Genomic DNA, 115,343 nt, shown 5'->3' with positions numbered 1-115,343 from the left:
TGTTGAAATTTTAGATGGTAAAATAATAGTAGATAATGCTGAACCAGTAGTATCATATAAAGCCTCAACTATTCAAGGAAGTTCAATACTTGTTGGTGAAAAGAAAAAAGAATTTACGAAATATTTAGAAGAATATATTAAGAAAAATGGAGATATATCAATAACAACTAAAACATGTATGTTTAAAGCAATGAAATAAGAATATTTAGATTTCAAATTAGAGAATATATTAGAAAAGAATTAATGGATAAAATATTAATTTTATTCAATTATACGATTGACAGAAAGAATAGCACAATATATAATAAATACGATAATTGGAATGGTGTTTTATATATGGAACGGTGAGGTGAGCTTTTTGAACACAGCGATTCTAAGAGGAATAGAAATTTTAAGGTTTGTTGGGCAAAGTGATGAACCCGTAACAATTGCTGAAATAAGTAAATATCTTAATATACCTAAAACCAGTGTATTTAATATAGTTAATGCATTGGTAAGTGAAAAGTTTCTATCAATAGAAAACATGAAATTGAAGAGTTATGAATTAGGGGTAGGAGTCTTTGAACTTGGAAGCTTATATTTAAATAAGATGGAATTAACTAAGATATCTAGTGCTTTTTTGGAAAAGTTGTCTAATGATATTGGAGAAACAGTGTTTTTAGCAGTAGTAAATGATAATGAACTTGTATATTTAGATAAGCATGAATCAAAAGGCACTCTAAGAACAACTGGTAATTTGGGATCTAGAACATCAATGTATTCAACAAGTTTAGGTAAGGCTATTTTAGCAACTTATAATAGTGCGCAGTTAAATAATTATTTTGAAGAGATTATATTTATTCCTAAAACTAAGAGTACAATAACGAATAAAGAATCCTTAATGGAAAACTTAGATTTAATTAGAGAAAGAGGATACTCTATTTCTGATGAGGAAAATGAGGAAGGATTATTTTGTATAGCTGTGCCTATATATAATAGGATGGGTCAAGCAATAGCAGCAGTATCTATTTCTACGTTAAAGATGAAAATTAATGATGAGCGTATTGGAGTGTGTGCAGAACTTATAACTAAAGTTGCACTGGATATTTCAAAAAAATTAGGATATAAAAAAGAAAGTTTATTTTAATTTTTGAGATGATTTTATCAATCATCTCAAAAAAATAATCAATATATAGAATGGTGTTTCAAATATGAAACACAAGGAGGCTTTATGTTTAAAGGAATTTATACACCAATAGTGACTATTTTCAATGAAGAAGGGAAGATTGATAAGAAAAGTTTAGAGATTTTGATTGAGAAATTAATAAAAGACGAAGTAAATGGGATTGTCATATTAGGATCGATTGGAGAATTTTTTAATTTTTCTTCTTTAGAAGAAAAAAAAGATTATATTAAGTTTGTATCTAAAGTTATAAATGGGAGAACAAAATTAATAGTTGGAACTGGGGATAACAATATAGAAGAAGTTATCGAATTAAATAAATGTGCTAGTGATGCAAAAGCAGATGCTGCTTTGATTATAACTCCATATTTTTTTGGTTTAGATGAAAATTATATATACGAATATTATTCAATAATAGCGAAGAATACGGAATTACCTATTATAATTTATAATTTTCCTGCTAGGACATCTATAAACGTATCATATGAATTAGTGTTAAGATTAGCAAATGAATTTAATAATATTGTTGGCATTAAAGATACTACAGATTCTATTAGCAATATTAGAAGGTTCGTCCAAAAAGTAAAGAAAGTTCGTAAAGACTTCTGTGTAATTTCTGGATTTGATGAATACTTAATACCTAACTTATTATCTGGAGGAGATGGTATTATAGGTGGATTAACTAATGTAAATGCAAAATTATTTGTAGATACGTATAAAGCTGTTCTAAATAGAGACTTTGAAAAATTATTTATACTCCAAGATAAAATAAATAGATTGACTGAATTGTATGATTTGACAAATCCATTTATAGTAGGACTAAAAGAAGCAGTTAATATATCTTTAAAGTTAGATATAAATACATCTATAAGAAATTATAATATTAAAATAAATGATGATATAAAAAATAAAATACAAGAAATCATAGAAAAATAAATAGATGATTATGTCTAGATTGCACTAAATATTTAAAGTAATAAATTATTGAAAGGAGATTACTAATGTTAGAGAATTCTATAACACCAAAAAGCATTTCAGAGCGTAAGCTTTGGTCACAATTTGATTCTCTTCAAATGGGAATGGATTGGGATGAAGAAGATATAAAAAAGCCACAAATACTTATTGATGATGTATTTGGAGATAGTCATCCAGGAAGTTCTCATCTTATGGGATTAACGCAGCAAGTAAGTATTGGTGTGTATGAAAAAGGAGGACGTCCAGGACAATTTCACGTTACAGATATTTGTGATGGATGTGCTCAAGGACATGATGGAATGAATTTTGTATTAGCTTCAAGGGAAGTTATTGCGGATATGGTAGAAATTCATGGATCATTTGTTTCATGGGATGGAATGGTTTTAATTTCTTCGTGCGATAAATCAATTCCTGCTCATCTTAAAGCGGCTGCGCGTATGGATATACCAACTATATTTGTTCCTGGTGGAAGCATGAGACCAGCTCCATATATGTCTACATCTATTAAGGCTGGAGATATTTCTTTAAGAGAAAAGAAAAAAGGTGCTATAACTGATCAAGAAGTCCGAGATTTTAAATTGACTGGCTGTCCATCTGTAGGAGCTTGCCAGTTTCTTGGTACTGCAAGCACCATGCAATGTATGGCTGAAGCACTAGGTTTAGCGTTGCCAGGAAGTGCACTTGCGCCTGCTACAATGAGAGATATAACAGCAATGTCCAGAAAAGCTGGAAGGCAAATTATGAATTTGGTTAAGGCAAATATTACAACAAAGGATATACTTACTCAAGAAGCGTTTTACAATGCAATTGTTGTACATGCGGCTATAGGTGGATCAACTAATGTAATGTTGCACCTTCCTGCTATAGCTTATGAACTTGGCATAGAATTAAAACCTGAACTATTCGATGAGATTAATCATAAGATTCCACACATAGGAAACATATATCCTAGTGGAGAGTACCCAACTGAAGCCTTTTGGTTTGCTGGAGGTATTCCTATGGTACAGTGGTTATTAAAGGATTATTTAAATCTGGATGTACTAACAGTAACAGGTAAGACCCTAAGAGAAAATCTTGAGGATATAAAAAATGATGGTTTCTTTGACAGAATAGAAGGATATCTTCATAATTATGGATTAAATCGAGATCAGTTAATAAAACCAGTTGAGACAACAAAGGAAATGGGATCTATTGCAGTTCTGAAAGGAAATTTAGCTCCAGAAGGTGCAGTTATCAAATATGCAGCAGTATCAGAAAATATGATGTATCATGTGGGAGCTGCAAGAGTATTTGATTGTGAAGAAGATTGTCATAATGCTGTAATTGAAGATAAGATTAATCCAGGAGAAGTCTTGATTATACGCTATGAGGGGCCAAGGGGATCTGGGATGCCAGAGATGCTTATGACAACAGAGGCTATAGTATGTGATAGCAGATTAAATGGATCAACAGTTTTATTAACAGATGGGCGCTTTTCAGGAGCTACAAGAGGACCATGTGTTGGACATATATCGCCTGAAGCAGCAACCGGAGGGCCAATCGCGTTAGTAAAAGAAGGAGATTTAATTGAGCTTGATATAAAGGAGAGAAAGCTAAATATTGTTGGAATCAATGGAAAATCATATAAATTGGAGGAGATAGAAAAAATATTAGAAGAACGAAAAGCAAATTGGAGTCTCCCTAAAACAGGACCAAGAAAAGGGATATTTGGACGTTATACAAGGGGAGCTGTATCAGCAATGAAAGGCGCTTATTTAGAGTAATTATATAATAATAAGCATTTTGTAAACGATTATTAATAAAAAATTAATTTAACATAAAATATCTGAATTTTATAGGGGAAAGTTAAAAATCAAGGTCTATTTACAGAGATGAATACTTATGACAAATGGAATTATATCAGAAGTTCATTAATTTTTATGATTTAGATGAAAATTATAAATAAATATTTAATTAGTTAAAGGAGAGAAGTTAATAATGAAAATTAAAAATCCAATATTAAGAGGATTTAATCCAGACCCAAGTATTTGTAGGGTAGGCGAGGATTATTATATTGCAGTATCCACTTTTGAATGGTTTCCTGGAGTACAAATTTATCATTCTAAAGATTTAATTAATTGGAATCTAGTTGCTCACCCTCTAAATAGAATTTCACAACTTGACATGAAAGGAAATGCTGATTCTGGTGGTATATGGGCTCCATGTTTAAGCTATAGTGACAATAAATTTTGGCTAATATATACAGATGTAAAAGTTACAAAAGGAATTTGGAAAGATTGCTACAACTATTTAGTTACTTGTGAAACTATTGATGGAGAGTGGAGTGAACCAGTTAAGTTAAATGGTTCAGGTTTTGACCCTTCTTTATTCCATGATAAAAATGGGAAAAAATATTTATTGAATATGCTGTTTGATAATAGGGTATATAACCATAGATTTGCAGGTATTGTAATGCAAGAATATTCTCCAGAAGAAGAAAAATTAATTGGGGAATCTAAATTAATTTTTAAGGGTACAGATCTTAAATTAACAGAAGGGCCTCACTTGTATCAGATTGGAGATTATTACTATCTTTTAACAGCTGAAGGTGGAACAAAATATGAGCATGCTGCTACAATAGCACGTTCTAAAAATATTGAAGGACCTTATGAAATACACCCAGATAATCCTATTCTTACTGCGTGGGATAAGCCTATAAATGAATTACAAAAATGTGGTCATGCATCTATTGTACACACTCATACTGATGAATGGTATTTAGTTCATTTAACAGGAAGGCCACTTCCATCAGATGAAGTTCCTGGCACTGAAGTGAGAGGATATGATAAAGAAACTGGGAAACCACTTCCACATACAGCGCCAAGAGGATATTGTCCACTTGGAAGAGAAACAGCTATTCAAAAACTTGAGTGGATTGATGGATGGCCATATGTAGTAGGTGGTAAAGAAGGTTCAATAGAAATTGATGCTCCTAATATGAAAGAAGTAAAATGGGAACCTAGTTTTAAGGAATTAGATCATTTCGACAATGATAAATTGAACATTAATTTTCAATCACTACGTATTCCGTTGACTGAGGATATAATGTCCTTAACAGAAAATCCAGGAAATATGAGATTATACGGAAAAGAATCATTAATATCTAAATTTACACAGGCCTTAGTCGCTAGAAGGTGGCAATCTTTTAATTTTGATGCGGCAACAGGTGTGTCCTTCAATCCAGATACTTTTCAGCAATCAGCAGGTCTTGTATGCTACTATAACACAGAAAATTGGACAACAATTGATGTAACTTGGAATGAAGAAAAAGGAAGAGTAATTGATATTATTTCTTGTGATAACTTTGAATTTTCACAACCACTAGCTCAAAATATGATACCAGTACCAGAAAATGTTGAATACGTACACCTAAAAGTAGAAGTTAGGGTTGAAGAATATAAGTTCTTTTATTCGTTTGATGGAGTGGAATGGAAGGAAATACCTACAAGTTTTGAATCTAAAAAATTATCAGATGATTATGTAGGTGGAGGAGCGTGCTTTACAGGGGCATTTGTAGGTATGCACTGTCAGGATGTTAGCGGAAATAATAAATCTGCTGATTTTGATTATTTTATGTATAAAGAAAACCTAATATAGTTTTATTAAAATATGAATTGCTTATTAAACAGATATAGGTAAACGATTTATTTTATGTTTTTATCAAAACAAGCTGTAAATATATGATTTTTAAAAGATTGGACTAGTTAAAGGTTGCGGAATCCCGCAACCGACTATATAAATACTAAATTATAAGGAGGATAGATATTTAGAAAATACAAAATTTTATAGAAGTGTATGAAGAAAAATATTATAAATTAAAAATGGAGGATGAATTTTAAATGAATATCAGTCAAGTAAGATCTAAGATTTCTGAAAAAATTACTATGAAAGAAAAGGTGGGGTATGCCACAGGAGATTTAGCTTGTAACTTTATTTATCAAACAGTAAGTAGCTATCTACTATTCTTCTATACAGACGTTTTTGGAATTTCGGCTGCAGCAGCTGGATTCATGTTTCTAATAGTAAGACTGTTTGATGCTGTAATGGATCCACTAATTGGGACAGTGGTGGATAAAACAAATACAAAATACGGAAGATTTCGTCCATATATCTTATATGGTGCTTTTCCCTTTGCAGGAGTAGCTATACTTTGTTTTACAACTCCAGCATTTTCAGATCCTATGAAATTAGTATATGCGTATGTTACTTATATACTATTATCAGTAACTTATTCAGTAGTTAACATTCCTTATGCAGCACTTACTTCAGCGATTACTCAAGATAACAAGGAAGTTGTAAGCCTAACTTCAATCAGAATGTTATTTTCAAATACCGGAGGATTAATTGTTTCTTTTGGTGTACCGCTTTTAGCTGGAATATTTACAAATATGACTGGAAAAACAAGCACAGGATGGCAAATTACCATGTCAATAATGGGAATTTTAGGTGCACTTCTACTAATCTTTTGCTTTTTGAATACTAAAGAGCGCGTTCAAATAGATCATTCTGAAGATGCAAAAATCAATGTTAAAGATATTTTTATTCAGTTAAAGTCAAATCGTCCACTAGTTATCATATGTATGTTCTTTATTCTTAATTTTGGCGTTAACTCAATAGTTAATTCTGTTGGAATTTATTATGTTACTTATAATGTTGCAAGACCAGATTTAGTAAAATGGTATGGTTTAATGGGAACTCTACCTGCACTAATACTTATGCCGTTAATGCCATTAATGTATAAATGGATGGGTAAGAAAAAATTATTATTTACTGCTTTATCTTTGAAAGCAATTGGATTAATAGCTTTATTTGTTATTCCTGCAACAATGGTTCCACTTGTATTTGCAGGACGATTAATCGCAGCATTGGGTACCATCACTGCAGGTGCCTTCACATGGGCGCTAATTCCTGAAACTATCGATTATGGTCAATATAAGACAGGTAAACGTGCAAGTGGTGTTATTTATGCGCTAGTTGGATTCTTCTTCAAGTTTGGTATGGCGATTGGAGGAATTGTTCCTGGATTAATACTAGCGAAATTCGGTTATGTTGCAAATCACGCTCAAACTGAGACAGCATTACATGGCATTTTAATCACAATGACTGCAATTCCAGTAATATTTGTAATTATTGAACTTGTTGCAATATTCTTCTATAACTTAGATGAAAAAGAACATAAAAGAGTATTGAGTGAATTAAATACAAGAGCATAATTTATGGAAATTTATTTTATATATAAGACTAGGTGTTGAGGGAAAATATTTATGTAAAAGTAATAGTTATGTTTTAAAGATTCATAGATGTGTTTGGATAAGCACATGAAATGTTGTCAGCTAATAGAAATGTCCAATTATTAGTAAAAGGAAAACCTCTCTATAGATATCAAATTTATAGTGAGGTTTTTTTGTGTTATAAAAAATTATAGAATTACTTATATTTCATATTTTTTCATATATGTCTTGAATTTGGTACATAAATTGATATAATAGTAAATGAAATTCATTATCAATTAAATGGCGAAAAGAAAAATTAATGCAATTAAAACTCATACCATCATTAATTTCGGTGATTAATTAGCAAGAAAGATAAATTAATCATGATTATAAAAAGGAAAAATGTATTTTATTATTCGGGGGGAAACAGTTATGTACCAAAGATTACATGAACTTATATCAGGAGATCCAATAAATAAGAAAATAAAAAAATCATTCTTAATAATCAATATGTTTACAATAATAAGCATGATTATAATAGTAAGTATTTTATATATGTTTTCTTATAAAACCAATTTGTCATATAGGAAATCATATGCACTTTCAGATAATATATCAAATATGAGAATTAGTTTACAAAAAATAGAGAAAAATCTTTATAAAGCAATAGCTGAGGAAGATATGGAGAAAGAACAAAAATATTTAGAATTAGTAAATGAAGAAGTAAAAGAATTCGATAGTAATTCTAAAATTTTAAAAGAAACACTACCTGATTATGAGCTAATTGATGAGATTAATTCATCTGTAGAATTAGCCGCAAAAAGTAGAAGTGATATAGTGGAATTGATAAATAAGAAAGAGAAGATATCAGCCTTATCAGTAATGGAAAATACATATTCTTATCAAATAGATGGAATAGCAGATAAAGTTATAGAAGTATATAAACAGTCTCAAAAACAAACATCTAATTTTTTACATAAGGTAGATATAATTAACAATATAATATTAGGATTTATAATAATCATAATGATCAGTACACTAATAATAACGTCAACAATAAGCGGCGTGTTGACAGATATATTTATTAAAGGAATTAATAATATAAAAGAAATATCTGAAGAATTATTATATGGAAATCTCAAAGTTGAAAGTAGCTATGAATCTACAGATGAAATGGGTGAGATGGCAAGTAATTTGATTAGCGCTATTGAGATGATAGACTCATATGTAGATGATATTACAACAATTTTAGAAAAAATATCAGTTGGAAATTTGGATATAGAGTTAGAGAAAAATGTGCAATATAAATGCGATTTTATTCCTATACAAGAGTCGCTTGAGAGTATTATAAACACATTGAATAGTGATTTCTATGGTATATCAAGGACAGTAGAGTTAACATCAAATAGATCAGAACAAATATCACTAATTACAAAAGAACTATCAGATGGAGCAACAAATCAAGCAAGTATAATAGAAAAACTTTTAGACAATTTTAATAAAATATTAACTAAAGTTACTATAAACGCCCAAAATGCAGAGGAAGCTAATAAAGTATCGGAAAGTACCAAGGATATTGTATCTGAAGGAAATCACAAAATGGAAGAGTTAATGAAATCTATAGAGGAGATTGCTCAATCTTCCAATCAGATTTCAAAGATTACAAGCTCTATAGAAAATATAGCATCACAAACAAACCTTTTGGCGCTTAATGCTGCTATTGAGGCTGCGAGAGCTGGAGAAACTGGAAAAGGATTTGCGGTGGTAGCTAATGAAGTTAAGAGCTTAGCCGAACAATGCTCAAATGCAGTTAAAAAAGGTGAAAGTTTAGCAAAAGAGGCTTCGAATTCATTACAAAATATAGTGGTTAATGTAGATAATAGTGCTAAATTGGTCAATGAAATATCACTAGCATCGCAAGATCAAACGAATGAGATAATGAAAATGACAACGAGAGTTAACGAAATCTCTGAAGTTATACAGATTAACACAGCTAAGGCACAAGAAACTGCGGCATCAACTGAAGAATTATCACTTCAAGCCCAAAATATAGCTGAAAAGATGTCTAAATATGATTTGAAATCAAAGTGAAAGAATAGAGATCATGAAAAATATATAAGCAATAAAAAATTAGAGAAAATAAAAGCAAATACTATGTAAGTAAAAGATAATTTAATATTATAGAAATATATAGTAAGAGAAAAAAAATAAAGGACAAAAACTGATTTTGACCTTCTTTGACCTTTTGGCTATAATTTACTTGTAAAAACAAATAACAAATATCTTAAGGAGGTCTTAGTATGTTTGGATTGATACCTTTTAGAACTAACGGATTAGACAAGAAGGGAGGCTCAATTGAAGATTTTTTCAATGGATTTTTCAATGATGATTTCTTTTCACCAATGAGTTTTGGTTTTGGAAATAACCAAAAATTTAATGCTGATATAAGAGAAACTCAAAATGAATATTTAGTTAGTGCAGAATTACCAGGTGTTAAGAAAGAAGATATAAACCTTGAATACAGAGACAATACTTTAATTATTTCTGCTCTTAGAAATGAAGAAATAAATGAAGAAAAAGATAATTATATTAGAAGAGAAAGAGCTTATGGAAAAATATCAAGGACTTTTCATGTTGAGAACGTTGATAAATCAAGAATTTCTGCAAAATTCCAAAATGGAGAATTGCAAATTATATTACCTAAATTAAACGAAACTATAAGAGACTATAGTAGAATTTTAATTCAATAGTTTATAGATTAAACAAGTATATTATATGTAATTTGATGTATAAAATATTAGACAAAAATGAAATGAATAGAGAAGTTATTTAAGAGATAGTTGGATCGTACAATTATTGCGGGTTCACGACTATCTCTTTAATTATTTCTATTGTATATAGCATTTAATCTATAGCATATTTAAAATTATATATGGTATAAATTAATCAGTATCTAATCTGGAGCAAAGAAACAATAATATATAGTGTACACGATAAAATATGCAATTTTAAATTAGTAATTAACTAGTTTAGATTTATGGTATAATTATTTAGAATTTAATACAATAGTTTTCGGGAAGGTAAATACATATATGAAAGAAGCAATACTTACAGTAAAAAAAGAATTTGTTAAGAAATATAAAAATGGATATCCTTTAATTCTTGAAGAAGCTTTTGATAATATAAAAGATTTAAAAGAGGAAGGACAAATCATAACCCTTATAGATGAAAAAAAGACTTTCTTAGGAAAGGGGTATTATGGGAAACAAAATAAAGGCTGTGGATGGATTTTAAGTAACAGTAAAAATAGCAATTTGGATTATAAATTTTTCTATGATAAGATTAGGAATGCATTTTCCAAAAGAATGAAATTTTATCATTCAAAAGACACGTCTGCATTTAGAGTATTTAATGGTGAAGGCGATGGAATAGGTGGGCTTACGATTGACTATTTCGATGAATATTATCTCATCACTTGGTATAGCAGAGGTATATATACATTTAAAGACAATATAATTAAAGCTATAAAAAGCTTAGTTTCTTTTGATGGTATATATGAAAAAAAGAGATTTGAAGAAAATGGTATGGTTGTAGATGAAGATAGCTATGTTTGTGGAAGAAAAGCACCTGAACCTCTTATAGTTAAAGAAAATAAAGTTAATTTCTCAATTTATTTAAATGATGGGGCTATGGTTGGAGTATTTTTAGACCAAAAGGAAGTAAGAAAGTCTATCAAAGATAAATACTCCAATAATAAAAAAGTTTTAAATACTTTTTCATATACAGGAGCATTTTCAATGGCAGCTGCAAAAGGTGGTGCTATTACTACAAGTGTTGATTTAGCAAGCCGAAGTCTAGAAAAAACAACTGAGAACTTTACTATAAATAATATTGATTTCACAAAACATGAAATAATTGTTGAAGACATTTTCCTATATTTTAAACGTGCAAAAAAGGAAGAATTAAAATTTGATGTGGTTATTCTTGATCCGCCAAGCTTTGCAACATCAAAAGATAATAGATTCAGTGCAGCAAAAGACTATAAAGGATTGGTTAAATCAGCTATAGATATAACAGAGGATGAAGGAGTAATTGTAGCTTCAACAAACTGTGCTACTTTTAATATGGGCAAATTTAAGAAATTTATAGATGAAGCTTTTAAAGAATCACATAGAAATTATGAAATTCTAGAAGAACATACTCTTTCAGAAGATTTTGCAGTTACAGATAAATTTCCTGAGGGAAATTATTTAAAAGTTGTGATTGTAAAAATGTACTAAAGAAAGTAACAAAAAAATTAGCAAATAAAATGAGGAAAAAGATAATTATACAAAATGAAATGACTTGAGAAGTTAGTTAAGAGATAGTTAGAGAAGCGTAAAATTATTGTGCGTTCTCGACTGTCTCTTTAATTATTTATATTGAATATAGAATTTAATGTATAGCATATTTGAAATTATATAATAGTATAAATTAATCAGTATTTAAATTATAGAAAGGAATTCTATATGAATCTAATAAATAGTCTTTATGTTAAATATTTGTCAAAATTTGATGATATACCATATAGGATTAAGTTTCAAAATAATAAAGAATTTATTATAGGGAAGGGCACGCCTCAATTCGAAATAAATATTAAGGGAGAAATAAGTAAAACAGACTTAATTAGAAGTACGTTCCTTGCTATTGGTGAAGCTTACATGAAAGGGAATATAGAGATAAAAGGAGATTTATTTGAAGTTGTAAATATATTTATTAGTCAGATTGATAAAATCTCATCAGGTAGTAAGCCAGTAAAAAATACGATTTTTCAATCCAATTCTTCAAAAAAACAAAAAGGTGAGATTCAAGAGCACTATGATATAGGGAATAATTTCTATAGTTTATGGCTCGATGATACTATGACATATTCATGTGGATATTTTAAATCAAATAATGATAGTTTGCATGACGCACAAATTAATAAAATTAATCATATACTAGCAAAGTTAGACATAAAAGAAGGCATGAGCGTCTTGGATGTAGGATGTGGGTGGGGATTTTTACTTATTGAAGCAGCAGAAAAATATAGTATTCATGGTATTGGAATTACATTAAGCAAAGAGCAATATAAAAAATTTAATGAAAGAATAAAAGAAAGAAAGCTTGAAAAATTACTAGAAGTTAGACTTATGGATTACCGAAATTTAGCTGAAAGTGGATTATCATTTGATAGAATTGTAAGTGTTGGCATGGTTGAGCATATAGGAAGAGAGAATTATGAACTATTTATAAAAAATATTGATTCTGTCTTAAAACCAAAAGGGTTATGTTTATTGGATTATATCAATTCATTAAAAGAATATTCTGTAGATCCATGGATTAAAAAGTATATTCTTAAAGAAGCGGTTATTCCAAGTTTTAGAGAAATTATAGACATTTGTAGTAATTATAATTTCCATACTATCGATGTTGAAAATCTTAGAAGGCATTATGTTAAGACTTTACTATATTGGAGAGAGAATTTTAATAACAATCTAAGTGAAGTTTCTAAAATGTTTGATGAAGAATTTATAAGAATGTGGGAACTTTATCTTTGTTCATGTGCGGCAATATTTAATAATGGAGTGATAGATATTCATCAATTACTAATTTCTAAAGGAATAAATGATGATATTCCTATGACAAGAGAATATATGTACAATAAATAAAATTTATATATTATTTATTATACATATAAGTAATTCTTATGTAGTAATACAAGATACTTAATGTAATTTATTGTGAAGAGTAAGACTGACTAGATATTATTTTAAATTACGAACGAGAAAATACAACCAATGGAACAGAGTTTTATTTAATGCTAAAATAAATATGTGACTAATAGTATATATGTTGAGATAATAAATTTATATTTAAAATTATAGTAGCTCAAGAACAAGAGTTCAATTAAGATAGAAATGCAGAAACTTAATAATAACATATATAGTTATAATAATTAAAGTTAAAAAGGAATGATTAAAGTGTTACTAATGATAGATAATTATGATTCGTTTGTATATAATCTGGTCAGATATTTTGAAGAGATTGGAGAAATTGTGGATGTAGTTAGAAATGATAAAATTAATATTGAGAGCATCAGAAACAATAAATATGATGGTATAGTTATTTCACCAGGACCTAAAAATCCCAAGCAAGCAGGCTTGTGCCTAGATATTATTGATAAATTTAAAAATGAAACTCTTATATTGGGCATATGTCTTGGACATCAGTGTATAGGACATTATTTTGGCGGAGAAATAATTAAAGGCGACAGGCCTATGCATGGTAAAATAAGTGAAGTAACACATAATAATAGCGGAATATTCCATAATGTTAAAAATCCATTAAAGGTAACAAGATATCATTCTCTAATTATTGATAAGAAGAAACTCCCAAAAGAATTATTGGTTACGGCAGAAACGTCAGATGGGGTAATCATGGGAATTAGACATAATGAATTACCTATATATGGAGTTCAATTCCATCCAGAAGCAGAACTTACGGAAGAAGGGCATAAAATCTTAGAAAATTTTATTTTAGAGTGCAAGAGGTTTAGAAATGGTAGATTTTAAGATTAAAGAGTTAAATACATATTATAATCCTTTTTATACATATGATCTTTTTAAAGATAGTGAAGATTCTATATTTTTAGATAGTTCGAAAGAAGACAAATTGTTATCCAAGTATTCTTTTATTGGATTGAATCCATATAAAAAATTTATCTCTAAGGGGAGAAAAGTAACTATTGATAATGAAGAATATAATGATGTAGATCCATTTGAAAAATTGGATAAAATTATTGAGAGTTATAAAATTAGTATTAATAGCAAACTTCCTTTTGTTAGTGGTGCTATTGGTTACTTTTCTTATGATATAGGAAGAGTGTTAGAGGATCTTCCAGATGAATCAAAGGAAGATTTTAGTATACCAGATAGCATTTTTATTTTCTTTGACAATCTAATAATATTTGATTTACAAAATAAAAAAACTTATATAACTTCAGTTGGACAACTTGAAGAAGCTAAAAATAGTATACTTAATATAGAAAAGTGTCTAGAGAATTATATTGAGGGGCTTCCAGTAAATTTAGAAAAAACAAATAATGAATTCTTTTCAAATTTCGATAAGGAAGAGTATAAAAAAGCTATAGCATCTCTTAAAGAATATATAAGAAGTGGAGATGTATATATAGCTAATATGACTAGAAGGATATGGTGTAATAATAATGAAAAGCCATATGAAATATATAGAAAATTGAGAAATACAAATAAAGCACCATTTTCAGCATATATGAATTTTAAGGATTTTCAAATAATAAGTTCTTCACCTGAAAGATTTTTATCAATTTTAGATGGTAAGGTTCAAACAAGGCCGATTAAAGGAACTAGACCTAGAGGAAAAGATTATGAGGAAGATGAGAGAAATAGAAATGAGTTAATGGCTTCGGAAAAAGATAAATCCGAGCTTTTAATGATTGTTGATTTAGAAAGAAATGATCTGAGTAAAGTTTGTAAACCTAAATCAGTAAAAGTTACAGAACTTTTTAAGTTAGAGGAGTATGAGACTGTATTTCATCTTGTGGCAACAATAGAAGGAAGATTAAGAGAAAATGTGTCTTCAGTAAAGTGCATAAGGGAGTGTTTTCCGGGTGGATCAATTACAGGAGCGCCTAAAATACGCGCAATGGAAATAATAGAGGAGCTTGAGAAGCTAAAAAGAAATATATATACAGGGTCTATAGGATACTTCGATTTAAGAGGAAATAGTGATTTTAATATAGTTATTAGAACTATTATAAGAAAAGGTAATAAAGCGTATTTAGGAGTTGGTGGAGGAATAACATGGGAATCTATTGAAGAAGAGGAGTGGTTAGAGACAATAGACAAAGCTAAAGCGTTGATGGAGGTATTATAGTGAGAAGGATAGTTCATAATTATGATAAAGTAATGCTTGACGATGGATTATTTTTTGGAAGAGGAATATTTGAAACAATTCTTTGTAAGGAAAAACCAATATATTTAGAAGAGCATTTACAGAGATTAAAAAAAGATATGATGGAATTAAATTTACAGCCATTAGTGGAAGAAAAATTTTTAAGAGATCATTTAAATAAGTTGGAGATAAAAAACAAAGTATTAAAAATAACTGTTACACCTTTAAACATTATAATAACCGAAAGAGAAATTGCATATAAAAATGACGATTATAAAAAAGGAATGTTGTTAACAATTTCAAAGGTAAGACGTAACAGTACTTCAAGATTGGCCTCTATCAAATCTACATGCTATATAGAAAACATAATTGAAAAAGAGAATGCTAAGAAATTAGGCTACGATGATGTGATATTTTTAAATGAAAAAGGTAATGTTACAGAAACGAGCTGTGCAAATATATTTATGATAAAAAATAATGAAATTTTTACTCCAAATAGTGAAGATGGATTATTAAAAGGTATAATAAGAGATAAGATTATGAAAAAATTTAAGGTGACTGAAAAAAGCATTACTATAGATGATTTAACACATTCAGAAGAGGTAATTATAACAAATAGTATAATGGGGGCAATGTCTATAAAACAGATTAATGAAATTAAATATAATAGTGAAAAGTTTAGACATATATTTAATGAAAATTTGAGAAATTAGAATAATACTTATAATTAAAACAAAGAACAAATTTCTGGTTTATGAAGATTTTGATATATATATTGAAATTCACAATCGCGACTAAAATCCTTACAATATTTTTAGAATTATTATGAAAAATTATTTTTGCAATATATACATTTATAAAAAACTTGAAAGAATACTTAGATATTTCTTTCAAGTTTTTATATTTGGCAAATTAATATAAGTGATTCTTAATTAATAATAAATCTGACAAGTTAAAATATATAATAGGGGTTTTTTAGCAACAACACATATTATTGTGTATAATTTGGAAATAAAATTGTGAAATTTTTATTATTCAGTAAGTATTTGCTTAGATAAGTATGCTTAATTATGATAAGATATATTTAGGCATAATTAAAAAAACAATAAGTTCATCTGTCGAGTCCATTTTTTGCCTAATGAAAAATAATCATGGCATTTTGAATTTGTTATTTTATTTCATATGCCTTATCAGAACTATGAAAATATATAAGGAAGATATAGTATGAATTAGTATAGTTGTTATGGAGAGTTTTATGAGAAAAGATAAGTACATATTGAATATAATTGATGAGATAAGAGGAGTTTTAAGTAAAAATAATTATAGAGAGAATAGATACAATAAGGATATAGCATGGTTTGAAGAACGAAAAAGTATTTATGATGATAATATAATACGAATTGCTATTATGGGGATAACTAGTAGTGGAAAATCTACTTTAGTAAATGCACTTCTTGGTGAAAAGATTTTACCAATGGCTATAAGGCCTAGTTCAAGTATTATAATTACGGCATCAAAAGGACTAAAGAGACAAGCCGTTATTTATTTTAAGGATAGTGGACCTAAAATATTAGAGACGGAAGATCTAAATGAAGATGCTATAGCAGAATATGCGGATGAGAGCAGGAATCCTGGAAATACGCTTAATGTTACTCAGATTGATATAAAAACACCTTATTTTATGTTAGATGAGAAAATACATATAATCGATAGTCCAGGATTAGATGCATGGAACTTAGAAAATCATGAAAAATTGACATTGGAGATATTACTTCCAACTATAGATATATGTATATTTGTGACTACGGTTAAGGCTAATAGTGATGCAACGAATGCTGAAAAAATTAAGATAGTAAGTGAGAAAGACAAGCAGATAATCCTAGTACAAAACATGATAGATTCAATTGAAGAAAAGATTGGCAGGAATGGAATAGTTGAAGAAGATAAAGTTACTATATTAAAAAAGTATAAAAAGAGAGCAGAGAGGCTCTTAATGGAAATTACAGATGATAAAGAAATATCGGAAGTTATTCAAATATCAGCACTTAATGGACTTTTGGGAATTGTAGATAAAGATAAGGAAAGATATGATAATTCTAATTTTGAAATCTTTATTAATGCTATAGAAAATTGTGCGGAAAATACTATTCCAAAGCTTAATGGACGGAGAGCTGAAAGTCTAATAGAAAAAATTAATAGCATAATTTCAACTGATCAAGAAATTATAAAGGGAAATAATTTAGGTGAAATAGAAGATTTAATAAAAGTAAGTAATAAAGAGCTTGATAATCTTGCAAATAAATTTGAGACTGCTCAGAATGAAATAGCTGAAAAGATTAAAGAAATTGAAAACATTACTTCAGATATAATAAAGGAAATATCATCTGTATCATCTGAAAATATTGAAGATTATTTAGACATAGTAGATAGAATTAACAATAAAAATTTATATATTGAAAGTGATATTTTAAGCACTGTTAAGAGGTGTGAAAAAGATAAAAGAAGAATATATGATAGTCTTAATTTAGATATAAGATCCTCTTATGTTTTGCCGAGTATCGAAAGTAAAAATATTGAGATTAAGCATAAATATGAAGAAAGAACTGTGTTATTTAAGAAAGAAGGGGTTCTAAATAAGGGGAAAAGATTATTGTCTAATATATTTGACAAGGACTGGGGATATAAAGAAGTAGGATATGACGAGAGAATAATTGATAAAGATGAGACTATTAAGAGGGCCCAAAAAATATGTAGTGAAAATAAGAATAAATATATAAGTATATTAAAGGAATGGAGTAATCAATATACAAAAGCAATAGATACTTTCTATGAGGAAGTATCAAGAAGAACAGAAGAATTTGAAGAAAAAAAAGAGCAAAATATAGAGCTTTATGATATAGGAGAAGTAACTAAGGATCTAATAGGTATTAAAGACAAGCTTTCTAATTTAAGAGTTGATGTGAAAAATGAGGTAGCATAACAAGTGATAATTATGAAAAAAATATTTCATACAGTATTTCAAGGTTACATTATAACTTTTATATGCTGAGTAATAAAATTTTAGAAAAGAACTACCTATTAGTTGGAAAATATATAAATAAAAAGTGTGAAGAAAAGTCTAACAGTATGGGCCTAAAGCTTTTTTGGACATGGGATATAGATTCTTGCAGAGATTTCATTTCTAGAATGTATGGAATTGATCTAGATCTTGAAGAATGTGAATTAATAAAGAGAGAAGGTTTATATAGTTTTGAAGATATAGCTATTATCTATGAATCTGGAAAAGGTACGCTTAAATTTTATGAAAAACTTAAACAGATAAAAGATATGACTTATAGTATGTTTATTATTTTTAATGGAATACAAATTGGAAATTCTAAGAAGCAGATTTTAGAAAGCAGAAATTTAAACTATTTCTTTAAGGAAAATAGTAATTTATCAGTGAATTTAGTAATAGATTCATGCAGAGAATTTATAAATGCAAATAATATAGAGGAGCTTCTGATAGAAGTTAAAAACCTAAAAGATAAAGTTATTAGTAGGTTTAGTAGTATAAGGCCTGAATATATATTAATTAATTCCAAAAATCCAATATATAATATGGCATTAATAGAATCACAGGAAATTCATGAATTTTTGATAAGTGATTATAAAGTTATAAAAGAAAAACTGATTGAAAATCCTTTGTCAAGAGGAGTAGAAGAACAAGAAACTATTGAAAAGATTTTAAGCTATTTTTTGAATACCTCTAAAGAGGAAGGAGTATGAATGAATATATGGAAGAAAGATCAATTTTAATTCAAAGCGATGAAGTTACAAAAAATATAATGGGCGAAATACAGGATGATATGTTAAGTTTACTTACAAGAGCATCTAGAAATATGACAGAAGAGCTAACTGAAAAATTAAAGCCAGTTGAGAGAAAAATAAATGACTTGCGAGAAAATTTTCAAGAGTTTCATGAAGAAGAATTCGAAGAAAAACTTGAAGATTTAAATAAAAGCATATTAAAGATAAGAGAAATGACAGAAACGAAATTGGAAGCAGTAATACAAAAGAGTGTGGAAGAGCAAAGTAAGGTATTATTTGAATCTATAGAAGAAAGATTGGCAATATTAGGATTAAAAGTAGTAAAAGATGCGGCAAGTAATAAAGAAGCGATTTTAGATAAATTAGATAATATTAACTTAGATAAGATAGAAGAAAAAGTAGACTTGGTTGAAAAATCTATTGAAAATAAAGTTGAATCTTTAGACAAATCTATAGAATATAATCTAATTAATAATAAAAATTCAATTTTAGGAAAAATTAAGGATATTGACAGTAAAATTGAAGATAAAGATAGTATAATAGAATTAATAAGTAAATTAGAAGATGAGCTTAATAATAAGATTGATTATATACAAGAAGAGGTAGAGTGGGGAAATAAATCATTCTTTTCTAAGCTTTTTGGAAGAAGGAGATAATAGGAAATGACATATATAAATTTAATAGAAGATGAAAGGTTTTCTAACTTATTAGAAAAATATCTTAATAATGATAAGCAAGGTATAGATTATAACAGATACTTTGAACATTTTATTGAGAATTTGAATAAGAAAGAAATAATGGTTCCTGTTTTAGGGATTCAAGGTGCAGGAAAGAGTAGTTTTTTAAATGCCATACTAATGGAGGAAAATGTATTACCCACAGATGTTGATGAAACAACTTGCGTACCAGTTGAGGTTAGATATGGAGAAAATACTGATGAAGCTGTAGTATATTATCTAAACGGAAGAAAAGAGCATATACGCATAAAAGAATTGGAAAAATATGTACATAATGATTATAATGAAGCCAATAATCTTAAAGTATCGAAAATAGTATTATATAACAAGAGCGATGTTTTAAAAGATGATATAGTACTTGTAGATTTGCCTGGTGTTGGAAGTTTGACCCCACAAAATCAGAAGACTACTTTAGAATATGTAGACAAGCTAACAGCAGGAATATTTTTAATTAGGACAAATCCACCAATTACAAGATCGGAGAAAAGCTTTATAAATGCTTTGTGGCCTAAATTAGCTAATACTATTTTTGTTCAAAATAAATGGAATGATGAAAGTGTTGAAGATGCAAATGAGGCAAGAGAACATAACTCTGGCGTATTAAGTAGTATAAGTTATTCTCATAATGAAGAAAGAGATATAAAAGTTGATATAGTAAATGTTTATGAGGCTGTAAAAGGGAAATTCACTGGAGATGAAGCAGCTTATAATAATTCAGGAATAGTTAATGTAATAGAAGAAATTAAAAATATTTCAAAGGAATATAATAAAGATTTAATGAAGGTCTTAAGCCAAAGAGTTAATGAAGTTTTAGAAAACATTAATGATAGGATAAATACTTATAAAACTTTAGCATTAAATAAGGACAATCAAAATACTTTAGAAAAGGAAGAAAGAATCAAAGAGATAAAAACAATGTTATCGGAGAATAAAAGAAAATTAAGAGATTTTCGAACTTATGCAGAAGATGAAATGAATAATATTATAGATAATTCATCTAAAGTAATAAAAGAGAACATTGAAAATTTACGAGTAGAATTAAGAAGAATTATAAATAAAGGAATAGTTGATGGCAATAGACTTAGCTTAATATATAAAGAGACGTCCGATAAAGCGATAAATGATATAATGGATGAGATTTTGAACAGTATTGGTGAATTTATAAAAAATATAAATAGCAGATTTGAAAATATAAGAATAAAAGGTTTTAATGGAACCTATGAGAATATATCATTCTTTAATAAAAAGAGTTCAATAAAATATGAAAAGTCAATTCCAGCATTACTTGGGGTATCAACCGGAGTAATTGGGACAGTTGGAGCAGTAGGAATGCTTGGTGGTCCTGTAGGAATTTTGGTTGGGATGGGAATAAGTTTAGCCTTTTCTTTGATTGGAGATCATATGAGGAAAAAAATAGTTGAAAGTAGAGCTAATTATACTTTAAAAGATTTGGAGCCAATGATAGAAGATTTAGAAATATATTTAAAAGAAGAAATAACTGGAGATTTAATGGCAAAACAAAAGGAAATAGACGAATCTATAAAGGCAATGAAATCTAATTTAGAAAATGTCTTTAAACAAGATGTGGAAGACTTGGAAAAACAGTATGAAACTACTTATAACGAAGAAAGTATTTTAGAATTTGAAAAAGATTTAAAAATATTAAGGGAATTAATCGAGGAATATAAGGAGAAATAAATATTATGAATATTTTTAAAAACTGCGTTGATAGACAAAACAGGATTGATAAGGTAGTTAATATTCTTGATAATGATGAAATTACATCGAAGAATTTATTAATAAAGGATAGAATAATTAATCCAGCTCACTATATTGTCATGCTAGGGGAAACTAGCTCAGGAAAAAGTGCGTTAATAAACAGTATTTTTCAAAGGAAAATACTAGTGGAGAGTGTTAAACCAACAACTGGAATTGTCACAGAAGTTATAATAGACGAGAGTTCTGAAGAAACCTTATTTGCTATAAATAATGATTTAAGCATAGATGTTTTGGATGATGATAGTTTTTCGAATTTTACAGTAAAACCAGATGGTAATATAAATAGATTAAGATATATTGGACCATGTAAAGATTCGAGATATTCTGGAATGAGGATTTTCGATACTCCTGGATATGGATCACTTGTTGAAAGGCACGAAGAAGTTTTAAAGAATTTTATACCAGAAAGTGATTTTATAATATATGTTGTGTCGTATAAAACTGGAGTTGGAGAAGACGATTTTCAGTTTTTAAAGTATGTTAGCGAAATTATAAACAATAATGTGGAAGTTGTACTCGCAGTAAATATGTGCCCACAAAATATAGATATGGATAATAAAAGAATCAATGAAATTAGAAATAGCGTTTGTGAATGTATCCATAAAGATATAGAAACATTTTTTATTGAAAGCAGTATTGAAAAGAATCCTGACACAGATAAGCTCTGGAACTATATATACAAAAAAGTTAATGATCCAGATAAAGAAGGAGAGCTTTCAGAAACTCTAAAGAATTATCAGGATTACTTATTGCGTGAATGCGATATAAAAATCAGTTCTAGAATTGCGGAAATAGAATGTAAAAAAGAAGAGGTAGTAGAAAAAGCTAATGTAATTAAGGAATTCTTAGATAAAAAAGATGAGATACTAGATGTTATAGAAAACGGATTTGTAAAAATAAAATTAAAAGCAGTAAGGCTTATAGGAAAATCCGATATGAAAATCAAAGAGAATATTACGAACTATATATACGATGAAAGCAAATGGTCAATGAAGGAAGAAACCTTCACCTTAATGCAGCACTACTATGTTCCAAAGTTAACAAGCGAGGAAACTGAAAACTTAAATACCTATATTGAAGATGAAGTTATTAATTTAGATAGAGAAGTTGAGAACATTCTAAACACAGAAATTATTAAGCTAAAGGAGAATGTTAAAAGAAGTACACCTTCATATAACAAGGTTGTAGAAGATATAATAGAAAAGCATAGAGGTGATTCTATTGAAAGAGCTACAGGAGAAATGTTTAGGACAGTATATAAAGGTAAATTCAATAATTCAGAAAAGGATTATGCTATTAGTAAAAATTTAAAGAAGCTTTCTAATACATTTGAAAAATCATCTGTTGGAGAAGTTAATAATAATTTAAATCACTTATTAAAAACAATAAGGGCTACATCTTTAAAGGGAATTACTGAATCTTTAAATGTTTTTACGGATTCTATATTCTTTTTATATGATTCTTTAACATGGCAGAAAAAGATAAATGAAATATCTGTAACTGCTATAGATAATTGGGCGAATAATATTGAAGGGTCTTTAAGAAAATACTTAGATGAACTGAAAGAAATAAGTAAAGAAGAAGTATTAGTTTTATTTGATGAATTAAGTGAGGAATTCACCAATACAAAAGATGAATTAAAAAATATAAGTTCCGAAGAATTAGTTAGATTAAAGAAGGAAATAGAATTTTTATTATATAAATGCCTGCTTATAAATATGACAAAGTAATGACAGATTTGAGCAAATAAGAATTTTTAATGTATTTAAAGGGGATAGAATATAGGGTTCTGCAATGAGAGTTGAACTTATATGGATATCAGCCGAAATTGAATACATATTTGTTCCATATGAATATAAAATTTCGCTGCTTGATATATTTCAAATTTTCAATAAGGAACCCTTTATAAACCTTGATCTATAGGAAGGTAGTCAATTAAAGTTATATTTTGAGGCGATATTCTCTGAAATTAGTATGCCAGAATGTTTATAGGATAAACATTGAAATTAGCAATATAAGAGTTTATTAATAAATATAAATAACGATGTATATGCAAATGTGCATATACATCGTTATTTGCGCTCACATAGAAGTATCTTATTTATAACTTATTAACTAATTAGAAATAATTAAATATCAAGTTTATTTTTATAAGTAAAGTTGATTGAATCTATAGATAATTTCTTACATTAAATATTTTTCCGTTTTTAACATAAACCCTCGGAATTCTATATTTAAGCATGCAAAGTATTTCGTAATTTATTGTTCCCATTATTTCTGCGAAATTATCTGCATTAAATCTGAGCCCATTTTGTTCACCAAGAATTATAACTTCATCACCAACTTTTATATCACCATTAATATCTGTAATATCTATCATACATTGATCCATGCATATTCTTCCGACAATAGGAGCAAATTGTCCATTTATAATGACTTTGGCATTTTTAGCTAGTAATCTAGAATAACCATCTGCATATCCTATTGGTATAGTAGCGATTAAACTTTTTCGCTCAGTCTTAAAAGTTCTTCCATAACTTATAGACATACCTGCATCCATTTCTTGAACACGTGTTATAGTTGCTTTTAATGTCAATGCTGGTTTTAAAGAAAGATTTTCTTTTTTTACTTCATTTGATGGATAATATCCGTAAAGTATGATTCCAGCACGAACAGCATCTAGGTAAGTTTCTGGCATGTCCATGATTGCACCGCTATTAGAGACGTGTTTTATAGGAATTTCTATATTAAGATTTGAAAGTTTCTTTAGCAAATCCGTAAATTTTTCAAATTGTTCATTAGTATATTCTTTATCCTTCTCATCAGAAGTAGAAAAATGAGTAAATATTCCGATTACTTCTAGTCCTTCTAAAGAACAGATCTTACAAATATCATCTATTGCTTTTTCAGTTGGTAGAAATCCTATTCTTCCCATTCCAGTATCAATCGCTATGTGAATTTTAGCTTTTTTATTAAGGTTTAATGCTGTTTTTGATAATTCTTTCGCATAATCTAAGTCGTATACAGTTTGTTCAAGATCATATTTTATTAATTCTTCATTTAGATACGAAGGGGTATATCCGAGTATCATAATAGGGGCTTTTATATTATCATTTCTGAGTTCAATTCCTTCTGTTAGGACTGCTACGGCAAGTCTTGATGCACCATTTTCAAGTAAAGTTGGAGCCACATCTAAAGCTCCATGACCATAACAATCCGCTTTAACGACCGCGATTACCTCTTTATCTTTGGCTAAGTTTTTTATATTTTTCATATTATAAGCTATTGCATCTAAATCTATTTCTGCATATACAGGTCTAAGTATCTTTTGCATTTGCCTACACCTCACAATTATTATTTATATTAAAAACTATGTTTAGTATCTTTAATCGCTATTGATTATAAACTAATTTAAGTATTCTTACAAAATATATTTTAGTTAATAGATAGAAATAAAAAAAGAACCACTAATGTTAGAATTTATATATACAGTGGTTTTTATACTATTTTCTACCTGTTTAATTAGGAATTTTTAATATTTTATATGTTCTTTTTGCAAAAAATTATATGGATAAATAACTGTGAATTAACATACATTATTTTACATAGTGAGTTATTTATGTAATCAATGTTAAAACAAAGGAGAAAATGATTACATGTAGAATAATAGATACTAATAAGAGAAATCTTGACTCATAGTGGTCTTGATATAAAAGGTACCTAATTTATATATAATAGGAGGGTGGATGATCATGGTAAATCAAAAGGAAATAAAAAAACTAGATGATATTTTAATTTCTAACAATTATGACAAGACACAAATTATTACTATTATGCAGGAAATTCAGAAGGAATACCGGTACCTGCCAGAAGAGGCGTTATGCTATATAGCAAAAGAACTTAAGATTAGTGAAGCTAAAGTATATGGAGTAGCAACATTTTATGAAAATTTCTCTTTAGAACCGAAAGGAAAATACGTGATTAGAATTTGTGATGGAACTGCCTGCCACGTAAGGAAATCAGATCCTATTCTTAGTGAGTTTAAGAGTGAATTAGGACTTTCAGAGAAAAAACTTACAACCGATGATATGCATTTTACAGTAGAAACAGTATCGTGTCTAGGAGCATGTGGACTAGCTCCAGTCTGCACTGTAAACGATGTAGTATATCCGTCAATGACACCAGAGAAAGCAAGAAAGCTAGTGAAGCAGTTAAAGGAGGAGTTGTCAAATGAGAATTAATACAAGAGAAGAGCTGAATGATATAAGTTCAAAATATAAGGCTGCTTTAGTTAGACAACGTAAGCAAATATTAGTATGTGCAGGTACTGGATGTGTAGCAGGTGGATCACTAAACATTTATAGAAGATTTAAGGAGATAATAAAAGAAAAGGGATTAGAGGTTACATTAGAATTAAAGGAAGAACCACATGACAACACTATAGGTTTGAAAAAGAGTGGATGTCATGGATTTTGTGAAATGGGACCTTTAATACGAATTGAACCAGAGGGATGGCTATATATAAAGGTAAGTATAGATGATTGCGAAGAAATTATTGAAAAAAGTATTATTGGGAATGAAGTAGTTACTGGTTTAAGTTATAAGGATGGAGATAAGCTTTATAGTAAGCAAGAAGATATTCCGTTTTATAAAAAGCAAACTCGTGTAGCCTTAAATAATTGTGGTCATATTAATGCGGAGTCTATTGAAGAATATTTGGCAGAAGGTGGCTATAGTGCTACTGCGAAAGCTCTTTTTGACATGACTTCTGAAGAAATTATTAATGAAATGTCTGAGGCGCATTTAAGAGGGCGCGGAGGCGGAGGATTTCCCACAGGAAAGAAATGGGATCAGGTATTAAGGCAGACAGAATCAGAAAAATACATTGTATGTAATGGTGATGAAGGTGATCCGGGAGCATTTATGGATAGAAGTATGATGGAAGGAAATCCTCACGGTGTTATTGAGGGGATGATTATTGCAGGAATTGCAACAAAAGCACACAATGGATATATATATGTTCGTGCAGAATATCCTCTTGCAGTAAAAAGATTGCGCATAGCTATTGAACAAGCTATGGAAAAAGGACTTTTGGGTGATAATATATTAAATTCAGGTTTTGATTTTCATATTCAGATTAATCAGGGAGCAGGAGCATTTGTATGTGGGGAAGGTAGTGCACTGACAGCTTCGATTGAGGGAAATCGAGGTATGCCTAGAGTTAAGCCTCCAAGAACTGTAGAACAAGGATTGTTTGGTAAACCAACAGTACTGAATAATGTAGAAACATTTTGTAATGTATCCCCAATAATTAACAAAGGGGTACAATGGTATAAAACTATGGGAACTGAAAATAATTATGGAACTAAAGCATTTGCTCTTACGGGAAATGTTAATAATACAGGATTAATAGAAGTTCCTATGGGGACAACATTGAGAAAGATCATATTTGATATTGGAGGAGGAGTAAAAGGAGGAGAATTTAAGGCAGTCCAAATTGGTGGACCATCTGGTGGTTGTTTATGCCTTCGTGAAAATCATCTTGATTTAACTTTGGATTTTGATTCGTTAAAGAAAGTAGGTGCCATGATTGGGAGCGGAGGCCTAGTGGTTATGAATGATAAAAATTGTATGGTTGAAATGGCACGTTTCTTTATGAATTTCACTCAAAATGAATCCTGTGGTAAATGTATACCATGTAGAGAAGGTACTAGAAGAATGTTAGAAATACTTAATGATATAGTAGAGGGTAAAGGTACTTTGGAGGATATTGATACATTAGAAGAATTAGCAGAAACTATTTCCGATACGGCGCTTTGTGGACTTGGAAAGAGCGCAGCATTTCCAGTTAGAAGCACATTGAGATATTTTAGAGATGAATATATAGAACATGTTGTAGATAAAAAGTGTTCAGGGGGTGTATGCAAGTCACTAATTTCATATGAGATTGATAAGGAAAAATGCAGAGGTTGTTCAAAGTGTGCTAAGGGATGTCCTGTAGGAGCTATTACAGGAGAAATAAAGAAATCATATGCCATTGATAAGTCAAAATGCATTAAATGTGGTAATTGCATTGAAAGCTGTGTATTTAAGGCGATTAGAGTAATTTAAATATTTCTTCCATAATATTATCTCTTCTCATTATCTATCATATGAAATTTATAAATTACAGAAAGGATGGTAAGAAACTATGTCAAAATATATGGTCATTGATGGCAATAGGATAGAATTTGATAAAGAAAAGAATATCTTAGATTTAGTTAGAAAAGCAGGAATTGATTTACCTACTCTTTGTTACTATACAGATTTATCAGTTTATGGGGCATGCAGAATGTGTGTAGTGGAGGATGAAAGAGGTAGCATTTTAACATCTTGCTCTACACCACCAAAAGATGCGATGTCAATTAGAACTAATACACCAAAGCTTCAAAAGTATCGTAAGGTAATTTTAGAATTGTTGCTTGCAACACATTGTAGAGATTGCACTATATGTGAAAAGAATGGAAAGTGTAAGTTACAAAAATTAGCATCACGTTTTGGTTTGACGGATATTAGATTTAAAAGCATTCAGGGAAAAAAAGCTTTAGATACGTCATCTAAAGCAATCATTAGAGATCCTAATAAATGCATTTTATGTGGAGACTGTGTTAGGATGTGTAGTGAAATACAAAGTGTAGGAGCGATTGATTTCGTCAATAGGGGTTCAAATATGGTAGTAAGTCCAGCGTTTGGGAAAAGCCTTGCAGAGACAGATTGTGTGAATTGTGGGCAATGTGCAACTGTATGTCCGACAGGAGCAATAGTTGTTAAGAGTGATATTAAAAATGTTTGGAAATCAATATATAACCCTAAGCAGAGGGTTGTAGCACAAGTTGCTCCTGCAGTGCGAGTCGCTTTAGGTGAAGAATTCGGCATAGAATCTGGTGAAAATGTTATGGGGAAAATTGTTGCAGCCATGAGAAAATTAGGCTTTGAAAATATTTATGATACTTCTCTAAGTGCTGATTTAACAGTAATTGAAGAATCAAAAGAATTCTTAAAGAAGTTAGAGTCTGATGATAATAAATTTCCACTATTTACTTCTTGTTGCCCAGCATGGGTAAGATATGTAGAAAATAAATATCCTGAGCTATTGCCGTATGTATCTAGTTGTAAATCACCAATGGAGATGTTTGGGGCTGTTGTTAAGGCGTATTTCAAAGAAAAAGATTCTTTAGAGAATAGAGAAACAATATCTGTAGCAGTTATGCCGTGCACAGCTAAAAAAGCAGAGGCGGCTAGAGAAGAATTTATAAGGGATAATATTCCGGATGTTGATTATGTAATTACTACAGCGGAACTATGTGCAATGATAAAAGAAATTGGAATACAGTTTGATGAAATTGAGGCAGAAGCATCAGATATACCACTATCTCTTTACTCAGGCGCAGGAGTAATATTTGGTGTTACGGGAGGAGTAACGGAAGCTGTTATCCGTGAAGTTGTTAAAGATAAATCTTCAAGAGTATTAAAGGACATAGAATTTATAGGTGTTCGAGGTATGAAAGGAGTAAAAACATGTGAACTTCAAGTTAAAGATGAATCCATTAGAATCGGTATTGTTAGTGGACTTAGAAATGCAGAAGATTTAATTGGAAAAATTAAGAGTGGGGAAGAACATTTTGACTTTATAGAAGTTATGGCATGTCCTGGAGGATGTATAGCTGGTGCGGGGCAACCTTTTGGATTAATGGAAGAGAAAAATGAAAGGGCAAAGGGACTATATAAGATAGATAAGGTTACGCAAATTAAAAGAAGCGAAGAAAATCTAGTGGTTAAATCTTTATATGAAGGATTGCTAAAGAATAGGACGAAAGAATTACTACATGTTCATTATGATAAAAGTGAACATTAAAATATGAATTCGCAGAAGGATTAATAGAAATATCAACGTATACTTGTGAAATATAATTAGGGTATATTGAGATTAGTTAGGTATTTTGGCAATCATAAAATTAAAAGCTATACATCAAGCAAGAGTATAGCTTTTTTAGACTATTACAAATAATTATTATAGTCTAATTGTTTTAGGACCACTAGAAAAAGAATTAAATGTTACAACGGCATCTTCTAGATAAAACACTTCAAAGATGTTATCATCTAAGCTATACATTTTTTTCAAGGATGGAACTGATTCTAACATAGCTGATTTTACTTCTGTACTGGAATCAAAAACTGCTTTTCCAGTTAAACGAATCCATTCACCTTTAGGAGAAGTCGTGGATATTTCAACCTTAGGATTTGCAACTAACTGTTCAAAAACAGATTTAGTGTTATTTGTTGCAAAATATAATTTGTCATTATATTTCATTACTGCACCAAAAGGTCGTACTCTTGGTTGATCACCATCCATAGTTGCAATATAGAAGGTAGGGTTGTTAAGTAAAAATTCTAATACTTCATTCATCTTAATTGCTCCTTAAATTTTAATATGTTATAATCTCTTTGTACATAATATAGGTTATTACCGTGATTTTTTCAAGTAGGATTATTTTAAATACATAGTATCATAAATATACTAAGGGGAGTACATGATGGAGGAAGAATATAATTTATTCGGTAAATGTCCGTTTGTAACAGCACAAAAAATTATTGCAGGTAAATGGGAAATAGTAATTTTACATAATTTAAGTACAAAAACGCTTCGTTTTGGAGAATTACAAAGATTATTGCCTGAACTAAAGCAAGCTACATTAACAAAACAGCTTCGTAGTTTGGAAGAGTATGGGTTGGTAAATCGTAAGGTTTTTCCCCAGGTACCGCCAAAAGTTGAGTATTCATTAACTGAGATAGGAAAAGAATTTAAATTGGTTTTGGATAGCATATCTATTTGGGGAGAAAAATATATCGATCATATAAAATCGGCTGAAGTTTCAGAAAGTTAAATATAATTATATATTAGGAATGTTATGATTTAATATTTTAAATTATAACATTCCTAATTTTTTTGAGTTTAGATATATACCCTGAAATATGTGTCTTAAATATTTAGATCATATTAAAGGTTGTAATTTTATTAACATTAATGTCAACCTAAAACACAATAACTATAAACCTAATTAAACAAGTAACAAAATTAATATTCATATTAATTTGTCTTTTTGTATATTATTAGTAAGTTTAAGTTTAGAGAAAACTTTTTCTAGGCTAACATATGTATAATAATTTAGACATAGCTGTTGGTAACATAAAAATACCCCAAATATAGTAAAATTGGATGGTGAGAAATATGGAAAAGAATTTTCATACTGCAAGAGGATATGAAAATATAAATTTGACAAGAAAATTGCTTACTCCTTCAATGGAAGATTATTTAGAAATGATCTATAGATGCAGCATGGAAGAAAAAGTAGTTAGGCTAAACAAAATAGCACAAATGCTGAATGTTCGCGATTCATCAGCATCTAGAATGATGAAAAAGTTTGGAGAATTATCTCTTATAAAATATGAAAGGTACGGAGTAATAATTCTTACTGAGGAAGGAATAAATATAGGTAAGTATTTGCTTGAAAGGCATAATATAGTAAAGAAGTTTTTGGAATATTTAGAGTGTAAACAGGATATTTTAGAAGAAACAGAATTGATTGAGCATATTATTAGCAGCGAAACTATTAATAATATAGATATGCTAAATATGTTCTTTGCTGAGAACATAGATGTGTTAGAAAGGTATAGAAATTTTAAAAAGAGAAATAAAGAATAGTAAATATAATTTTTTGAGGTCTTATAAAGTATGAGATAATTTGTAAATAAATTTATGTATATTGAGTATTAGGCATTACCTAGTAAGATAATATAGGATGTTTTGTAAAAGAATGAACTTGTTTAAAAATAAATGGGTAAATAAAGCATACATTATTTATTCTATACATTTGTATAATGATAACGGGGTGAGACGTTATTATGGAAATGCAGAAAAATAAACACAAAAAACTTTTAATAGGCATTATAGTTTCATGTTTTACTTTACTTGCCATATATTTGGGGCTGGCAATCTATTTTATGAACCACTTTTATTTCGGTTCTACGGTTAATTGTATTAATGTTTCGGGTAAGACTGTACAAGAAGTAGATGAAGAAATGCCAAACGAAATAACAAATTATACTTTGAAATTAAAGGAAAGAGGAAATAATGAAGAACAAGTTAAAGGAAATGAGATAAATCTTAAGTATAATCCAGATGGAAAAGTTCAGGAACTAAAAGATAAGCAAAATCCATTTAATTGGCTTATGTCATTATTGGGAACCAATGATTCTACGATAACAAATGTAGTTACTTATGATGATGAGTTACTAAAAAAAAGCATTGATAATCTTTCATGTTTTAATAGTAATAACGTAAATGAACCACAAAACCCTAGTTTTGAATATACAGATGATGGATATAAAATTACTGATGAGGTATATGGTAATAAAATTGATAAGATAGCGCTACATGATAGTATTGTGAATGCAATTCTTAATGGGAAAACAACATTAGATTTGGATTCGGAGGATTGTTATGAAAAGCCTCAATATACTTCAAAATCTCAGGAGGTTATTAATACTAAAGATACCCTTAATAAATATGTATCCTCTAAAATAACATATAATTTTGGTGATAAGACCGAAGTAATAGATGGATCTATAATAAACAAATGGATTAACGTAAATAATAGTTTAGAAATTACACTTGATGAACCAAAAATCAAAGAATATCTAAACAGCATATTGAATAATTACAATACAGTTGGTAAGACAAGAAATTTTGTTACATCGCTAGGTGCCACTGTGCAAGTTAGCGGAGGAGATTACGGTTGGTTAATTAATAATAATGATGAGGAAAAAGAATTAATTTCAAGTATAAAAGAGGGACAATCTGTAAGAAAAGAGCCTAAATATACACAATCAGCAATGTCTCCTGGGAGTAATGACATTGGCAATACTTATGTAGAAGTAAATATGAGCAAGCAGCACGTATGGTTTTATAAGAATGGTTCTTTAATAGTAGAGGGAGATGTGGTTACAGGAAATGTAGGCAATAATACGTCAACACCTACTGGGGTATATTCATTAAAATACAAGCAAAGAGATGCTACTTTAAAAGGTCAGGGATATAGCAGCCCAGTTAATTTTTGGATGCCCTTTAATGGAGGAATAGGCATTCATGATGCAAGTTGGAGATCAGTATTTGGAGGAAGAATTTATTTGACAAATGGTTCTCATGGATGCGTAAATTCTCCATATTATCTAGCTAATACTATATTTAATAATATTAATGAGGGAACGCCTGTGGTTTGTTATTATTAAATTTCTATAAAATCATCAATTTAGAACTTAATAGACTAAGATTAAAAATGAGACTAGCTTTTAGCTGGTCTTTTGCAGCTGCTAGAATAATATATTTAACTATAGTGATTTTGTTTAAAGGAGTGGCTTTATTTGCCTAGAGAAATAAATTTTATTCAACCAGATAATCCAACTGATGAAGAAAGGCATGAAATGTTAAGGATAACTTTAGAGCAAGCGAATCGTATTGAAGATTTTAATAATATAGTTGAATTATTAAGTCCACCGCAAGATATTACAACAATTTTACCGCCTGGAAGTTGCTCAGGCATTAAGGTTGGGATAATAGGAGGAGGTATTGCAGGTTTAGCCTCAGCCTTTGAACTTAGAAAACTAGGTTTTGATATTACTATTTTTGAAACAGAAGAGAAGCGAATTGGAGGTCGGGTCTATACCTATTATTTTGATGAGGAGAAAAAACTTTATGGTGAATTTGGTGCTATGCGTACACCAGTAGGTCATGAAACAACATGGCATTATATTAATACTTTTGGTATAAAAACAAGGCCATTTATTCAAAATAATAAAAATGCATTATTTTATATAAGACATAAACGTGCGAGGAATGATCCTCAAGGTAAAAGTGTAATGGAAAATATATACCCGGAATTTAACTTGACTGAGAGGGAACGAAATACTCCATGGCAGAAAATAATTGGAGATGCATTGTCAAGTAATTTATTAAAAATACCTCCCTCCATAAGAAAGGAATTATTAGAGGTAAAAGAAAATTATTCAGATATAATTAAATATGTTGGTAGTCTTGGAATAAGGGAAGTACTTGAAAAGATGGGTGTAAGTGAAGGAGCAATAGAGCTAATTTCTGGAGTTGCACCTTTTCTAGGTTCATTTTATTATAATAGTTATTCTGAAAATTTAATTGAGGAATATACTGTAGATTATGCATATAGGTACGAAATTGTTGGTGGAGCAGTAAATCTACCACTAGCTTTTTATGATTCGTTAATGTCTAAAAAACCAAAAGAATATAATAATATTAGAGATGAAGAATTGGGAAAAGTATCTTGGGAAAGTGGAAAGACAGTAAAAAGCATATATAAAATTAATGATATAGAGGATAAAGTAGTGTTAGAATATGCGGATGAGAAGTTATCTAAGCTTTATAGTCAAACTTTCGATTTCGTTGTTTGTGCAATACCTTTTTCAAGCCTTAGAGATGTGAATGTATTTCCTATGTTTAGCAATGAAAAAATGCAGTCAATAAGAGAAGTTTTTTATACATCATCTCAAAAAACTCTTTTTATGTGTAATGAACGTTTTTGGGAAAAAGGAAATGATAATGAGAAGATAGTTGGCGGAGGATCTAATACTGATTTGCCAATTCAAACCATATGGTATCCTAGTCATAGTATTAGTACTAGTTATGGTGGAGTAACAAAAAATAAGATGAATGTTTCTGTTGGAAGAAAAAGAAGTGCTAAGGATAATCAAGGAGTTCTGATAGCGTCATATAATTTAGGGTTAGACGGAATACGCGTAGGAAGCTTAGATGATAATGCACGATTTGAATTGATTAAAAGGCAAGTTGAGGATGTCCAGGGTCTTCCACGAGGATATCTTGATTATATAGTTGAAGATCATAAAACTGTTGACTGGGATAGGGAAAAAGGATTTTATGGAGCATTTTGCTACTTTATGCCTCAGCAGCAAAAACTTTTTTCTAATGCGATGGTAAAACCAGAATATAATAATAGAGTATATTTTGCAGGAGAACATGTTTCTTTGACGCATGGATGGATAGAAGGATCTGTAAGTACTGCAATGAAAGCTGCAAATAAATTAGCAGAGTACTGTAAAAGTATGTGAGAGTGAGCTACCTTTAAATAGAAATGCATTTTCTATTTATGGTGGCTTTTTTTGGTGAAAAATTATATATTAATAATTTAGATTTTTTAGTATAATAGTAGCGAAGGGAGTAGATATAATGAGAAAAAGAAGAAATAAAAGTAGTAACAAGGTTATGCCAGGGGTTATAATTTCTCTCTGTACTTTGGGTGCTATATATTTAGGTATGTCATTATATTCTATTAATCATTTTCACTTTGGAACCGTAATTGATGGGGTTAATGTTGGCGGGCAGACCGTTGAGGGAGCAGAAGAAAAGCTAGCTGCCCAAATGCAATCATATGCATTGGAATTAGACGAAAGAGGAGATGTAAAAGAACAAATTAAAGCTAGTGATATTGGATTAAAATATAATTCTGATAAAATCAAAGAATTAAAGAAGAATCAAAGTTCATTTGCTTGGCCTAGTACATTTTTTAAGAAAAATAATTCCGAAGCATCCCAGATAATTATGTATGATGAAGAACAACTAAACCAAACACTAAATAAGCTTTCTTGTGTTAGTAACAAGAAGATAACCCAACCACAAAATGCTAGCTTAAATTATAAAGATGGAGAATACGAGATAGTAGATGAAGTTTTAGGAAATAAGATAAATAAAGATGCTTTACATGATAATGTAGCTAATGCGATCCTTGATGGGAAAACATCAATAGATTTAGATTCAAGCAATTGTTATGAAAATCCTAAATACACTTCAAAGTCAGATGAAGTAACTGCAGCAAGAGATACACTTAATAAATACATAGGATTAAAAATTACGTATGATTCAAATGGCAAAAAAGAAGTTTTGGATGGATCTACTATACATAACTGGCTTGGAGTAGATGACAATATGCAAGTTACAATCAATGAAGATAAAGTTCGGAATTATGTATATAAAATATCTAGCATTTATAATACTTTTGGTAGCACAAGAGATTTTGTTACAGCAACCAAAAAAACAGTACAAGTGAGTGGCGGTAATTATGGATGGATTGTTGATAACTCTAAAGAAGTAAAAGATTTAATAGAAATTATAAGGAATGGACAAGATGTAACAAAGGAACCAAAATATGCACAAAATGCATTTGTAAAAGGAACTAACGATATAGGGAATACTTATGTAGAAGTCAATCTTACTAAGCAGCATGTATGGTTTTATAAAAATGGAGCTCTAGTTGTTGATGATGATGTTGTTACAGGAAATGTAAGTAATAATACAGGTACACCAGTAGGGACATATGTTCTAAATTACAAAGAGAAAAATGCAACATTAAAGGGTGAAGATTATAGTTCACCAGTTGATTATTGGATGCCTTTTAATGGAAATGTAGGTATTCATGATGCTAGTTGGAGAAATGGAGTGTTTGGTAAGCAGATATATTTAACAAGCGGTTCACATGGATGCGTAAATTCACCTTATAATTTAGCAAAAACAATATTTGAAAATATTGAGCCGGGAACTCCAATTATAGTATATACTGAATAATGTACTATTTAATTTATATTTGTTAATAAAATTGTAATACTATTGAAATAGTATAAATAAGTAAAGTTATGCTAATATAAAAGCAGGTTTATAGATTAAAAATCTTGAACCTGCTTTTAATTTTAACATTAGAGAAGGTGTATATTATGGATATAAAAATTCTTATAGCTGAAGATGACAATATATTTCGTGATTTAGTATGTGATATAGTAAGAAAAGAAGGGTACATGCCTATAGAAGCGTGTGATGGGGAAGAAGCTATTAATATGTTTTTTAATAATAATGATATTGATTTGGTCATATTAGATGTAATGATGACAGTGTACGATGGGTGGGAGGTTCTTAAAGAGATAAGAGAAAAATCTGAAGTGCCAATAATTATGCTGACAGCATTAGGCGATGAAAAACATGAAGTGTTAGGGCTTAAAAAAGGTGCGGATGATTACATTGGAAAACCGTTTAGTTATGAAATATTTGTTGCGCGCTTGAATAACATCGTAAAGAAAGTAAAGAAGAAATTCTCAGACGAAATAGCTGTAGGAAACTTAAGGATATATCAAAGAACTCATAAAGTAGTGATTGATGATGAAGAAATCAAATTAAATCCAAAAGAATATAATCTTTTACTGTATTTAGTTGGAAATGTTAATACAGTTCTAAGCAGAGAGCAGATATTGGATAAAGTATGGGGATATAATTTTGATGGTGATATAAGAACTATAGATACGCATATAAAAACTTTAAGGGCTAAACTTTCGGAACAAGGAGATTGGATAAAAACTATAAGAGGAAGTGGATACATGTTTGAGGTAGAAAAATATGAAAACAATTAAGACAAAATTATTTTATATATTTATGGTTCTTATGATTTCATTAGTTTTAGGTGGGATAATTTTAAATTCAGTTTTCCTAGAATCATATTATATTTATAAAAATAAAGGAGTCTTAGTGTCAGTAAGTCAGAAAATTAAGGATGAATATATGGAAGGCGAAAAAGACAATTATCAATATGCAGACACAATACAAAGTGTTGATAACATTAATACAATAATTGTTGATAATAATTATGATATAAAATATAATTCTATTCGTCCTAAATCAAATGATGAAGAAAAACGTCTATCCAAGGAGATTAAACAAACTATTATAGGAAATGAAAAAAGACTTTCTAAAAAGTATGTTTACTATATTGATGAGAAAAATAATGATCAAAGGACAAAATTAGTATTTGTTTCACAAATTGAGAATGGAAATTTTATTATTCTAAAGAAGTCTTTTAAGAGTATTCATGAGAGTGTAGTAATCGCAAATCAATTTTACATATTAGCAGGATTTATAGTAATGATTATTGGTGCTATATTTATTATTATTTTCTCTAATAAAATAACAAAGCCAATTATAGAAATGAGTAAAATTGCTGAAAATATATCTAATCTTAAATTTGACAAGGTTGTTGATATAGATTCGAAGGACGAAATAGGAAGGCTAGGAAATAGTATAAATAAGATTTCTGACAAGCTTAACAAAAGTATAGATGAACTTAAACAAGATGTGGAGCGTAAGAAAGAACTTGTAAGGAATATGTCTCACGAATTAAAGACACCAATTGGGATAATTAAAGGGTATGCGGAAGGGCTCAAATTTGGAGTGGCCAATGATAGGGAAACAATGGATAAATATTGTTCGATATTAGTTGAAGAATGCGATAGAATGGATAGCTTGGTTAAAGAACTTTTACATTATTCTATGATGGAAGGTGGAATGATTAAACTAAATGTTGTATCATTTGATATTAACAAATTTTTATGCAAAATTGTAGAACGATTTAAACCAGTGGTTGGTGAGAGAAATATTACTTTCACTTTAGATTGTGTGAAAGATTGTGAAATACATGCTGATAGAGACTTGCTTGAGAAGGCTATAAATAATTTCATTACGAATGCCATCGATCATGTGAAAGGCAGAAAAATTATTAATATAATAGGCAAGAAAGAAGAAAATAAAATAAAGATAGGTGTTTTCAATACTGGTGATAACATATGTGAGGAAGAAATGGATAAACTTTGGGATGTATGCTATAAAGTGGACAGGTCGAGATCTAGAAAGTATGGAGGTCATGGTATAGGCCTATCATTAGTGAGATTGATTGCACAACTTCATGGGGGAATTACTAAAGTGAAAAATGTGGAAGAAGGGGTGACTTTCTATTTGGAAATACCTGAATAGATTATTGAATATAAATTTATCTAAAATATAAGAGAATATTAAAGTCATGCAAAATATATATGCATGACTTTTTTGATATAAAATATATTTATATTTAAAATACATGAAAAAGAGCAAGGAATTTTTGCAAAAGGTGTATACGATTTCGAAAAAAATGTATAAATTCATGGAATAATATTCTTGATAACAAGGACAATCTGCTGTATAATACATACTGTTAGTATGCGAACAATATGCATAAAAATAATTCGTACATGGAGGGTTAATATGAAAAAGACTATGTTAGTTTGTTTAGTTGTAGCACTAATGTTAAGTGGTTGCGGTTCGACTAATAACGGAAATACAAGCAATAATTCAAAAACTGCTGAAACTACTGCAGAGCAAGCTAAAAATAAATACATAATGGCTGGAAAAATAGAAGCAAATGATCAAGCAAATATAGCCTCAAAAATTTCAGCAAGAGTTTCAGAAGTACTAGTTGATGTTGGGTCAAAAGTAAATGCAGGGGATACTATAGTTAAGTTAGATACTCAAGACTTGCAAGCACAAGTGAATCAAGCACAGGCAGCGGTTGATACTGCAAATGCGACGTTAACTAACGCTATGAATTCTACACGTCCAGAACAAATATCTCAAGCTCAAGCAACTTTAGATAGTGCAAATGAAGCTTATGATGTTGCTAAGAAAAACTATGATCGTACTAAAGCTTTAGTTGATGCGGGAGCAAATACTCAGCAGCAACTTGAAGCTGCACATCAACAGCTTACAACTGCAGAGTCACAACAGAAATCTGCACAAGAGCAATTGAATATGCTTAATAATGGAGCAACACAAACAAGTATAGATGTTTATAAAGCTCAAGTGGCACAAGCAGAAGCTGCTTTAAAAACTGCACAAACAACATTAAATAATGGAACTCTTACAGCGCCGATTTCGGGTGTAGTAAATGCTAAAAGTATTAATGTAGGTGAGATGGCATCTCCAGGTGCAACTCTTGTTTCAATATCTAATCCGGATGCTTTAGTGGTAAATGCATATGCACCTTTAGATATTGCAGGTCAGCTTCAAGAAGGACAAGATGTGGTAGTTAAAGTATCAGAAGTAGATAATGTTGAATTTGACGGAAAGATAACTGTAATAAATTCAAAACTAAATTCGCAAAGTAGAAATATTTTGGTTAAAGTTAGTTTAGCAGACCCAAATTCACAATTAAAGCCTGGCATGTTTGCTGAAATTGGATTAAAGGAATAAGGGAAGAGGTGACTTGAATATGAAAGGAAAGCGTAAAATATTAATTATTGGAATATTGTTGGTAATTGTGGTAGCATTAGGTAGTATAGGATTCTACTATTGGTATGAAAATGCATACTATGTTTCAACTGAAGATGCAAGAGTTAATGCAGATTTTGTTAGTGTAACTCCACAAATTTCTGGTAAACTACTAGAGCTTAATGTTGATGAAGGAGATAAAGTAACAAAAAATGAAATACTAGCGCGTCAAGAAATGAATAATCTTCCAGACACAAGTGTAGAACAATCTTTAGTAAGAGCACCTATTGATGGAATCATAGTAAAGAAGCAGGGAACTGTTGGAGAACTTTTATCAACAGGTCAAACTTTAATTACGTTAGTAGATCCAACTAAGCTTTATATTTCTGCTAACATAGAAGAAACAAAACTTGAAAAAGTAAAAGTTGGACAACCAGTTGATATTACTATTGATGAATATGATTCACAAAAATTTAGTGGAAAAGTAAAAACAATAGGTGAAATATCTAATTCTGCTATATCACTATTACCATCATCAACAAGCGGAACCTTTACTAAAGTAGTTCAAAGAGTACCAATAAAAATTGAACTTGATAATTTTGATGATAAGATTCTTCCAGGAACTAATGCAGTTATTAAGATTCATATTAAATGATGAGGTGATATAATGGGAGAGAATAATAACGAATCATTAGCAAGTAGTTGGTTAGCGTTAGCTGTAGTTATTATAGGTACTTTCATGTCTATACTTGATAGTAGTATAGTAAATATTGCTCTTCCTAAAATGATGGCTGTTTTTGGAGTATCTTTAGATGATATAAAGTGGGTGTTAACAGCTTATACATTGGCGCTTGGTGCCATTATACCACTTACTGGATATTTACAAGAAATTTTAGGAGCTAAAAGAATATATGTATTTGCTTTAGCGATGTTTACAGTTGGATCTATGTTATGTGGTCTTTCTTGGAGCAATACAAGTATGATAGCATTTCGTGTCCTCCAAGCCATTGGAGGAGGAATGATAATGCCTGTAGGAATGTCAATAATATATCAAATATTTCCTCGAGAAAAGATTGGATTAGCACTTGGATTTTGGGGGATAGCTGCGATGGCAGCACCTGCAATAGGACCTACTTTGGGTGGATATATTATTGAGAAGATGGACTGGAGACTTATTTTCAATGTTAATGTTCCAGTAGGGATAGTAGGAGTAATATTGGCCTTGATTTTATTAAAGGGGACAGAAAGGAAACCTTTTAAATCCTTTGATATAATTGGATTCTTATCTTCTACTGTAGGACTAGTAAGTATACTATATGTTCTAGGTGAAGGCTCATCAATTGATTGGTCAAAACTTGAGAATCCAATTTTGATGACCCTTGGATGTTTAAGTCTTGTATTATTTATAGTAAATGAATTAACTCATCCGGATCCATTATTAGATTTAAGAGTTTTTAAATTATTTGATTTTACAATTAGCCAAATTATAACTAGTGTATTAACTCTAGCTATGATGGGCGGTGTCTACGTATTACCATTATTTTTACAGAATATAAGAGGATATACACCTATGGAAGCAGGATTAATAATGTTGCCGGGAGCTCTGGTAATGGGAGTTATGATGCCTCTTAGCGGTAATTTATTAAATAAAGTTGGCGTAAAAGCACTGGTTATACCTGGACTTTTAATACTTGCAGGCGCTTCATATGAACTTGCAACAGCTATAAATATGAATTCGAGTAAAGACTATATCATACTTGTTAATTGTATAAGGTCCATTGGAATAGGATTAAGTATGATGCCGATTAGTACTACCGGGATGAACGTTGTTCCGACACATTTAATTAGTAGAGCATCAGCACTTTCAAATACCTTAAGACAGGTAGCAGGTTCAGTTAGTGTTACTTTAATGTCTACTCTTATACAAGGAAGAAATGATTATAATTATGCAAAGTTATCAGAACAAATTAATGTATATAATCCAACTTCTAATAGCACAATAAGTACATTAACTAAAGCATTTATGGGAATGGGAATGGATACAAATACTGCTAGAGCTTCTGCAGTATCTTATATAGTGAAAATAATTCAAGGTCAAGCGTATGTAGATGCTATGTCATATTCAGTTGTAATAACTGTTGTTATAGTATTCGTCACTATATTCTTAGCTTTATTTATGGGTGGAAAGAAAGAGCCTAAAAAAGAAAATAAAGAAGGTGAAAAAAATGAATCTACAGGAGGGGCCCTCATCGCCGAATAATGAATTATATCAAAAACAAGCGGATGAGATTATTGGTGTATTTAGGAATATTAGAAGAGAATTAAGCTGTAAGTTTGAAAAAATTGCAAAAGATTGCGGATTTACAGCACCTCAATTAAATGTTATATTTCATTTATACATGATGCCGTCGATAACTCTAAATGAATTAAGTGATCAGATAGGATTAACTAAAAGTACAGTTTCAGGAATAGTAGATCGTCTTGCAAAACAGGGAGTTGTTACAAGAGAAATACCAAAGGAAAATCGTAGAATTGTAAGATTGTCAATTTCAGCGGAATTTAGGAAAAACAATGATATTTGCAAAATGAAAAAAGAGTTTATATCAAATCTTATACTAAATTCTATAAAAAATACAGACCCGGAAGAAGTAGAAAAAATAATTTATGGATTAAAACAATTCAGTATATTACTGAATAATAATTAGAAAATTGTAAAGCACTTTATTCATATAGAACTATTTTAGGATAGTTTTTATGAGTGAAGTGTTTTTTAAAAAAGAAATTCATAAAAGGCCAAAGTAAGACTGATTTTCTAATTCTTTTATTTGGATTGGAATCTTTTTAAGTTTAATGTCCAGATGAACTGTAATGGGGCAGGTGAGAAATGGGAAATATGACGTTCAATGTAGTAGCCGAAATCTTGTTATTTTTATTAAAAAAAGAAGCAATATATGTGTTAATTTAATAAAGTTAAAGTGAAATTATTTGTATATTTTAATTGAGTTAGTAATATAATTAAATGAAGGCTAATTTTGTCGAAGATGTATACAAAGGTAAAAGTATATTATATTATTTTAATATAAAAATTAAAATAATATAAGTGGGAGAGAAAAGTTTATGTCTGAAAAAAACAACAAAAAAATTGTTTGGTATACCTTAGCATTTATGGCTTTTTCAACAGTTTGGGGTTTTGGCAACGTTATCAATGGTTTCTCTGAATATAATGGACTTAAGTCAGTAGTATCTTGGATCCTGATTTTTGCTATTTATTTTGTACCATACGCACTAATGGTAGGAGAGTTAGGATCAGCGTTTAAAGAATTTGGTGGTGGTGTCAGTTCATGGATAAATGAAACAATAAGTCCTAGAGTTGCCTATTATGCAGGATGGACATATTGGATTGTTCATATGCCTTATATTTCACAAAAACCATCAAACTTTATGATAGCAACAAGTTGGGCTATATTTCAAGATAAAAGAATTAGCAGTATGGATACAAAGTTACTACAAATAACATGTTTAGTAATTTTTTTGGTTGGACTTTATATAGCTTCTAAAGGATTAAATCCGTTAAAAAAATTAGCTACACTTGCAGGAACATCGATGTTTGTAATGTCAATTTTGTTTATTGTTTTAATGGTAGCTGCACCTGCTATTACTAATGCGCATTTAAATTCTATAGATTGGTCTATAAAAACGTTTATGCCCGCATTTGATATGAAGTTTTTTACAGGTCTATCTATATTAATTTTTGCAGTTGGCGGTTGTGAAAAGATTTCGCCGTATGTAAACGAAATGGATGATCCTGAAAAGGGATTCTCAAAGGGTATGATTGCATTAGCTGTTATGGTAGCTGTATGTGCAATTTTAGGAACAATTTCTCTTGGAATGATGTTTGATTCAAATAATGTTCCTAAAGACTTAATGACAAATGGAGCATACTATGCCTTCCAGAAGTTAGGGGAATACTATCATCTAGGTAATTTATTTGTTGTCGTTTATGCTATTACTAACATGATTGGGCAGTTTGCGGTATTAATTATATCTATTGATGCACCTTTACGTATGTTACTTGATAGTGCGGATAAGAATTTTATTCCTGAAAAAATGTTTGTAAAAAATAAATATGGCACATATAAAAATGGTCATAAATTAATTTTAATAATTGTTTCAATTTTAATAATAGTTCCAGCCTTTGGTATTGGGAACGTAGACGAGCTAGTGAAATGGCTAGTAAAATTAAATGCTGTGTGTATGCCACTTCGTTATTTATGGGTATTTGCTGCTTATATTGCATTGAAAAAAGCAGGAGAAAAATTCAAGCCAGAATATCAATTTGTAAAAAACAGAACTGTTGGTATTATAATTGGAGCATGGTGTTTTGCATTTACTGCTTTTGCATGTATTAGTGGTATGTATACAGCTGATAAATTTCAATTAGTTCTTAATATTATAACTCCTTTTGTATTACTTGGGCTAGGATTTATAATGCCGTATTTTGCACGAAAGAACAATAATTAATTATACAATAAAATATTTGGCTCTGAGTGTTATAACTTAGGGCTGTTTTTTATTGTACAAAAAACTATGAATTTATTAAATGCTAAATGGCTTATTATATAAGGATTTAGTGATATAATCGCGTATACATCGGGGATTATGAGATTATAAAAATAAACGGAAGTGGAGGGCGGCGTAGCTAGCTTTTATAAATGAATAATAATTAATCAGAATCTTTGAAAAGTTTTAATACTAAAGCAGTGTAGATTATAGTAGATAGAGAATTTAAATACTTTATAAATAATTATGGAAAGCGTATAGGATTTTAAAGAGGAAAATTGGTGCATTAAAAATATATTTAAAAGGTCTTTTAAATTGTTGTATTTTTAAGTATTATAATAAGTGAATGCTAACATTTTAATTGTCCTCCATATTATTTATCATGCTTAACAGCGGGTGTATAACTTGGGGGATAAAACTTATTTTTTAAAATAATAAAGCGAGTTAAGTTGGCAGGGTTAGAAAATACTTTTGAAAGAACTTTTAAGCTGCAAGATAGTAGCAGTTGGAGGAAATATGTCAGATATTAGAGAATTGAGTTTAAATGATACAAATAGTTCAACAAAATCACTAGGGGAGCAAACTTCAGAAAGAATTGTTCGATTGATTATAGATAGTGATTGGAAATCTGGAGATAAGCTACCTAATGAATATGATCTTGCAAGTAGCCTTAATGTAGGAAGAAGCACTATAAGAGAAGCTATAAAGGCTTTGGTTTCACGGAATGTTTTAGAAATTAGACGTGGAGCTGGAACTTTTATTTCTGATAAATGTGGAATTGCTGATGATCCCCTAGGATTAACGTTTGTAAAAGATAAATATAAATTAGCGCTTGATTTATTGGAAGTAAGATTTATGATAGAACCATCAATAGCATCTATAGCTGCTACAAAAGCTACTGATGAAGAAATCGAACAAATGTCTAACTTGTGTGACGAAATAGAGAGTCTTATCTTAAAAGATGAACCATATTTAGAGAAAGATATAGAGTTTCATACTGCAATAGCTAAGAGCAGTAAGAATTTGGTTGTGGTTAATTTGATTCCAATAATTAATAGATCTATTACTATATTTATCGATATTACAAATAGAAAATTACGTAATGAAACAATAGAGACACACAGGGAAATTTTAAATTCGATTAAGGAACATAATGCTAATGGAGCGCATGATGCGATGCTCTTACACTTAGTATATAATCGAAGGAATATCGCAAGTATTATAGGCAAGGAAAGAAATTATTAATTGTTTTGACTTTATGAAATACGTCTGCTCTTATTTTGGAGAGCGATGTATTTTTTTGTTATTATTTTAAATACATCAGATGAATATGCACGTTTTTTATTGGTTTTTATGAAATGATAATAATTAAAACAATGAATTCAAAAAAAATTGACAAATACATCAGATGTGATATCATAAATACATCAGATGTATTTAAACGGTGTCAAATAAAGATTAAGGAGAGAAATAGTATGATTAGTCAAGAAGTAAGAAAAATTGCTCCAGAGATGGATCCACTTCGAAGAGGAATGGGATGGACAACAGAAGATTTGTCAAAGCCACAAATTATAGTAGAAAGTACATTTGGAGATAGTCATCCAGGAAGTGCTCATCTATTGAAATTTGCTAACAGAGCAGTTGAGGGAATTACACAATCAGGTGGGAAAGGTGCTAGATACTTTGCAACAGATATTTGTGATGGAATGTCACAAGGGCATGATGGAATAAATTACTCCTTAGCGTCTAGAGATACATTAACGTCTTTAATAGAAATCCATGCTAATGCAACACCATTCGATGGAGGCGTATTTATTTCAAGTTGTGATAAAGCAGTTCCATCACATCTTATGTCAATCGGAAGGCTAAACATACCAGCTATTATGGTTACTGGAGGAGTAATGGAAGCAGGTCCTGATTTATTGACACTAGAACAAATAGGTGCCTATAGTGCAATGTGCCAAAGAGGGGAAATTTCAGAAGAAAAATTAACTTTTTATAAAGAAAACGCATGCCCATCTTGTGGAGCTTGTTCATTCATGGGAACAGCAGCTACAATGCAAGTTATGGCAGAGGCACTTGGATTAATGCTTCCAGGTAGCTCATTGATGCCAGCAACATGTGAAGATTTAGAAGAAGTAGCGTTAAAAGCAGGAAGACAAGCTGTTGAACTAGCTAAAATGAATCTTCGTCCAAAAGATATTGTTACAATTAAATCCTTTGAAAATGCTATATTAGTTCATGCAGCTATATCGGGGTCTACTAACTCACTGTTGCATTTACCTGCTATAGCTCATGAATTTGGATTGTATATCGATGAAGAGACTTTTGATAGAATACACAAAGATGCACATTATTTACTGAACATACGTCCTGCTGGAAAATGGCCTGCGCAATATTTCTATTATGCAGGTGGTGTACCAGCAATAATGGAAGAGCTAAAGCATTTGCTTCATTTGGATGTTATGACTGTAACTGGGAAGACTTTAGGTGAAAACTTAGAAGAATTAAAAACTAACGGATATTATGAGAAGTGTAATGAGTATCTTGAAAAAGTAGGACTAAAAAAAGAAGATGTTATTCGTCCATTCAATAATGCTATTGGTACTAATGGTTCTGTATCGATATTAAAGGGAAATATAGCGCCAGAAGGTGCTGTAGTAAAACATTCTGCAGTTCCTAAAGAAATGCATGAGGCTATACTAAAAGCAAAACCTTTTGATAGTGAAGAGGAAGCTATTGATGCAGTCTTAAGAAAAATAATTCGTCCAGGGGATGCGGTTATTATAAGATATGAAGGACCAAAAGGTAGCGGAATGCCAGAAATGTTCTATACAACAGAAGCAATTGCTTCGGATGAAGAATTATCTGCTAGTATAGCGTTAATAACAGATGGTAGATTCTCAGGAGCTTCTAAAGGACCGGCAATTGGACACGTATCACCAGAGGCCGCAGTAGGAGGACCGATTGCATTAATTGAAGAAGATGATTTGATTGAAATTAGTATTCCTAATAGAGTATTACAGATCGTTGGTATAAAGGGAAAAAAATGCAGTAAAGAAGAAGTGGAGAAAGTTTTTGAAGAACGTAGAAAGAATTGGAAACCACGAAAATCAAAATACGAATCTGGAATTCTAAAGATTTTTTCAGAACATGCAGTATCACCAATGAAAGGTGGATATATGAAATAGATTAAAAACAGAGGAAAGATAAACTATTTACTGTGTAGTATACAGATTAAAAAATTCCCATAATAAGTGATAAATTTATGATTTCTATTATAAATTATTAAAAGGGAAAGAATGGTTCATGTGTTAGTGAATTGTTCTTTCCCTTTATTATGCTAGATTTAAAAGATATATTATGTAAGACAAGGATGTAATGCCTTTTGGGTAGAAAGCTGAAAAAATAATCAGATTCCTATATAGAATTTTTAAATATACAAATATAATGTTTTAGTAATGATGTGTATGAACGTATATTAGCACTAAAAAATATATACCTCAATAATAGTAAATAGAATTCTAAAGTGATATAATTTTGAAAAAGAACTATGTTCAAATGATATGTTATAGCAATTTAGGAGGAAATCTATTATGGAGAAAAGACTCTATCTATCAGCAACAGATAAAAAGTTAGCAGGGGTATGCGGTGGGATAGCTGAATACTTTGGACTTGATTCAACATTAGTTAGAATTGGTTGGGCAATTTTGATTGTTTGTGCGGGATCAGGATTACTCTTATATATAATTTGTGCATTAATTATACCAAAGCAACCGCTATTATAAGCATAAGAAAAATTAAAATTTAAGGAAGTATACTAGTGAGCAAGTTTAATATAATATTAACTATCTAACTTGGGAGGAAACAAATGGATAAAGTAAATAGCTTGATAAAAAATACGCCAATACATTTAACAACAAATACTATAGTTTTAATAATAGTTGCTATTATTGCTCTTTATATATTAATTAAAGCAATAGCAGGTATCATAAGAATAGCAGCTCTTATAGGTGTGTGCTGGTTTATATTGATGTCTATTCAAAGTACAAACCTTATTAATATACCAATTATAAGAGAAGCGTATACAACGGTAGAAAAAATAATTCCTTCAAAGGAATTATGGACAGAAGCTTTGGATAAGGAAGATAAGATAAACAAAGTGGTTAATGATTTAAAATAATAAATGTTTTTTATTTTCCACCTAGGGAAAGCTAATTTCAAGATATAAAAATTGATATTTTAAAAAATTGAAAATACTTTTGAGGAGTGAAATGAATGAAGACGTCAACTCATAGAATAGCTATTCCTTCTATTTTAGAGGTAGGAAAAGGAAATATAAATAATGTAGGCAACTTGATTAAGAAAGCCATGTTTAAAAGTGTTTTAATATGCTTTGGCGAGGGTCTAGAAGAATTGTTTGGAGATTCTATATGCAACTCTTTAAAAGAAGCTAATATAGATATTTCAAGAATAGAAACAATATCAGATGTAAATTTCGAAAAGATTAGTGTAAAAGCTTTTGAAATATCAAACGACGTAGAAGCTTTAATTGGAGTAGGTGGAGGAAAGGCTATAGATGCTGTTAAGTACATGAGCTTTTTGAGAAAATTACCGTTTATTAGTATTCCAACTTCAACTTCTAATGATGGTTTTTCAAGTGCAGGTGCATCTCTTTTAGTTAATGGCAAGAGGATGTCTCTGCCAGCTAAAACTCCTTATGGAATAATTGTAGATATTGATGTTATTAAGAGTGCACCAGAAAAATTTATATATTCGGGGATAGGAGATTTAGTATCAAATATCACTGCGTTGTATGATTGGAAATTTGAAGAAGAAAATGGAAGGATAATTATTGATGATTTTGCTACTATGATTTCTAAGAAAGCAGTCAATAGTTTTATAAGAACTGAGTTTAAAAATATTAAAGATGATTTGTTTCTGAAGGAATTAGTGGATTCATTAATATTGAATGGTATTTCTATGGAAATAGCAGGTGATAGCTCGCCGGCCTCTGGTTCAGAGCATCTAATATCTCATGCATTAGATAAATTTTTAGAAATGCCTCAGCTTCATGGAATACAGGTTGGAATTGCAACATATATTATGGCGAAAGTACAAGATCATAGATTTGAAAGAATATCGAAGATATTAAAAGAAACAAACTTTTTCGAGCATGCAAAAACTTTAAAAATGAAAAAGAAAGATTATAAAAAAGCTATTGATATTGCTCCATCAATAAAACCTAATAGATATACGTATATTCATGTAGATGAAAATAGAATTCTTGCTAAAAAAATTATAGATGAGGATGAAATTCTGAACTACATATTAATATAATTTTTTCAGAAGAAGGTGGAAATAAAGAAATAAAATAAAGATTGGATGCATGAAAAAAGTGATGAAGAAGCTATCATAAAAGCTGAATAAAAAAGTGTTCACAGGTAATACTAGATTTAGAGTTAGTATGAGTCGAAAGAGGAGGAACTTTAATGGAAAAATTAAGAAAAGGTGAACATGAAAAAGCCATGGAAAAAGCAAAAGAGATGCTTGATAAAGGTTGCGGAATGGGAGATATAGTGGAGGAAACAAAATTAAGCGAAGAAAACGTAATGAAGGCAAAGAGAAAATGGGAAGATAAATCGTAATATTTGTTTTTACATAAAATTAATAGAAAAGTATAGTTTATTTTATAACTACTAATTAGGTTGCTAGATAAGTGCTTAGTTGGTAGTTTTATATTTTTGTAATTTAATATAATAAAGTTTGTTCAAGATAAAAAATATATTTATTAGTATTTCTAAAGCAACATAGACCGAGAGCTATAGTTATTAAATAAAATATACAATAATAAATAAAATTATGAATAAATATTCAATTATTATGAATATAGTGTATAATATAATTATAATAATATAGAAGTTGGGGAAGAAATATGAATAATATTACATATGAATTTATAAATTATAAAAGTAAAGAGTTTAAAGAAGTATCTGAATTAAGGTTTAAAATACTTTTTAAACCATATAATAAAATTCATAAATACGACTATGATGAATTAGATTATAGCAGTATACATTTGGTAGCATTAGATGAGGGCACTGTTGTTGCATATTCCAGAATGACTAATTATAATATGAATGGTAAAATGACAAATATAGTTGTTAGTGAAAAATATGTGGGTAAAGGCATTGGCATTGAAATGTTAAAAAGACATAAAATTAAGGCTAAAGAGTTTGGAGTTATATGTTTATATTTGAATGCAAGATTAGATACAATTAATTTTTATAAAAAGGCAGGATTCCAGTGCAAAGGAAATATATTTATATCAGAAAAAAGTGGATTAGCATTACAGCCTATGTATTTTAAAATAAACTAATATATAATAAAATTATTATAATGGGATCAAAACTTATTATCATACAAATTCAGAGTTGATAAATTATATAATTTTAGGCAATAATCTTAGTAAGATTATTGCCATTATTTTTGCACATAAAATATTTAAATATCATCCTAACAACTTTTTCGTACATGTCTTGATTTTTTTATGTCTAAATAAGAATCACCGGGAATATTCTGAATGAATTTAAGAAATTTAACTATCTTTATATCTTTCTTTAATGATTCAAGACTTCGATAGTGTGTTGTAATTCACGATTCGTGAAAAGAGCATGAATTTGTCTATGACAGGTTGAACATAAAGAGAGTGTTTTAAATTTTTCTCCGCCTTTTTCTAAGGGAATTAAGTGATGTTTAGTAATGCTAGAAACATTTCTATTGCATAATTCACATATATGGTTTTGTGCCATAAAATCCTCCTCTTATATATTAGCTTTACAATTTGATTATATCAAAATAATGAGTAAAAGCAAAAAAGATTAAAGGTAATATCATTATTATTTTAGTAACAATTATTCCGTAAAATTACAAAAATATAGAAGTCCATTTTAGTAAGATTAACTTGTATATTTAAATTTATTAGTTTTCATGAAGTAGAATTGAGATATTTATAGAATTACTGTTTCAAAATACAAATCAAAGATTTGAAATTTGTAATAATTTTGAGTTAAATTAGGAAAACTTTAATCATACTAAATCAGAATTTCTTAATATATATTAAAATCATAAAGCTATATTTATAATTATTATAAGTCAAGTGATTAATTAAGGCTAATATGTGGAAATTAAATTGAAATACAGGTGTAATAACAAAGTTAAAAATAATTCATTAAAAGAAGAAATCAGTGATAGTTATATATGTATTCGTATTCATGAGGCAAATTCTACATTTTTCTTCAATATATGCAATAATTAGAATATTGCTTTTGATTTCATTATTACATACAATATTTTTCGTATGATAATATAGGGGGAAAATAAATGCTTACAAAGTTTTTAGATGTTTTATTAGGAGAACCTTTATCAAATGAACAAGGATGTAATGAAAAGTATAATATTCCTTTTGGATTAGCAATTATGGCAAGTGATGCAATATCATCTGTTGCCTATGCTGCTCAGGAGATTCTTTTTGTTTTAATAGTTCTAGGTGTAGCAGCATATCAGTGGTTAACATGGACCTCTTTTATGATTATAGGATTATTAATAATATTAACAATTTCGTATATTCAGATTATTAGGGCTTATCCTCAAGGTGGAGGAGCTTACAAAGTAGCAAATGAAAATATAGGGAAAAAATCTGGCTTAGCAGCTGGTGCAGGTCTAATAATTAGTTATATACTTACTGTCGCAGTTAGCGCCAGCGCAGGTGCGGATGCTATTATTTCTGCATTTAGCAATTTGACAGAATATAAAGTCATGTTTGTTTTAATAATAATTATAGTTTTGACTATTTTAAATTTAAGAGGTATAAGTGAATCTTCAAAAATTTTTGCCATACCTACGTATATTTTTATTTTTAGCATGGCTTTTATGATACTTTATGGTTTGTTTAAGTACTTTATATTAAATATTCATCCAGAACCAATGTATTCTATCCCGGCAAATACTACAGAAAATGTATCGATATTTCTTATTTTAAGAGCTTTTTCATCAGGATGTTCTGCTTTAACTGGAGTGGAGGCAGTAAGTAATTCTGTTCCAAATTTTCAGGAACCGAGCCAAAAAAGTGCAAAGACTGTTATGATATTATTAGCAGCTTTAATATTTTTCATATTTGGAGGAACTTCGGTACTTGCCATATTTTATACAGCTGTACCAATAGCAAATGGTCCTACAGTTGTTTCACAAATAGCATTTGCTATTTTCGGCAATGGCATAATGTACTATATAATTCAGTTTAGCACTGCTATAATTTTACTTATGGCATGCAATACAGCATATACAGGATTTCCAATGCTAATGTATATAGTTGGGAAGGATGGTTTTGCACCACGACAATTCACTATTAGAGGTAAACGACTTAGTTTTTCTTTTGGAATCGTTGCATTATCATGTATAGCTTGTATTTTAGTTATTGTATTTAAGGCCGATACTCATAGGTTGATTCCGCTATATGCTATAGGAGTATTTATATCTTTTACTCTAGGACAATTTGGAATGGTGAATCATTGGAGAAAAGAAAAAGGTAAGGGTTGGGTAAAACGTGCAATAATCAACGGTATTGGTTCTGTTGTTACTTTATTAACAACGATAATAATTTTAATTGAAAAATTCAGTGAAGGTGCATTTATAGTTGCAATTTTAATTCCAATCATAATTGTAATTCAGCTAAGAATAAAAAAACACTACGATAAAGTGGCTTGTGGTTTAAGTATTAGTCAATTAAATCTGAAAAAGGTGAATTTAAGAAAGAAATATACTCATATTGTTATAGTCCCAATTGCTAGCTTAAATAAAGCAACAATAGGTGCATTGCAATATGCTCAAAGTGTAAGCGATAATGTTATTGCTCTTAATATTTCACCAGACAAGGAAGCTATGGAAAAATTAAAATCTAGATGGAGTGAGTTAGATACAGATATATTACTTGTCGCAAAATATTCTCCATATAGAGCTGTGGTTACTCCTTTATTAAAGAATATAGAATTGATTGCAAATTCAACAGCTAAAGATGAGAAGATAACAGTAATAGTGCCTCAATTTGTTACTAATGAAAGATTTGGTGAGGTTTTACATAATCATACAAGTTTCTTTATTAGAGAAACCTTATTGAAGAATGATAACATAATTGTATCTACTTATCCTTATCATCTGTTAGATGAGGATGTAAAGCAAAGTAAGTAATTATTAATTATAGATTTAGGATATAAAAACGTGCTATATTGTTTGATTCAGCAATATAGCACGTTTCTTAATTCCATTATTATCTTTTTACTTTAGTTCCAAATAATTGATCCCACATATTTAAAGCGTCCATGAATTTAGTTGTGTCTAATTGCGTCGAATTTGGAAGTGTATTAATAGAATCTTCATAAGATTGTCTTATAGCTGGTTTTATTTTATCTTGACTTTCTTTTGGAGCCATATCAAGTGAAACATTTTTTACAGAAGGTCCAGGATAAAAATAACCGCTATCGTATGTTATTGCCTGCATCTTTGGCGTCATAAGCCATGCCATTAGTTTTAAAACTACATTTTTTTGTTCATCGCTAAGTCCTTTTGGAATTGCCATATACTGAGCATCTGCAACCAATGTAGTATTGTTTAATATAAATCCTTGATAAGTTTGTGGAATACCACCTATGATTCTCTGATTCATATCCCATCCTAACTGACTTGCTATAATAGATCTTTTTCCGTCTTTTAATTCTGTGAATGTAGTACCAGTTTTAGCGGGATAATAATCTATGTATTGATTCAATTCTTTAAGATAAGCCCAAGTCTTGTCCCAAGTTTTAGGATCTTTAGGATCCTTGTCTCCAAGAATATATGGTAACCCTTGAAGAAAAATTCTGCCTGGTCCTGAACCCGCGGGTCTTGCATATGTGAACTTTCCAGGATTAGCTTTAGCGAAAGCCAAAAGCTCATCAGGCGTTTTAGGTATATTTTGTACGGTATCTGGGTTATAAGTAAAGAATGGGCCGCTAGGTGAATACACATAAGTTATCGCATAACCCTTTACTAAATCATAAGTGGCTTTAGCACCAGAACTATAATTACTTTCTAAATCAGGAAATCTGCTGCCATATGTAGGCATAATATTTTCTATAACATCTCTATCAATACATGTGGAAAGACCATCAATTCCAGTAAAAATCAAATTTGTTTTCATATCTTCAGATAAAATTTGAGCTTTTAATAAAGATGGAACCTCTAATGCAGTAGATTTTTTTACTACGACATCTCCTATTAAATCAGGGTTTGCAGCTTTAAATTGATCTATGGAATCTCCGACTAATTGCATGCTTCCTGAAACATCTATTATATTTAAAGTAATAGGATGAGTTGATTTGGAAACATTCTTTGAACCGCAGCCTGTTAATATAGTCGTCATCAAAACTATTACAAGCGTAACATTTAGAAATTTAAAATTTTTCATAATTATCCTCCATTTTAATTTAGATATAATTCTCTCTAGTTTAAAATTGCAAAATATATCTTAAGTTATATATAACAACAATTATAATTTAAATTTACTTACTTCGTTCATCATAGAGGTTGTTAAATTTGATAAAGTTTGAGCTGAAGTTGCTACATCATTAAAAGATGAATTTATTTGTTGTACTGAGGCTGCTATTTCTTCAGATGAAGCTGCATTTTCTTCTGATACTCCAGAAATATCTAACGTTTTTGAGATTATGAGATCTTTTTCAATATTTATATTTTCAATAGATTTATTTATATTATCAACTCTAGGCAATATAGTATTTATAGCCTTAAATATTAAAGCAAAAGATTTTATAGAATCTTCAATAAGGACTGATTGATTATTTAAGCTATCTTTACCTAAATCAGTAGTCTTAACCGCTATTTGGGCTTCGTTATTAATATTAGTAATCAAGCCACTTATATTACTGGCAGATACTTTAGATTGTTCCGCGAGTTTTCTGATTTCCTCTGCAACTACAGAGAATCCACGCCCCACTTCCCCTGCGCGAGCAGACTCAATTGCAGCATTTAATGCTAATAAATCAGTTTGATCAGCAATTGAATTTATAATAGTAGTTATGTTATTTACTTGTTCAACATGATTATCTAATTGAACAACTTTATTTCTTACAGTATCAAAAGATTCGTTTACATCTTTAATAGAATTAAATAAAAATTCTAACTTAGAGTTACTATCTTCGGCCATTGAACTAATATTATGTATATTTGAGTTTACATCATTAATTGATGAGGTTATTTGATCTAGTGAATCAGCAAAACTATCCAATGAAGTTTTTACATTCATTAGGTCACTAGATTGTTCAGTGGCAGCATTAGCTACTTCTTGAACAGCAGCATTAATTTCCTGTGCAGAAGAAGACATTTCGTCTGAAGCTCCTAATAAATTAGTTGCTTGTATATTTACAACATTTGCTGAATTTTGCACTTCTTCGAGCATTGAGGAGATGTTTGAAATTGTTACTTTGAGTGATTTTTTCATTCTGCCAAATTCGTTTTTTAAATTAGTGTTTATTTCGAAACTAAAGTCACCCGCAGCAACATTATCCAAATCGGACATTATTTCTTTTATAGACTTTCTTATAACCAAGATTATAGAAGAGGAAACAAGTATCTGAAGAATAAAACCAATGAAGAAAGTGATAAAAAAGATTTTAGTGCTTCTAATGTATAAACTCATATTGTCATTATGTAGAGCATTAGCAGTATTTGAACTATAAGTTACTAAATTATCAAGAAAAAGTTGCATTTCAACTCCCAATTGATTAAATTTTTCTAAATCTATACCATATAATTTATTGCCTTTTTCAAGATTCTTAATTTGTTCATAATAAGCTGAGGAATCCTTCTTAAATTCAGATAAATTGTTTGTTTCTATAGTGCTAAGCGATAGTTTTTCGTAATCTTCCACCATTTTGTTTATGGCAGAGTAGTCATTATCTATAGCTGCTACATCATCATCATTAAATTCAGATATAGAAATTCTATTGACATTTAACCGAATATTTAAGAATGTTTGTCTAATTTCCTCAGTTTTAATAATTCTTGTTAATGCAATTGTGTACATTGATGATGAATTTGAGTTAATCGTTTTCATGTTGTTATAACCAATTATTGCGATAGATAACGATACAACCGTTGATAAGATAACCATCAAAATAACGCTATTGATAATTTTAATATTTTTCAGCATAATATTCCCCTTTCAAACATAATAAATTTCCATATTGATAATATATCTAACCAATATTATACTCAAGGTCTAAAAAATCGGCGTATATATGAAATACGCGCAATTATATTGCATTTTTCTACTGTTTTCTCATTATTGCTAACTATATTGTAAGTTGATGCATTTCAAAAAATAATTAAATATTTATCTTGACATTGTAAACGGTTATGATTATTATTAAAACATAACTACCATACAAGTATGGCAGTATCGATTAGTAATAGATTTTTTAAAATACTTATGATAAAATATAAATATAACTACCATACAAGTATGGTAGGACTTGAAAGTAAGGGAGAATATAAAAATGGCTTTAGAGGTAAATAAGAATACAACAAGTAAAACTATATATTATAAACTTAGAGATGAAATTATTAATTTATATCTTGAGCCTGGTACTAGCATTTCTGAAAAGGAACTTTCGGAAAAGTATAGTGTGAGTAGAACTCCAGTAAGAGAAGCACTTGTTAGATTAGCTCAAGAGGGGCTAGTTAATATTTATCCTCAAAAAGGCACAGTTGTTTCTTTAATTGATTTATCTGCAGTTGAAGAAGGAAGATTTTTACGTGAACATTTAGAAAGAGCAGTTGTAAAGGAAGCTTGTAAAGAATTTTCACAAGAAAATGTACTAGCTTTAGAAATGAATTTGAAACTTCAAAAAATGTATATAGAAAATAATGATTATAAAAAGTTATTTGAGGCAGATGAAGAATTTCATAAGATAATTTTCGAGGGAAGTAATAAAAAAAGAGTATGGAATAGTATTAATGATGGCAGTACTGAGTTTCAAAGAATTCGTATGCTTAGATTAGTAACTAATTCTAGCTGGGACAATATTTATCTTCAGCATAAAGAAATTTTTAATGCTATAAAAAACAAGAGCCCAGAGATAGCAGAAGACTTTATGAAGGAACATTTAAATATGGTTACTTTTGATAAAAATAAAATAAAAGAGAAGTATCCTAATTATTTTAAATAAAGATTGATTTAAGTTTTAATATGATCAAAGCTGTTAAATAATCATGTAATACTAAGATTATTATTTTAAATTAAAGGAGGTGAGGCTTATATATAAGCAGCATTAAATTTAAGTGTATTAATTTTATATATGTTTTGAGATATTATATATTGAAATTATAATTAAATGAAGTGACAGGAGGGACATTACTATGAAAATGGGTTTTAGATGGTACGGAGAAGGCAATGATACCGTTACACTTGAACAAATAAAACAAATTCCTGGAGTTGGAGGAATTGTTTGGGCTCTTCATGATATGGCAGCAGGTGAAGAATGGCCAATGGAAAAGATCCTTGAAGTAAAAAAATCAGCTGACAAGTATGGATTTAATATGGATGTTGTTGAAAGCGTTAATGTTCATGAAGACATTAAATTAGGTTTACCAACAAGAGATAAATATATAGAAAATTATAAAAAGACAATAGAAAAGTTAGCTAAGGTTGGTGTTAAAGTAATCTGCTATAATTTCATGCCTGTATTTGACTGGCTTAGAACAGATTTATTCAAGAAGGCAGAAGATGGATCAACAGCTCTTTTTTATGAAAAAGCAAAGATTAAAGATATTGATCCAATGGAGTTAGTTAACAAAATTGCGTCTAATCCAGATCTTACAATGCCAGGCTGGGAACCAGAAAGACTAAAGAATTTATCACAGCTTTTTGAAGCATATAAGAATGTAACAGAAGAGGACTTATGGAATAACTTAAAATACTTCTTAGAACAAATTATTCCTGTAGCTGAAATAAATGATATTAAAATGGCAGTACATCCGGATGATCCACCTTGGCCAATATTTGGGTTACCAAGAATAGTTAAGAACAGAGATGATTTAGCAAGATTATTAAAGCTTGTTGATAATCCATATAATTGCTTAACTCTTTGCAGTGGTGCTATAGGTTCAGATCCAAATAATAATGTACCAGCTATGATAAGAGAATTCGGTAATAGGATTGCTTTTGCTCATATTAGAAATGTTAAGATTTATGAGAATGGTGATTTTATTGAAACATCTCATAGAACTTGTGATGGTTCATTAGATATATGTGATATAGTTAAAGCTTATCACGAAGTTGGATTTACTGGATATGTAAGACCAGACCATGGAAGACATATTTGGAATGAACAATGCAGACCAGGTTATGGACTTTATGATAGAGCACTTGGAATTATGTATTTATGGGGAATATGGGATTCTCTTGAAAGAAATAAATAAAAGAGATAAACTAAAATTTTGATTAAAAAAATTTTGGCTCATAGAATCTTAAGATACAAAAGATAATTAATAGTATTGACTTTATTAGCAATAGTTTTAAAGAGGTGAAAAAAATGAATAACGCCAAAATAGTATTAAGTAAAGAAAGTATCAAAAATAGTGATTTATGGGAAAAAGCTGGGATTGAAATTCCAAAGTTTGATTATGATAAGATGTCAGCATCAACTAAAGAAAATCCTACATGGGTTCATTTTGGAGCAGGAAATATATTCAGAGGATTTATAGCAATACTACAACAGGAACTTTTAAATACTGGGAAAGCGAAATCTGGTATTGTTGCTGTAGAAGGATATGACTATGAAATTATAGATGAAATTTATTCTCCTTATGATAATTTAAGCTTACTAGTAATTATGAAACCAGATGGTAGCCTAGATAAAAAGGTAGTAGGAAGTATAGGCGAAAGCTTAGCTGGTGATTACTCAAGAGAAGAAGATTGGAATAGGTTAAAAGAGATATTTTCAAATCCATCTTTACAAATAGCAAGCTTTACAATAACAGAAAAAGGTTATAGTGTTAAGAATTTATCACAACAAGATACAACAGATGGTCTAGAGCATCCTGTAAGTATTATAGCTAAAGTTGCGTCCCTAGCATATGTAAGATATCAAAACGGACAACTTCCAATAGCTTTTGTAAGTATGGATAATTGTTCAAAGAATGGTGAGAAGCTTCACAATGCAATGGAAACAATGATAAAGAACTGGGTTGAGAATGGATTAGTTGATAAAGGGTTCCTTGAATATATCAATGATACTAAAAAGGTATCTTTCCCTTGGAGTATGATAGATAAAATTACACCTAGACCATCTCAAAGTGTTAAGAATACATTAGAAGCAGTTGGTTTTGATAGCACTAAGATTGTAACAACTAGCAAAAATACTTATATTGCACCTTTTGTAAATGCAGAAGGGCCTCAATATCTTGTAATAGAAGATAACTTCCCAAATGGACGTATGCCTTTAGAAGAAGCAGGTGTATTTTTAACAAATAGAGAAACTGTGGAAAGAGTTGAAACAATGAAGGTAACTACGTGTTTAAATCCACTACATACGTCTCTAGCAGTTTTTGGATGCTTACTTGGATTTGATTTAATTGCAGATGAAATGAAAGATCCAGCTTTAAAGAAGTTAGTTGAAAAAATTGGATATGAAGAAGGAATGCCTGTTGTTGTAAATCCAGGAATATTAAATCCAGAAGATTTCATTAAAGAGGTAGTTGAAGTTAGACTTCCAAATCCATATATACCTGATACACCACAAAGAATTGCTTCAGATACATCTCAAAAAGTTGGTATAAGATTTGGAGAAACAATTAAAGCTTATAGTAAGAGAGAAGATTTAGATGCTAAAGAACTTAAATACATTCCTCTAGTTATAGCAGGCTGGTGCAGATATCTAATGGGATTAGATGATAATGGTAATGTTATGGAGTTAAGTCCAGATCCTTTATTAGATGAATTAAGAAAATATGTAGCAGATATAAAATTAGGTTCTAAAGAATCAGTAGAAAGTAGCTTAAAATCAATACTTATAAATGAAGAAATTTTTGGAGTAAATCTTTACACTATAGGTTTAGGCGAGAAAATTGAAGGTTATTTCAATGAATTGATTTCAGGTGCTGGTGCAGTTAGAGCAACTTTAGAAAAATATTTAGATTGTAAATAATCAGAGATAATGCTCGAAGATGCAAAAAAATAAACATTTTTATCATTCTTCATTTATTATATTCTGCCAAATAATATAAGTGAAGAACGATAAAGAATGTTTAAGAAAATTAATATGAAGTACATTATAACATAAGCAATGCTAATTAACAACTTTGCACTTATACTAAAAGGATGATATAAAACTTTTAGTATTATAAGGTAAGGAAGTTAAATTAGCGAATATAAGAATATAAGAATATAAGAATATAAGAATCCAAAACATAACAATAAGGTTAATATATAAAATTTAAGAAAACGTTGTGGTAAAGTATTGAGTAAATGCAAATTACAATAATGTACGTGAATTTATATACTGCGTGTTATTAACCCAAATATTCAATGCTTTACAAATATAAAATATTTATTTGAGAGAGTAGGATGAAGAATATGAAAAATTTCATGGATGAGAATTTTTTACTATCTAATCAAACAGCTATAGATTTATATCATAATTATGCTAAGAACTTGCCTATTATTGATTATCACTGTCATATTGATCCAAAAGAAATATATGAAAACAAAAAATTCAGTAATATAACTGAAGCGTGGCTTTATGGTGATCATTATAAGTGGAGAGCTATGAGAAGTAATGGTATAGATGAAAAATGCATTACAGGAGATGGAAGTGATTATGACAAATTCTTAGCTTGGTCGCAAACGATACCTATGGCTATAGGAAATCCTCTTTATCATTGGACTCATTTAGAACTTCAAAGATTCTTTGGAATATATGAACCGCTTGATGAAGATACTGCTCCTGAAATTTGGAAGAGAGCTAATGAATTATTAAATGGAGAAGGTTTTAATGTTAGAGATTTAATTATAAAATCAAACGTTGAAACTATATGTACAACAGATGATCCTATAGATACATTAGAATATCATATAAAAATTAAAGAAGATGCTAGCTTTAATGTAAATGTTTTACCCACTCTTAGACCAGATAAAGGAATTGAAATCAATTTAGATGGTTTTGTTTCTTGGGTAAAAGATTTAGAAAAAGTATCTGAAGTATCTATAAATAATTATGATGAATTTTTAAAAGCTCTTGATTCAAGAATAAGATTTTTCCATTCAGTTGGATGCAGAATAGCAGATCATGGTATAGATGGTGTAGTAGTTTATGCAGATTCATCAAAAGAAGAAGCAGAAGCAATATTTGCTAAAGCTTTAGAAGGTAAATCTATAAGCATTGATGAAGAAAAGAAGTATAAAACTTATACATTAAGACATGTATTCAAGCTTTATCATGAATTAGGTTGGACTATGCAGCTCCATATTGCAGCTCTTAGAAGTAATAATACAAAAATGCTTGAAAAAATAGGAGTAAATACAGGTTTTGATTCAATTAATGATGAAAGCATAGCTTATCCACTTTCTAGACTTTTAGATTCTGTGGACAGAGAAAATTCTCTTCCAAAAACAATTTTATATACATTAAATCCAAAGGATAACTATGTTCTTGGAACTATGATAGGAAACTTTCAAGGAGATGGTATTCCAGGAAAAATGCAATTTGGTGCAGCGTGGTGGTTCAATGATAATAAGGATGGAATGATTGAACAAATGAAGGCATTAGGAAACCTTGGATTGCTAGGACGCTTTGTTGGAATGTTAACTGATTCTAGAAGTTTCTTATCATATACTAGGCATGAATACTTTAGAAGAATTGCTTGTAATTTAATTGGAGAATGGGTAGAAAACGGAGAAGTACCTAAAAATGATAAATTACTTAAAAGAATTGTTCAAGGTATATGCTACAGCAATGCAAAAGAATATTTTGGATTTGATGAAAAATAATTCGGGAACACTTAATTGATGAAAGTGAGGAAAAATATATGTCAAATAATAATAGAAAAATCACGATAGCTAGAGGCGTTGGTTATGGACTAGTTGATTTAATGGGTGGTGGAGCATTCACCATTATTGGAGCTTTCTTACTATTTTTCTATACAACATTTGCAGGATTAACACCGATAGAAGGTGCTTCTATTATCGCTATCGCTCGTATAGTGGATGCAGTTGCTAGTTTATTTATCGGTAGTATATCTGATAACTTCTATAAAACTAAACTTGGAAAACTTTTTGGTAGACGTCGTTTCTTCTTATTAATCGGAGCTCCGTTAATGGCAGATTACGTATTACTATGGGTAACAGGAAGAAGTTATGCATTCTATTTAGTTACTTATTTGTTATTTGAAATAATTGCAGCTATGGTATTAATTCCATGGGAAACATTACCTGCTGAAATGACAAAAGATTTTACTGACAGAACTAAATTATCAGCATCAAGAATGTTTATATCAGCAACAGGTACATTTTTAGCTACTTTTGTTCCAGGAAGATTAATAGCTTTCTTTGGTGACAAGAGCCCACAAGCATATTTCATTAATGGATTAGTTTTTGCTATTATATATGCAATATGTATACTTATATCACATAAAGTAACATGGGAAAGGGACCTTACACCTGAAATGGAACAAGAACTATTAAATGGTTCTACAAGCAAGAGCTTTGGCGAACAATTAATGACTATTGTAAAGGTTGCTGGTGACTATGTTTCAACATTTAAGATCAGAGCATTTAGACAACATTTAGCAATTTATATATGTTCATTTACTGCTAAAGACTTATTTAATTCAGTATTTATATATTTCTGTGTATTTAATTTAGGTGTTTCATCTACTACTGCTGCGAATGTACTTTCACTTAGCATCATTGGTATTCCTGTAACAATATTAGGCGGATTCTTAATGATTAAAGTTGGACCAGGTAACTTATATAAGATGGCTTATTCTATTATGATTGTATGTTTATTAGCATTTTATGGACTTTATGTAGGAAATTTAGGATCGAATATTGTTTTATTATTTGTAATTGGTACAATTTATCAAGTAGGAAGAAGTTTATTAGAGTTTACTCCATGGAATGTATTCCCATTCATTCCTGATGTTGATGAAATGGTTACAAGACAAAGAAGAGAAGGGCTTTTTGCAGCAGTTATGACATTTACTAGAAAAAGCAGTGTGGCAATAGCTACATTTGTTATAGGTGTTGTATTGCAAGAAAGCGGATTCGTTAAAGGACAGGCAACTCAATCACCACAAGTTGTATCAACTATAGCTACTCTTTTAGCTGTTGGATGTATATCTTTACTTGTAATTGCATTAATTTGTGCGGCAACTTTCAAACTTAATAAAAGAACACATGGTATATTAGTGGATGAAGTTGAACGTCTAAAGAATAATGGTTCAAAAGAAGAAGTAACTCCAGAAACAAAAACAATTGTTGAAAATCTTACTGGATATAAGTATGAAAATGTTTGGAAAGAAACAGTAGTATAAATTAATTCTTTTGACTAATAGAATATTAAAATATAAAAATAGCTCAAAATCATCATAATCTCTAGATACGTTTCAATTTAGTTATTATAGCTGTCTTAAGATAGAAAGTAAATTGCTATTTTAAGGCAGCTAATTTTAATTTCAACTGTACTAAAATATTATTTTAATAGCTTCTATATTGTCTGTAAGAATATAAAGGTATATCCTAAATAATTAATTGTACTATTAAATATAAAAATGTTATTAATATATGTCTATAAAAAATTAGGTTAGGAGACTGAAATATGAGTAATAAAAATAATTGTCTTTATTGTGATAAGGATGAAAAACTTGATAATTTAATGATTGAAATATGTAAGCTTGAAGTGTCAACTCTTTATTTGTTCAAAGAACAAAGCCATAAAGGAAGATGCATTGTTGCGTATGACAAACATGTGAAAGAATTATTTGAATTGGATGATAAGGAATTAGAATTATATATGAAAGATGTCACTAGAGCAGCGGCTATGATTAAAAAAACTTTTTCACCTGATAAAATAAATTATGGAGCATATTCAGATACTCTTCCACATCTTCACTTTCATTTAGTTCCTAAGTATAAAGATGGATATTCATGGGGTGGTGTATTTGAAATGAATCCTCAGAAAAAATATTTAAGTGATGAAGAATATGTTAAGAGGATTAATCTTATAAAAGAAAATTTATAATTTTATATTTTGTGTTAGCTATTTCAAAATAGAGGATAGATATCTGTTTTGAAGTAGCTATTTTACAATGCAGATTTATGCCTTTATTTTGTATTGGATGTATTAATAACTATATATCCATATTAAGTTTTGAATATAACTTTCTATTTATATTAATCAAGAAGGATTTATAAGTACAAGGGGATAATTCTACAGCATATGGAAAAGAAAATAGATTTATTTGAAACTTGGATTAAAATAAAAATTTTAGTAAAGCTTCTTCAATGACAAGTTTAGGAGGCATAGATATCGAATTATCCCCTATAGATATTTATGATGTATCTTCCTTTTTAAGAAGACATAAAGCAAAAAGTTAAACATATATTATAATTTAAGAAATATACTAAGATTACATTTGGGGTTGAAATTATATTGTAAATAATAATGAATATATTTGTTTTGTAAAGAATAAGCATGATTATTTATAATTTTTAAATTATTAGAGCTTAATAAAATTAAAATAATAAATTTTCACCTAATTAGTTTATGTAAAACATTGAATTTATTTCCTTATTATGTTATAATTTAGAGGTTGAAAAAATTTGGATTCTAAAGTAGTTTTTGATTTTTACATTGTGTTGGAGACTCATCATCTAAACATTGTTAGCTATGTAAAATTCGCTAACAGAGATGTACTTTTAAAACTGTGCATGTCTATACAGAAGTGCTGTAATTAAATAAGAAAATAGTTAGAAAGAAATTTATAGAATATTTTAGATTATCTCTAGTTTTTAAAAATCGAGGGGTAGTCTCTTTTGTTAATAATAGAATATATATTTTATTTAGTTTGTTTAAGTTCAATAAAATATGTATTCTAATTAAGAAAATATAGAGAGGGTTGTATTATTATGTGGATAAAGTTCTTAATGGAATATTTTAAGTCGCCAAGAACTGTTGGAGCTGTAGCTCCTAGTTCTAAAAAGCTTGCGGAAAAAATGGCGCATGATATTGATTTTGACCATGCAAAATGTATTGTGGAGTATGGTCCTGGAACAGGAGTGTTTACTGATAGACTAATGAAAAAAATAAAGGATCATACGATGTTAATGCTCGTAGAATATAATGAAGAATTCTGCAGAGAACTAGAGGAAAAGTATGGTGAATATAATAACGTTGTAATAGTAAATGATTCAGCTGAAAATGTAGATAAATATTTAAAAGAATACAATATTAAAGAAGTAGACTACGTTGTATCAGGATTACCATTTGCTAGTTTGCCAAAGAATATGTCAAATAGTATATTGAAAAAAACAAAAGATATATTAAAAAAGAATGGATTATTCATAACATTTCAATATACATTGCTTAAAAAGGGATATATAGGAAGTTATTTTGAAGATATAAGTTTAGAAAGAGTAGTGTTAAATATACCACCAGCGTATGTTTTAAAATGTCAAAATACCTAATATGATTAACATAATTTTAAGTTATGTGACAACTTGCTAAAATGATAGTAGTAAGTTTATTTTAGAAATTAAAGATGTTGGTATCTAGGAATATAAGTTTTGTACAAGCTTTAGAATTTCATATCAAGTTTTAAAGAAGTTTACAAATATATATTTTGAAAATAATAATTTTTAGCATTTAATTAATACAAGTGAAGCTCTCAATGTATGTTGAGAGCTTTTTATTTTTAAGGTTGATGTATAAGAATAATTATTATATATACTTTACCTTAAATCTCCGAAGTAATATTATACTGTAAAAATAACATTTATTAAGAATAGGTTGTTGAATAAACAGAATTTGTAAAAAATAAATAAGTCATCCCTTTGTGATATAATAATTTCGCGAAAAACCCAAATATATCACATAAGGAATGACTCAAATATGATTATATCATCAAATATTAAAAGTGAAAATGACCATTATAAAATTTTTGAAGCTGTTAAAATTGCATTTGCTAAATTAAATTCGAATATTAAAAGTACTAAAGGGCGACCACGTAAGTATTCAGATGAACAAATAGTTGCATGTATATTATATGGCGTTAAAAGTAGTATTTTCAGTTTAAGAGAGCTTGAATATCGTATAAAGCAAGACTATGTGTTTCAGTCTATAATTCAACTCAATCAAGTACCAGATTATTCTACGTTCTCATTAAGAACTAAAATTTTAGAGAAACATATATATTATGGTATTTATGCTATGCTTGTTGAACTTATCAATCCTGAAACTAGACTGTGTGCAATAGATGGAACTGCTTTAAGAAGTTCAAAATACGATAGCGAAGCTAAATCCGGTAAGGGTACCCGCCTTGGATATTATAAAGGTTATAAATTATACTGTATTGCAGCAGTTAGTGATATTATAATTCCTCTAGTTTTTTATTTAACAACAGCTAATGTTTATGATAATCAAGTCTTAGATTTACTATATGAAGCTAAAATTTATAATCCATTTTTAATACTTGCAGATGCAGCATATGATTCATTAGAATGGTTTGAAATTGCTTCTAGCTTAGAATTTAATTTGTTAACTGATATAAATATGCGTAAGGCTAAAAGTATTGAGTCATTTACTGATAAACGATATGAAAATGCTTTGTTTATTCAATCTTCTATTGGATCAAAATTATATAAAAACAGATTGAAAATAGAGCAGTTATTCTCTGTATTAAAGGGATTATATAACTTAGAAAACCCAAGGCTTTATGGGCAAGCCCGATACGAACGTCATATAAAATGGGTCCTATTAGCGTACTTAATAGATGAATTTAACAAAAAGCAGCAAGGAATAAAAACTAGAAAATATCCTTGGAATATATAATTTCTAAGAATATTTTCTTAAATAACCATTTGTAAAAATTAGTTATTCAACAACCTAAAGAAGTATAAAATAAAGGATTTTTGAAATTATTGTAGAATTATAGAAATTATAGAAGTATTTTAATATAGTAGTGAATATAACATTACAATAAGTTTGTATTAAAAAAGATAGTTTGCAAGGGAGGAATACAAGTTGTGTAAACGTTTTTTAAGAGGCCTATATTTGTTATAAATTTAACAAATATGATATCTAAGTAGTTATTGTGTATTAAAAGGATTGAATTACTAATATGATTAGATGCTACCAAGGAGGAAAGTCAAAATGGAAATATTAAATTTTAGGTTACGCAAATTAAGTTGCATTGTATTAATAATTTTGGTTGGAAGTATTTTATCAGCTTGTTCCCAAGTAGGTAAAGTAATTGTTGATAACGAACCAAAAGAAGACAGGCAAAAAGATTATATTGAAGAAGTTCCAACACAAACTGTAACAAATGAGAAATCAGTGGATTTGGCACCGTTGTACGATCAGGTAAGAAATTTAAAAGGACAAGAGGCATTGGATTTTTTTGAAAGTCTTAAATCAAAAGGGTTATCGGATAGTGATATATTAGAATTTTTTATTAATTTACCTCTTTCAGATGCAAATAAAGAGATTACGGATATATATAAGAATGAAAAATTTGAAACTTATATGAGTACATATCCTACGGGAAAGCCTTTCGGTAACTATAAATGGACAAATGGAGATGGAACTAAGATAAAAGGAGCATTTAGCGAGCTGGATTTGAAATTACCATTTTCAAATTATGTGGCCTTAAAATCAGGACCAGTTGGAGACTTAAATAAAAAGTATAGAATTGGTGTTGCTATTCATGGATTTGATCAGCCATGGAATGTTAGTTTAGCTGATGCAGCTCAATGGGAAGCAGAAAGACATCCAAACGTCGAAGTTGATGTTAAAGATGCTCAATGGGACAACGATAAAATGGCGGATATTATAGATAGTTTTGTTTTGCAGAAAGTGGATGGGATTTTAACTTGGCCTATGGTTGAATCAGAAACAACTATTGCACCAGTAAAAAGGGCTATTGAGGCAGGTATACCAGTTGTAAGCGTTGATAGAATGACAGGACTCGAGGAAACCACGAGTAGAGTTACCGGGAATTTTCCAGCAAATGGCGCTCAGTGTGGTATGTATTTAATTTGGAAACTTGCAAAAGAAGGCAGTCTAAATGCAAATGTAGTTCTTCTTAGAAAGCCTTCTGGAAGTACTGCAGATGCTAATAGAACTGGTCATTTTCTTAAGGTACTAAGTTATTTCCCTGATATTCATATATTAAAATCATATCATGATGATGATAATACAGCAGAAGCACTTGCCAATATGCAATTAGCATTAAATGAATATCCTTCTATTGATGTTGTATTTGGAACAGGTGATCATGAAGCAATTGCTGCTTATGATGCATCAAAAAATGCTAATAGATTAAATAGCAGAAAGGATACTAAAAAGATGATGTTTTTATCAATTGATGATTCTAAAAAAGCAATTACATCCGTAAAAGATGGATTGTTTGAAGTGAATACACCATACACGCCTTTAATATCTGATATTGGAATGAGAACTTTACTTAATATAATCACTAAAAATGGTTCAATGCCACATGATATTATTACACCTAATATACCTATGGTGACAAAAGACGGAGATACTATATTTGGATTGAAAACTCAAACACCTGATCAATGGTATGAATATACTTTTGGGGCACCAATTAAATAATATATGGATATTAATTAGAAGTTAATATTATATCTGAAAATTTTATAGAATCAATGACATAAGAGGAAGGAGAAACTTCAAGATGAAAAAAATAAGCTCAGTTCCAGGAACAATTCCCTTAACAATAAAATCAAAGCTTATTATAAGCTTCTCATTAATAATATTTTTGGTATCTGCAGTAGGAATAACATCTTATATGACTATGAGGTCTTATTTGGTGCAAGAAAATATTATGATTGAAAAAAATGTTATGGCGAATGATATAATAATTTTAATAAACTCAATTCCTCAGGATATATCAAAATATATATTAAACCCAACAGCGGAGAATAAAAAAATTATAGATGATAAATTTATAAATATTAATAAAAATCAAGAGTTTATTAAAGATAATGTATCTGGAGAGAAGGCACTGAAATCTTTTGATGCCGTAAGCAGAATGTTAGAGTCTTATTCAGAGGAAAATATAAAACTTTTTGAAAGTAAGAATGCCACTGAAATGGTGGAAAAAAATAAACTTATGAACAGGTTTTCTAAACTAATTCAAAATAGCATGCAGGAATATATGTCAGTCGAATTAGATCAACAAAATAAAGCTAGAGCAGATTTGGCTAAAAAATCTAATTTTACAGGAGTGCTAATCATTGTTTTTATAGTATCCATAGGTTTTTTTAGCATAATTTTTGCTATTTTCTTTTCGATAAAGTTAGGAAAATCATTGAATAAAATTGTACTATTAGCTGATGATATTGCTAATGGAAATTTACAGGTAGAAGAATATAAAGTGAATTCTAACGATGAAGTATCTTTATTGACAAGTTCTTTTAATGAAATGACAAAAAATCTAAGAACTATGATTAAGGGGATTATTAATAATAGCAAGGATTTATATGAATCTTCTACTATGATCAAGGATAGGGCGAAGGAAAGTGTCAAAGCAGTTAATCAGATCGCAGTATCTACTCAAGATGCTGTCGATGGTTCGCAGTATCAATTTAGTGAAGCAAAAAGGACTGAAGAAGCAGTTAATAGACTTATTAAAATGAATAGCACAATAAAAGAAAAGTCAAATAATGTTTTGTCCTCGGCTAATAAATCTCTTAAAATAGCTGAAGGTGGAAATGAGAAAGTTAGATCCATGTTAAATCAAATGAACACTATTAAAGAACAAGTTATGAATATCCAATCGGTAACTGGCATTTTAAAAGAAAATTCATCGCAAATAGAAACCATACTAGATACTATTTCTAAAATTACAGCCAGTACGGAGTTGTTGGCTCTAAATGCTGCGATTGAAGCAGCTAGAGCAGGTGAATATGGAAAAGGATTTGCAGTTGTATCAGATGAAATTCGCAAACTAGCAACAAGTTCTGCAACATCTACTGTAGAGATATCTAAAATTTTAACTCAAATTCAAAATTACATTAATGTATTGATTAAAAGTATGTCCATTGCGGTTAGCGAGGTAATGAGTGGCTCAGAAAAAGTTTTGGAAGTTGAAGGAGCATTTAAGAATATTGTGGAGTCAAACAATGATGTTGACGGTGAAATAAAAAATATTTCAGATGAAATTTTAGTAATGGTTAATGAAATAAATGCAATTGAAAAAATATCTAAGAATATATGTGAAATTTCAAATAAATCACTAGAAGGAAGTACAGATATATCTGCAATAGTGGAAGAACAGCTAGCAACTCAGGAAGAATTCTTTGCATCTGCCACTACTTTGGCTAACATTTCAAGTGAGTTAGCCAACGTTGTTTCTAAGTTTAGGGTTTAAGCGAACTTTAGAAATTTTAATAGTAGTGATACAAGATTCTTGGAGTGCCGAAGCATATGTTGAGTTAGTGAAATTTTTAGGAATAGAAATTGTGATATAATAACACTAGATTTAAATTATAAATATATTTCGTTTTAATTTAATGTAGGAAGAGGAGCGTATTATATGAAAAGTCTATGTGTAATTGGAAGTTTAAATATGGATTTAGTAACTACAGTAGAAAATTTTCCTGTGGCAGGACAGACTGTCATGGGGAAAGCGTTTAATACATTTCCAGGAGGAAAAGGTGGTAATCAAGCAATAGCACTAGGTAGGTTGGGTTCAGATGTGCTTATGGTAGGAAAAATAGGGGAAGACATGTATGGAAAAAGATATCTAGAAGTTTTAAGAAGTAATAATGTCAAGTCTGATGGAGTAAGCATTGAAAAAGGCATGTCTTCTGGAGTAGCAGTGATACAAGTAAGTAATAATGGAGAGAATAATATAATTGTTGTTCCAGGAGCTAATGCAGAAGTTGATATAAATTATATTGAAAGCAAATGGAGTTTGATTGAGAGAGCAGATATATTTTTGTTTCAATTAGAAATTCCATTAGAAACAGCAATTGCAACTATGAAAAAACTAAAGAAACAAGGTAAGACAGTAATACTTGATCCAGCACCAGCGGTGGGTCTTCCCGATGAAATTTTTAAATATGTGGATTATTTAACACCAAATGAAACAGAGTTGGAGACTTTAATTGGAAGAAAGATAAATAGTGAAGAAAACCTTGTAGAAGCAGCAAAAACATTATTTGATAAGGGAGTAAGAGTTATAGTTGCAAAGTTAGGTAGTGATGGGGCTGCAATTATTAAGAAAGATAAATGTACTAGAGTTCCAGGATTTATTGTTGATCCAATAGATACAACTGCAGCGGGAGATTCTTTTAATGCAGGATTTGCTTTTGCGCTAGCAAAAGAAAAAGAACTTAAAGAATGCGTAATATTTGGAAATGCAGTAGGTGCTATTTCAACAACTGCACTAGGAGCTCAGGAAGCTATGCCAACTTTTGAAAGAGTTGATAAATTTATTAGAGATAGATAAATTTATAAGAAAAATTAATTATAAAAATTATTTCCATTGAGATATTTATAAGTATAATGCGATAATTAATTTACCGGTAAATATAATGGAGAGGGGATGATTATATTGAAAATTAATAAGAGGTGGTTATTAGCTTAAATTTAAGATAATAACCCTGCCAATAAAATAAGGAGGATTATATCCTCCTTTGAAAGATTTTTAGACATATCTAAAAAAGTATATTTGTGAGTAATTCAAAAATATTTTTAGAGAATATTGACATAAAACATTATTTTGAATAATATATATTATATGGGTTATTTAGGAAAGTTAAATGACCAAAATTCAGATGAAGGAGGATATTTATATGAAAATTTTATTAAATAAAAGTGTTGAGGTTTTTTTAAAATAATTGAATATTGCTGAAAGTCATTATAGAAAACTTTATAATTATTTTTTGTGATATTTATAGAGTAATGGAAGTATGTTATGCTTACTTTTCATTCGTTGTGCTTTCAAAAGAGTATTAACCATCATCTGAAGAATTAATATATATCTAGGCAGAATACACGAGGGTTATCGTGTTTTTTTATTGCATTTTTTAAGCATAAGGAAGTACTAGACAATAGTAATTATCTAGTTTTTTATGTGTAATCCCATGGATGATTAATTAGTATCCACGGGATTTTTTAATCTGAATCTAATTATAAGGAGTAATAATCTAATTTTGATTATAGAAATTATTAGGAGGTGGTTTCAATGAGAAATTTAAAAAACGTAGCATTATTGAATATTGAAAATTTTAAGGAGGAAATCAAGGGTGTGTTACAAAAACGGAAAGGATATCCTGCCAGAAAAGCTTTTGAGAGAGCTTCAAAAGTATATTCAAGGAGAAACCATTTATATTCCTAAGACTGAAGAAAGAAAGGGCTGGGGAGAAAGTAATGGTACTAAAAGAGCAATAAGAGAAAGAAATTTAGAAATATATAAATTATATAAAAAAGGCGAAAAAGTTTTTGATATTGCAGAGGCATATAATCTTTCAGATGATAGTATAAGAAAAATTATATTTAAGTTAAATAATGAAAAATTAGAATCATCACATATAGTGCTAAAAAGTAAGGCCAAGTAAAGACGAAGTTCATATTTATAATATAAAATGATTTGCAAGGTACAGGAATCCTATAAAGAAACTGTTGTAAATAATATACAACTCAATATCTAATTAATTATTAGTTGGATATTGCGTTGAAAATTATATTCAGCAGTTTTTTGCTGATTCTAAATTAAAGAGTCGGAATTAAGAAAGTTTAATTATAATAATTTTTTACATATCATTTAATTTGTGGTAAGGGTAAACTATTATTGTGGTGCTAGTTTATTATTAAATAAGCTGTTTCAAAAACTTTAAAAATATTAAAGAAGGAGTGAGTTAAATGGAATATCATGAAGCAGAATTTAGGGAGTATTCAAGGAAAGGAATTATAAAAAATACGGAATGAAATTTGGAATTAGTAGAGGTAAGATAAATATGAAGAATAAAAATGAAATAGGAAACTTATTTGTTAAGTTAAAACGAAAGGCTAAAGCTTTTATTGTAGCAATCTTTAATTTCGCGCCTAAAGATACTATAGAGAGTTTTGATTACTACAAGTTTAGAAAGCTAAAATCTAACGATTATGAGGAATGCAGAAATAGAATTAGCATTCAGATGCAAAGAGATAGGCTCTTATTTTAGAATTATAATAATAGAATTTCAAATCTGAAAGTATTAAAAAAATACAAGTAAGTTTTAAGATATATCTAATATATTAATAGGTCAACCATAAACAATAAATAGAGATGGTTGGTCTATTTTTATTTGAAATAAATAGAACATTGAAAAGTTTCATGAGGTACACTTAGAAAGTTGATATTGATATGGTACAAACATTAGTGATAAATGTTTGCTTATATATAGACAAAGTAAATAAAAGTCTGTAATATATTAAATAGAAAGTAATTATATTGAAAGGGAATGAGATTAATGGATATAAAATCAAATGAATTATTTTGGAATGCTACTATAAGTGAGCTTAAAGAAGGGATTCTCGAAGAAGATGATGGATATAGGTGCATAATATGTGAAGAAGAATTCCAGAGAGGAAGAATATATGAAATAAATTCAAAGCTGTATGATGCAAAGAAATCAGCAGAGTTACATCTTAAAACAAGCCACGGTTCAATGCTTGAATATTTGTTAAATATGAATTCTGGTTTTACTGGAATATCAGATGTTCAAAGAGAATTAATAAAATTGATTGCCCTGGGATTATCTGATAAAGAAATTTCAGAGAAACTTAAAGTTGCGCAATCAACAATACGAAATCACCGATATAAATTAAGAGAAAAGGAAAAGCAAGCAAAATTATTTTTAGCTATGATGGATTTGCTTTCAAGAACCACAAATAAGAAAATTAATAAAATTGGTAAAGAGACTATATGTGATGCTTATAAAACAGCAACTACTTTAGATGATAGGTATAATATAACAGATAAAGAAAAGAAGAGTGTTATTGAAACTTATATGAATGAAAATGGTGGTTTAAAGAGTTATCCAGCTAGAGAAAAGAAAAAGATTATTGTGTTAGAAGAGATATCAAGAAATTTTTCAAAAGGAAAGCAATATTCTGAAAAAGAGATAAATAGGATTCTAAAGAGAGTGTATGAGGATTACGTAACCATAAGAAGAGCTTTAATAGAGTATGGTTTTATAGAAAGAAAAAAAGATGGAAGCAGCTATTGGATTAAGGAATAAGTTTTTATGCTAAAGTGGAATTGGTTAGATGATAATAGGTCTAATTTTTGATATAATAATTTATAGAAAAATTAGTAGAGGGGGATATATATGGCAATTGGAAGAAGTAAAGTAGTAATAGTTGGAACGGGTTCTGTTGGGGCAGCGGTAGCATTTGATATGGTAATGAATCATGTTTGCGATGACTTAATACTGATTGATATAAATAAAGAAAAATCATGGGCTGAAGCAACGGATTTGCAACATTCTCTTGGATATAGCGGAAGTAAGATGAGGGTAAAAGATGGAGAGTACGAAGAATGTAATGATGCAGATATAGTTGTAATTGCAGCTGCATTACCTTATATTACAGGGCAAACAAGATTAGATATGTTAGAAAAAGCTGCAGGAATAATGAATAATATAGTCCCGAACATCATGAAAAGTGGATTTTTAGGCATAATAGTTGTAATAACAAATCCTGTTGATGTTATGTCATATTACGTGCACAAACTTTCAGGTTTGCCAGCAAGTAAAGTCATTGGAACAGGAACAGCTCTAGATTCAGCACGTTTGAAATATCATTTAGCTGATGTTATGAGTGTTGACCCACAAAGTGTTCATGCTTTGTGCATGGGAGAACATGGAGATTCACAGATAATTCCATGGAGTCAAATTACAGTTGGGGGTAAAAAGTTTTTAGATATAATCAATGACAATAAAATGAGATTAAAAGGTTTTAATTTAAATTCATTAACGGAAGATATTAAGAAAATAGCATATCGTATTGTGAATGCTAAAGGTGCAACTACTTTTGGTATTGCAGCAACTACTGTTCAGATTGTAAAAGCAATATTACGCGATGAAAATAAAGTTATTCCTGTATCAGCTATGCTTAATGGAGAGTATGGGGAAAGTGACACATATGCAGGTGTTCCGGCGGTTTTAAATAATCAAGGAGTGAAGGAACTTGTTGAATATCACTTAGTTGAAAGTGAAAAGGCAGAATTAAAAGAATCTATTGAGATTATAAAAGACTACAATAAAAGACTAAAATTATAAAATATGATATTTAATATTTTTGTATAAATGATATTTTATATAAAAAATTGAGAATGAAAGCATTTCTTTTTATAGAAATACTTTCATTCCTAAAATTTATAATCGTTCTTCAATTTATTATGTTACGATTTTAGTAAACCATATTTAATCTAAATCTATTAGTTAAATAATTCTATGATCCCGAGACTTATAAGTAAGAGTCCTGAAATTAACGGAGCAAATTTACCTAAGAACTTGCCTAAAATATGGTTTCCAGCTCTTTCGCCAAGTTTAAGTGTACAAATACTTAATATAAATGTTAATATGACTGTAAGTTCTATATTAACGCCTGTTACACTTGCAGCAACTCCTGTACCAAAGTTATTAAATGTTAATGCAAAAGCTACCAAAAAAGCTTCTTTTTTATCTATATCTCCTGATTTATCTAAATCTGATTTTTCTGCATATTCAATCATATCATTAGTATTCTTTAAAGCGAGTTCTTTTATTTTTTTATTATTTATAAGTTTAAAAATACTTTGAATTACAAAGTATAATCCTAGAATTATAATAATTCCAGCACCTAAGCTATTTGATAAAAAGCTTGGTAAAAATTTAGATACATATATGCCAAGTAACATAGATAAAAATGTTCCAGTAGAAGTTACAAGTGCTACTATAAGATTTGCAGTTGTGTCTATTCTTATTTTTTTTATTCCATATGCAATACCTATAACTAAATTATCTAAGTTAGAAGATAAACTAAATAATAAAGCAGATAAAATTAATATCATATATGTCATTCCTTCTTAATTATTACTTATATTTAATATATGGTTGTAAATTTGTGTGGTGATTAAGAATTTTTAAGAGAAATTACGTTTAATTACTAATATCTATTAAATACATAAAGATATTTAAGTTATATTTTATAAGATGTCCATACAAAAATGTGTAGATTAAATTAATAGTGGGAAGAAAACTCTTCTAAGGCTCTGGAAGACCGAAAAGAAGAGTTTTTATCTTTTAACATGTTAATAGACTTAATCACAAAACACTCCTAAAATATTACTATTAAGCTTGGCCAGTAAATGTTAAATATAAGAGAACCATATTTAGTGATATGATTATAGCTGCGATGATAATACCTAAAATTCTTACCCAATTGCGATTTGCCATAATACCCATTAAATCCTTACGTCTAGCTATAGTTAGCATTTGTATTATCGGAAATGGCAATATGAAGCTAAGTGCTACTTGGCTTAAAACAAGGGTATTCATTGGATTTATTCCAAGTGCAATTATAGCCAATGCAGGCATCATAGTTATAAGTCTTCTAATATTAATTGGTATACTTAAATTCACAAAACCCTTCATAATTGTTTGACCTGCCATAGTACCCACAGCAGATGATGACAAACCTGAGGCAAGTAATGCTATTCCAAAAGCTCCGCTAGATAATGAACCTAGTAAAGGTTGTAATGATGCATGGGCTTGCTCCATTGTATCAACAATTAATCCATTTTTATTGAATACAGCAGCGGATACAATAACCATTGCAGCATTCACTATAAAGGCAATATTCATAGCTATTGTTACATCAATTTTTTCCATTTTTAAATGTTTTAGCTTTCCTTCAATGGATGTATCAGTTCCTCTATGCTGGACCAAATGTGAATGAAGGTATATTACGTGAGGCATAACTGTTGCACCAAGCATTCCTACTGCGATTAATAATGCCTGACTATTTGGCAGTGATGGAATTATTGTATGAATTCCTACTTGAAACCAATCAGGTTTGGCAAGAAATAATTCTATTGTATATGCAATACAGATTACTGCAACAAGAATTGATATTATTATTTCTATAGTTTTTTGGCCATACTTTTCCATATAACAAATGAAGAATGTTATTATTCCTGTAATAATCCCAGCATATATCATTGGTATATGGAACAATAAATATAATCCCAAAGTTCCACCTAGAAATTCTGCTAAGTCAGTTGCCATTGCACCTATTTCTGCAACAATCCAAAATACCCAATTTGTTTTTTTAGAAAATACTTTGGCACACATTTCTGGAAGGTTATGGCCTGTGGCTATTCCTAATTTTGCAGACATTATCTGTAAAAAGATAGCCATTAAGTTACTAAATAAAATTACCCAAATTAACGCATAGCCAAATTCCGATCCTCCACTAATATTAGTTGCAAAGTTTCCAGGATCTATATATGCTACACTTACAATAAAAGCTGGACCTAAATATTTTAATAGTTGCCTAAATTTACTAATATTAGCACTCCTGTCTTTTTTAAATGGAACAAATCCAGTGACAGATACATCAGTGCTTCTTAAACCTCTTTCGTTCTCCAAGAAAATACATCACCTTTCTTACTTTATTTTTTTATGTGTCTAATTTTTTAATCTTATATGTAATTAAGATAGTTATTAACAGTTAACTTTCTTAGCCTAGTCTAAATTATTTTATATTATAAGTTATGCAATAATATTCTAAATGTTACAGTAAAGTAACTTTTTCGCCATTAAAGCATATAATTTATTAAGTAGATTATTACGGGGAGCGAGTAAGTATATGGGCAAAAATGATTTCTATACTTTTAACGAATATATGAAGAAAGAAGACAGCAAGCTAACTGCGTCCATGGAAGATTATCTTGAGATGATATATAGATTGTCATTGAATAAAGGGTATTTAAGAATTAATGAACTTTCAAATGCACTTAATGTTCAACCTCCTTCTGCCACAAGGATGGTACAGAAGTTATCAGAGGAAAGACTTGTAAAGTATGAAAAATATGGGATTATAATACTTGAAGAAAGTGGTAAAGAACTTGGCGCAGCACTTCTTAACAGGCATCATATTATTGAGAATTTTCTAAGGATACTTGATATTCCTGATAAAGAAATATTAGATGAAACAGAAAAGATAGAACATACTGTAAGTAAAGAAACATCAAAATGCTTTCAGGATTTTGTACAATTTATAGAAAGCAATCCTAGTATAGCTAAGGCTTTTAAGGAGTATAGAGAGTCTATAAAATAGAAAGATGGAGATTGTTTATTTAAACATTAATAAAGATAAATCAGATAGCAAGTTAGATCTTAATTATAAGGCTTAATTTATTATCTGATTTATTTATGTTGCTTTTATTTGAGTTTGAGTAGATATAATTAAATAGTAAATATAGTTTTTATTATTTTTTAAATAAAGATGCCTGTTGAAATTACACTATATTTAAAAAAGTGAGCCACAAATTGTATTTTTGAATGTTCTGTTTTATAAGTGGAAGAAACTTAGTTAATTGTTGTATGTCTATGTAAAAATCTTTATTACTATCTGTATACATAATAATGTGATTAATTAACATAGACTATATAAGAAATATATATTCAAAGAATAAGGGGAGAAAATTTTCGATGGTAAAATGTAAGAATCTTTTTGAAAATAAAAATATTGAAATTGTAGAATCAAGAGGGGGCGTTAAGGTTCTTGAATATAAAAAAGATTTGAGTGTAAGCACTACAACTGCAATGGCAGCATATTTTGCTTCAGAGATGAATGTTAGAAAAAGACAGGTTTTAATTGAGTTGAATGGTAATGCTTACACAATAAGTTCCGGAGTAATGCAGTGGACAGCAGGATCTGTGAGTATGGCTGCTGATATTAAGGGAATTGGTGATTTTTTTGGAAAAGCTATATCATCAAAGGTAACAAAAGAGTCTGCTATTAAACCAAAATATCAGGGAAATGGTTTATTGATGTTAGAACCAACATATAGGCATATTTTGCTTGAGGAAGTTTCGGAATGGGGAGGGATGGTTTTAGATGATGGACTTTTCTTAGCGTGTGAGTCTAAGGTTCAGCAAAAGATAGTTGCGAGGACAAATATCTCTTCGGCAATGCTTGGGAATGAAGGACTATTTAATTTGTGTCTAAAAGGTGAAGGGATAGCCGTGCTAGAAAGTCCTGTTCCAAGAAGCGAATTGATAGAATTTATATTAGATAATGATGAGGTGCGGATTGATGGGAATTTTGCAATTGCTTGGTCTAATTCTTTAGAGTTTAGAGTTGAAAAGTCTAGTAAAAGTTTAATTGGATCTGCAGTCTCAGGAGAGGGATTGGTTAACGTATATAGGGGAACAGGAAAAATACTTATGGCTCCAATATCATAGAAATACGGATGTGAATATTTAATTGTAGAAGGATTGGTAAGAAATATTATAATCACCAATCCTTTTGCTATTAAGAAATTAAAAGGTAAGTCAAAAATAATGTTTATTTGGGATTAATAGTAAACAGGATAATATAAAAAGTTAATAGAATAATAAATATAAATATTAAGATTGCTTAAAAACTAATATTCGGAATAATTTTACATGCGAGGAATTATAGCTATATTATTAGATTTTTTTTGCCCAAAACATATAAAAACACGAACATTAGATAAATAAAAATAAAAAAAATACATAAAATATTTAATTTACTATTGATTTATAGTCCAAAGTATTGTAGCATTAAGTATGTAAAATAAAGAGCTATATATTACGCACTGAATATATTACATTTTATTTATTCTATGCTTTAACATTCGATGATTGTATAGAAATTCAAAAAGTAATTTATTAGTATGTCATATATAAATAATGAAATTTTACCCGTATATGCTTGAAAATAAGGTTCAAGCGTTTCTACCGGACTACCGTAAATTGTCTGACTATGGGTGTTTATAGGTACTTGTTACTTATAAGCCCCTTTGTAAAAAAACAAAGGGGCTTATATTTTACAAGAAATCTTTAAATTCTTGTTATTATCTTTTATATTTTTTTCAACGTTAGTGCATCCTACTAACAGATGTATTATTTTGGAGTAGCAGTGTTAATTTGTGTAGCTCAAAAATAGGAGGAATCTATATTGGACAATGTATTAAAAAAATCGGTAAAAACAACGGAGGAGAACGGTATGTTAGAAAAAATATTTCACTTATCAAAAAATAAAACAACTGTTAAGACAGAAATGTTAGCGGGGTTAACAACCTTTTTAACTATGGCGTATATCTTAGTAGTAAATCCTAGTATCTTAAGTCAATCAGGTATGGATGTATCAGCTGTATTTACTGCAACTGCATTGGCTTCTTTTATTGGTACTGTAATTATGGCGCTTATTGCTAATTATCCATTTGGTATGGCACCAGGTATGGGATTAAATGCTCTTTTCACATTCACAATTTGTTTGGGAATGAAGTTCTCTTGGCAAACAGCTTTGGCGGCTTCATTAATCGAAGGATTTATATTTATGGCGCTTAACATATTTAAAATTAGACAAGTAATTATTGATAGTGTTCCGCCAACATTAAAATATGCAATTAGTATTGGTATTGGTTTCTTTATAACATTTATAGGTCTTCAAGATGCTAAGATGATTGTTGCTAATCAAGCTACATTAGTTGGAATAGGAAATTTAAAAGATCCAACAGTTCTTTTAGCTGGTCTAGGTGTTATTATAATATCGGTATTATATTATAAAAATATAAAAGGTTCATTCATTATTGGAATGTTTTCTGTATATGTATTAGGAATGATTTTTGGAGTTGCTAAGGTACCTACAGGAATAATATCTATGCCACCATCAGTTGCTCCAATATTTATGCAATTTGATTTTAAGAGTGCAATGGTGATTGGTATAATACCAGCAATTCTTTCTATGTTATTTATAGATGTTTTCGATAGTATAGGAACTCTAATTGGTTTAGCTTCAAAAGCTGGATACTTAGACGAAAAAGGTAATGTTAAAAATGCAGATAAAGTTTTAACAGCTGATGCTATTGGGTCTGTAGTAGGTGCATGTTTAGGAACATCTACACCAGTTGCATTTGTTGAGTCAGCAGCCGGTATTGCTGAAGGTGGAAGAACAGGACTTGCTGGTCTTACAATAGCTGGATTATTCTTCTTGTCATTATTCTTTTCACCAATTTTAACTGCTATACCAGGTTTTGCTACAGCGCCAGTTCTAATAGTTTTAGGTGCAGTAATGATGGAACCAATAGCAAAGGTTAATTTCTCAGATTTTACTGAAGGAATGCCTGTATTCTTGACATTGATATTAACTCTTTTAACATATTCAATTACAGATGGGTTAGCATTTGGATTTGTTTCGTATGTGTTAATAAAATTATTCACAGGTAAATCAAAAGATATTCCTGTACCAATGTATTTTATTGCCTTGGCATTTGTAGGATTATTCGCGCTTATGTAATAATAGATAAGAAGAGCCTCATGGTGTAAGAAAATTCACCATGAGGCTTTTATAAATTAATTACTATTCTATTAGTAGTCTATGTTATTTGTTAAGAAATAATGGTAATAGTGCTTTGAATTATCATTTAGTTGGAAATTTTGATTTTATATTGAAGATATTTTTAAGGACGTCCGAAGATTTATAATTCCATACGTAACTTTACATACTTCTTAATATATTTTACGCATTTCTCGAAGCCGAGCTTGCTGGTATCTAGAGACAGATCATAGTTTCTTACATCCTCCCATTTATTACCAGTGTGGTAATAGTAGTAGTCACTTCTATATTTATTTAATTTCTTAATTTCCTTAATTGCTTCTTTTTCAGAAGCGCCAAGGATATCCATTTCATGCTTAATACAGTAATCTTCTGATGCATGAATAAAAATTTTAAATATATTTGGTTTATCCTTTAAGATATAATCAGCACAACGCCCTATCACAACATAAGATTCTTTATCGGCTAATTCACGTAATATCTTAGCTTGATAATTGAACAAATTGTCATTTGAAGTAAAATCATTACTTTCAGGTGGGATTAATTCACCATTATATACTTTCTTTGAAACCTTATATAACAAACTATTTTTTACACCTTCGTCTGCATTGGCAAATAGAGCTTCATTTATACCACTGTCATCTGAAGCCAAACGTAATAACTCACGGTCATACATATTTATACCCAAATCTTTAGATAACATTTTCCCTATTGTTGTCCCACCGCTTCCACAAGTTCTTGTTATTGCAATTACAAACTTATCCATATAATCTCACTCCTTCCCTATATAGAAATTATACCACATTTTATTAAATTATTTAAGTGCGGCTTGAGCTATCTGAATATCTTCATCAATGCTTCCACCACTAACACCAATAGCACCAATGATATTTCCGTTACTAACTATTGGTATTCCTCCACCTAAAATACAAAGTTCGCCATGTCCAGTATTTTCTAAGCCATAAAGAGGTTTGCCAGGAAGCACTAGTTCATTAAATCTTTCAGTAGACATTTTTAAAGCAAGTGCAGTATATGCTTTATTAAAGGAAACTTTAATACTTATTAAGATTGAATTATCCATTCTATGCTGGGCGATAAGATTTCCACCATCATCAACTAATGCTATAACTACTGGAACATTTATTGACTCAGCTTTTCTTTCTGCTTTTTCAAGAATTTCTTTTGCCATTTTTAGTGTTAGCTTAGGCGTCTTTATAGAACTAATTAGATCACTCGATAACTTTTTTATTAAATCTTCATTTATCATATAATCGCTCCTATAAATATTATTTATATAATGTATTTAAGTTAAATTACTCCAATAATATTATATAATTTAACTAATTTTGATACAGGTAATTTACAATTGTATAATAAGTAAAGTTCAGACTATACTTAAATTTACTTATTTTTAGTTACAAAATTATTACTAATAGTCCTTAGGGATATGCTAACATTATAAACAGAGTGGTATCAAAAAAATGTATTTAAAATACAATTTCTTCGAGAGGGTGAAAAAAATGAAGTTAAATGATTTGCAGATAAATAAAACTGATTTAATGAGAATAATTCAAGAAACCGTTCCAGGAAAACAAATTACAATGGCTCATGTAATTGCGAGCCCAGACTCAATTATTTATAAGAAGCTAGGATTAGACCCTAAAATTGATTATAACAGGGCAGCTATTGGTATTCTCACTGTTACTCCAAGTGAAACTTCTATAATAGCTGCAGATATAGCAATAAAAGCGTCGGCAATAGAGATTGGTTTTATTGATAGATTTAGTGGAACTTTGATTATTACAGGAACAATTTCAGATGTGGCAATTGCTTTAGAGTCTATCTTAAACTATGCAAAAAATACACTAGGGTTTAATGTTTGTAATCTAACAAAGGCATAGGTGGTTTTATGAGAAAGATTATGTTGGTTGGAAGGACAGGCTGTGGTAAAACTACTTTAACTCAAGCTTTAAAGGGAAAAGAGATTACATATCATAAAACCCAATATATAAATAATTTTGATGTTATTATAGATACTCCTGGCGAATATGCTGAAAATAAAAAACTGGCACGAGCGTTAATACTATACTCCTATGAAGCTGATGTAATTGGACTTCTAATGAGTTCACTTGAAGAATATTCTCTTTATAGCCCTAATATTGCAGCAGGAGCGACTAGAGAAGTAGTTGGAATTGTGACTCAGATAGATAATAAGAATGCAAGAGCAGATTTAGCAGAAGCATGGCTCAGCCTTGCCGGTTGTAAAAAAATATTTCATATAAGTTCATATACAGGAGAAGGAATACCAAATCTTTTGGATTATTTAAAAGAAGATGACGATATACTGCCTTGGGAAAAGTAGCATATAGAAAATGTCTTAAAATTACATGTAAAGGTTTAAAAAGTGCAAATTTTATTTAAGGAGAGATCTGAATATGAGAAAAATTTTGATGTTAGCTGGCGATTTTACTGAAGATTATGAAGTCATGGTACCATATCAAGCCTTGGAAATGTTAGGTTTTAAAGTTAATGTAGTTTGTCCGGAAAAGAATGCCGGGGAATATATAAAGACTTCAATACATGATTTTGAAGGACATCAAACTTATACTGAAAAGCTTGGACATAACTTTCTATTAAATATGTCTTTTGATTATTTAAAATTAGAAGAATATGATGGATTATATATAACAGGGGGAAGAGCACCAGAATACCTTAGACTTAATACACGGGTTATTGATATTGTAAAATACTTTATGGAATTAAAAAAACCAGTAGCTGCTATATGTCATGGAATTCAAATATTAACAGCGGCTGATATAATTAAAGGAAGAAAGTTAACTGCGTATCCTGCTGTTAAGCCAGAAGTAGTTATGGCTGGAGGAATATTTATAGATAAAAATCCAGATGAAACAGTGGTAGATGGTAACTTAATAACTGCACCAGCCTGGCCAGGAAATACAGCCATCTTGAAAGATTTTTTAAATGCTCTCAATGTGAAGATTCAATTATAGTTTTAATTTTACAATATTTTAGTTTGAATTGTATTACAACGATTTCATACCTCTAATATATAATGAACTTGCACGAAATAAATTTTTACGATTTTTTTGAGGAGGGAATTATAAATGATATCTAAAGGGTTTTCAAAACCAACTGAGAGGGTTGAAAGATTAAAAAGAATGATTGTGGATGCAATTCCGTATGTAGAATCAGAAAGAGCGGTTCTTGTAACAGAATCATATAAGGAAACAGAAGGTCTATCTCCTATATTAAGACGTGCTAAAGCCGTAGAAAAAATATTTAATAATCTACCTATTACTATTCGTGAAGATGAATTAGTAGTTGGTGCAATTACTAAAAATCCACGTTCTACTGAAATCTGTCCAGAATTTTCTTATGATTGGGTAGCTAAAGAATTTGACACAATGGGAGCAAGAGTTGCAGATCCATTCCAAATTCCGAAAGAAACAGCAGCGGAATTAAGTGAAGCATTTAAATATTGGGACGGTAAAACTACAAGTGCACTTGCTGACTCTTATATGTCTCAAGAAGCAAAAGACTGTATGGCAAATGGAGTATTTACTGTAGGAAATTATTTCTATGGTGGTGTCGGACACATTTGTGTTGATTATGGAAAGATTTTAAGAAAAGGGTTTAAAGGCATTATTGCTGAAGTTATTGAAGCAATGAGTAAAATGGACAAGAAGGACCCTGATTATATAAAGAAACAACAATTTTATAATGCTGTAGTAATTTCTTATAGCGCAGCAATAAATTTTGCACATAGATATGCTCAAAAAGCTAGAGATATGGCAGCTGCAGAATTAAATCCAACTAGAAAAGCAGAATTGTTACAAATAGCTGCTAACTGTGAAAGAGTACCTGAAAATGGTGCAACAAACTTCTATGAAGCTTGTCAATCATTCTGGTTTATTCAAATAATGGTTCAAATTGAATCTAATGGACACTCAATTTCGCCAGGACGTTTTGACCAATATATGTATCCTTACCTTAAAGAAGATAAAAATATTTCAAAAGAATTTGCTCAAGAGTTAGTTGATTGTATTTGGATTAAACTTAATGATATCAATAAAACTCGTGATGAAATTTCAGCTCAAGCTTTTGCAGGTTATGCTGTATTCCAAAACCTATGTGTTGGTGGACAAAATGAAGAAGGGCTTGATGCTACAAATGAAATATCTTACATGTGTATGGATGCAACAGCTCATGTTAAATTACCAGCGCCTTCATTCTCTATCCGTGTATGGCAAGGAACTCCAGATGAATTCTTGTTAAGAGCTTGCGAAGTTGCAAGATTAGGGCTTGGCGTACCTGCTATGTACAATGATGAAGTTATAATTCCAGCATTAGTTAATAGAGGTGTTACTCTTAGAGATGCACGTAACTATTGTATTATCGGCTGTGTTGAACCTCAATGTCCAAACAAGACAGAAGGCTGGCATGATGCAGCATTCTTTAATGTAGCTAAGGTATTAGAAATTACATTAAATAATGGTAAAGTAGGCAACAAGCAATTAGGTCCTATCACAGGAGATATAACAACATTTAAGAGTATCGATGATTTGTATGCAGCATTTAAGAAGCAAATGGAATACTTTGTTTACTATCTTGTTGAAGCAGATAACTGTGTTGATTATGCTCATGCTGAAAGAGCACCATTACCATTCTTATCAGCAATGGTTGATGACTGTATTGGAAGAGGCAAATCTGTTCAAGAAGGTGGAGCAATTTATAACTTTACAGGACCACAAGCTTTTGGTATAGCAGATACAGGAGATTCCGTATATGCAATTCAAAAACATGTATTTGAAGATAAAACTATTGAAATGGATCAATTAAAAGCAGCATTAGATGCAAACTTTGGACATACTGGCGTTAATACAGTTAGTACAAGCAATAACAATGCCGATGTTACTGAAATGCAGATATATGAAGCAGTTAAGAGAATATTAAGTAATTCTGGATCAATTGATATATCTGAAATTCAAAGTAGAATCTCTTCAGAATTTACTTCACCTAAAACAACAGTTTCGGGAGATTTTGATAATATAAGAAGACTTCTTGAAAGTACTCCTTGCTTTGGTAATGATATAGATGAAGTTGATATGGTTGCTCGTAAATGCGCACAAATATACTGCTTCGAAGTTGAAAAATATACTAACCCACGTGGAGGACAATTCCAAGCTGGAGTTTACCCAGTATCTGCAAATGTATTATTTGGTAAAGATGTTGCGGCATTACCAGATGGTAGATTAGCTAAGACTCCTCTTGCTGATGGTGTATCTCCTAGAGCAGGTAAAGATTGTGCAGGTCCAACTGCAGCAGCAAATTCTGTTGCTAAGTTAGATCACTTTGTAGCATCAAATGGTACACTTTATAATCAAAAATTCTTACCATCTGCAGTTGCTGGAGATACAGGATTACAAAACTTTGCTTCTGTAATAAGAAGTTACTTTGATCATAAAGGTATGCATGTTCAATTTAATGTAATTGATAAGCAATTATTATTAGATGCTCAAAAGCACCCAGAAAATTATAAAGACCTGGTTGTTCGTGTTGCAGGCTATAGTGCTCAATTTACTGTATTAGCAAAGGAAGTACAAGATGACATTATAAATCGTACTGAACATTCACTTTAAGCTTATTTGAACATAATAAGTAGGCCAAAATTTTATCCCTTATAAGTTTTATTTGAAAAAGTTACACTTTATAAGGTTAGGGGAGATGTGCATGATGGATACAATTAATTATAGTATGGAAGGAACAGTATTTGATATACAGAGATTCTCTATACATGATGGCCCAGGAATTCGTACAATAGTTTTTTTAAAAGGATGTCCTTTATCATGCTTATGGTGTAGCAATCCTGAATCACAGAAAATTAAACCTGTCATAATGTATCAATCTGCGAATTGTATTCATTGTGGAAGATGTATTTCAGCCTGCAAAATAGGTGCAATTAGTGTTAATAATAAAGGTTTTATAAATAGAGAAATTTGCACAGCATGTGGTGAATGTAGCAATGTTTGTCCAACAAGCTCTTTAGTCTTAAAAGGTAAAAAAATGACGATTGAACAAGTTATAAAAGAACTCAAAAAAGATGCTATAAATTATAGACGATCTGGTGGTGGAATCACTTTATCAGGAGGAGAACCACTAGTGCAGTCAGATTTTTCAAAAGAACTTTTTAAGGCATGTAAAGCACAAGGTTGGCATACAGCTATTGAAACTACAGGTTATGCAAATTCAGAAACTATTGAAGAAGTATTTCCTTATATAGATTTAGTGCTTATGGATATTAAGAGTACAAATCTTGAATTACACAGAAAATACACAGGAGTTTCTAACGAAATAATTCTAAATAATGCAAAGAGAATTTCTGAAATATCAAAAATGGTAATTAGAGTACCATTAATACCAAACTTTAATTCTTCAATGCAAGATATTTTGGAATTATGTAGGTTTACTAAAACGTTGAATAACATTGATACGATTCATTTGTTACCATACCATACTTATGGTGAAAATAAATATGAACTCCTTGGAAGAGATTATCTTATGAAAGACTCACGGTCATTAAAAGAAGATGAGATTGAAGTCTTAAAAAAGATTATTGAGGATCAGGGGATTAAATGTATTATTGGTGGTTAAAGATATAATTTTAGAATGGAGGAGTCAAAATGGATCAACAATTGATTGAAAAGGTAATGAAACAGGTTTCTAGCGAACTTGGAATATCTGTTAAAAATCAAAATAATGATTCTCAAAATATAAGCAAAAATACTAGTGGAGGAATAGGTGTTACTGAATTTGTAGGTACTGCAATAGGCGATACTATTGGACTAGTAATTGCAAGTGTAGATCCACTACTTACAGAAACTATGAAATTAGGAAAGTACCGTTCAATCGGTATCATAGGTGGAAGAACCGGAGCTGGACCTCAAATTATGGCTGTTGATGATGCTGTTAAAGCTACAAATACAGAAGTTATTTCTGTTGAATTACCTAGAGATACTAAAGGCGGAGCAGGTCATGGAAGTTTAATTTATATAGGAGCTGATGATGTTTCAGATGCTAGACGTGCAGTTGAAATTGCACTTTCAAGTCTAGATAAATATTTTGGAGATGTTTATGCAAATGATGCAGGACATTTAGAATTCCAATACACAGCTAGAGCGAGCTATTGTTTAGAAAAAGCTTTTGGAACACCACTAGGCAGAGCATTTGGAATGGTTTGTGCAGGACCAGCTGCAATTGGAACAGTTTTAGCTGATGTTGCTGTAAAAGCTGCTAATGTTGATGTTGTGGGTTACTGTTCACCAGGAAACGGAACAAGTTTCTCAAATGAGGTTATATTAACTTTCAGTGGTGATTCGGGAGCTGTAAGACAAGCTGTAAGAGCATCAATTGAAGTAGGTAAAAAATTACTAGGTGCGTTAGGTGATGAACCTAAATCAACAACAACACCTTATATTTAAGTAGAGAACCCAAATCTGTGATTTGGTGTGAATCACTTACTCAGCGAGTGAATACGAGTCGAGTTTCCTTTAAATAGATAAGTGAGAGTCCAAATCTTGTATTTGGTTTCTCGAACTTATAGCTGATGACGCTAGGAATCAGCTTCCATAGAAAGATCTTAATATTCGAACTTTCTATGCAGGGTGCTATGATTTGATGATGGTCGATTACTCTGTGAGTACTCAGCGAACGCATGTGAGTCGAGTTTCCTTATCAATATAATATATTAAATTCAATATTTTCTATATAAAGTTAAATATAAAAAAACAAAAGTTTACCTAAAATTTAAGGAGGTATTTAATATGAATTCAGATGCATTAGGAATGGTTGAAACTAAAGGGTTAGTTGCTGCAATAGAAGCAGCAGATGCTATGGTTAAAGCGGCAAATGTTAATTTAATAGGATATGAAAAGATAGGCTCAGGTCTAGTAACAGTTATGGTTCGTGGTGACGTTGGCGCTGTAAAAGCAGCAACTGATGCAGGGGCTGCATCTGCTAGATTAGTTGGAGAAGTTGTTTCTATTCATGTTATTCCACGTCCTCATATGGACACTGAAAAGATTCTTCCTAAATTCGTATAACAAGATTTTAAATTATAATGAGATAGTTATGCAAAAAGAAAATATTACAGTAATTGCTTTTAGAGCTTAGGAGGGATAACGTGGAAATAGATGAGAAAAGACTAAGAGAATTAGTGATTAAAGCCATACAATTGCTTCAAGCCGAAAGCTCTATACAGAATTTGTTTATTCCCCGAAAGAAACTGTATGTGATATTTACTGAAGAGTGGAATAACAAGTATTCATCTCTATTTGAAGAATTAGATAAGCGAAACGAATATGAAGTTTATGCAGTATTACCAGATGGAATATATAATGATTTTCACCTAAGTAATTTGAAAAAATTTAGTGTATGTAAATCCGTAATAAGTAGAAAGAATGCTGACTTTGATGAATCATCAGAATATCTCACGGTATTTCCAGTAGTTCCTAGAGAAATCGTAGTTAAAACAGCATTATGTATTGATGATATTTTTGAAAGTAGATGGATTTTTAAAAGTATGGAAAAGGGACAAAGAATTATTTTACTCAGTTCAGGACTTGAAAAATTTACTGGCAAAGAGCCACCTAGTTATATTAATAAGATATTAAATTATTACAAGACTTTGTTGGAATTTAATATTGAAATAACAAATGATATTTTTCAAATTGAAGAATATGAAAATAAATTTAGTGAAAATAGTTCCGTGGTCTATGAAAGTACAGAATATAATGAGGTTTTAAATAATAAAGATGGCAAAAGAATAATTACTGTTCAGGAAATAGAGAGATATAAGAATGATAAAAAATTATTCTTATATTCAGGAGATATAATAACTGAGTTAGCTAAGGATAAGGCAAAAAATTTAAACATTCAAATTATTAGAAGAAGTTAGAGTATATTCAAAGGTATCGTTTAGTATAATAAAGATTTTCATAGAATGCGAGATTACTCGTATTTTATGAAAATTGTAAAAAGATGCACACATTAATAAAGATTAAAGTGAGGTGACAAGATGAAAGAAGCATTAGGTTTAGTTGAAACAATAGGTTTATCAACTGCTATTTTAGCTGCAGATGCTATGGCGAAAACGGCTAATGCTAATATAATTGACCTTGAAAATACTAAGGGATCCGGGTACATGACGATAAAAGTTTCAGGAGATGTTGGAGCGGTAACAGCTGCAGTTACAGCAGGAAGACAAGTTGCTGTTGAAAACAACGCATTTGTTTCATCTAAAGTAATTCCAAGACCTTCTAATAATATAGAAAGCGCTTTTTGTCAGCCTAAAAAGGAAGAAGATACTTCTTCTATCACAGAGAATAATATAACTGAAGAAAGTAATGTAAGTGAAGAAAATAATGTTATTGAGGAAAATAATACTGTTGAAAACAAAGAAGATTTAGAAAATCACGTAGTTGTATTAGAAGAGGCTTTAACTGAGAAAGTTGAAAAGCTGGAAGATAAACAGGAAGGAAATACTTCTCAAAGTGAAGAGACAGTAGTTGAAAATAATGAAGACATCAATCAATCTGAAGAAGATGGTATTCAACTTAAGCAATCTGATATAGAAATTTCTCAATCTCAGTCAGAAGAAAAGAGAACTAGAAAAACTAGCAGTAGAAAAAAAGGAAAATAATAAATAGCACTTTTTAAGCTGTTAAAGGAAAGGACTGTGATTAGTATGTATATGGCAAAAGTTGTTGGTAATGTTGTAGCTACAAGAAAAGATGATTCATTAGTTGGATATAAGTTAATGATTGTAAAGAGAATAGATGTAAAAGAGAATTTTATTGGCAACGAAGAAGTTGCAGCAGATTATGTCGGAGCAGGTATAGGGGATTATGTATTACTTTGTAAAGGGTCAGCTGTACGTGTAGAGAAACAAAAGGTTGCTATTGATATGGCTATTATTGGAATCATAGATACAATTGATGTCTAAAAATTCATTTATTCCATAATCAAGAGAGGAGGTTAACATGGATATAAATTATAAATTTTTTAATAACGAAGAATTAAAAAGTGGTGTTTTTTCTTCAGTGAACGATGCAGTTTTAGCAGCGGTAGGTGCATATAATCAATATAGCAAATTTACTTTGAATGAAAGACAAGAGATTATTGATTCTATTAAGGAAAAGCTTTTATCTAGGGTTGAGGAAATAGCTTATATGACAGTTGAAGAGACTGGAATGGGGAATGTGCATGACAAAATTGAGAAACTTATTCTAGCGATTAAAAAAACACCAGGAATAGAAGACTTAATTACTGAAGTGAGAACAGGAGATAATGGGATGACATTATATGAACTATCATCTTATGGTGTTATCTGCGCTATACATCCATGTACTAATCCATGTGCCACATTAATTAGTAATACAATAGGGATGCTGGCAGCAGGAAATGGAGTTGTTCATTGCCCACATCCAAGAGCAATAAAAGTGTCAAAATATGTTACGGAGATAATCAGTATTGCAATAAGAGAAAGATGTGGAATAGATAATTTAGTTGTAACCTTAAATGAAAATTCAATTACTTGTACTAATGAAATTATGACTCATCCAGATATTTCAATGGTGGTTACGACAGGTGGTAATAATGTATTGCGGCAAGCAATGGCATCTGGCAAAAAAGTTATTGGAGCTGGACCTGGTAATCCTACGACTATTGTTGATGAAACTGGTGACATTAAAAAGGCTGCAAGAGATATTGTAAGGGGAGCTTCTTTTGATAATAATATAATGTGCATTTCAGAAAAAAGCATAGTAGCTGTTTCAAGTATTGCTGATTTATTAGTAGAAGAGCTTGTTAGAAATAATGTATACTACGTAGATAATGATGAGGAAATGCTTAAACTCACAGTAGCTACATTAACAAGCGACATGACCTTAAATAAGACTCTTGAAGGTAAAAGTGCAAATGAGATTTTAAAGGCTGCAGGAATTGTATGCGAGAGAGATATTAAGCTTATTGTAGTTAATACTATAAAGCAGCATCCATTTGCAACAGTTGAAATGCTTATGCCACTTGTACCATTAATAAGAGTAAAGAATTTTGAAATAGCCTTGGATACAGCACTTGAAATAGAACAAGGATTCAGGCACACAGCAACAATTCATTCTCAATCAATTGAAAGATTAAATGTAGCAGCAAAAGTAATGCAGACGGCAGTATTTGTTAAAAATGGTGCTTCACTCGTAGGAATTGGATGTAATGGTGAAGGTGATACCAGCTTTACAATTGCTACAATCACAGGAGAAGGCACTACTACAGCAAGGCATTTTGCAAGAAGAAGGCGATGTTCCCTAACAAATGGTTTTTCAATTAGGTAGGAAAGGAGAGGAAGTTTTGAAAAGTGTGTATATTAAAACAAAAATATATTCAGGAGAAAATTCTCTGAAGCGCCTAGAGAAATTTAAAAATACAGACATCTGTGTGGTATGTGATCAATTTCTTGTGAAAAACGGCAGCGTAAAAGGTCTATTGAGTTTTATTAATGACAGTAATAATGTTTCTGTTTTTGATGAGGTTATTCCAGACCCGCCACTAAATGTAATTGGAAAAGGTGTTGCTCTTATTAAGAAAAATAATCCTAGCATAGTTATTGCGTATGGTGGAGGCTCTGCTATAGATACAGCAAAGGGAATTATTTATTTCGCAAAACAGCAAAACTTTATCGATAAAGTTAATTTTATAGCAATTCCAACTACAAGTGGAACTGGATCTGAGGTAACGTCAGCGACAGTAGTTACTGATACTGAGACAAAAACAAAGCATATTATTTTTGATGATGTGATGCTACCAGATGAAGCGATCTTAGATGCCAATCTAACAGTTTCTGTTCCAGCAGACATTACTGCAAATACAGGAATAGACGTTTTAACTCACGCAATAGAAGCATATGTTGCAAAAGATGCAAATGTATATTCAGATGCATTAGCTGAAAAAGCTGTTGAATTGGTCATTGAATCTTTAGTACAGTGCTATAAACAAGGTAATGACATCGCAGCAAGGAAAAAAATGCATGAAGCATCTAATTTGGCAGGTATGGCTTTTAATATAGCGGGTCTTGGTATAAATCATAGCATTGCTCATCAATTAGGAGGTAGATTTCATATTCCACACGGACTTGCCAATTCAATCTTGGTGAATATTGTAATAGATTATAACTGTGAAGATCATGAGATTTTAAAGAAATACGCTAAATTAGTTTATAAAACTGGTATGGTGGAAAAAGCACAAAGTGATGAATTTGCAGTTGAAGTTTTAAAAACATATATTAAAACACTGACGAAGATTATGAACATGCCTCAAAACTTAAAAGAGTGTGGTGTAGATAAAAATGAATTTGACAATGTAAAATCAATTATAGCTGAAAATGCACTAAAGGATGGATGTACACAAGCAAATAGAAGAGAAATTACAAAATTTGGTATGGAAAGACTGATTCAATTAGTGTACTAACCTAATCTTAGTATGATAGAATATATTTAGAAAAATATATTCTTGTGATGTATGAAGGAGTGGGTTAAATGCATGAATTCCATGATAGAACAAAAGGTGAAATCGTTGACAGCAATACGCAGATTGATGAGAATTTAATTAATAAATTTAATATAATCAATTTATTCGGCAAAGAAACATTAGAAGATATCCAGGAAAAGATATCTAGAGCAACAGGCCTTGCATTTGTTACTGTTGATTATAAAGGTGAACCAATTACCAAAATGACTTCTTTCACAGAATTTTGTAGCGAGATTAGAAAAAATAAGAAAGCAGAATGTGTCTGTAAGTCTTCCGATGCTTTTGGTGGAATTCAGGCAGCAGTTACACAAAAGAATTGTGTATATTTTTGCCCTTGTGGATTACTTGAAATTGCAATACCTATAATCGTTAGAGGCCATTACCTAGGTGGCTTTATTGGCGGACAAGTGAGATGCTTAGATGCACCTTCAGGAGTAAGTAAACTTGAAAATGTAATAAAACATTCTCAAAATTATAGGGAAGATAAGCATATGTTAAGTTTGTTTGAGTCTGTTCAATTATATGATTATGAAAAATTTATGAGTGTTGCGGAATTAATTTCTCTTATTATAAATCAATTGGGAGAGAAAGAAGCATATAGATTAATGCAAAAAAACTCATTAAAAAAGGAAGTTGAGGAATTAAATAATTCTAGAAAAGAACTTGAAATAGAAAATGCATTGAAAAAAAATGAACTTATAAATCTCAGAGCTCAATTAAACCCACATTTTTTAATCAATGTTTTGAATTCGATTTCTAATTTAGCAGCTATTGAAGATTCACCTAAGACAAATGAGATGATTGTAATGTTTGCAGATTATTTAAAGCAGAGTTTAGGTAGTCAAAAGAGCTATACAAATTTATCAGATGAATTCGAAAATATTGAAAAATATTTGAAGATTCAGAAAGTTAAGTATGGAGATTTGCTTCAATATTCAATTAACATGAATGAAAAAATGCATTATCAAAGAATCCCAAGCCATATTATTATGCCATTTGTGGAATATGCTGTTTTTTATGGAATTGCAACAAAGAATAACGGTGGAAAAGTAGCGGTAACTTCTTATTATGAAGGTAAGGATGTTGTTATATGTATTTCTGACAATGGATCTGGATTTAGTGATGAGGCAATAGCTAAGAAATTCAAGATATATAAAGGTGGTTATGAGGGAGAATCTATTCAGATAAGCATCTCCAATGCAAGAGAAAAGCTCATAACATTATTTGGTGAAAAGTATGATACTTTTATTGAAAATACTGAAGGAGAAGGTACAAGGAGTATTATAAGATTTCCAATAAAATTCGAAGAAAGGAATGTCTAGATATGTATGGAGTATTAATTGCGGATGATGAACCACTAATGAGAGCATCTTTAAAGGTTATGATATCTAAAGTTGAAGGATTTGAGGTCTTATATTCTGTTGGTAGCGGTGAGCAGGCAGTTGAGATATGTAAAAATAATAAAATAGATATTGTTTTTATGGATATCATGATGCCTGGTGAATCAGGGATAGAATCTAGTAAAAAGATATACACCATTAATCCAAGTACCACTATTTTTATTGTATCATCTTATAACAGTTTTGATTTTGCAATTGAAGCTTTAAAAACTAAAGTTAAAGAGTATATATCAAAACCTGTATCCTTTTCTCAAATAGAAAAATTATTGAGCAATTATAAAGATGAGAATCAGAATGTTAAAAGTGAGATAGAAGGGAATAAGTATGACAGTCTACTTTTAATAATTAAAGAAAAAAATTACAAAAAAATGTATTATGAAATTCCTAAGATAATAGATGAGATGTGTTCTTCTAAAAAGTCTGATACAAAGTTACTAAGAGAAGAATTTATGCAAATAGGAGAAAATCTTATTAATTCTGTCCAACTGCTAAACAAAAAGCCCAAAAAGCTTAATGAGCTATTTCCGATGGAAGAAGATTTAGGCAATGAGAAAAGATTTTTAGAATTTTGGTTATTCAAGGTTATGAATTATGTTTTTCAACAAAATAGCATAAAAAAGTATTCAATATTAAATGATGTGTTTAGTTATATTGAAAATAATATTGAAGAAGAGATTGGATTAAATGAGATAATTAATAATTGTTCAGTAAGCCAAGGTTATTTAAGTAGAATTTTTAAAAGGCAGTTTAACATAAGTGTTATGGAATATTTGCATATGAGAAAGATTAATATGGCGAAAAGTTATTTTTGTTTTACTGATTTAAGTATTACGGATGTTGCATTTAAACTTGGATATAATGAGAGCAGTTATTTTAGCAAAGTGTTTAAGAAGTATGAAAATACAACGGTTTATAAATATAAAAAAATGTTGTAGAATCAGAAAATCAAGGTAGGTGGTAAAATATGAGCGAATATTTTGTTACATCAGAATCTGTAACAGAAGGACATCCTGATAAAATTTGCGATCAGATATCGGATGGAATCTTAGATGCGTATTTAGCACAGGATAATAATTCAAGAGTTGCAGTAGAAACAATGGTCTCAAAGAATACAATTATGATAGCAGGAGAGGTTACTTCAAATGCAAAGGTAAATATTGTTGAGGTTGCAAGAGAGGTTGTAAAAAATATTGGTTATACGAAAGAAGAATATGGTTTTGATTATAAGACCTGCCTAGTGTTTACAAATATCAATAAACAGTCTCCAGATATTGCTTTAGGTGTTGACAAAATAGAAGAAAACAGGAAGATTACTAAAGCAATATTAGGAGCTGGTGATCAAGGAATTATGTACGGGTATGCCTTTAATGAGACTGATAATTATATGCCATTAACGTGTGATCTAGCTAATAAACTTACAATGAGGTTATCTAAACTTAGAAAAAGTGAAGGAATTCCTTGGATTCGTCCTGATGGTAAATCTCAGGTTACAATGAAATATGATAGTAATGGGAATCCAATTAACATTTCAAGCATAGTAATTTCAATTCAACATGATCCGGATATTGACTATGATTATATGAAAAATGTTATTGAATATGAGGTTATTCGTAATGTTATTGATAGCAAGTGGATTAAATATGATACGAAGATACATATTAATCCTACCGGAAGATTTGTTATAGGTGGTCCTGCAGGCGATACTGGTTTAACGGGACGAAAAATTATGGTAGATACTTATGGTGGAATTGGAAGACATGGTGGTGGAGCCTTTTCAGGAAAAGACCCCACAAAAGTAGATAGATCAGCAGCATATATGGCAAGGTATGTGGCAAAAAATATAGTTGCTGCAAAGCTGGCTGACAAGGTTGAATTATCCTTAAGCTATGTAATTGGAGAAGCTGAACCAGAAGCAATAACTATTAATACATTTGGAACTGAGAAAATAGATATTAAAGATATAAGAAAAATAATTAAAGAGACTTTTTCTTTTTCGGTTGCTAACATCTTAGAGCAACTTGATTTAAAGAAACCACAATTTTTTAATACAGCCGCCTATGGTCATTTTGGGCGTGAAAATAAAAATTTTAAATGGGAAAAAACTGATAAAATGGAACTTTTAAGAAAGAAGGCAATGCAATGTGTTTTGGAAAATTTTAAATAGTATTTAAGGAGTTTGATGTTATGAATATCTATGCATTAATAGCAGCATTTGGTGGAGGAGCTTTAGGAGCACTTCTTGGATCAATACCTGCTTTTATTTTAACGGGAATTTTAGCAGTTGTTGGAGGAATTTTAGGATTAGCAGGTATTGCTGAACCAACGGTTGGAAATATTACTTTTGGTTCTTTTTTAGGTCCTCATATTGCATTTGCAGCAGGAGTAGCGGCAGCAGCATTTGCTGGGAATAAAAGAAAAACATTGAGCAATGCAAACGATGTATTAACACCATTATATTCAATTAATGATTATACAGTAATACTCGTTGGAGGCCTATTCGGAGTTATAGGTTTCTTATGTCACTATGTTTATGGTGCAGTATTGAACTTTAAAACAGACCTTCCTGCTATTTCTGTTTTCACCGTTTTGATGATTTCGAGATTAGTATTTGGTAAGACAGGTCCGGTTGGTAAGTATACTGGGTCAGGCAAAAGAGATTGGCTTCCTGATACAAAAACATTAGTTAATCATATTGTGCTTGGATTAACAGTTGGAATTGTTGTAAGCGGTATTGCTATATCAATGGTTAATTCGGGTGTATCGCCTAAAGTTATGTCTATGTATCCTATCGTTTGCTTTGGAATTAGTGCAACTTCATTGATTTTCTTGCAGACTGGTTTTGGAGTTCCGGTAACACATCATATCACTTTACCAGCTGCAGCGGCTACAGTTATGACAGGAAATATATTTATAGGTGTTTGCGTAGGAATTGCCTGTGCAATAGCTTGGTTAATTGCAGGAAAAGTTATTAACAGTTATTGTGATACTTATATAGACCCACCAGCTACAGTAATATTTATTTCAATGTTTATTATTAATGCGATGTTCATTTAGATTTATATGTTAAAAAATAAGGAGGAATTTATTATGAATAATGAAGCTTTAGGAATGGTTGAAACAAAAGGCTTAGTTAGTGCAATAGAAGCAGCTGATGCAATGACAAAGGCAGCGAATGTTATGCTTGTTGGATATGAAAAAATTGGATCAGGGCTTGTAACTGTAATGGTTCGCGGGGATGTTGGAGCAGTAAAAGCGGCTGTAGATGCTGGAGTTGCAGCTGCAAGAAATGTTGGCGAAGTGATTTCGCAACATGTTATTCCAAGACCACATATTGATACAGAAAAGATATTACCAAAAACTTTATAGAGTTTTTATAGGATATCTAGAGAGTGAGTTGATAAAATGCATAGCGAAGATGTAGTAAAGTTAATTACTAAAATAGTTGTAGATAAAATCAAAGCATTAGAGAATTATAAAATTCCTATTGGCGTATCAAATAGGCATGTGCACCTAAGTCAAAAGGATTTAGATATTCTATATGGTCTAGGATATAGCTTAACTAAAAAAATTGATTTGAAACAACCAGGACAATTTGCAGCTAATGAAACTGTAACTATTAGAGGTCCTAAAGGTGAATTTGAAAATGTCCGTATTTTAGGGCCTATAAGAAGTGAAAGTCAGGTTGAAGTTTCAATGACAGATAGTTTTAGGTTGGGGGTAAAACCTCCAATTAAAGAATCAGGACAACTAGAAAATACTCCAGGACTTGAAATTATAGGACCTAAAGGGAGTGTGAAAATTCCAAACGGAACAATCATTGCTTTAAGACATATTCATATGACACCTGAATATGCTGAGAAAATGGGAGTGAAAGATAAGGAAATTGTTGAAGTGGAAACTATGGGCGAAAGACATGGTATCTTAGGTAATGTTTTAATAAGGGTTTCTGATAAGTCTTCTCTTGAAATGCATGTGGATGTTGATGAAGCTAATGCTTGTGCTTTAAAAAATGATGACTTTGTTATCCTGCATGGGAAGTAAGCAGTTAGTTACAAATTAATTATGATAGGAGAGATAAGAATGTTAATAAATAGTGACATATTAACAGAATTCTCCAATTTGATTGCTGAAAATAGAAGTAATTCATTTGAAGGAGAGCTTAAAACGGGAGTAGACCTAGGAACGGCCAATATTGTTGTATCAGTTGTAGATTCTAATAATAATCCTATTGCAGGAGCTACTTACCCTTCTACTGTTGTTAAAGATGGAATTGTAGTAGATTTTGTAGGTGCTATAAATATAGTTAAAAGTTTAAAAGCTGAGGTTGAAGAAATAATTGGTAGAGAGCTTCTAACAGCAGCAACTGCTGTACCACCGGGAATTATTTCCGGTAATGTAAAGTGTATATCCAATGTTGTAGAAGCAGCAGGATTTGAAGTTATAAATGTTATGGATGAACCAACAGCGGCAGCTAGGGTGATAAACATTAAGGACGGTGCAGTTGTTGATGTTGGAGGTGGAACAACAGGAATTAGTATATTGAAGGATGGACAAGTAATTTTTACTGCTGATGAAGCAACTGGGGGTACACATATGACACTTGTACTTGCGGGATATTATGGAATATCAATTAAGGAAGCAGAAGAATTAAAGAAAGATCCGAAAAAAGATAAAGATATATTTCCGATTATTAAACCTGTAGTTCAAAAAATGGCATCAATAGTAAAGAGATATTTAAACGGTTATGACGTATCAGAAATTTACGTTGTTGGAGGGGCTTCATCCTTTGAGGAATTTAACGACGTTTTTGAAAAAGAAATAGGTATTAAAACAATAAAGTTTAATGAGCCTTTATTAGTAACGCCTTTAGGCATTGCAATGAATTGTAATAGAGGATGAAAATAAAAAAAGAGGTGTATATTAATGGATGTAGATGTAGTTTTAGTTGAAAAACTAGTTAGACAAGCAATAGAGGAAGTGAAAAATAAAAACTTATTAAATTTGGATAAATTTGATTCTATAAAAAATTACGGTATTTTTGAAACTATGGATGCGGCAGTTGAAGCATCATATGTGGCACAAAAACAATTATTAAATGCTTCTATGACGGACAGACAAAAATATGTAGATACTATAAAAGCTACTATCTTGAAGAAAGAAAATTTAGAATTGATTTCAAGAATGTCTGTTGAAGAAACAGAAATCGGTAAATATGAACATAAGTTAATTAAAAATAGAGTAGCAGCTGAAAAAACACCGGGAATAGAAGATTTAACTACAGAGGCTATGACAGGAGATAATGGACTTACTTTGGTTGAATATTGTCCATTTGGAGTAATTGGTGCTATTACTCCTACTACAAATCCTACTGAAACTATTATTTGTAATTCTATTTCTATGATTGCGGGTGGGAATACAGTAGTGTTTAGTCCACACCCAAGAGCAAAAAATGTTTCAATAAAATTAGTAACTATGTTAAATAAAGCATTAGAAGAGGCAGGGGCTCCTGATAATCTTATAGCAACAGTTAAGGAACCTTCTATTGAAAATACAAATATTATGATGGAGCATCAAAAAATCCGAATGCTCGTAGCAACTGGTGGACCAGCCATAGTTAATAAGGTTATGTCTACGGGGAAAAAAGCTATTGGAGCGGGGGCAGGAAATCCTCCTGTTGTTGTTGATGAAACTGCTGACATTGAAAAAGCAGCTATTGATATTGTAAATGGGTGCAGTTTTGATAATAATGTCCCTTGTATAGCTGAAAAAGAAGTCTTTGCAGTTGATCAAGTATGTGATTATTTAATACATTACATGAAACTGAATGGAGCTTATGAAATTAAAGATAGAGACTTGATTCAAAAACTTTTAGATTTAGTTACAAATGAAAATGGCGGACCTAAGGTTTCTTTTGTAGGAAAGAGTGCACCATATATCTTAAATAAGCTTGGTATTTCAGTAGATGAGAATATTAAAGTAATTATAATGGAAGTAGAGAAAAATCATCATTTCGTTTTGGAAGAAATGATGATGCCTATTCTACCTATTGTAAGAACAAAAGACGTAGATGAGGCTATTGAATGTGCTTACGTTGCTGAGCATGGAAATAGACATACAGCTATAATGCATTCAAAGAATGTTGACAAGCTTACTAAAATGGCAAGACTTTTAGAAACAACTATTTTTGTTAAAAATGCACCATCTTATGCTGGAATAGGTGTTGGTGGGGAAGGAACTACAACATTTACTATTGCAGGTCCTACTGGTGAAGGTTTAACAACAGCTAGGTCTTTCTGCAGAAAACGCAGATGTGTTATGGTAGATGCATTTAATATAAGATAATCTAGTCAGTTATGATAATATATTTCCCTTTATACTTTGTCACTATGTTTATCTAGTAGATTACTATTGGAAAACATACTTCATTGTTTAATGGGAAATATTTATCATATTATGGAATTAATATTTTCTCTCACATGATGTAAAGAAAAAATTTGCGATAAAGAGAAGATGTGTGCAGGCGGTACTTTTTCAATGAAATAGAATTGGAGTAGAGAAGTTATGGAAAAAAGCTTTATTGATTTAATAAAAGATGCTGGAATAATTGGAGCCGGTGGAGCTGGTTTTCCAACACATGTGAAATTAAATGCAAAAGTCAAAACCGTGATAGTTAATGGTGCAGAATGTGAACCATTGCTAAAGGTAGACCAACAATTGATGGATAAGAAAGCAGATGAAATTCTATATGCTTTAGACAAGGTTGTTGATGAAACTGAAAGTGAGGCAGGGATAATAGCATTAAAAGGCAAATATAAAAAGGCAATAGATAGCTTAAATTTGAAAATTAAAGATTATCCTAAACTACAGATATTTATATTAGAAAATTTTTATCCTGCTGGTGATGAGCAAGTTCTTGTATATGAAGTTACAAATAAGATTGTACCAGAGGGTGGAATTCCTTTAAATGTTGGAGTCATAGTAATTAATGTAGAGACACTTTTGAATGTGTATAATTCAATTAATGGTATTCCTGTCACTGAAAAATATTTAACCATCACTGGTGAGGTTAGGAATCCAATAACAGTTAAAGTACCTATAGGAATTTCGATTGAGGAAGCAATTGAAATTGCAGGTGGCAGTTCTATAAAAGATTTTTGCGTTATAGATGGTGGACCAATGATGGGAAAAATAGTAGAGAATATTCAAGATCCAATCAAAAAAAATACAAAAGGGCTGATAGTGCTCAAAAAGGAACATAAAATAGTACAATCTAAGATAAAGAGTATGCAATCTACTATAAGAGATGCAAGAATAGCGTGTTGTCAGTGTTCTTTATGTACAGAAGTATGTCCAAGACATTTGCTAGGGCACAAAATTGAACCATCTAAAATAATGAGAATTGCTAGTTATGGTAAGACTTGTAGTACAGAAATTTCACCTACAAATACTTTTCTTTGTAGCGAATGTGCTCTTTGTGAACAAGCGTGTATTATGGGATTACAACCTTGGAAGTTAAATAAATTCTTTAAAGGGGAATTAAGCAAAAATGGTATAAGAAATCCTCATAATATGGCACCCGAAAATGCAGATGAATTTAGAAGGTACAGAAAATTTCCTGTTGAGAGATTAAAGCAAAGGCTTGATATAAACAAATATAATTCAGATTCACTTTTAGAAGAGAAAGAATACGATTTTCAAAAAGTTACAATATTAAGATCACAACATATAGGTGCAAAAGCTGAACCTATAGTTAAAGTTGGAGATAAAGTTCAAAAAGGTGATTTGATAGGAGAAATTTCAGGTGGGAAGCTAGGAGCTAAGATCCATGCAAGCATAGATGGAATTATAAAAGAAATAACAGATGAAAGTATAGTTATAGTTAAGTAATATATGCATTATTAAATCTATGAAAGGGGAAGTGACAGCAATGAGAAGGTCAATTGGATTACTTGAATATAAAAGTATTGCAAAGGGAATGGAAGCATGTGATGAAATGCTCAAATCTTCAAATGTTGAATTAGTTTTAGCTTCACCAGTATGTCCTGGAAAATATATAGTGATATTATCTGGAGATGTAGGTGCAGTTGAAAATGCTGTTAAAGTAGGGAAAAGTATTGGAGGCAGTTATCTTATAAGTGATTATTTAATAGCAAATGTTCATGAAAATGTATTCCCGGCTATTACAGGAACAATTGATATTGGAAAAATTGATTCGCTAGGAATTGTTGAAACTATATCGGCAGTAGCATCTGTAATTGCGGGAGATGTAGCATTGAAAGCTGCTAATATAGAACTTTTAGAAATAAGAATTGCAAAAGGACTTTGCGGAAAAGGATACATGTTAATGACTGGAGAAGTGTCTGCTGTAAAATCTGCAGTTGAAGCTTGCGAAAGTAGACTTATAGAAACTGGTGAAATCATAAGTACAGTTACAATACCATCACCAAGCAAGGAATTGATTTCAAGCTTGCTTTAGGAATAGGAGTGAATATAAAGTAAAGATATATGCTTATCTATTTACTACTTTTTATATAAAGAGATAGTCTGTATTTACTTGGCTTAATAATGCATTGCATAATCTTCATAAAGTTTATTAGACTATCCCATAAACGGATTTGTAATTTTCCACCATATCTCAATTTATTCGTTAGGAATTTGTTTTACTACCTACAATAAATGCACCTAATTTCTTATCTTTTGAGCTGATTGCTTACATTATAATGCAATCATCCTCTATATCCATAACTAAATAGTAGTATACAGAGATTAGAACAACTACTATTCCTTGCTTACCTTTATATTTGTCTATAAGCTTTTCGCTACTACCAGTTATTGATTAATTTTTACATCCCAGGCTTGCTAATCCTTCTATAATTAAAGTTAAATATATAGTTTTATTTTTCATTGATTGAGTAGCATAAATCTAAACAAGCGTATCTTTTAACAATAATCCCTTATCAATAAATTAGTATCAATATTAGCATATGATTAAAAGGATGTTTTGATATATTAAAAAATTGTAGGTTTTATGCGTTTAAAGATTATATATAGTCATAATACTGAGAAACAATAATAAAATATTATCAGCATGCAATTTATAAGCGTTTTTAGAAGGGAGGAATTTTATGATTTATAATATTTTAATTGGAGGAGCAGCTGGGCTAGGAATGGAGACCATTTCCTCTATATTAGAGAAAGTTTTAAAAAGAAAAGGATTTGAAATATTTACTATACAGGACTATATGTCAAGGGTAAGAGGCGGACATAATTTTTTTCAAATACGCTTTGGAAATGAGCAAATAAATTCTCATTGGGATGATATTGATGGAATAATCGCTTTAGACAGAGAAACAATAGATCTTCACATCGGCAGATTAAAGGAAGATGGGTTTATAATTGCTGATAAGCAAATTAAGCTTGAGGATAAAAGATTCTTTGGTCTTACTCTTAAAGCTTTAGCTAAAAGCATTGGAAATCCAAAAGTATATGGTAGCATAGCTTTGGGAGCTTTTGTAAAGTTATTTAATTTGGATTTAAGTGGCGTTAAGGAAGTATTAACAGAAAAGTTCAAAGAGGAAATCGCCAACAAAAATTTCAATGCATTTGAACAAGGATACAAGCTAGTTGCACCAAAGTATCAAATTCAACCTAAGAACAATGATGAGAGTATTTTAATTGGAGGAAATGATGCTATTGCTCTTGGGGCTATTGCAGCAGGATGTAAGTTTTATTCTGCTTATCCAATGACACCATCTACAAGTATAATGAATTATCTTGCTTCAAAGATGAATGAATCAGAAATTGTAGTTGAACAGGCTGAAGATGAAATTGCTTCAATAAATATGGCTATTGGAGCCTCCTATGCAGGTGTTAGAGCAATGACAGGATCGTCTGGAGGAGGATTCGCACTAATGGTAGAGGCGGTAGGATTATCCGGAATGCTTGAGGTGCCTCTTGTAATAGCAGAAATACAAAGGCCTGGGCCTACTACAGGTTTGCCAACAAGAACAGAGCAAGCAGATTTGAAATTTGTTATAGCCTCATCACCAGGGGAAATACCTAAAATGGTAATAGCATTAAGGGAACCAGAAGATGCATTTTATCAAACTATAAGAGCATTTAATCTTGCTGATAAGTATCAAATACCAGTTATTTTACTTGGAGATCAGTTTTTAGCTGATAGTATAAGAACTGTAAAGCCTTTTAATTTTAATAAGATTAAAGTAGAAAGGTATTTAAAAGATGATGAATATATAAATGCTAAAGATTATAAGCGTTATGAATTAACAAAGACAGGTGTTTCGCCACGTATAACGCCAGGTAAAATACCAGGATTAACAGTATTGGTAGATAGTGATGAACATGATGAATATGGACATATTACTGAATCAGGTGAAGTAAGAAATAAAATGAATGATAAGAGACTAAGGAAAATGGAATATTTAAAAGAAGAACTTTTAGAACCTGAATTCATCGGTGAAGAAAATGCAGATACTTTAATTTTAGCATGGGGATCATTATATAGTCCGGTTAAGGAAGCTATAAAACTTCTTAATGGACGTTCAGGAAATAATAATAAATACTGCTCATTAATATTTGGGGATGTCTGGCCTTTACCTGAGAAAAATCTTAGGAAGTATGCAAAAAAAGTAAAAAATATAATAAACATAGAGCAAAATGCGACAGGACAACTAGCAGGACTTATTAGAGAATATACAGGTATTGAATGCAATAGCAGTATCTTAAAATATGATGGAAGACCTATTTCATCTCAAGAAATATACAGTAAGCTAATTGGAGGTGAGCAATAATGAATAATGAAATATTTCTAACATCAGAAACAGCTTGGTGTCCAGGATGTGGGGATCATAATATTCTTGATGCTCTAAAGCAAGCACTTATAGATTTAGGTAAGGCTCCACACGAAGTGCTTATTGTTGGTGGAATAGGTCAAGCTGCTAAAACACCTCAATATATAAATACTAATGGATTTTGTGGTCTTCATGGAAGATCATTACCACCTGCAGTTGCAGCAAAGATTGTAAATAAAAGATTAACTGTAATAGTAAATACAGGAGAAGGGGATTCTTATGGAGAAGGAGGAAATCACTTTATTCATAATATTAGGCGTAATGTAGATATAACACATTTTGTTCACGATAACCAAATATATGGGTTAACAAAAGGACAAGCATCACCTACAACTGACATCGGACATGTAACAGATGTTCAGCCAAATGGGTCAAATAACATTCCTATGAATCCAGTAGCGCTTGCAATAACGCTTGGTGCCGGTTTTGTTGCTAGAGCATTTAGTGGAGATAAGGAGCATTTGAAGAAAGTTATGATTGAAGCTATTAATCATAAAGGATACGCTCTTGTTGATATTTTACAGCCATGTGTGTCATTTAATAAAGTTAATACATTCCAATGGTATAATAAAAGAGTTTATAAACTTGGAAAAGAATACGATCCAAGCAATAAATTGAAGGCTATTGAAAAATCAATGGAATGGGGAGATAAGATTCCTTTGGGAATTTTATATAAAGAAGAGAAATCCAACTTCCATGACAAAGTTAGCTTTTTAAAAAATGGAGAATCACTTGTTGAAAGTGAAATTAAAATAGATAAGATCAAGGAATTTATGAAAGATTTTATATAAAAATAGCATAGGAAAAAATTAATAATCAAAAGTAATTACATTTTAGTAATCAAGGCCCGATTTTTATTAGATTGGGCCTTTTAAATACGAATGACCGTTATAAATAACATATATTTTTTTAAGCAGATAATTTCTAATGAAATCTGAGTTTCTATTTTAATAAATGTTATATTTTTATATTACATTTATCGAAATAGATGTAAATGAAAGTATATTATTCAGGTTTTAAATAAAAACTTATAGAGTAAGATATGCTATAATTATGATAATAAAACTTAAGGAAAAATGTGGAGGAAAGCAAAATGAATACAGATACATTAAGAAAATATGCAAAGCTCGTCGTTAAGAAAGGAATAAATTTACAATATGAGCAACAATTGCTTATAAATTCACCAATAGAATGTGCAGAGTTTGCTAGACTGATAGCAGAAGAAGCTTATGAAGCTGGTGCTATTAATGTTATAGTTGATTACAATGATGAAGAACTTGCCTTGATAAAATACAATAAGGCTCCTATGGAGAGTTTTAAAAGGGAGCCAAAACATGCTGTATTATCAAGAGAGCAACTTATAAAGGAGAAAACTGCATTTATAAGTATTTCTGCTAGAGATCCAGAGCTATTAAGCGGAGTAGATCCTAATAAGATTTCCACTTTAGCAAAAACAGCAAATAGAGCCATGAAAGATGTTAGCGCTGCCATGATGAGTAATGAAGTTCAATGGTGTGTTGTTTCAATACCTACAAAGGGATGGGCAAGAAAAGTATTCCCTGATTTATCAGAAGCAGATGCAGTAGAAAATCTTTGGGACTCAATTTTTAGTATAGTAAGAGCTGATAAGGAATCACCTATTGAAGCGTGGAATGAACATTTAGAAAAATTAAAAAATAGAAAAGATTATTTAAATGAAAAGAATTTTAAATATCTTTATTATAAATCAGAAGGCACAGACCTAACTGTAGAACTTCCAGAAGGACATCTATGGTTAAGTGGTGAAGAGAATTCTAAAGATGGTATTAACTTTGTTGCTAATATACCGACAGAAGAGGTATTCACCCTTCCAAAGAGAGATGGAGTAAACGGCTATGTAACTAGTAAAAAGCCACTTAACTATGGAGGAAATTTGATTGATAACTTTAAGTTGACATTAAAAGATGGTAAGATAGTTGACTTTACTGCAGAAAAAGGAGAAGAAATATTAAAAGGATTACTAGATACAGATGAAGGGGCTAGATATTTAGGTGAAGTTGCTCTAGTTGGTTATAACTCACCTATATCAAATTCGGGACTAATTTTCTTTAATACATTATTTGATGAAAATGCATCATGTCATTTTGCTTTTGGAAAAGCGTATCCAACTTGTCTGAAAGATGGTGACAATATGTCGGAAGAAGAACTAATAAAAAATGGAGCTAATGATTCATTAACTCATGTAGATTTTATGGTAGGTTCGGAAGAGCTTGAAATAATAGGTGAGACTGCTGAGGGAGAAAAAATCCAAGTATTTAAAAACGGTGATTGGGTTATATAATTGTATTATCTATATAGATTATTAATGCAAAAAATTGACAAGAAGTTAATTTATATAAATAAAGATAGGCATTTATTTAGTTTGGCGAAGATTCAATGTTTTGTTATCTATTGAAAAAATCAAAGTTGTTAAATTTGAGCCTAATAATTAAAAAGACTGTTAAATATCAAAATTTATTAGATATTTAACAGTCTTTTTAATTATTGGAGATTTTGTATTATTTATAAAAGTTGCTATTTATACAAAATGGGCATAAAAAAATACCATTGACTTTCCATATAGCCGATGATAGAATTAATTGTTAGAAAGATATTTGACTTATCTATATATAATAATCATAACATATTTAAAAAGAGAAGTCAATACTTAAAAATAAAAAAGTTTGGATGGTGTTATTTATGAAAAATTATCTTATGTCTATTTCTGATTCTATAATAAGTAAACAAACTTTTGAAGAGATTTTGCAGTGTAATGAGGAAACAGTGGAATATGGATTAAAGCTGAGTGAAGAAAATGTTAAAGAGATAGTTGAGATAAGAAGCGAAGCTTTAAGTAAGAATGGCAGAGTTGAATTTGGTGGAGGTATAATAAAACAAATAATATCAACCTTTTGCGATTCGCCATATATTTCTCAATACAATTATATTGAAACTATAGAGGAGCTAATAGAAACATTTTATTATTATAAAAATGAAACTATGGAAGAAATAGGTGACATTGAATTAATTAATTTAATGAAAGGCTATTTCGATAATGAATGCCAAGGATCTTTAGAGCTACTTAGATATAAGTATTTGGATACTATAGCTCATAATATTAAATATGGGGTTTCTGATTATTTAAATGTGGATGGAGATGAAGAGCTATAGTGGATAATTATATTATTGACAGAAATGATACCATTGAAAATTTATTAAGTAAGGAACATTATTTTCAATCGTTACTACAAGTACTTCATTCAAATGATATATTAAATAATAAAGAACTAGAAAATATTCAAGTTCAAATATTAGGTATTTTAAGAGAAACTGCAAATTATTATACAAAAGCTGAAAGCTATTCGGTAAGAGTTGAAGTTGCAGAGCAAATAATGTTATCAATTTATTATACTATAGGTAGCTTTCTAAAAGGCAAAACATCAATAAAGGAAAAGATTACGTTAATAAAAGAAAATGCAATGAAATATTTGTTTTCTGAAGGGGAAAAAGTTTTAAAGATTAAAATAGAAGAAAGTAAAGAATTATTAAAGAACGTGCAAAAAAGTAAATTAAAAACAAGTAATTATGCGTATATAGATACTATAGATTACGGGATTCCATTATTTTTTATAGAATATGATAGTAGGTTTGCGGCTCATGAAATGCAGGGATCTATAGATTATCCATTAGCTATAGATGAGATGGAGTTAGTAGGAATAGAATATATAAATGAATATTTAAGAAAAATAGATTTTGAAAATCAATTTTGTTCTCACTTTGATATCTATGAAATTGAAAATTTGCTTAAAAGCTTTGATAAAAATTCAGATCATATATTAATAAATATCTTTGAATTGGTTTTGACTAATTATTTAGGATGTATGGTATTAGGGAAGAGAGGAATAACTCTAGATATAACAGATACTGAAAGACGTTATCTTAAAAATAAGTTAGGAGAACTGAAAGAAGAGGAATTTAATGAAGTAATATCTAGGATAGTTGAATGTATTTGCCAGGAGTTTAATATAAATGATATAAATTTTATTAATTATATTAATTATATAAATAAAACTATTTACAAGATTATGCCAAGTATTAAGAAGAATATTGAAAATAATAAATTGGAAAATACATTTATCACATTTAAAAATGCAGATGAAAATTTAATTAGATATGAAGATGGAGAAAGTTTAGAGAACAGCAGATTTAAGGATATAACTGAAGAAATTAGAGATTGTGATAAAGTGGATGATAAGATACAAATTATAAGGAAGGAAATTCATAGCCTTAGAGACTTAGTAGATGTTCTTGGCTCTGATTGCATATTTGATTATGAATTCATTGAGATATTTAAGGTTTTAGATGATTTTGAAATATCACTGTTACTTAAGTATATTCCAAATGATTCAGTTATGGATGTGGATTATGGAACTGAAAGTGAGAAGGAGTGGCATGAAAAGCTTAAGGAATATCTTGACATGATTAATGAAGAGAAAAAAAGTAAAATAATTACTGAATCCTTGAATATTATATTGTAATACTAGTTTAGGCATATATAGGCAGTGATCTATGTCCCAGGTTTATATCACGAAATATATGCTGACTAAAAATAAGAGCTACGTATAATATGATTATTATTTGGAACTATTGCTGATAAAAATAATGTGGATTATTATGTTATTATAAAGATATTTCTGTTAGAATAAAACATTAAATATAAGGAGTAGAGAAATATATGAGATTAATAATGAATGCAGATGATTTTGGTATTTCAAAAGCAATTAATTTAGGTATAATTGAAGGATTCAAAAATGGAATAGTAACATCTACCACATTAATGTGTAATATGGAGACAACGGAACATGCGGTTAATTTGGCAAAAGAAAATTCTAAATTAGGTGTAGGAATTCACCTGGTTCTTACCGCAGGCAGACCTTTATCAAAGAACGTGAAAACCTTAGTTGATAATGAAGGGAATTTTTTAAAATATGATAAGATGTTTGAGTCAGCGTGTATTGAAGATATAAGAATAGAATTTAGAAACCAATTTGAAAAGTTTTTATCTTTTGGGATAGTTCCAACACATATAGATACACATCATCATGTACATTCTATTGAGAGTGTTTTTGAAGTAGTTGCTGAGTTAGCAAAGGAGCATAATATACCAATTAGACATATTAAGGTAATTGGAGAAGAAAAGTATGAAAGCATTAAAACAACAACTAAGTTTGATGATAGTTTCTATAATATTTCTATGATTGAACCCCAAATGTTAATAAACCTTTTGGAAGATAATATTAATGTAGATTCTTTAGAAATTATGTGCCACCCAGGATATCTTGATTCTAAGATTATTAGTAGTAGTTCATATGCATATCCAATAGTAAAGGAATTAGAAACATTAACTAATAAAGAAGTAATACAGTTTATTAATGAAAAAAACATCGAATTAATAAATTTTAAAGATATATAACTAAAAATTATTGTTATATATAAAGCAAAACATTTAAAGGTGCCAATTACTAGGAAATAGTAGTTAGGGCTTTTCGTAAAGATATTGTTAGAATATTGATAAATAGTATTTTACAATTACGGTGCTCTATATTTAATAAAAACACAACTGTACTAGTACAGTTGTGTTTTTATATTATTGAATAGAAGATTATATTGAGTTACGATATAGAAAACAGATCTGTTAGAATTTTATGAAAATAAGAGAAAATACAATTTTTATATAAAGAATAGAAGAGGAAATTTCTTATAAGAGTATCTAAATAAATTGCTTAAAGAATAAAAAATAAGTATACCAAATATGAACAAATGCTTAAATTATTAAATCAAAATTTAAAAATGATTATGCTTATATTTTATAATATATAGGAGGATATCTGATGGAAAAAGGAATTAAAATAGTAACAATTGGTGGGGGATCGAGCTATACTCCAGAATTAGTGGAAGGATTTATAAAAAGGTATAATGAACTTCCGGTAAGGGAATTATGGCTAGTTGATATTGAAAGCGGAAAAGAAAAATTAGATATTGTAGGGAAATTAGCTAAAAGAATGGTTAAAAAAGCTGGCGTACCTATGGAAATTCATTTGACTTTAGACAGAAGAGAGGCACTAAAGGATGCGGATTTTGTAACTACACAATTAAGAGTTGGTCTGTTAGATGCTAGGATTCAGGATGAAAGAATACCATTAAGCCATGGCGTAATAGGACAAGAAACAAATGGTGCAGGAGGTATGTTTAAAGCATTAAGAACAATACCTGTGATTTTAGATATAGATAAAGATATGTCAGAGCTATGTCCAAATGCATGGCTTATAAATTTTACAAATCCTGCAGGAATGGTAACAGAGGCTCTTCTTAGGTATGGAAAAAATAAAAAAGTTATTGGATTATGTAATGTTCCAATTGGTATGGAAAAAGCAGTAGCGGACATGCTTGAAGTAGATCATAACAGAATTACTATGGATTTCATGGGATTGAATCATATGGTATTTGGTAGAGAAATTTATTTAGATGGTGAAAAAATTACTGATAAAGTAGTAGACTCACTAGCAGAAGGTAAACTGGGGTCAATTGTAAAAAATATTCAAGATTTAGAGTGGAATCCAGAATTTATTAAAGCTCTTAGAATGATGCCATGCCCTTATCATAGGTATTACTTTCAAACAGCAGATATGCTTGAAGAAGAGTTAAAAGAATTTTCTAAGGGAGAAACTAGAGCAGAAGTAGTTAAGAGATTAGAAAATGATTTATTTGAACTATACAAAGATGAAAATTTAGATATTAAGCCACCGCAATTAGAAAAAAGAGGTGGAGCATATTATTCAGATGCAGCTTGCAGATTAATTAACTCTATTTATAACAACAAGGGAGATATTCAACCAGTTAATACTAAAAACAATGGGGCTATTGAAGGAATAGAGAATGACTCAGCAGTCGAAATTTCATGTATTATAACCAAGGATGGACCTAAACCTATTGCTATGGGGAAATTACCAGTAAGTGTAAATGGATTGGTTCAAACAATAAAATCATTTGAACGTCTAGTGGTTGAAGCAGCAGTTGAAGGGGATTATCATAAAGCACTTCTTGCATTAACTATTAATCCATTAATTCCATCAGAGAAAATGGCAAAAATATTATTGGATGAATTACTAGAGGCACATAAAGATTATTTACCACAATTTGCTTAATATAATAAAAGATTTAAGGGAGAGAATATAACCCTTAGATCTTTTATTATTGTATTTGTGATAATTTTAATATTTCATCATAAATAATATTTAATGCTAATTTCAAATCAGCAGAATTAATTCTAGCGATACTAAGTCTTAGACTATTGTCAAAATTCTCTGTATTATAGTATGATGCTGAATTATGGGCTAGAAAGATATTTTTGCTTTTTAAGTTGTCTAATAATTTATTACAGCTGATATGAGGAGCTAATCTTATAGTAGAATAATAACCAGAACTTCCGCCAAGTATCTTAACTAAATTTGAGTCCCAAGTAGAAGTTATTTTCCTAAATAATTTTAAAGTGTCCTTTAAATTGTTAGAAAGAATAGTTACATGCTTATTATATATAGAGCTTTTTATATATGATTCAAGTGTTGCTTGAGACACCAATGATGGCATGTAATATGAAAAATAATATGAGTATCTCATCCATTCCCTAAAGCCATTAATTAAATCATCAGGAATTATAGCTACACCAATTCTTATATAAGGTATTGTCTTTGAAAAGCTTCTAAGGTATATACAATTCCTAAAATCCGAGTAATAGTAAAGAGGTGAATATCTTGACAAGGTGCTTAAATCTGAAAAATAATCATCTTCGATAATATATACATTGTAAGTATGGGCAAGCTTCATTATTGCTTTTCTTTGATTTAATGAATAATAAGTGCCTAAAGGGTTATGATTTCTAGGAATCGTATAAAAGAATTTAATATTTTGGGTTTTAAATATTTCTTCAAGTTTATATAAATTAATTCCATTCTCATCTCTTTTTATAGTTTTAACTTTCATATTCTCATACTTTAAAAAGTTTATATAATAAGTATAAGATGGATCCTCGATAAGTATAGTATCATTGCCGT

General features: G+C 30.1%; 96 protein-coding genes, 2 pseudogenes and 1 riboswitch (2 of these 99 only partly in view). Of the genes and pseudogenes, 88 read left to right on the top strand and 10 right to left on the bottom strand.

Translation table 11 applies throughout. From position 1 onward, the window contains the following. The 17 genes and pseudogenes from AXY43_RS09005 to AXY43_RS08925 form a co-directional block, all read left to right on the top strand. Positions 1–199: the 3' end of a MerR family transcriptional regulator gene (locus tag AXY43_RS09005; RefSeq protein WP_170816495.1), read on the top strand. It extends 962 nt beyond the left edge of the window; the window shows 199 of its 1,161 coding nt (coding positions 963–1,161); the start codon falls outside the window, past its left edge; the stop codon is at positions 197–199. A gap of 159 nt (positions 200–358) precedes the next feature. Next, the gene (locus tag AXY43_RS09000) at positions 359–1,126 is read left to right on the top strand and encodes an IclR family transcriptional regulator (protein ID WP_065418758.1); all 768 of its coding nucleotides are present in this window, start codon (positions 359–361) and stop codon (positions 1,124–1,126) included. A gap of 84 nt (positions 1,127–1,210) precedes the next feature. Next, positions 1,211–2,098 (top strand): dihydrodipicolinate synthase family protein, encoded by an 888-nt coding sequence (locus AXY43_RS08995; protein ID WP_039771560.1) that lies wholly within the window; start codon positions 1,211–1,213, stop codon positions 2,096–2,098. Between the two features lie 65 nt (positions 2,099–2,163). Continuing rightward, positions 2,164–3,900 carry a dihydroxy-acid dehydratase gene (ilvD, locus tag AXY43_RS08990; RefSeq protein ID WP_039771562.1) on the top strand — a complete coding sequence of 579 codons (1,737 nt, stop codon included), beginning with the start codon at positions 2,164–2,166 and terminating at the stop codon, positions 3,898–3,900. Positions 3,901–4,111: 211 nt separating this feature from the next. Further along, positions 4,112–5,773 (top strand): glycoside hydrolase family 43 protein, encoded by a 1,662-nt coding sequence (locus tag AXY43_RS08985; RefSeq protein WP_087701069.1) that lies wholly within the window; start codon positions 4,112–4,114, stop codon positions 5,771–5,773. Positions 5,774–6,015: 242 nt separating this feature from the next. Next, positions 6,016–7,389 carry an MFS transporter gene (locus tag AXY43_RS08980; protein WP_012060282.1) on the top strand — a complete coding sequence of 458 codons (1,374 nt, stop codon included), beginning with the start codon at positions 6,016–6,018 and terminating at the stop codon, positions 7,387–7,389. A 432-nt stretch (positions 7,390–7,821) separates the two neighbouring features. Then, positions 7,822–9,480, top strand: a complete 1,659-nt coding sequence (locus AXY43_RS08975; RefSeq protein ID WP_105411434.1) for a methyl-accepting chemotaxis protein — start codon at positions 7,822–7,824, stop codon at positions 9,478–9,480. Between the two features lie 209 nt (positions 9,481–9,689). Next, the gene (locus tag AXY43_RS08970; RefSeq protein WP_105411433.1) at positions 9,690–10,139 is read left to right on the top strand and encodes an Hsp20/alpha crystallin family protein; all 450 of its coding nucleotides are present in this window, start codon (positions 9,690–9,692) and stop codon (positions 10,137–10,139) included. A 342-nt stretch (positions 10,140–10,481) separates the two neighbouring features. After that, positions 10,482–11,669, top strand: coding sequence for a class I SAM-dependent rRNA methyltransferase (locus AXY43_RS08965; protein ID WP_039771570.1), 1,188 nt, complete (start codon positions 10,482–10,484; stop codon positions 11,667–11,669). A 228-nt stretch (positions 11,670–11,897) separates the two neighbouring features. Next, positions 11,898–13,079 (top strand): SAM-dependent methyltransferase, encoded by a 1,182-nt coding sequence (locus AXY43_RS08960; protein WP_087701067.1) that lies wholly within the window; start codon positions 11,898–11,900, stop codon positions 13,077–13,079. A 312-nt stretch (positions 13,080–13,391) separates the two neighbouring features. Then, a complete protein-coding gene (locus tag AXY43_RS08955) occupies positions 13,392–13,982 on the top strand; it encodes an anthranilate synthase component II (protein ID WP_105411432.1) in 591 nt (196 codons plus the stop codon). Next, positions 13,969–15,324: an aminodeoxychorismate synthase component I gene (gene pabB / locus AXY43_RS08950; protein WP_023973109.1), complete on the top strand. Its 1,356-nt coding sequence runs from the start codon at positions 13,969–13,971 to the stop codon at positions 15,322–15,324. Before AXY43_RS08955 ends, pabB begins: the two co-directional genes overlap by 14 nt. Next, positions 15,324–16,055, top strand: a complete 732-nt coding sequence (locus tag AXY43_RS08945) for an aminotransferase class IV (protein WP_105411431.1) — start codon at positions 15,324–15,326, stop codon at positions 16,053–16,055. Before pabB ends, AXY43_RS08945 begins: the two co-directional genes overlap by 1 nt. Positions 16,056–16,597: 542 nt before the next feature. Next, a pseudogene (locus tag AXY43_RS08940) lies at positions 16,598–19,110 on the top strand (dynamin family protein). Continuing rightward, positions 19,107–19,808, top strand: a complete 702-nt coding sequence (locus AXY43_RS08935; protein WP_236892061.1) for a hypothetical protein — start codon at positions 19,107–19,109, stop codon at positions 19,806–19,808. Before AXY43_RS08940 ends, AXY43_RS08935 begins: the two are co-directional and overlap by 4 nt. A 6-nt stretch (positions 19,809–19,814) precedes the next feature. Continuing rightward, a complete protein-coding gene (locus AXY43_RS08930) occupies positions 19,815–21,587 on the top strand; it encodes a dynamin family protein (protein WP_012060272.1) in 1,773 nt (590 codons plus the stop codon). 5 nt (positions 21,588–21,592) lie between these two features. After that, the gene (locus tag AXY43_RS08925; protein ID WP_105411430.1) at positions 21,593–23,398 is read left to right on the top strand and encodes a dynamin family protein; all 1,806 of its coding nucleotides are present in this window, start codon (positions 21,593–21,595) and stop codon (positions 23,396–23,398) included. Between the two features lie 440 nt (positions 23,399–23,838). Here the strand turns inward: AXY43_RS08925 and alr are convergent, their stop codons facing one another. Next, entirely contained in the window at positions 23,839–25,002 is a 1,164-nt protein-coding gene (gene alr, locus AXY43_RS08920; protein WP_105411429.1) for an alanine racemase, read from the bottom strand. Positions 25,003–25,414: 412 nt separating this feature from the next. Between alr and AXY43_RS08915 the strand changes: the two genes are divergently transcribed. The 3 genes from AXY43_RS08915 to AXY43_RS08905 all read left to right on the top strand — a co-directional run bounded on the left by AXY43_RS08915 (position 25,415) and on the right by AXY43_RS08905 (position 29,562). After that, a complete protein-coding gene (locus tag AXY43_RS08915; protein ID WP_012060269.1) occupies positions 25,415–25,909 on the top strand; it encodes an NADH-quinone oxidoreductase subunit NuoE family protein in 495 nt (164 codons plus the stop codon). Further along, positions 25,899–27,779 carry an NADH-quinone oxidoreductase subunit NuoF gene (nuoF, locus tag AXY43_RS08910; RefSeq protein ID WP_065418746.1) on the top strand — a complete coding sequence of 627 codons (1,881 nt, stop codon included), beginning with the start codon at positions 25,899–25,901 and terminating at the stop codon, positions 27,777–27,779. Before AXY43_RS08915 ends, nuoF begins: the two co-directional genes overlap by 11 nt. Positions 27,780–27,858: 79 nt before the next feature. After that, positions 27,859–29,562, top strand: a complete 1,704-nt coding sequence (locus tag AXY43_RS08905; protein ID WP_065418745.1) for a [FeFe] hydrogenase, group A — start codon at positions 27,859–27,861, stop codon at positions 29,560–29,562. Positions 29,563–29,718: 156 nt separating this feature from the next. Here the strand turns inward: AXY43_RS08905 and AXY43_RS08900 are convergent, their stop codons facing one another. Continuing rightward, positions 29,719–30,114: a pyridoxamine 5'-phosphate oxidase family protein gene (locus tag AXY43_RS08900; protein ID WP_023973102.1), complete on the bottom strand. Its 396-nt coding sequence runs from the start codon at positions 30,112–30,114 to the stop codon at positions 29,719–29,721. 127 nt (positions 30,115–30,241) lie between these two features. Between AXY43_RS08900 and AXY43_RS08895 the strand changes: the two genes are divergently transcribed. The 19 genes from AXY43_RS08895 to AXY43_RS08810 all read left to right on the top strand — a co-directional run bounded on the left by AXY43_RS08895 (position 30,242) and on the right by AXY43_RS08810 (position 50,806). Next, positions 30,242–30,592, top strand: a complete 351-nt coding sequence (locus tag AXY43_RS08895) for a winged helix-turn-helix transcriptional regulator (RefSeq protein WP_105411428.1) — start codon at positions 30,242–30,244, stop codon at positions 30,590–30,592. Between the two features lie 344 nt (positions 30,593–30,936). Beyond that, a complete protein-coding gene (locus tag AXY43_RS08890) occupies positions 30,937–31,410 on the top strand; it encodes a metal-dependent transcriptional regulator (RefSeq protein WP_023973100.1) in 474 nt (157 codons plus the stop codon). Positions 31,411–31,610: 200 nt separating this feature from the next. Next, positions 31,611–32,996 carry a L,D-transpeptidase family protein gene (locus AXY43_RS08885; protein WP_105411427.1) on the top strand — a complete coding sequence of 462 codons (1,386 nt, stop codon included), beginning with the start codon at positions 31,611–31,613 and terminating at the stop codon, positions 32,994–32,996. Between the two features lie 132 nt (positions 32,997–33,128). Next, positions 33,129–34,862 carry a flavin monoamine oxidase family protein gene (locus tag AXY43_RS08880; protein ID WP_039771587.1) on the top strand — a complete coding sequence of 578 codons (1,734 nt, stop codon included), beginning with the start codon at positions 33,129–33,131 and terminating at the stop codon, positions 34,860–34,862. A 118-nt stretch (positions 34,863–34,980) separates the two neighbouring features. Next, positions 34,981–36,372 carry a L,D-transpeptidase family protein gene (locus tag AXY43_RS08875; RefSeq protein WP_017209082.1) on the top strand — a complete coding sequence of 464 codons (1,392 nt, stop codon included), beginning with the start codon at positions 34,981–34,983 and terminating at the stop codon, positions 36,370–36,372. A gap of 146 nt (positions 36,373–36,518) precedes the next feature. Next, positions 36,519–37,205, top strand: a complete 687-nt coding sequence (locus tag AXY43_RS08870) for a response regulator transcription factor (RefSeq protein ID WP_105411426.1) — start codon at positions 36,519–36,521, stop codon at positions 37,203–37,205. Then, on the top strand, positions 37,192–38,598 hold the full coding sequence (locus AXY43_RS08865) for a HAMP domain-containing sensor histidine kinase (RefSeq protein ID WP_105411425.1): 1,407 nt from the start codon (positions 37,192–37,194) through the stop codon (positions 38,596–38,598). The genes AXY43_RS08870 and AXY43_RS08865 overlap by 14 nt, the downstream gene beginning before the upstream one ends. Positions 38,599–38,865: 267 nt before the next feature. Continuing rightward, positions 38,866–39,849 (top strand): efflux RND transporter periplasmic adaptor subunit, encoded by a 984-nt coding sequence (locus tag AXY43_RS08860; RefSeq protein ID WP_012060258.1) that lies wholly within the window; start codon positions 38,866–38,868, stop codon positions 39,847–39,849. A gap of 19 nt (positions 39,850–39,868) precedes the next feature. Next, entirely contained in the window at positions 39,869–40,522 is a 654-nt protein-coding gene (locus AXY43_RS08855; RefSeq protein ID WP_017209079.1) for an HlyD family secretion protein, read from the top strand. A gap of 12 nt (positions 40,523–40,534) precedes the next feature. Further along, entirely contained in the window at positions 40,535–42,127 is a 1,593-nt protein-coding gene (locus AXY43_RS08850; protein ID WP_017209078.1) for a DHA2 family efflux MFS transporter permease subunit, read from the top strand. Continuing rightward, positions 42,093–42,572, top strand: coding sequence for a MarR family winged helix-turn-helix transcriptional regulator (locus AXY43_RS08845; protein WP_023973093.1), 480 nt, complete (start codon positions 42,093–42,095; stop codon positions 42,570–42,572). Before AXY43_RS08850 ends, AXY43_RS08845 begins: the two co-directional genes overlap by 35 nt. A 412-nt stretch (positions 42,573–42,984) precedes the next feature. Then, positions 42,985–44,388 (top strand): APC family permease, encoded by a 1,404-nt coding sequence (locus AXY43_RS08840; protein ID WP_012060254.1) that lies wholly within the window; start codon positions 42,985–42,987, stop codon positions 44,386–44,388. Positions 44,389–44,943: 555 nt separating this feature from the next. Further along, positions 44,944–45,672: a FadR/GntR family transcriptional regulator gene (locus AXY43_RS08835; RefSeq protein WP_105411424.1), complete on the top strand. Its 729-nt coding sequence runs from the start codon at positions 44,944–44,946 to the stop codon at positions 45,670–45,672. A gap of 230 nt (positions 45,673–45,902) precedes the next feature. Beyond that, entirely contained in the window at positions 45,903–47,618 is a 1,716-nt protein-coding gene (ilvD, locus tag AXY43_RS08830; RefSeq protein WP_023973090.1) for a dihydroxy-acid dehydratase, read from the top strand. Positions 47,619–48,023: 405 nt separating this feature from the next. Beyond that, complete coding sequence (locus tag AXY43_RS08825) at positions 48,024–48,215, top strand: PspC domain-containing protein (protein WP_017209073.1); 192 nt, start codon at positions 48,024–48,026, stop codon at positions 48,213–48,215. Between the two features lie 83 nt (positions 48,216–48,298). Beyond that, on the top strand, positions 48,299–48,610 hold the full coding sequence (locus tag AXY43_RS08820; RefSeq protein WP_105411423.1) for a hypothetical protein: 312 nt from the start codon (positions 48,299–48,301) through the stop codon (positions 48,608–48,610). Positions 48,611–48,705: 95 nt separating this feature from the next. After that, on the top strand, positions 48,706–49,767 hold the full coding sequence (locus AXY43_RS08815; RefSeq protein ID WP_023973089.1) for an iron-containing alcohol dehydrogenase family protein: 1,062 nt from the start codon (positions 48,706–48,708) through the stop codon (positions 49,765–49,767). A 152-nt stretch (positions 49,768–49,919) separates the two neighbouring features. Beyond that, on the top strand, positions 49,920–50,075 hold the full coding sequence (locus AXY43_RS27810) for a hypothetical protein (protein WP_023973088.1): 156 nt from the start codon (positions 49,920–49,922) through the stop codon (positions 50,073–50,075). 287 nt (positions 50,076–50,362) lie between these two features. Beyond that, the gene (locus tag AXY43_RS08810; protein WP_039771598.1) at positions 50,363–50,806 is read left to right on the top strand and encodes a GNAT family N-acetyltransferase; all 444 of its coding nucleotides are present in this window, start codon (positions 50,363–50,365) and stop codon (positions 50,804–50,806) included. A gap of 137 nt (positions 50,807–50,943) precedes the next feature. Here AXY43_RS08810 and AXY43_RS28640 read toward each other — a convergent pair. Next, positions 50,944–51,239, bottom strand: a pseudogene (locus AXY43_RS28640) (HNH endonuclease). Between the two features lie 571 nt (positions 51,240–51,810). Between AXY43_RS28640 and AXY43_RS08800 the strand changes: the two are divergent. Further along, the gene (locus AXY43_RS08800; RefSeq protein ID WP_105411422.1) at positions 51,811–53,673 is read left to right on the top strand and encodes an APC family permease; all 1,863 of its coding nucleotides are present in this window, start codon (positions 51,811–51,813) and stop codon (positions 53,671–53,673) included. Between the two features lie 79 nt (positions 53,674–53,752). Here the strand turns inward: AXY43_RS08800 and AXY43_RS08795 are convergent, their stop codons facing one another. Further along, positions 53,753–54,928: an extracellular solute-binding protein gene (locus AXY43_RS08795; protein WP_105411421.1), complete on the bottom strand. Its 1,176-nt coding sequence runs from the start codon at positions 54,926–54,928 to the stop codon at positions 53,753–53,755. An 81-nt stretch (positions 54,929–55,009) separates the two neighbouring features. Beyond that, entirely contained in the window at positions 55,010–56,689 is a 1,680-nt protein-coding gene (locus tag AXY43_RS08790) for a methyl-accepting chemotaxis protein (RefSeq protein ID WP_077868927.1), read from the bottom strand. 240 nt (positions 56,690–56,929) lie between these two features. On the opposite strand from AXY43_RS08790, the gene AXY43_RS28430 reads away from it, so the two are divergent. From AXY43_RS28430 to AXY43_RS08715, 16 genes are all read left to right on the top strand, one after another. Then, positions 56,930–57,055 (top strand): hypothetical protein, encoded by a 126-nt coding sequence (locus AXY43_RS28430; protein ID WP_257792338.1) that lies wholly within the window; start codon positions 56,930–56,932, stop codon positions 57,053–57,055. Then, entirely contained in the window at positions 57,036–57,707 is a 672-nt protein-coding gene (locus tag AXY43_RS08785) for a GntR family transcriptional regulator (RefSeq protein WP_012060242.1), read from the top strand. The genes AXY43_RS28430 and AXY43_RS08785 overlap by 20 nt, the downstream gene beginning before the upstream one ends. Before the next feature lie 190 nt (positions 57,708–57,897). Next, positions 57,898–58,959, top strand: a complete 1,062-nt coding sequence (gene uxuA / locus AXY43_RS08780) for a mannonate dehydratase (RefSeq protein ID WP_023973084.1) — start codon at positions 57,898–57,900, stop codon at positions 58,957–58,959. A gap of 113 nt (positions 58,960–59,072) precedes the next feature. Beyond that, complete coding sequence (locus AXY43_RS08775) at positions 59,073–60,686, top strand: mannitol dehydrogenase family protein (protein ID WP_039771604.1); 1,614 nt, start codon at positions 59,073–59,075, stop codon at positions 60,684–60,686. A gap of 428 nt (positions 60,687–61,114) precedes the next feature. Continuing rightward, positions 61,115–62,527, top strand: a complete 1,413-nt coding sequence (gene uxaC / locus AXY43_RS08770) for a glucuronate isomerase (RefSeq protein ID WP_012060239.1) — start codon at positions 61,115–61,117, stop codon at positions 62,525–62,527. A 38-nt stretch (positions 62,528–62,565) separates the two neighbouring features. Continuing rightward, entirely contained in the window at positions 62,566–64,071 is a 1,506-nt protein-coding gene (locus tag AXY43_RS08765; RefSeq protein ID WP_012060238.1) for an MFS transporter, read from the top strand. A gap of 284 nt (positions 64,072–64,355) precedes the next feature. Beyond that, on the top strand, positions 64,356–64,778 hold the full coding sequence (locus AXY43_RS08760; RefSeq protein WP_012060237.1) for an HIT family protein: 423 nt from the start codon (positions 64,356–64,358) through the stop codon (positions 64,776–64,778). 887 nt (positions 64,779–65,665) lie between these two features. Next, entirely contained in the window at positions 65,666–66,223 is a 558-nt protein-coding gene (locus tag AXY43_RS08755; RefSeq protein WP_012060236.1) for a class I SAM-dependent methyltransferase, read from the top strand. A 424-nt stretch (positions 66,224–66,647) separates the two neighbouring features. Next, positions 66,648–67,586: a transposase gene (locus AXY43_RS08750; protein WP_105411420.1), complete on the top strand. Its 939-nt coding sequence runs from the start codon at positions 66,648–66,650 to the stop codon at positions 67,584–67,586. A gap of 321 nt (positions 67,587–67,907) precedes the next feature. Beyond that, entirely contained in the window at positions 67,908–69,371 is a 1,464-nt protein-coding gene (locus AXY43_RS08745) for a sugar ABC transporter substrate-binding protein (protein WP_105411419.1), read from the top strand. A gap of 82 nt (positions 69,372–69,453) precedes the next feature. After that, the gene (locus tag AXY43_RS08740) at positions 69,454–71,151 is read left to right on the top strand and encodes a methyl-accepting chemotaxis protein (protein WP_105411418.1); all 1,698 of its coding nucleotides are present in this window, start codon (positions 69,454–69,456) and stop codon (positions 71,149–71,151) included. A 165-nt stretch (positions 71,152–71,316) separates the two neighbouring features. Then, positions 71,317–72,234, top strand: coding sequence for a ribokinase (gene rbsK, locus AXY43_RS08735; RefSeq protein WP_023973080.1), 918 nt, complete (start codon positions 71,317–71,319; stop codon positions 72,232–72,234). A 799-nt stretch (positions 72,235–73,033) separates the two neighbouring features. Next, positions 73,034–73,345, top strand: a complete 312-nt coding sequence (locus tag AXY43_RS08730) for a CD3324 family protein (protein ID WP_012060232.1) — start codon at positions 73,034–73,036, stop codon at positions 73,343–73,345. Between the two features lie 366 nt (positions 73,346–73,711). Further along, complete coding sequence (locus AXY43_RS08725; RefSeq protein WP_023973078.1) at positions 73,712–73,951, top strand: hypothetical protein; 240 nt, start codon at positions 73,712–73,714, stop codon at positions 73,949–73,951. A 288-nt stretch (positions 73,952–74,239) separates the two neighbouring features. Next, complete coding sequence (locus tag AXY43_RS08720; RefSeq protein ID WP_039771822.1) at positions 74,240–75,010, top strand: DUF2087 domain-containing protein; 771 nt, start codon at positions 74,240–74,242, stop codon at positions 75,008–75,010. Between the two features lie 90 nt (positions 75,011–75,100). After that, complete coding sequence (locus tag AXY43_RS08715) at positions 75,101–76,051, top strand: L-lactate dehydrogenase (protein WP_023973076.1); 951 nt, start codon at positions 75,101–75,103, stop codon at positions 76,049–76,051. Positions 76,052–76,209: 158 nt separating this feature from the next. On the opposite strand, the gene ytaF is transcribed toward AXY43_RS08715, so the two are convergent. Both ytaF and AXY43_RS08705 read right to left on the bottom strand, forming a co-directional pair. Further along, a complete protein-coding gene (gene ytaF / locus AXY43_RS08710) occupies positions 76,210–76,824 on the bottom strand; it encodes a sporulation membrane protein YtaF (protein ID WP_039771820.1) in 615 nt (204 codons plus the stop codon). A gap of 280 nt (positions 76,825–77,104) precedes the next feature. After that, positions 77,105–78,403 (bottom strand): Nramp family divalent metal transporter, encoded by a 1,299-nt coding sequence (locus AXY43_RS08705; protein WP_023973074.1) that lies wholly within the window; start codon positions 78,401–78,403, stop codon positions 77,105–77,107. Positions 78,404–78,623: 220 nt separating this feature from the next. Here AXY43_RS08705 and mntR point away from each other — a divergent pair, with 220 nt between their 5' ends. The 3 genes from mntR to AXY43_RS08690 all read left to right on the top strand — a co-directional run bounded on the left by mntR (position 78,624) and on the right by AXY43_RS08690 (position 82,304). Further along, positions 78,624–79,094, top strand: coding sequence for a transcriptional regulator MntR (mntR, locus tag AXY43_RS08700; protein ID WP_023973073.1), 471 nt, complete (start codon positions 78,624–78,626; stop codon positions 79,092–79,094). Between the two features lie 374 nt (positions 79,095–79,468). Beyond that, entirely contained in the window at positions 79,469–80,224 is a 756-nt protein-coding gene (locus tag AXY43_RS08695) for an AIM24 family protein (protein ID WP_012060225.1), read from the top strand. A 463-nt stretch (positions 80,225–80,687) separates the two neighbouring features. Continuing rightward, positions 80,688–80,789: riboswitch (purine riboswitch) on the top strand. A 222-nt stretch (positions 80,790–81,011) separates the two neighbouring features. Continuing rightward, positions 81,012–82,304 carry an NCS2 family permease gene (locus tag AXY43_RS08690; protein ID WP_012060224.1) on the top strand — a complete coding sequence of 431 codons (1,293 nt, stop codon included), beginning with the start codon at positions 81,012–81,014 and terminating at the stop codon, positions 82,302–82,304. Positions 82,305–82,485: 181 nt separating this feature from the next. On the opposite strand, the gene AXY43_RS08685 is transcribed toward AXY43_RS08690, so the two are convergent. Next, positions 82,486–83,109 (bottom strand): AAA family ATPase, encoded by a 624-nt coding sequence (locus tag AXY43_RS08685; protein ID WP_023973072.1) that lies wholly within the window; start codon positions 83,107–83,109, stop codon positions 82,486–82,488. 48 nt (positions 83,110–83,157) lie between these two features. After that, a complete protein-coding gene (locus AXY43_RS08680; protein ID WP_023973071.1) occupies positions 83,158–83,610 on the bottom strand; it encodes a GlcG/HbpS family heme-binding protein in 453 nt (150 codons plus the stop codon). A gap of 253 nt (positions 83,611–83,863) precedes the next feature. Between AXY43_RS08680 and AXY43_RS08675 the strand changes: the two genes are divergently transcribed. From AXY43_RS08675 to AXY43_RS08535, 29 genes are all read left to right on the top strand, one after another. Next, the gene (locus AXY43_RS08675) at positions 83,864–84,244 is read left to right on the top strand and encodes a BMC domain-containing protein (protein WP_012060221.1); all 381 of its coding nucleotides are present in this window, start codon (positions 83,864–83,866) and stop codon (positions 84,242–84,244) included. A gap of 8 nt (positions 84,245–84,252) precedes the next feature. Further along, complete coding sequence (locus AXY43_RS08670) at positions 84,253–84,705, top strand: EutP/PduV family microcompartment system protein (RefSeq protein ID WP_012060220.1); 453 nt, start codon at positions 84,253–84,255, stop codon at positions 84,703–84,705. A 73-nt stretch (positions 84,706–84,778) separates the two neighbouring features. After that, complete coding sequence (locus AXY43_RS08665) at positions 84,779–85,354, top strand: DJ-1/PfpI family protein (protein ID WP_023973070.1); 576 nt, start codon at positions 84,779–84,781, stop codon at positions 85,352–85,354. Positions 85,355–85,468: 114 nt separating this feature from the next. After that, positions 85,469–88,003 (top strand): glycyl radical protein, encoded by a 2,535-nt coding sequence (locus tag AXY43_RS08660; protein WP_023973069.1) that lies wholly within the window; start codon positions 85,469–85,471, stop codon positions 88,001–88,003. A gap of 91 nt (positions 88,004–88,094) precedes the next feature. Further along, entirely contained in the window at positions 88,095–89,015 is a 921-nt protein-coding gene (locus AXY43_RS08655; RefSeq protein ID WP_034850289.1) for a glycyl-radical enzyme activating protein, read from the top strand. A gap of 29 nt (positions 89,016–89,044) precedes the next feature. After that, positions 89,045–89,842, top strand: a complete 798-nt coding sequence (pduB, locus tag AXY43_RS08650) for a propanediol utilization microcompartment protein PduB (RefSeq protein WP_012060216.1) — start codon at positions 89,045–89,047, stop codon at positions 89,840–89,842. Between the two features lie 342 nt (positions 89,843–90,184). After that, the gene (gene pduA / locus AXY43_RS08645; protein WP_012060215.1) at positions 90,185–90,463 is read left to right on the top strand and encodes a propanediol utilization microcompartment protein PduA; all 279 of its coding nucleotides are present in this window, start codon (positions 90,185–90,187) and stop codon (positions 90,461–90,463) included. An 80-nt stretch (positions 90,464–90,543) separates the two neighbouring features. Next, entirely contained in the window at positions 90,544–91,317 is a 774-nt protein-coding gene (locus AXY43_RS08640) for a hypothetical protein (protein WP_105411417.1), read from the top strand. 120 nt (positions 91,318–91,437) lie between these two features. Next, on the top strand, positions 91,438–92,061 hold the full coding sequence (locus AXY43_RS08635) for a BMC domain-containing protein (protein ID WP_105411416.1): 624 nt from the start codon (positions 91,438–91,440) through the stop codon (positions 92,059–92,061). 45 nt (positions 92,062–92,106) lie between these two features. Continuing rightward, a complete protein-coding gene (locus AXY43_RS08630; RefSeq protein WP_012060212.1) occupies positions 92,107–92,364 on the top strand; it encodes a EutN/CcmL family microcompartment protein in 258 nt (85 codons plus the stop codon). 37 nt (positions 92,365–92,401) lie between these two features. Beyond that, positions 92,402–93,751, top strand: coding sequence for an aldehyde dehydrogenase family protein (locus tag AXY43_RS08625; protein WP_023973065.1), 1,350 nt, complete (start codon positions 92,402–92,404; stop codon positions 93,749–93,751). 25 nt (positions 93,752–93,776) lie between these two features. After that, positions 93,777–94,883: a 1-propanol dehydrogenase PduQ gene (locus tag AXY43_RS08620; RefSeq protein WP_236892364.1), complete on the top strand. Its 1,107-nt coding sequence runs from the start codon at positions 93,777–93,779 to the stop codon at positions 94,881–94,883. Positions 94,884–94,951: 68 nt separating this feature from the next. Next, on the top strand, positions 94,952–96,265 hold the full coding sequence (locus tag AXY43_RS08615) for a sensor histidine kinase (protein WP_012060209.1): 1,314 nt from the start codon (positions 94,952–94,954) through the stop codon (positions 96,263–96,265). A 2-nt stretch (positions 96,266–96,267) separates the two neighbouring features. Continuing rightward, positions 96,268–97,278, top strand: a complete 1,011-nt coding sequence (locus AXY43_RS08610; protein ID WP_077308903.1) for a response regulator — start codon at positions 96,268–96,270, stop codon at positions 97,276–97,278. A 29-nt stretch (positions 97,279–97,307) separates the two neighbouring features. After that, positions 97,308–98,507, top strand: a complete 1,200-nt coding sequence (gene metK / locus AXY43_RS08605; protein ID WP_012060207.1) for a methionine adenosyltransferase — start codon at positions 97,308–97,310, stop codon at positions 98,505–98,507. A 20-nt stretch (positions 98,508–98,527) separates the two neighbouring features. Then, entirely contained in the window at positions 98,528–99,397 is an 870-nt protein-coding gene (locus AXY43_RS08600; RefSeq protein ID WP_023973062.1) for a hypothetical protein, read from the top strand. A gap of 33 nt (positions 99,398–99,430) precedes the next feature. Continuing rightward, the gene (gene pduA / locus AXY43_RS08595; RefSeq protein ID WP_012060205.1) at positions 99,431–99,709 is read left to right on the top strand and encodes a propanediol utilization microcompartment protein PduA; all 279 of its coding nucleotides are present in this window, start codon (positions 99,431–99,433) and stop codon (positions 99,707–99,709) included. Between the two features lie 36 nt (positions 99,710–99,745). Then, entirely contained in the window at positions 99,746–100,384 is a 639-nt protein-coding gene (locus tag AXY43_RS08590) for a phosphate propanoyltransferase (RefSeq protein WP_105411415.1), read from the top strand. Positions 100,385–100,423: 39 nt separating this feature from the next. Further along, on the top strand, positions 100,424–101,242 hold the full coding sequence (gene eutJ, locus AXY43_RS08585; RefSeq protein WP_105411414.1) for an ethanolamine utilization protein EutJ: 819 nt from the start codon (positions 100,424–100,426) through the stop codon (positions 101,240–101,242). Positions 101,243–101,266: 24 nt separating this feature from the next. Next, entirely contained in the window at positions 101,267–102,685 is a 1,419-nt protein-coding gene (locus tag AXY43_RS08580; protein WP_105411413.1) for an aldehyde dehydrogenase family protein, read from the top strand. A gap of 219 nt (positions 102,686–102,904) precedes the next feature. After that, the gene (locus AXY43_RS08575) at positions 102,905–104,230 is read left to right on the top strand and encodes a 4Fe-4S dicluster domain-containing protein (protein WP_077308899.1); all 1,326 of its coding nucleotides are present in this window, start codon (positions 102,905–102,907) and stop codon (positions 104,228–104,230) included. 40 nt (positions 104,231–104,270) lie between these two features. Then, entirely contained in the window at positions 104,271–104,819 is a 549-nt protein-coding gene (locus AXY43_RS08570) for a BMC domain-containing protein (protein ID WP_065418711.1), read from the top strand. A gap of 649 nt (positions 104,820–105,468) precedes the next feature. Then, positions 105,469–107,154, top strand: coding sequence for a 2-oxoacid:acceptor oxidoreductase subunit alpha (locus AXY43_RS08565; RefSeq protein WP_105411412.1), 1,686 nt, complete (start codon positions 105,469–105,471; stop codon positions 107,152–107,154). Beyond that, complete coding sequence (locus AXY43_RS08560) at positions 107,154–108,005, top strand: 2-oxoacid:ferredoxin oxidoreductase subunit beta (protein WP_012060198.1); 852 nt, start codon at positions 107,154–107,156, stop codon at positions 108,003–108,005. Before AXY43_RS08565 ends, AXY43_RS08560 begins: the two co-directional genes overlap by 1 nt. Positions 108,006–108,307: 302 nt before the next feature. Beyond that, positions 108,308–109,534, top strand: a complete 1,227-nt coding sequence (locus tag AXY43_RS08555) for an aminopeptidase (protein ID WP_105411411.1) — start codon at positions 108,308–108,310, stop codon at positions 109,532–109,534. A 398-nt stretch (positions 109,535–109,932) separates the two neighbouring features. Then, complete coding sequence (locus AXY43_RS08550; RefSeq protein WP_012060196.1) at positions 109,933–110,403, top strand: DUF6323 family protein; 471 nt, start codon at positions 109,933–109,935, stop codon at positions 110,401–110,403. After that, complete coding sequence (locus tag AXY43_RS08545; RefSeq protein WP_105411410.1) at positions 110,403–111,770, top strand: DUF6179 domain-containing protein; 1,368 nt, start codon at positions 110,403–110,405, stop codon at positions 111,768–111,770. Before AXY43_RS08550 ends, AXY43_RS08545 begins: the two co-directional genes overlap by 1 nt. 197 nt (positions 111,771–111,967) lie before the next feature. Beyond that, positions 111,968–112,705, top strand: coding sequence for a chitin disaccharide deacetylase (gene chbG, locus AXY43_RS08540; protein WP_105411409.1), 738 nt, complete (start codon positions 111,968–111,970; stop codon positions 112,703–112,705). Positions 112,706–113,123: 418 nt separating this feature from the next. After that, positions 113,124–114,437: a 6-phospho-beta-glucosidase gene (locus tag AXY43_RS08535; protein ID WP_039772054.1), complete on the top strand. Its 1,314-nt coding sequence runs from the start codon at positions 113,124–113,126 to the stop codon at positions 114,435–114,437. A 46-nt stretch (positions 114,438–114,483) separates the two neighbouring features. Here AXY43_RS08535 and AXY43_RS08530 read toward each other — a convergent pair whose 3' ends face one another. Beyond that, positions 114,484–115,343: the 3' portion of a PLP-dependent aminotransferase family protein gene (locus AXY43_RS08530; RefSeq protein WP_031275509.1), read on the bottom strand. 490 nt of this gene lie beyond the right edge of the window; 860 of the gene's 1,350 nt are visible here — the last part of the coding sequence; its start codon lies off the right edge, out of view; the stop codon is at positions 114,484–114,486.

The sequence above is a fragment of the Clostridium sp. MF28 genome (assembly GCF_002969175.1).
GTDB classification, from domain to species: Bacteria; Bacillota; Clostridia; order Clostridiales; family Clostridiaceae; genus Clostridium; species Clostridium beijerinckii.
The sequence above is the reverse complement of the archived record's forward strand: the minus strand, read 5'-3'. Positions and strand labels throughout refer to the sequence as shown.

Bases quoted from the DNA above. Each gene is read 5' to 3' on its own strand.
- AXY43_RS08995 (WP_039771560.1), top strand. From the start codon at position 1,211: ATGTTTAAAGGAATTTATACACCAATAGTGACTATTTTCAATGAAGAA.
- ilvD (WP_039771562.1), top strand. From the start codon at position 2,164: ATGTTAGAGAATTCTATAACACCAAAAAGCATTTCAGAGCGTAAGCTT.
- AXY43_RS08980 (WP_012060282.1), top strand. From the start codon at position 6,016: ATGAATATCAGTCAAGTAAGATCTAAGATTTCTGAAAAAATTACTATG.
- AXY43_RS08975 (WP_105411434.1), top strand. From the start codon at position 7,822: ATGTACCAAAGATTACATGAACTTATATCAGGAGATCCAATAAATAAG.
- AXY43_RS08970 (WP_105411433.1), top strand. From the start codon at position 9,690: ATGTTTGGATTGATACCTTTTAGAACTAACGGATTAGACAAGAAGGGA.
- AXY43_RS08965 (WP_039771570.1), top strand. From the start codon at position 10,482: ATGAAAGAAGCAATACTTACAGTAAAAAAAGAATTTGTTAAGAAATAT.
- AXY43_RS08960 (WP_087701067.1), top strand. From the start codon at position 11,898: ATGAATCTAATAAATAGTCTTTATGTTAAATATTTGTCAAAATTTGAT.
- pabB (WP_023973109.1), top strand. From the start codon at position 13,969: ATGGTAGATTTTAAGATTAAAGAGTTAAATACATATTATAATCCTTTT.
- AXY43_RS08935 (WP_236892061.1), top strand. From the start codon at position 19,107: ATGAATGAATATATGGAAGAAAGATCAATTTTAATTCAAAGCGATGAA.
- AXY43_RS08930 (WP_012060272.1), top strand. From the start codon at position 19,815: ATGACATATATAAATTTAATAGAAGATGAAAGGTTTTCTAACTTATTA.
- AXY43_RS08925 (WP_105411430.1), top strand. From the start codon at position 21,593: ATGAATATTTTTAAAAACTGCGTTGATAGACAAAACAGGATTGATAAG.
- alr (WP_105411429.1), bottom strand. From the start codon at position 25,002: ATGCAAAAGATACTTAGACCTGTATATGCAGAAATAGATTTAGATGCA.
- AXY43_RS08915 (WP_012060269.1), top strand. From the start codon at position 25,415: ATGATCATGGTAAATCAAAAGGAAATAAAAAAACTAGATGATATTTTA.
- nuoF (WP_065418746.1), top strand. From the start codon at position 25,899: ATGAGAATTAATACAAGAGAAGAGCTGAATGATATAAGTTCAAAATAT.
- AXY43_RS08905 (WP_065418745.1), top strand. From the start codon at position 27,859: ATGTCAAAATATATGGTCATTGATGGCAATAGGATAGAATTTGATAAA.
- AXY43_RS08900 (WP_023973102.1), bottom strand. From the start codon at position 30,114: ATGAATGAAGTATTAGAATTTTTACTTAACAACCCTACCTTCTATATT.
- AXY43_RS08895 (WP_105411428.1), top strand. From the start codon at position 30,242: ATGGAGGAAGAATATAATTTATTCGGTAAATGTCCGTTTGTAACAGCA.
- AXY43_RS08890 (WP_023973100.1), top strand. From the start codon at position 30,937: ATGGAAAAGAATTTTCATACTGCAAGAGGATATGAAAATATAAATTTG.
- AXY43_RS08885 (WP_105411427.1), top strand. From the start codon at position 31,611: ATGGAAATGCAGAAAAATAAACACAAAAAACTTTTAATAGGCATTATA.
- AXY43_RS08875 (WP_017209082.1), top strand. From the start codon at position 34,981: ATGAGAAAAAGAAGAAATAAAAGTAGTAACAAGGTTATGCCAGGGGTT.
- AXY43_RS08870 (WP_105411426.1), top strand. From the start codon at position 36,519: ATGGATATAAAAATTCTTATAGCTGAAGATGACAATATATTTCGTGAT.
- AXY43_RS08865 (WP_105411425.1), top strand. From the start codon at position 37,192: ATGAAAACAATTAAGACAAAATTATTTTATATATTTATGGTTCTTATG.
- AXY43_RS08860 (WP_012060258.1), top strand. From the start codon at position 38,866: ATGAAAAAGACTATGTTAGTTTGTTTAGTTGTAGCACTAATGTTAAGT.
- AXY43_RS08855 (WP_017209079.1), top strand. From the start codon at position 39,869: ATGAAAGGAAAGCGTAAAATATTAATTATTGGAATATTGTTGGTAATT.
- AXY43_RS08850 (WP_017209078.1), top strand. From the start codon at position 40,535: ATGGGAGAGAATAATAACGAATCATTAGCAAGTAGTTGGTTAGCGTTA.
- AXY43_RS08845 (WP_023973093.1), top strand. From the start codon at position 42,093: ATGAATCTACAGGAGGGGCCCTCATCGCCGAATAATGAATTATATCAA.
- AXY43_RS08840 (WP_012060254.1), top strand. From the start codon at position 42,985: ATGTCTGAAAAAAACAACAAAAAAATTGTTTGGTATACCTTAGCATTT.
- AXY43_RS08835 (WP_105411424.1), top strand. From the start codon at position 44,944: ATGTCAGATATTAGAGAATTGAGTTTAAATGATACAAATAGTTCAACA.
- ilvD (WP_023973090.1), top strand. From the start codon at position 45,903: ATGATTAGTCAAGAAGTAAGAAAAATTGCTCCAGAGATGGATCCACTT.
- AXY43_RS08825 (WP_017209073.1), top strand. From the start codon at position 48,024: ATGGAGAAAAGACTCTATCTATCAGCAACAGATAAAAAGTTAGCAGGG.
- AXY43_RS08820 (WP_105411423.1), top strand. From the start codon at position 48,299: ATGGATAAAGTAAATAGCTTGATAAAAAATACGCCAATACATTTAACA.
- AXY43_RS08815 (WP_023973089.1), top strand. From the start codon at position 48,706: ATGAAGACGTCAACTCATAGAATAGCTATTCCTTCTATTTTAGAGGTA.
- AXY43_RS27810 (WP_023973088.1), top strand. From the start codon at position 49,920: ATGGAAAAATTAAGAAAAGGTGAACATGAAAAAGCCATGGAAAAAGCA.
- AXY43_RS08810 (WP_039771598.1), top strand. From the start codon at position 50,363: ATGAATAATATTACATATGAATTTATAAATTATAAAAGTAAAGAGTTT.
- AXY43_RS08800 (WP_105411422.1), top strand. From the start codon at position 51,811: ATGCTTACAAAGTTTTTAGATGTTTTATTAGGAGAACCTTTATCAAAT.
- AXY43_RS08795 (WP_105411421.1), bottom strand. From the start codon at position 54,928: ATGAAAAATTTTAAATTTCTAAATGTTACGCTTGTAATAGTTTTGATG.
- AXY43_RS08790 (WP_077868927.1), bottom strand. From the start codon at position 56,689: ATGCTGAAAAATATTAAAATTATCAATAGCGTTATTTTGATGGTTATC.
- AXY43_RS28430 (WP_257792338.1), top strand. From the start codon at position 56,930: ATGGCAGTATCGATTAGTAATAGATTTTTTAAAATACTTATGATAAAA.
- AXY43_RS08785 (WP_012060242.1), top strand. From the start codon at position 57,036: ATGGCTTTAGAGGTAAATAAGAATACAACAAGTAAAACTATATATTAT.
- uxuA (WP_023973084.1), top strand. From the start codon at position 57,898: ATGAAAATGGGTTTTAGATGGTACGGAGAAGGCAATGATACCGTTACA.
- AXY43_RS08775 (WP_039771604.1), top strand. From the start codon at position 59,073: ATGAATAACGCCAAAATAGTATTAAGTAAAGAAAGTATCAAAAATAGT.
- uxaC (WP_012060239.1), top strand. From the start codon at position 61,115: ATGAAAAATTTCATGGATGAGAATTTTTTACTATCTAATCAAACAGCT.
- AXY43_RS08765 (WP_012060238.1), top strand. From the start codon at position 62,566: ATGTCAAATAATAATAGAAAAATCACGATAGCTAGAGGCGTTGGTTAT.
- AXY43_RS08760 (WP_012060237.1), top strand. From the start codon at position 64,356: ATGAGTAATAAAAATAATTGTCTTTATTGTGATAAGGATGAAAAACTT.
- AXY43_RS08755 (WP_012060236.1), top strand. From the start codon at position 65,666: ATGTGGATAAAGTTCTTAATGGAATATTTTAAGTCGCCAAGAACTGTT.
- AXY43_RS08750 (WP_105411420.1), top strand. From the start codon at position 66,648: ATGATTATATCATCAAATATTAAAAGTGAAAATGACCATTATAAAATT.
- AXY43_RS08745 (WP_105411419.1), top strand. From the start codon at position 67,908: ATGGAAATATTAAATTTTAGGTTACGCAAATTAAGTTGCATTGTATTA.
- AXY43_RS08740 (WP_105411418.1), top strand. From the start codon at position 69,454: ATGAAAAAAATAAGCTCAGTTCCAGGAACAATTCCCTTAACAATAAAA.
- rbsK (WP_023973080.1), top strand. From the start codon at position 71,317: ATGAAAAGTCTATGTGTAATTGGAAGTTTAAATATGGATTTAGTAACT.
- AXY43_RS08725 (WP_023973078.1), top strand. From the start codon at position 73,712: ATGAAATTTGGAATTAGTAGAGGTAAGATAAATATGAAGAATAAAAAT.
- AXY43_RS08720 (WP_039771822.1), top strand. From the start codon at position 74,240: ATGGATATAAAATCAAATGAATTATTTTGGAATGCTACTATAAGTGAG.
- AXY43_RS08715 (WP_023973076.1), top strand. From the start codon at position 75,101: ATGGCAATTGGAAGAAGTAAAGTAGTAATAGTTGGAACGGGTTCTGTT.
- ytaF (WP_039771820.1), bottom strand. From the start codon at position 76,824: ATGATATTAATTTTATCTGCTTTATTATTTAGTTTATCTTCTAACTTA.
- mntR (WP_023973073.1), top strand. From the start codon at position 78,624: ATGGGCAAAAATGATTTCTATACTTTTAACGAATATATGAAGAAAGAA.
- AXY43_RS08695 (WP_012060225.1), top strand. From the start codon at position 79,469: ATGGTAAAATGTAAGAATCTTTTTGAAAATAAAAATATTGAAATTGTA.
- AXY43_RS08690 (WP_012060224.1), top strand. From the start codon at position 81,012: ATGTTAGAAAAAATATTTCACTTATCAAAAAATAAAACAACTGTTAAG.
- AXY43_RS08685 (WP_023973072.1), bottom strand. From the start codon at position 83,109: ATGGATAAGTTTGTAATTGCAATAACAAGAACTTGTGGAAGCGGTGGG.
- AXY43_RS08680 (WP_023973071.1), bottom strand. From the start codon at position 83,610: ATGATAAATGAAGATTTAATAAAAAAGTTATCGAGTGATCTAATTAGT.
- AXY43_RS08675 (WP_012060221.1), top strand. From the start codon at position 83,864: ATGAAGTTAAATGATTTGCAGATAAATAAAACTGATTTAATGAGAATA.
- AXY43_RS08670 (WP_012060220.1), top strand. From the start codon at position 84,253: ATGAGAAAGATTATGTTGGTTGGAAGGACAGGCTGTGGTAAAACTACT.
- AXY43_RS08665 (WP_023973070.1), top strand. From the start codon at position 84,779: ATGAGAAAAATTTTGATGTTAGCTGGCGATTTTACTGAAGATTATGAA.
- AXY43_RS08660 (WP_023973069.1), top strand. From the start codon at position 85,469: ATGATATCTAAAGGGTTTTCAAAACCAACTGAGAGGGTTGAAAGATTA.
- AXY43_RS08655 (WP_034850289.1), top strand. From the start codon at position 88,095: ATGATGGATACAATTAATTATAGTATGGAAGGAACAGTATTTGATATA.
- pduB (WP_012060216.1), top strand. From the start codon at position 89,045: ATGGATCAACAATTGATTGAAAAGGTAATGAAACAGGTTTCTAGCGAA.
- pduA (WP_012060215.1), top strand. From the start codon at position 90,185: ATGAATTCAGATGCATTAGGAATGGTTGAAACTAAAGGGTTAGTTGCT.
- AXY43_RS08635 (WP_105411416.1), top strand. From the start codon at position 91,438: ATGAAAGAAGCATTAGGTTTAGTTGAAACAATAGGTTTATCAACTGCT.
- AXY43_RS08630 (WP_012060212.1), top strand. From the start codon at position 92,107: ATGTATATGGCAAAAGTTGTTGGTAATGTTGTAGCTACAAGAAAAGAT.
- AXY43_RS08625 (WP_023973065.1), top strand. From the start codon at position 92,402: ATGGATATAAATTATAAATTTTTTAATAACGAAGAATTAAAAAGTGGT.
- AXY43_RS08615 (WP_012060209.1), top strand. From the start codon at position 94,952: ATGCATGAATTCCATGATAGAACAAAAGGTGAAATCGTTGACAGCAAT.
- AXY43_RS08610 (WP_077308903.1), top strand. From the start codon at position 96,268: ATGTATGGAGTATTAATTGCGGATGATGAACCACTAATGAGAGCATCT.
- metK (WP_012060207.1), top strand. From the start codon at position 97,308: ATGAGCGAATATTTTGTTACATCAGAATCTGTAACAGAAGGACATCCT.
- AXY43_RS08600 (WP_023973062.1), top strand. From the start codon at position 98,528: ATGAATATCTATGCATTAATAGCAGCATTTGGTGGAGGAGCTTTAGGA.
- pduA (WP_012060205.1), top strand. From the start codon at position 99,431: ATGAATAATGAAGCTTTAGGAATGGTTGAAACAAAAGGCTTAGTTAGT.
- AXY43_RS08590 (WP_105411415.1), top strand. From the start codon at position 99,746: ATGCATAGCGAAGATGTAGTAAAGTTAATTACTAAAATAGTTGTAGAT.
- eutJ (WP_105411414.1), top strand. From the start codon at position 100,424: ATGTTAATAAATAGTGACATATTAACAGAATTCTCCAATTTGATTGCT.
- AXY43_RS08580 (WP_105411413.1), top strand. From the start codon at position 101,267: ATGGATGTAGATGTAGTTTTAGTTGAAAAACTAGTTAGACAAGCAATA.
- AXY43_RS08575 (WP_077308899.1), top strand. From the start codon at position 102,905: ATGGAAAAAAGCTTTATTGATTTAATAAAAGATGCTGGAATAATTGGA.
- AXY43_RS08570 (WP_065418711.1), top strand. From the start codon at position 104,271: ATGAGAAGGTCAATTGGATTACTTGAATATAAAAGTATTGCAAAGGGA.
- AXY43_RS08565 (WP_105411412.1), top strand. From the start codon at position 105,469: ATGATTTATAATATTTTAATTGGAGGAGCAGCTGGGCTAGGAATGGAG.
- AXY43_RS08560 (WP_012060198.1), top strand. From the start codon at position 107,154: ATGAATAATGAAATATTTCTAACATCAGAAACAGCTTGGTGTCCAGGA.
- AXY43_RS08555 (WP_105411411.1), top strand. From the start codon at position 108,308: ATGAATACAGATACATTAAGAAAATATGCAAAGCTCGTCGTTAAGAAA.
- AXY43_RS08550 (WP_012060196.1), top strand. From the start codon at position 109,933: ATGAAAAATTATCTTATGTCTATTTCTGATTCTATAATAAGTAAACAA.
- chbG (WP_105411409.1), top strand. From the start codon at position 111,968: ATGAGATTAATAATGAATGCAGATGATTTTGGTATTTCAAAAGCAATT.
- AXY43_RS08535 (WP_039772054.1), top strand. From the start codon at position 113,124: ATGGAAAAAGGAATTAAAATAGTAACAATTGGTGGGGGATCGAGCTAT.